Genomic DNA, 113,544 nt, shown 5'->3' on the forward strand with positions numbered 1-113,544 from the left:
GGTCGCGCCCGCGCTCGTTGGTGGCGAGGATCTCTTCCACCACTCGGCGCTGCTGGTTGACCTTGATCGGGTACACCGCGGTGTAGCCGCTCTCGAAGTTTTCCTCGCCCATGGCCTGGTCGAAGGCCGCGCACAGCTGCTCGACCCGGTCGTGCAGGATATCGGTGAAGCGGATCAGCACCGGCAGGCGCAGGCCGGCCTGGCGGATCTGGTCGACCAGGCCACGCAGCGGCAGGCTGGGGCCGGGTTCGACCTCGCCTAGCGGGCGGACCAGTGCCTGTCCGTCCTCGTCCACGTCAAAGTAGCCGCTGCCCCACTGGTCGATGTTCCAGGTGCGGCGGGCGCGTTGCACGGCGGAGTCGGCGTCGGGCTTGTGGCTCACGGGCGGGCCTCGATATCTGGCAAGGGCAGGGCTCCATGTTCCAGGCGCGCAAGCAGGATGCGCCGGAACTGTTCGGGATCGTGGGGAGTCAGGTCGTGGGCCGGCGGGTCAACGTAGACCACCAGCAGGCGAGACAGCCAGTAGCGCAGGGCGGTCAGGCGCAGCATCAGCGGCCACAGTTCGCGCTCGGTGGCGGTCAGCGGGCGTTCGGCCAGGTAGGCCTCGAGCAGAGCGTCGTGGCGCTCGGCTACCAGGCGACCGTCGGCGTCGGTGGCCCAGTCATTGATGACGATGGCCAGGTCGAACAGCAGGTCGCCGGTGCAGCCGTTGTAGAAGTCGATGATGCCACCCAGGCGCTCGCCGTCGAACAGGGTGTTGTCGCGAAACAGGTCGCCGTGCAGGGCGCCCTGGGGCAGCGGCTCCGCGCTTTCCAGCGCGGCCTGATAGGCGTCGACCTCGTCCTGCATCAGCGCCTGGTCCTCGGGCGAGAGGTAGACCAGCACCTTGTGGTGCATGGCCGACAGCCAGTGAATATCGCGAGGATTGGGACGGTGTCCGCCGAAGTGGCGGGAGACACGATGCATCTCGCCGAGCGCCTGCCCCAGCGCCCGGCACTGGGTCACGTCGGGCGCGCTGGGATGGGCGCCCGGCAGGCGCGGAAACAGCAGCGCCGGCCGACCCGCCAGCTCGTGCAGGGCGATACCGTCACGGTCGTGAATCGGCCCGGCCACCGGGATTCGGTGCTCGTCGAGGAAGTCGAGCAGCTCGACGAAGAACGGCAGCTCTTCGTGCTCTCCCTGCTCGAACAGCGTCAGCACCAGTTCGCGACGGTCGGTGGTGACAAAGAAGGTGCTGTTCTCGGTGCCCGCGGGCACGCCCTGCAGCTTCGTCAGTTCGCCGACGTCAAAACGGCTGAGAAAGCCTGCGACCTGTGCGTCGTCAAGCGGAGTGAATACGGCCATGAATCGTCTCGCCCGGGGTTGCCAAGGCGCCTATTGTAGCGACTTGGCACCGAGTTGCACGTGATCTACGGGAGTGGTCTCAGCGGGCTTTCGCGCCGCTTGCCAGACGGGCATCAACAGCTAGGGGACGCAGCGGCGGGCGCGCCGCCCAGGCAGCGGCCTTGGGTCAGCGAACCCAGCCGGGAATCTCGACGTTGCCGCCGCCCTGGCGCTCGAAGTTGCCGTCGCCGTTGCGGTCGACCAGGAAGTAGGCGCTGCCATCCTTGGGCTCGACCTTGATGGCGTACAGCTTGCCGTTGACGCGGTACTCGCGCAGCGTCTGGTTGGCTTCCTGGCGGACGCTGATGTCGGGTTGCGCCTGGGCGAGCACCGGCGCGGCGGCGGCCAGCAGGGCCAGCGACAGCAGGAGGGCGCTCGCAATGCGGGTGATCGTCATGGTGGTCTCCAGGATGGGAGAATGAACGGTTGGTAAAGCAAAGGGAACACTGTTCGATCAGACCATGATACGTCGGCACAGGTTCCCCTCGCAAAGTAAAGGAACAGGGCCGATGCCCCAGGTCGACGCCTGATGGCCGGCACAGGGGGCGGGCGCAGGGGGCGGGCGCAGGGCGGGCCAGGGGCTGACGCAAGGACAGGGCGATGGCCGTGACCGCGTCGAGGGTCGCAAAAGCGTCCGGCAAAAGACGAAAGGGATGCGTATCATGGGTGGCATCGTAGTCATTTATCCTTACAGGGACGCCGATCCATGGCCTCAAGCCCCATCGTTCTCGTCGACGGTTCCTCCTATCTGTACCGTGCCTTCCACGCTCTGCCGCCGCTGACCACCTCCGAGGGTCAGCCCACCGGCGCCATCAAGGGCGTGATCAACATGCTCAAGCGGCTGATCAAGGACTACCCGGACAGTCCCATGGCGGTGATCTTCGACGCCCCGGGCAAGACCTTCCGCGACGAGCTCTACGACCAGTACAAGGCCCAGCGGCCACCGATGCCCGACGACCTGCGCGCTCAGGTGAAGCCGCTGCACGAGTGCGTGCGTGCGCTCGGCCTGCCACTGTTGTGCATCGAGGGGGTCGAGGCCGACGACGTCATCGGCACCCTGGCGAAGATGGCCACCGACGCCGGTCGCGACGCGGTGATTTCCACCGGTGACAAGGACATGGCCCAGCTGGTCAATGGTCATATCACCCTGGTCAACACCATGAAGGGCGAGACCCTCGACGTGGACGGGGTCAAGGACAAGTTCGGCCTGCCGCCGGAGCTGATCATCGACTACCTGGCGCTGATGGGTGACAAGGTCGACAACATCCCTGGAGTCCCCGGAGTGGGCGAGAAGACCGCCATCGGCCTGTTGCAGGGTATGGAAGGCGGGCTCGACGTCATCTACGGCGATCTCGACAAGGTCAAGACGCTGTCGTTTCGTGGCGCCAAGACGCTGCCGAAGAAGCTCGAGGAGCACCGCGACAAGGCCTACCTGTCCTACGAACTGGCGACCATCAAGACCGACTGCGAGCTGGAGCTCGGCCTCGATGATCTGGCCATCGCCGCGCCGGATCGCGAGGCGCTGAAGACGCTGTATCAACGCCTGGAGTTCAAGAACTGGCTGTCGGAGCTGCTGGCCGGCCAGGATGAAGGCGTCGATGACGTCGCCGGTGGTTCCGCCACCCCCGAGGGGGGTAGCGGAGGCGAAGGCGATAACAAGAACAAGGCCCAGGCGACGCCCTCCAGCGAGCGTCAGGATACGGTGATCCTCGAGCAGGCCGAGCTGGACGCCTGGCTTGAGCGACTGGCCGCTGCCGAGGCCTTCTGCTTCGATCTGGAAACCACCAGCCTCAACTACATGGAGGCCGACATCGTCGGTGTCGGCCTGTGCCTGACGCCCGGCGAGGCAGCCTACATTCCGCTGGGCCACGACTATCTCGACGCCCCGGCCCAGCTCGATCGCAAGGCGGTGCTCGAGGCGCTGGCGCCGATCCTGGCCGACGAGGCGATCGCCAAGATCGGCCAGAATCTCAAGTACGATATCTCGGTGCTGGCGCGCTACGACATCCCGGTCAAGGGGCCCTTGGTGGATACCATGCTCGAGTCCTATGTGCTCGACTCCACCGCCACCCGCCACGACATGGACTCGCTGGCGCTCAAGTACCTGGGCGAGGGCACCGTCAAGTTCGAGGACATCGCCGGCAAGGGCGCCAAGCAGCTGACCTTCAACCAGATCGCACTGGAACAGGCCGCGCCCTACGCCTGCGAGGACGTCGACATCACCCTGCGGCTGCACCAGACGCTGCGCCCGCGAGTGGACGAGACTGGCCGCCTGGCCGAGGTCCTCGACGAGCTCGAACGCCCGCTGGTGCGGGTGCTGTCGCGCATGGAGCGCAACGGCGTGGCGCTGGACGCGGAGCTACTGCACACCCAGAGCCGGGAGCTGGGGGAGCGCATTCGCGAGCTCGAGGCCCGCGCCTATGAGCTTGCCGGGCGCGAGTTCAACCTGGGCTCGCCCAAGCAGCTCGGCCAGATCCTGTTCGAGGAGCAGGGCATCCCGGTGATCAAGAAGACCCCCAAGGGCGCGCCCTCCACCGCCGAGGCGGTGCTCGAGGAGCTGGCGCTGGACTACCCGCTGCCCAAGGTGATCATCGAGCATCGCGGCCTGTCCAAGCTGCGCTCGACCTACACCGACAAGCTGCCGAAGCTGGTCAACAAGGCCACCGGCCGGGTCCACACCAGCTACCACCAGGCGGTGACCGCCACCGGGCGGCTGTCGTCTTCCGACCCCAATCTGCAGAATATTCCGATTCGTACCGACGAGGGACGGCGCATCCGCCAGGCCTTCGTGGCACGCCCGGGCTATCGCATCGTGGCGGCGGACTACTCCCAGATCGAGCTGCGCATCATGGCCCACCTGTCCGGCGACAAGGGCCTGCTGTCGGCCTTCGCCGAGGACAAGGACATCCACGCCGCCACCGCCGCCGAGGTGTTCGGGGTGGCCCTGGACAAGGTCAACGGCGAGCAGCGGCGCAGCGCCAAGGCGATCAACTTCGGCCTGATCTACGGCATGAGTGCCTGGGGCCTGGGCCGCCAGCTGCATATCGAGCAGAGCCAGGCCAAGACCTACATCGACCGCTACTTCGATCGTTATCCCGGAGTCGCTCGCTACATGGAGCGCATCCGCGCCCAGGCCGCCGAAGACGGCTACGTCGAGACGGTGTTCGGACGCCGGCTCTACCTGCCGGAGATCCACTCCCAGAACCGTGCCCGTCGCCAGGGCGCCGAGCGTACCGCCATCAACGCACCGATGCAGGGCACCGCGGCGGACATCATCAAGCGCGCGATGATCGATATGGACGCCTGGCTCGCAGACCAGGCCGGCAGCGACGGCTTCGACGCCTGGATGGTGATGCAGGTCCACGACGAACTGGTATTCGAGGTCAGAGAGGACCAGGCCGAGGCCTTCATGGAAGAGGTCAAGACGCGCATGCAGAACGCCGCCAGCCTCGACGTACCGCTGATCGTCGAGGCCGAGTGCGGTGACAACTGGGATGAAGCGCACTGAGGCGTTGCCGCGGATGCTGGAGCGCCGAGTCGGAGCTTCTATCGCCATCGCAGAGGATGACGCAGGCCCAGCCGACCTTGCTCGTCCCAGTCATCCCACCCTGAGAAGGGGATCGTCGACTCCCCTTCCAGGCCCTTGAGCCTGGCCCGCCAGTCGGCCTTGGTGCTTTCGAGGTGCCGGCGGAATGCGGTCTCCTCCTGATAGGCGAGGCCGCCGCCCTGGATGCCGAAGGCGAGCTGTGGTGGCAGCACTTCGAGGCCCAGGTAATACAGGGAACAGTGGAAGGGGTACATCAGCCGAACAATGTCTCCCGCTCTGCCGGCGGGCTCGAAGGCCTCCGCCGGCGATCCTGTCGTCACCGCGCAGATGGCGCGTTTGCCCTTGAGTCGCCCGTGATCATAGCGGCGACTTCCAGAGTACATCCCTCCGTACACCATCACGCGATCGAACCAGCCCTTGAGCATGGCCGGTGGTCCATGCCACCACAGTGGAAACTGAAAAATCACCAGCTCTGCCTGTTCCAGCCGTTGGATTTCTCTTGCCACGTCGTCGGGAAGTTGTCCGCCTTCGAAGGCGTGGCGTTGCTCCGTCAGTGCGTTAAATACCTGCGAATCCTGGCGATTGCGATAGTGGCGAGGGTGTTCAATGGCATCGAAGCCTTCAGCGTACAGGTCGCTGATGACCACCCGATGGCCCTGGGAGATCAGAGTGTCGGCGGTGATGACGGTCAAGGCGCCGTTCAAGGATTGGGGTTCAGGGTGACAGTGAACGATCAGGACATTCATGGTCGACTCCGTTGCGGTGGGTGTGGTTCAGGCTATGCCTTACACTTGTGCAACGAAATTCCCTATTCTTGTCAGTAGGCATTGCAAAAATGAACAGTTGGGACGACTTGAGGACGGTGCTCGAGATTTCGCGCTCGGGCTCTCTCTCAGGGGCGGCACGCCAGCTTGGCGTCAGCCACGCCACCGTGTTTCGGCGCCTGCGAAACATCGAGCGGCGCCTGGGCGTGCTGTTGTTCGAGCGCTCACCCGGTGGTTACCAGCCCACCTTGGCAGGGGAAGAGATGGCGCAGGCGGCAGCGCGCGTGCACCAGGAGGTAGAAGGGGTGGCGCGCCGCATCCAGGGGCGGGATCAACGGCTGGAGGGCGTCATTCGCGTCACCCTGACAGACTCCTTGCTGCAGGGGCTGTTGATGCCGGTGTTTGAGGCGTTCCAGCAACGCCATCCCGCCATCGTGCTTGATGTCTCGGTCTCCAATGCCCTCTATGATCTGGCCGCTCGCGACGCCGAGGTGGCGATTCGGCCCTCCAACCAGCCACCCGAGACGTTGGTCGGTCGGCGAGTCGGTTCGATCCGCCAGGCGATCTACGTGGCTCGCGATGGCGACATCTCCGAGCCGGGCGACATCACCGCCTGGATTGATCAGGGACAGCGCCCCGACGATGCGGCGCTGGCGGCTTGGATGGAAGACAAGGTCGAACGAGCCATGGTCCGCTTCCGTTGCGATAGCCTGCTGGGGCGGCAGCAGGCCGCCAGGCGTGGCTTGGGGGCGGTGGTGCTTCCTCGTTATCTGGGCGATGCTGATGTCGGCTTGAAACAGGTGGGAGATGAGTTGGAGGCGTTGGCGGTCGACCTGTGGCTGTTGGCCCACCAGGACATGCGTCAGGTCGTGCGTATACGCTTGTTTATCGACTTTCTTGCTGAGTCGCTCAGGGCGAGGTTGGCGCCCGGGGCGGCAGACCCAAAGCGCTAGGCCAAGCCTTGGTACCCGCCGTAGGGTACCGCTACGACTTTGGACAAGCCCCACCGGCCGCGAAACAAGGAGAGCGACCATGACGACAACACCGGTACGCCCGCAGATACTCGCCTTCGATATCTTCGGCACCGTGGTCGACTGGCATGGCAGTATCGCCCGGGAGGTCGAGGCGCTCGGTTTGCTCACGTCGCCAGGCGCAGCGGCATCGATGACGCCCGCGGACTTTGCCCGAGCCTGGCGCGCGGGCTATCGGCCGGCCATGGACAGGGTGATGTCCGGCGAGCTTGGCTGGACGCGTATCGACGACTTGCATCGGATGATTCTCGATGAGCTGCTCGATCGCCACGGGCTGGCACTGGACGAGGCGGGCAGGGCCCATCTCAACCGCGCCTGGCATCGTCTGGCGCCCTGGCCCGACAGCGTCGAGGGGCTGTCACGGCTCAAGCGCGGCTATACCCTGTGCACCCTGTCCAATGGCAACCTGGGGCTGCTCGCCAATATGGCCAAGCACGCCGGCCTGCCCTGGGACCTGATCCTGTCCGCCGAGGTCTTTCGCGCCTACAAGCCCCATCCCGACACCTACCTGGGAGTGGCCGAGGTCTTCGAGGTGGCCCCCGAGGAGGTGATGCTGGTGGCCGCCCACCAGGACGACCTCGACGCCGCCCGCCGCTGCGGCCTCAAGACCGCCTACATCGAGCGTCCCCATGAGTTCGGCGAAGACGCCCCCAAGGCGGTGGAAGGTTCGCCCGACAACGATCTCCACTGCACCTCGTTGATCGATCTGGCCGATCGTCTGGGCGCCTAGTGTCATCGCTATCCAGTCGTGGCGTGGGCGCTGACAGCGCCCGATGGCGGCAAGTGCGGCACCAGGTCGATGGTGCCGAAGGACTCGAGCGAGACCCACACCACGAAGGCCGCGTAGACCACCAGCAGACAGATCGACTCGCGCCGCGACAGGACCATTTGGGTGCGCATCATCAGAAACAGCAGCACCGTGGCGAAGGTCAGCGCGGCCATCATCGGCGCCGCCAGCGAGAAGTCGATCACCGCGGTACCGGCGATCAGCACGCCTGCCGGGATGCACACCAGCAGGTCGAAGGTGTTGCTGCCTAGCACATTGGCGATGCTGGTGACGCCGCGTCCCTGGCGTGCGGCGCGGATGGAGACGAAGGCATCGGGAATCGAGGTGCCGGCCGCAACCACGGTGATGCCCCACAGGAAGCTCGGGGTGCCGAAGATCTCGCCGAAGTTGATCGCCGCGCGCACCAGCCCCTCGACGCCGATCACGATGACCACCAGCGACAGCGCCAGTCGCCCCCACTCTCGTCCCGGGCGGATGTCGCTGACGTCCTCGTCGGATTCATGATCCAGAGTGTCCTGGTACTGCACAAATAGGTAGAGCCCGTACAGGGCGACCGGCATCAAGGCCAGCCAGCGGGTCATCTCGCCCTGGATGCTGCCGCCCTGGGGCGAGGTCTCCACCGGGTGGTAGATGGCGGCGAAGGCGAAGGTCAGGGTCAGCACCGCCACCGCGATCATGTAGAACTGGGCTTCCTTGTAGACCAGGTCGCGATTGGCCTGAAGCGGTGACTTCGAGGCCAGCCCGCTGAGCCCGGGAATCACCAGAATATTGAACAGCGCCGAGCCGACGATGGCCGCCACACCGAGCTCGAACTCGCCGTGGACCAGGGTCGAGATGACGGTGGTGGACAGCTCCGGGAAGCTCGAGCCTACCGCCACCACGATGGCGCCCTGAACGATTTCCGGCAGCCGGTAGTAGGCCGACAGGCGCTGGCTCGAGCGTTCGAGCAGACCGCTGCCCTTCCAGATGATGGCGGTGGCGATGATGGCGACCAGCGTCCAGAGCAAGATGGCGGACATTCCCTATCCTTGAGCGAGAGGTGGCCCTGTCAGCTTAGCCGTCTTGATCGCTCGCGCAAAAGACAGACGCTGGCTATCGCGGCACCATCAGGAACAGCCCGGAGAGTAGCGCAAACAACAGGACCCCCTGACGCAGGCGCTTGGCATCCAGACGCTGGTGCATGATTCGGCTCAAGACGGTACCGATCAGCAGAGGAGGAAGAAGAGCGAGCGCCCACCACAGCTGTGTCTGTTGCACGGCACCTGCCATGGCGAGAATCAACAGTGACAGCACTTCGCCGACCACGAAGCAACAGGCAATGGTGGAGCGTAGCTCGGGACCCGGTCGATGCTGGTAGAGCAGGGCCAGGGGAGGGCCACCGACCCCGGTGGCGGTTTCGGTGACACCGGTGATGGCACCCACCGTGAGGCAGGCGCCGGTGCCCGGTCGAAACACCGGAGCAAAGAGGGCGACCAGCACCGCGAGCACGGTGGACGCTCCGATCAACTGGTTGAGCCCCTGAGTGCTCAGCACCATCAACACCGCGAGCCCGGCCAGGGTGCCTGGCAATCGTCCAGCGCTGATCCAGGCGCTGCCGCGCCAATCGATGGCCTCGCGCTCGCGCAGCGCCACCAGCAGATTCAGCGGAAGCATCAGGACCAGCAATGCCACCGGCAGCAGAGTCGGTGCCAGAATTCCCAGCACCGGGGCCACAATCAGCGCGAAACCGATACCGATGGCTCCCTGGACGAAGGACGCCAGCAGGGTGGCTACGGCGGCGATCGCATAGGTAGTGGTCGTCAGCATCGGGGCTCCCCATTGCCTCGCTGCCTTGAGGGCGTCGCTTCACCAGCTTTTCCATGGCGCTCGCGATGCACCTCGGAGGTCGGGTGGACCCGCTGGATCGGTGCCTTGTTGATGGCGGCGGGAGCCACCTCGCGGACTTCAGCAAGCAGTGCCCGTGCGTCCCAGTCCACTGGCCAGCCTTGCCAGAGTCTCAGTCGGCCAGCGGTGAACACGGCTTCGATCTGATCTCGATTGCCGTAGCGCACAAGTTCCCAGGGCCGGTCCCAGGAAGGCGTCATCTCAGGCACCTCGAGATCCACCAGCAGGAAGTCGGCGGCTTTATCCACAGTGATGTCGCCGGTGATACTGCCAAGCCCGCAGCACTCGGCGCTGCCCTGGGTAGCGTGTTCCAGCCAGCGCCAGCCACCGCCGCAGGAGCTGTCGCCGGTAGCCAGACCGAAGGCCATTCGCTGGCTGGTCTCGGCCGCATCCATCAGGCGAAAGCCATCACTGCGGGTACCGTCTGTACCGAGCCCGAAACGGATACCAAGCGCCGCCATCTGCAGGGCGGGCGCCACCGCGTTGCCTTTCCAGCTGCTGGCGACCGGATTGAAGGCCACCGCGGTATCGGTATCTCGCAGCAGATTGAGCTCGTCTGGCGTGACCAGGGTGGCGTGGGCGATCAGGGTCTGTGGGCCGAGTGCGCCCACCGCGTGCAGATGCTCCAGAGGCCGCTGTGAGCGCGTTACCAGAGAACGTTCGACCGCCTGGAGGTGCTCGTTGACGTGGCTCTGGAAGATCGCTCCCTTGTCGCGGCATAGCGTGGCGACGTCATTGAGCATATCGTCGCTGGCCGCTTCGGGAATGGAAATTGCCAGGGATGGATGGATCAACGCGTGGTCGCGGTAGTCCGCCAGGTGGGCCACGGCACGGTCGAGAATGGCGCTGCGTTGCTGGGGCGAACCGCTACCGCCCCGATCATTGCAGATCATGCCGAGCACGCAGCGAAGCCCGCTTTCTTCGGCCGCCTTGGCGAGTGCGCCGATTTCCCCCGCACTGCGGGTACCCGCGTCCACCGCAGTGGTAAAGCCTCCGCGCAAGGCCTCGAGCGCCGCCAGTTTGGACGACAAGTGAAGCAGTCGCTCGTCCAGGCTGGATTCCAGAGGCACCCAGATGCGTCGAAAGATTTCGGAGGGTTCCCCGAACACCAGCGACTTGCCCAGTGACTGGGTCAGATGATGGTGGCTGTCGACGAACCCCGGCATCATCAGGTGTCCCGGCAGGTCGATCGGGGACAACGTCGGATGACGGGCGACCAGGGCTTCCTTGGGTCCGATATCGATGAAGCGCCCGGCGCTCGTCACGACTCCCATGTCACGCTGAATGCTTCCATTCGCAAGCAGTTCGCCAGGGCACAGCAGCAGCTCGCTGGCCGAGAGTCGCTGGCGCAGTTGCTGATCGAGCGTCATGAATCTGTCTCCGGAGCTTCGGTGTGGGAGGGCTGGGTCTCGCGGGCGCTGTTGCCGCTGCCCAGGTGGTAGAAGGCCAGGTTGACGATCACCGCGGTGAGAGTGCCCATGGCCAGTCCATTACCCAGGATGATCTGCAGGTGGGTCGGGAAGGCAGAGTAGAAGCCCGGTACAACGATCGGCAGCAGACCCATGGCCAGCGCCGAGGCCAGCGTGAAGAGGTTGCCGTGCTCATTGAAGTCGACGCGGCGCAGGATATTGATGCCCATGACCCCGATAATGGCGAAGACGATGACGGCGGTGCCGGCCACCACCGGTGTCGGCAGGGTGGCGGCCAGTCGGCCCAGAGGTGCCAGCATGGCCAGCAGGATCAGCAGACAGCCGGCGGCGATGGTGACATAGCGCGAGCGCACGCCAGTGGCCCGGATGATGCCGATATTCTCGCCGCTGGTGATGATCAGCGAGGTGCCGAGGCAGCCGCCGAACAGCGAGCCCAGGGCGTCGGCGCGAATGTTTCTGGGAACCAGGGCCTTGGCATCGCCTCGCTTGCCGACGATTTCGGCGGTGGCCATGGTCTGGCCGGTGGCCTCGGTCATCGACACCACGCTGAAGATGATCAGCGGCAGGGACGCCAGCAGGTCGAACTTGGGCATGCCGAAAGGAAAGAGTTGGGGCAGGGCGATCAAGGGGCCATCGAGGATGCCCGCCACGCTGAGGTGACCGAAGGCTGCCGCGATCAGCGCACCCATGACAAGCCCGATCATCACCGAGATGCGACGCAGGGCGCCGGTAAACACTCTGGCACTGATGACGATGCAGGCGATGGTGGCCAGCGCCAGCAGAATGGTCGAAGGAGCGGCGAAGTCGGGGCTGTCAGGACGCCCGGCGATCAGGCCACCGAAGATCTTGACCAGGTTGATGGCCACCAGCAGCAGCATGGTGCCGATCACGATGGGGGGAAGAAGCGGAGAACTCGGGTGAAGAAGGGTAGTGCCAGGAAGTAGAACAAGGCGGTCAGAATCACCGCACCGGTGGCGGTCTGGATATCGGTGGCCTGGGCGATCGCCAGAAAGATGACGATGGGGGCACCGCCAGGGACCTGCACGAACGGGAGTCTCGCGCCGAAGCCCAGAACCCCGATGGATTGCAGCAGGGTGCCGAGGCCACAGGCGAGGAAGGTGGCGCTCATCAGCGGTACCGTGACGTCAGGCCCGAAGCCCAGCGCCTGGCCGACCAGGAAGACCGCCGTGATCGGTGCGGCTGCCATCACCAGTACGTGCTGCAAGCCGTAGAGGATGGCAGCCTTCAGTGGCAGCCGTTCGTCCACCGGATCGACGGAATCGGTGCGAAGAGGAGAAGACATGGGTGGCCTCATTGTTGTTGTCGTTCAAGACTGTGCGTCCAGGTGTTTGCCGAACCGCGTTTCTTCTGCGGGTTTCAGAGGAAAGCTAGCGCTGAGTCAGTGTGCGCGTCTATCATCGTTTTTCGTGAGATGTGTTGCCGAAATGGCAACGATTAGTGAGCCAGCCATGGTCTGACGAATCAGGAGACTCCGCGTGCCCTTGATGACCACCGCGCTACGCTATTTCGATGAGGTTGCCCGACAAGGGTCGATCCGCAGGGCCGCAGACCACCTCCATGTGGCGGCCTCGGCGGTCAATCGCCAGATCCTCAAGCTGGAGGACGAGCTTGGCGTACCGCTGTTTGAGCGGCTTCCCCGCGGCCTGCGCCTGTCCTCGGCGGGCGAGCTGCTGGTCTATCAGGTGCGACAGTGGCAGCGGGACGAACGTCAGCTGCTGGGGGTGCTGGACGATATCCGTGGCACCGGTACCAGTGAGGTGCGGGTCGCGTCGGTGGAGTCAGTGACCGACCGCCTGCTGCCGGTGACCATTCGGCGCTTCATGGAGCGCTATCCTCGTGTGCGTTTCGACCTGTCCACCGATCTTACCGACCCCATCATCGACGCTATCCTGTCGGGAGAAGCTGACATCGGACTTTGCATCAATCCGCCGTCCAATCCGCGCCTGCGTACCCTGCGACGGCTCGAATTGCGTTTCGGGGCGGTCATGGCGCCGTGGCACTCTCTGGCCAAGGCGAGCGAGCTTCGCCTCAAGGATTTCGAGAACGTCCCGGTCATCTTGCCGGACCAGGCAATGTTTCGTGGCTCTACTCTGGAACGCGCGCTGTCCACTCAGGACGTGCGACTCTCCGCCGTTGCCGCGTGTGGCCGCATCCTGAGCATGAAGTCGCTCGCCAGAGAGGGCGTGGGCGTGGCGTTTCTCAATCCGCTGGATGTGACTCGTGAACTGGCCGAGGGGGAGCTTGTCTTTGTGCCTTTGCGGGATCGTGGTATCGCTGCGGCACAGTTGGAAATGTGTGTGGCCAAGGATCGGCCGCTGCCTCTGGCCATCGCCGTATTCGCCGAAATGCTGGATGAGGCGCTGAAGGAACTGGATGTCGCCACCACCGTCTAGTCACTCGCGTCACGCGAAGTAGGTCTTCAGACTGCCGAGATGGCACTGCGGGTGCTATGGTGTCGGTCATGGATTGCTTATCTGGTCGTGGTTGCCACGGCCTCACTGCCGGAGACAAGGATATGACACGGGGAAAGATGGGATGGGCCGCTGTGGCCATGCTGACACTGGCTGGCTGTGCGTCGACCTCACAACCGCAGACGGCGGCCGAGATGTTCGACTGCGACGCCCTCAATCAGGCCGTGGCCAGTGCCGACAATGATTTCACCGACATCAAGGGACGCTTCGACGACACTCGGCTGACCCGCAGCTGGGAAACCGATGTCCAGGCCTTCCACGACTCCTGTCTGATCACCTCGGCGCAGCGCCCGGATCACTACTCCTGTTTCGGACGGATGGACAGTGACGACCCACGTGGTGCCCTGGTGGCCGGTGGTGAGGCCCTTGGCCAGTGCCTGGGCAGTGACTGGACCTCCACCCGCGAGACGTCCGATCGTCTGGTCTTCTCCCGGGCCGGCAGCGACACCACCGTGACGCTGGAAACCTTCCTCAACGACCGCGGCCGCCGTATGGGCAGCCTGGATGTCTGGCAGCACCCGGATGATCTGCGTCTGGAGTCCACCGACGGCTGACTGCCGCTGTTGGACCCATGACGGGTCCATTGACTGCACCAATGACAGGGCCCGTGCCGATCGGCACGGGCCCTGTCATTGTGGCCTTGGCGTTTGTACTGCTTGCGCAGGCCCTCGCCAGCGGCGAGGGCCTGCGTGGACGGGCTTAACGCCAGCCGACGCGATCGAAGATCTTGACCGCTTCCGGGTTGTTCTCGCCCAGCACGCTGACGTTGACTTCGTCCTTCTTGAACTCGCCCCAGGAGCCGAGCACCTCGTCCACGGCGACGCCCTCGACCACCGGGAATTCGTGGTTGCCCACGGCGAACAGTTCCTGAGCTTCGTCGGAGGCCAGGAACTCGAGGAAGGCGACGGCGTTGTCGTGGTTAGGTGCACCCTTGACCAGGCCGGCACCACCGACGTTGACGTGGGCACCACGGTCATCCTGATTGGGGAACAGGATCTGCACGCTCTCGGCGGCCTCGCGCTCGTCGGCGTCGTCGGAGGTCAGCAGACGCACGTAGTAGTAGTGGTTGGCCACCGCCACGTCGCACTCGCCGCTGGCTACGCCCTTGATCTGGTCGCGGTCGCCACCCTCGGGGTCGCGTGCCATGTTGTCGACCACGCCCTGGGCCCACTCTTCGGCACCTTCCTCACCGTGGTGCTCGACCATCGAGGCCAGCAGTGACTGGTTGTAGATGTTGTTGGAGGAACGGATGCAGATCTTGCCCTTGAGGCTGGGGTCGGCCAGCTTCTCGTAGCTGTCGACCTGCTCGGGCTCGATGGTCTCGGGGTTGTAGAAGATCGCCCGTACACGCTGGCTGAAGCCGAACCAGTCGCCTTCGGGATGGCGCATGCTCTCGGGCAGGCGCTCGTTGAGCACCTCGGAGTCCACCGGCGCGAAGATGCCTTCCTCCTCGGCGCGCCACAGGCGGCCGGCGTCCACGGTCATCATGATGTCGGCGGGGCTGGCCTCGCCCTCGCGCTTGATGCGCTGGATGAGCTGGTCGGAATCGCCCTGCAGCACGTTGACCTCGATGCCGGTCTGTTCGGTGAAGGCGTCGTACATGGCCTGGTCGGAGTCGTAGTGACGTGCCGAGTACACATTGACGCTGCCGTCGGCGTAGGCGAGACCGGAAGCGCCGGCCAGGGCGATGGCGATGGCAAGACGAGAGACGTTGGACATCGGAGACCTCGAGTGGCGGATGGAATGATAATACGTGTCATTCGGTGTCCGTATTGAACGACCTCCCGGGCACGGCGTCAATCACTGTGCCTCCTTGGGCTGATGCAGGGTGCTTCTCTCGGCATAGTGGAGGGGGCGCGATCGATGTACTGATGGGGCTGCGTCGGGGGCGGATACCTCCGACCATCGGGCGCTCCAGCCTGGCGCTGCGCCCCCTGGCACCCGCTGCTTCGGGAGCCGGCAGAACTGCGAGGCTGACCTGTTGGAGCGGGAGATATCGCACAGGCAAAGGAGAAGGCGTGTCGAAAGGATTCGCGTTACCATGGCCAATCCATCGGCTTTCGCCGTCGTCCATCCGACCTTCGACACGCGATCCCCTCCATGACCTCACACCTTGCCAGCTCCGCCACCGTTTCCGAGCAGACCTTCGAGGAAGGCGTTGTCGCCGATCCTCTGCTGGCTGTGCGCAATATCCAGCATCGATACGACAGCAAACTTGCCGTCAGCGACGCCTCCTTCGACATCGCGCCGGGCGAGGTGGTGTGCCTGCTCGGGCCGTCGGGCTGTGGCAAGACGACGCTGCTGCGCATCGTCGCCGGACTCGAGGCGTTGCAGCAGGGGGAGCTCAAGTTTGACGGCCAGACCCTGGCCGCACCGGGGCGCCCCCACGTGCCGCCGGAGAAGCGCAGCGTGGGGCTGGCCTTCCAGGAATCGGCACTGTTTCCCCACTTGAGCGTGCTCGACAACGTGACCTTCGGGCTCAAGGGGATGCCGGCGCGCGCGCGCCGTGAACGAGCCCTGGAGCTGCTCGCTCAGCTGGGTATGGACGGCTACTCCGAGGCCTTCCCGCACACCCTGTCCGGTGGCCAGCAGCAGCGGGTGGCCCTGGCCAGGGCCCTGGCGCCCTCGCCGCAATTGATGCTGCTGGACGAGCCTTTCTCGAGCCTCGACGCGCGTCTCAGGGACCGTATCCGTGATGACACCCTGCACGTGCTCAAGCAGGTGGGCGCAGGCACCCTACTGGTGACCCATGACCCCGAAGAGGCGATGTTCATGGCCGATCGCATCGTGCTGATGCGCGATGGTCGGGTGGTGCAGGTAGGCACGCCGGAAGAGCTCTACTGCGCGCCGGCCGACCCCTTCGTGGTGACCTTCTTCGGGGACGTCAATCGCCTGGAAGGCGTCGCCCAGCGTGGCTATGTGCATACCGCGGTGGGGCCCGTCGCCACCGACCTGCCTGACGGCGCCCGCGCCCAGGTGCTGATGCGCCCGGAGGCGCTCAGGGTGGTGGAAATCGAGAGCGACGGCCAGCACGCCCACCACAGCCACGTGCTGATGGCACGACTGCTGGGGCGTTGCAGTCTGCTGCACCTCTGCGTGCACGGTATCGATGGCCAGGAGGCCCACATGCACGCCCGGGTACCCGGGGTCTTTCTGCCGAGGGAAGGCCAGGCCGTGCAGGTCAGTCTCGACCCGGCCCAGGTATTCGTGTTCCCCGCCGAGGCGTCCGGCGCCGAGGCCGTCTAGACCCCCTGGCCCCGGCGCACCAGGGGGGGACTATTCGTATCGGGTCGTATCCAGCAGGGGCCTGCGTCAGTCGCTGGCCTGGCCCGGGCGCGAGCGGCGCATCGCCAGGCTCAGCAGCACCACCGGAATGATCCCCACGGCAACGATGGCCAGGGACGCTGTCGAGGCCTCGGCCAGGCGTTCGTCAGCGGCCAGGTTGTGGGCTCGTACCGCCAGGGTGTCGAAGTTGAACGGGCGCAGGATGATGGTGGCCGGCAGCTCCTTCATCACATCGACGAAGACCAGGATCCCGGCGGCCAGCAGGCTGCCGCGCATGATCGGCGTATGCACCTTGCGCAGGGTGCCGGTGGCGGTCTCGCCGAGGGTGCGGGCGGCCGCGTCCATCGACGGGGTGACCTTGCCCAGGCTCGCTTCCACGGCGTTGAACGACACCGCGAGAAAACGCACCACATAGGCATAGATCAGGATAAAGGCGGTACCGCTGAGGATCAGGCCGATCACCTCCCCGGTGGCGGCCTTGTACAGCTGGTTGAGCTGGACGTCGACCCAGGCGAAGGGGATCAGGATGCCTACCGCCACCACCGACCCCGGAATCGCGTAGCCCAGCGAGGCCACCCGCGTGGCCGTGCGGGTCAGCGGGCCCTGTTCGAGTCGGGCGCCATAGCTCAGCACCACCGCCAGCCCCACCGCGATCAGGGCGGCGACGGCTGCCAGCAGCAGGCTGTTGCCGGCGTACTCGAAAAAGGCGCTGCCCAGCACGCTGTCTCCGGCCTTCAGCGCCATGTACCCCAGCAGCAGGCAGGGCAACAGGAAGCCCACCGTCACCGGCAGCGCGCAGGCCAGGGTGGCCGCCCAGGCGCGTGCACCGCTTAGACGGTACTCCGGTAGTTGCTGGTAGCGGTGAGAGGTGTGGTGGAAGCGGCGCTTGCCCCGGGACCAGCGCTCCAGCAGCACGAACAGGATCACGAAGGCCAGCAGACACGCCGCCAGCTGGGCGGCGGCGACCTGTTCGCCAAGTCCGAACCAGGTGCGATAGATGCCGGTGGTGAAGGTATCCACGCCGAAGTACTGCACCGCGCCGAACTCGTTGAGGGTTTCCATCAAGGCCAGCGACACGCCCCCCACCAGCGCCGGTCGCGCCAGCGGTACCGCCACCTGGGTAAACATCTGCCAGGGGCCGCGGCCCAGGGTGCGTCCCACGTCGAGCATGCACACCGACTGCTCGAGGAAGGCCGCCCTGGCCAGCATGTACACGTAGGGGTAGAGCACCAGGGTGATCAGGGTGGCGGCACCCGGTAACGAGCGGATGTCGGGAAACCAGTAGTCCCCGCGGGACCAGCCGAAGGCTTCGCGCAGGGCCTCCTGCACCGGCCCTGCGTACTGCAGAAAGTCGGTGTAGGCGTAGGCGATGACGTAGGTGGGTACCGCCAACGGCAGCAGCATGGCCCATTCGAACAGGCGCTTGCCGGGAAAACGGCACATCACTACCAGCCAGGCGCAGCCGGTACCGATGGCCAGGGTACCAAGGCCGACGCTGAGTACCAGGAACAGGGTGTTGAGCAGATAACGCGTCAGCACAGTGTCGGCCAGGTGACGCCAGATATCGCCGGCGGGCACCAGAATATGGGCCAGGATCACCAGCACCGGCAGTGCCACCACCGCGGCGACAGCCAGCGTCAACCAGCCCCAGCGCGAAAGCCGCCGGGAACGAACCTTGGCCACGGAATGAGTACTGCTGGACACGGACGGACTCCTGCTGCGGGCACCGCTGACGGACGGGAGGCCAGATCATACCAGTCCGTGCCGGCGGCTGCAGTTGGCCATCAAGGGGAGGCATGGAGGCGCGCACCAAACGGAAGTGAGACCTTGGCTCGGCGGGCTTTGAAAGTGAATAACTATTCATTTATTTTAAGAGGCATCTCAAAAGAGGGTAAATGTCATGCGCCCACGCGACGACACCAAGCGGGTGGCACTGCTCGAGGCGACCCTGGTCGAGGTCACCGAGCACGGCTTCGGCGTGGCCTCGGTGGCCCGTATCGCGCGTCGCGCCAGGGTGTCGCCCGCCACCCTCTATATCCACTTTGCCGACAAGGACGCCCTGCTGGAGGCGACCTTTGTGCACGTTTGTGACCAGCTGATCGATACCGCCCTGGAGGCCTTCGATGCGGCACTCGAGCTGCGCCAGGCGCTGCGCGAGATGTGGCATGCGCTGTTTCATCTGGCCCTCGACCAGCCGCGCCTGTTTCGCTTCCACGACGCCTTCAGCCATTCGGTATGGATGAATGATCGGGTCCGCGAGCGCAACGATCTGCGCCTGGCGCCCTTGCTCGATGCCATCGCCCAGGGGCATCGGGATGGCGTGCTCAAGCCGGTTGGGCTTGCGCTGCTGGAAAGCTTCATGTTCCGCCCGATCTACCACCTGGTGCAGAGCCAGGGGAGCCACCCGTTCGAGCCCACCCACACCAATATCGACCAGGCCTTTGCGATGGCCTGGGACGCCATTGCCGTTCGCCACGACAACTCGCGTCCCTGACGCCTCAGGAGCCCCCATGACCTTCTCTACGTTTCCTCCGACGTCGCGCCTTGAGCGCCTGCTGGCCAGGTTCAGTCTGCTTGCCGTCGTGGCGCTTGTCGCCGGCTGTGAATCCGACCAGCCGCCCTTGTCCCAGCAGCAGGTACACCCGGTGAAGCTGGTGTCGCTGGACGCCGGGCGTCAGGGCATGTTGATGCGTTATCCCGGCCAGGTGCAGGCCTCGGAGCGTTCGGAGCTGTCGTTCCGGGTCGGTGGGGAACTGCGCGAGCTGGCCGTGCAGCCGGGGGATGACGTCGAAGAAGGCGACCTTGTCGCCCGCCTCGACGATCGTGACGCCAAGAGTCAGCTGGCCAACGCCCGTTCGAGCTACAACCTGGCCGAGGCGACCTACGAGCGCATGCGTATCTCGCTGGAGCGTGGTGCCATCAGTCGGTCCCGCTTCGACGAGGCACGTGCCGAGTTTCTGTCGGCCCAGGCCCAGCTCAAGCAGGCCCAGGACCAGCTCAGCTACACCGAGCTCAGCGCGCCCTTCAGCGGCGTGATTGCGTCGGTTCCGGTGGACAACTATCAGGTGGTCGGTGCCCAGCAGACCATCGCCGAGCTGCAGCAGCCGGGGTCCATCGACGTGACCTTCCAGCTGCCGGAGCAGCAGGTCCGTCGGATCAATGACGAGCGCGCCCAGGCGGTGCAGGACGGCGAGGATGCGGTGGTCTGGGTGACCTTCGCCGAGAACCAGCAGCAGCGCTACCCGGCCCGCTACAAGGAGCACGACAGCAGCGTCAGCCAGGGGTCGCTGAGCTATGAGGTCACCCTGACCTTGCCTGAACCCGACGACATCACGGTGCTGTCGGGCATGAGCGCCACGGTGCTGCTGGACATGAGCGCCCTGACCGGTGATAGCCAGGATCCCTGGCGGGTGCCGGTGGCGGCGGTGGCCACGCGGGAATCGCAGCCTGACCAGGCGGTGGTGTGGCGCTTCGTGCCCGACGACGAGTCCCGCGCCGACGGCCCTGGACGTGTCGAGGCGGTGCCGGTCGTGCCGGGGCGCATCACCACCCAGGGGATGCTGATCGAGGGCGAGCTCGAGGCCGGCGACCGGCTGGTCGCCGCCGGTGCCGAACGCATGCAGGAAGGACGCAGGGTACGACCCTGGATCAAGGAAGAGGGGCTCTGATCGATGGTCGACTACTTTCTGCGCCAGAAGGTCATCAGCTGGATGATCACCCTGCTGCTGGCCGTTGGCGGGGTGGTGTCTTTCTTCGGGCTCGGGCAGCTGGAGTTTCCCGAGTTCACCATCCGCAACGCCATCATTTCGACCCAGTACCCCGGCGCCACGCCAGAACAGGTAGAAGAGGAGGTCACCCTGCGCCTGGAGAAGGCGATCCAGCAGATGCCCGACCTGAAGCGGGTCAGCTCGGTCAACGCCGACGGCCTGTCGCAGATCACCGTGGAGCTCGAGAACACGGTGCGCGAGCACGAACTTGCCCAGTACTGGGACCTGCTGCGGCGCAAGATCAGCGACGTCCAGGCCGAGCTGCCCCCCGGCGCCGGGACCTCCATCGTCAACGATGACTTCGGTGACGTCTTCGGCCTGCTGTTGACCCTGACCGGCGAGGACTACAGCCAGCAGGACCTGGAAGACCACGCCGACCTGCTGCAGCGGGAGCTGCGCCTGGTCGACGGGGTCAAGAAGGTCGCCATCGCCGGCACCGTGCAGGACCAGGTGGTGGTGTCGCTGGACCGTGACCGGATGCGCGCGCTGGGGATCTCGCCACAGCAGTTGAGTGACCTGCTCAACGCCCAGAACGTGGTGGGCGACGCGGGCCATATCAAGCTCGATGGCCTGTCGCTGTCGGTGCAGCCCACCGGCGAGTTCGACAGCGTCGAGTCGCTCGAGCGGCTGGTGGTGGGCCGCCCCGGTGACGGCCTGATCCGCCTTGGCGATATCGCCGAGGTCACTCGCCAGACCACCGATACGCCCCAGTTGCTCTACCACGCAGGGGGGCAGTCCGCGCTGTCCATCGGCATCTCGTTTGGTTCCGGCGTCAACGTGGTGGAGGTCGGCGAACGGGTCGAGAAGCGGCTTTCCGAGCTCGAACAGCGCATGCCGCTGGGCATGGAACTGGCCACCGTCTACCACCAGCCCGAGGTGGTGGAGGACGCGGTCAACGGCTTTCTGATCAACCTGGCCGAGGCGGTCGGCATCGTCATACTGGTGCTGTTGCTGTTCATGGGGGTGCGTAGCGGGCTGCTGATGGGCCTGATCCTGCTGCTGACCATCCTCGGCACCTTCATCATGATGTCGATTCACGGCATCCAGCTGCAGAAGATCTCGCTGGGCGCCTTGATCATTGCCCTCGGCATGCTGGTGGACAACGCCATCGTGGTCACCGAGGGCATGATGATCGGCCTTGCCCGGGGCAAGACCAAGCGCCAGGCGGCGCTGGAGGTGGTCGGTCAGAATCGCCTGCCGCTGCTGGGTGCCACGGTCATCGCGATCACCGCCTTTGCTCCCATCGGGCTGTCGCCGGACGCTACCGGCGAGTTCGTCGGGTCACTGTTCTGGGTATTGTGCTATTCGCTGTTCCTGAGCTGGATCACCGCCCTGACCCTGACCCCCTTCTTCTTCGATCTGTTCTTCAAGGAACGCATCGAAGCGGGCGAGGAGGGGGATAGCGATCCCTATCGTGGCCTGCTGTTCCGGGTGTTTCGCCGCCTGCTGGTGCTGGGGGTTCGATTCCGCTACCTGACATTGGTGCTGGCGGTGGCGCTGCTGGCCGGTGCCTTGTCGCTGTCGGGGCAGGTCAAGAACGCCTTCTTTCCCGACGCCACCACACCGCTGTTCTTTGCCGATGTGTGGTTGCCGGAGGGCACCGACGTGCTGGAGACCGAGCGCACCATCGCGCGCCTCGAGACGCAGGTGCTGGAGATGCAGGACGTGACCCGGGTGACCAGCGTGATCGGTGGCGGCGCACAGCGCTTCACCCTGACCTATGCCCCCGAGGACCGCTATGCGAGTTTTGGTCAGCTGATCGTCGAGACCGAGGACCGCGCGTCCCGGGAAGCCCGCATGAAAGAGGTGATCGAGACCCTGCGCGAGGACTTCCCCCGGGTCCAGTACAAGGTCCAGGCGTTGCAGGTCGGCCCCTCGGCTAAGGCCAGCATCGAGGCGCGCATCTACGGTGACGATCCCGAGACCCTGCACCGCCTGGGCGCCGAGGTGCGTGGCATCTTCCAGGACGAGCCGATGACCGACAGCATCCGGCTGTCCTGGAGCAATCGCGAGAGCGTCATCGTGCCCGAGTTCCTCGAGCAACAGGCACGTCGCGTCGGAGTCACCCGGGACGCCTTGCACCAGGCGCTCAGGCTCAACAATGACGGCGAGCAGGTCGGCGTCTACCGGGAAGGCAGCGAGCTGATTCCGATCGTGATGCGCTCCCGGGAGGACCAGCGCCACGACATCGACAACCTCAGCGCGGTCAACGTCTGGAGTGAAGAGCAGGGACGTTATCTCAGCGCCGGCAACGTGCTCGGCGAGCTGCACACCGAGCTGCGTGATCCGCTGATCAAGCGTCGTGACCGGCGTCGCATGCTGGCGGTGTACGCCGAGCCGATGCCGCTGTCCGGTGAGACCGCTGCCAGCGTGCTGGCGCGGCTGCGTCCCCTGGTCGAGGCCATCGAGCTGCCGCCGGGCTATGCCATCGAATGGGGCGGTGAGTACGAAACTGCCAGCGACGCTCAGAAGGCGCTGCTGTCATCGCTGCCCATGGGCCTGCTCGGCATGTTCATTATCACCGTGCTGCTGTTTGGCCGGCTGCGCCAGGCGCTGGCGATCTGGTCGATCGTGCCGCTGATGCTGATCGGTATCATCGGTGGCCTGGCGTTGCTCGGGGCGCCCTTCACCTTCATGGCGCTGCTCGGCACCTTGAGCCTGATCGGCATGGTGCTGAAGAACGCCATCGTGCTGATGGAAGAGATCAACGTGCAGCGTGGCCAGCAGGACAATGCCCACGACGCCGTGATCCAGGCCGCGGTCAGTCGTGTGCGGCCGGTGACCATGGCCGCCGTGACCACCATGCTGGGGATGCTGCCGCTGTTCACCGATGCCTTCTTCGCCTCCATGGCGGTGGTCATCGTGTTCGGTCTGGGCGTCGCCACCCTGTTGACCCTGGTGATCCTGCCGGTGGCGTATTGCACCTTGATGCGAATTCGCGCTGGCTGATCCTGCCGCCGCTGCCTAGCCGCCGGCCCCCTGAACGCTGGCCCCATGGGGGCCAGCCTCGTCGGCGATGGGGGACCAGGGGGCGTCTGACACGCCATCTGGCTGCGTCGACGGGGCCCGCTCCACCAGCCAGGAAGAAACCAGCGGCCACAGGGTGTCACGGTGGCGGCGGCGAAATCCTTCCAGGTGCCCCAGCACACCACTGCCCATTACCCTGGGAGACAGCTGCAGGCGCTTGATCGAAGCCCCGGTGAAGTAGCCTGCCAGCAGGTCGATGCTGTCGCTGCTGGCGTAGGGGTCGTCGTCGAGCCCCACCACCAGCAGAGGTAACGCCACGCGGGCGAATCGCACTTCGGCGTTGAGTTCCGGGTCGTCGAAGAAGTAGCGCGGCAGGCTGGTCCAGCGACTGCACTGGCGAGCCACACCATCGGGCACGTCTTCACCGATACCGAGCCGTCGGCAGGGCACATAGCCTTTGATGCGGGACAGCAAAGGAAACACCAGCTTGAACAGCATCCAGGCGCGCAGCCTCAGCCAGGGTGATGAGATGAAGCGCAGACAGCTGGCATTACAGGCGATCAGCACCGCGCCGCTCAAGTGTCGACTGGCGTCGCCCAGGCCGATGGCATGGCCACCGAAGCTGTGACCGATGGCAAGCAGCGGCAAGTCCGGCCAGTGCTGGCGAGCCCACTGGGTCACGCTGTCGGCGTCTAGCTCGGCCCAGTCCTGCATGCGCACCCCCAGTTTCTCGAGATGCTCCGGTCGCGACCGCCCGATGCCGCGATAGTCGTAGCTCAGCACGTGGAAGCCTTGCTCGGCCAGGAATAGTGCGAAGGCCTGATAAAGGCGTTGTGACACCGCCGAAGCGGAGTGAATGATCACCACCCCACGCAGCGGCTGTGTGGCCTCGAAGTGGCTGGCGCCGAGCGGATAGGCATCGGAGGCGGAGAGGGTGAAGCGGGTCACGTTGGCCATGATGCTGCCCTTGCACAGAGTGTCTAAGAACTCTTAATACGATGCAGGAACGGCGTCGAGGCTTTACCCAATCAGGAGCGCGAGGGGGTGAAAAGTCGAAGAATATGCCGGAAACGCACTGGCAAAATCGTCGTTCTAAACGAGTAGCCCCCGCGAAGCGGGGGCTGTGTGGTTGTGCTGGAGGCTACCCTGAGGGTCAGTAGCCCAGCAGCATCGAGGGCAGGCCTGTGACCAGGGCGGGGAAGTAGGACATCAGCACGCAGGCAATCAATATCAGCGCGCAGAACGGGATCACCGCCTTGTACAGGTCGAGGGTCTCGACCTCCGGTGGCGCCACGCCCTTCAGGTAGAACAGCGCATAGCCGAAGGGCGGGGTCAGGAAGGAGGTCTGCAATACCACCGCCACCATCACCACGAACCACAGCATGTCGACGCCCATGGTCTCGATGATCGGCAGCATGATCGGGAAGCTCAGCAGCACGATGCCGGTCCAGTCGAGGAACATGCCCAGCACGAATACCAGCAGGAACATCAGGATCAGTGCGCCGGTGGTGCCACCGGGCATCGCCAGCACCAGTTCGCTGATCACGTCCATGCCGCCGCCGATGGAGAACACCCCGGTGAAGGCGGTCGCCCCCACCAGCACGAACATCACCATGGTGGTGGTCTTGCCGGCCTCGATGAAGGTGTTGTAGCAGGTCGACAGCTTGCGATCACCGAAGATCAGGAACAGCAGGAAGGCCAGGGTCACGCCGATGGCCGAGGCCTCGGTGGCGGTGGCGATACCGGTGAACAGGGCGCCCAGCACCCCGAGGATCAGGCTCATCGGCGGCAGTACGTACTTGCACAAGCGGATCACCAGCTCCCCGGTGCTGGTCTCGGCACGCTCCTCGGCGCCTACAGGAGGGCCGAAGTCGGGCTTGATCAGGCAGATCACCAGCACGTAGAGCGCGTACATCGAGCCCAGCAGCAGACCCGGCACCAGGGCACCGGCGAACAGCGCACCCACCGACACCGGCGAGTAGCTGGCCATCAGGATCAGCATGATGCTTGGCGGAATCAGGATGCCGAGACAGCCGCTGGCCATGATGACGCCGGCGGACAGGCCCTTGTTGTAGCCGTACTTGAGCATCGGTGCCAGGGCGATCAGGCCCATCACCGCGATGGAGGCGCCGACGATGCCGGTGGTGGCCGCCAGCAGCACCGAGACGATGACCACGGTCAGCGCCAGGCCGCCGCGCACGCGTCCGAGCAACAGGCGCATGCTCTCGAACATTTTCTCGGTGACGCCCGAGTCATTGAGAAAGCGCGCCATCAGAATAAACAGCGGGATCGCCACCAGGACATAATTGTCCATGGCGCGCCCATAGATGTTGTTGATGATGATGCCGAGCACCTGGGGACCGGGGCCGAACCAGGCGCCGAGTACCGCGACACCGCCCAGCACGAAGGCCAACGGGTGGCCCATGAACAGCCCCAGCATCAGGCCTGCAAACATGAAGATGGTCAGAAGTTCAGCGCTCATTTGGCTTCCTCCACGCCCTGGCCTGTCAGCTCATTGATGGCGCGAATGACGATGGCGATGGCCTGCAGAAGGATCAGCACGCTGGCGATGACCAGCACGGCTTTTACTGGGTAGACCGGGATCGAGACGATGCCGTAGGTGGACTCGGCGCGGCTCCAGGAGCGCTCGAAGAAGCGCCAGCTATAGGTGATGAACATGATGATGAAGGGGGTGAAGAACAGCAGGTAGCCGAGCAGGTCGATCAGTGCGCGACCGCGCCGGGAAAGCAGCTGCTTGACGATGTCCACCTCCACATGGGCGTGATGGCGCAGCCCGTAGGCGGCCATCAGCATGAAATGGGTACCGAACAGCATGGTGGTGACGTCGAAGGCCCAGTCGCTGGGGCGTCCGATAAAGAAGCGCATCGCGATGTCGTAGACCACCACGAGGGTGATGATCGCGATCAGCGGAGCGATCAAACGGCCGAACCACTCGTTCAAGCAGTCGATGGCCTTGGCAATGGCGTTCATGGTGGGGTTCTCGTCGAAGTCCAACGATGACCGGCGGCCTCGCGCAGAGAGCCGCCGGCCGGTAGTGACAGAAACGTGCCTGGTTGTTACTCGAGGCAGGCTTCGATCTCGTCAAGCGACGGCAGGTTGTCGGTGACGCGGCTCATGTTGTAGGGCACCGAGACGTCACGCCACTGGGCGTAGTCCTGCATGTAGCTGATCATCGACTGGTAGACCTTGCCGAGCATCGGGTCCTCGCAGGAACCCTGCACGATCACCTGGTTGGTGACCTCCTGGATCTGGGCCAGGTCTTCCTCGGACAGCTGGTTGATGGTGGTGCCGTCCTCGAGGAACTTGGCGGTACCCTCGGTGGACTGCTTCTCGGACCAGGCCAGCGACCAGGCCATGGTGGCCTCGGAGGCGATCTTCAGCTTCTCCTGGGTCTCCTCGGACAGAGCGTCCCAGGCGTCCTTGTTGATCATTACACCGAACACGCTGGCAGACTGGTGCCAGCCCGGCGTCATCCAGTAGTCGGCAACCTCGGAGAAGCCAGCCTTGTAGTCGACACCGGGGGTCGAGAACTCGGCGCCGTCGACCACACCACGCTCGATGGCCTGGTAGATCTCGCCGCCGGCCAGGGTGACCTGGGAACCACCAAGCTGCTCGAGCACCCGCCCCTGGTCACGCCCGGACAGACGCAGACGCTTGCCTTCGATGTCGGCGAGAGACGCGATCGGGGTGCCGCCGCGGAAGCCGGACTCGTTGTTGGTGATACCGTAGGGCAGGTAGACCAGGTTGTACTGGCCGTAGATCTCCTGGTAGAGCTCGAAGCCGCCCCACTGGGTGATCCAGTTCAGGTAGTCCATGCCGTTGAAAAGGCTGGGGGTGGCTGCCAGCGGCGAGAACGCCGGGCTGCGGCCGGCCCAGTAACCCGGCCAGTCGCCGGCGGCCTGGATGCTGCCGGTCTCTGTGGCGTCGAAGACCTCGGTGCCGGGCATCAGGGTGCCGCCGGCGTAGAACTCGATCTGGATCTCGTCCCCGGCCAGCTGGTTGACCAGCTCGGCCCAGTGCTTGTCGATCTGGATCAGGTCGAGGTTTTCCGGCCAGGTGGTGGTCATGGTCCACTTTTCCTGGGCCATGGCGCCACTCGACAGGGCGGCCAGGGCGATGCCGGCAGCCATGCTGGTCAGGGTAAACTTGGTCATGTGCTTCATGCAGGTGCTCCCCGTGGGTTGTTGTGTTCTGTGCAAATGAGGCGATCGCTGCCTCACCGAAATTGCGTCCGGCACCCTGGGCCATTGTCTTGGGTTCGGTGCCTGGGGGTAGTGGCGTTCCAGCGTGGGGTTGGCCCACGATGGCGCCTCGGCTTCATCAAGCTAGCACGGTCTTCAAGAGATGATCGATGCGACCCATGTCGATGAAACGGCACACTTTTTTGGCGGCTGCACAGTCGATAGCGTGAGAAAAAGTTTCGACAATTCAGCAAAATGAATAAGTTAGAGCGACATCTATGCTGCGCTGCCGTAGTCGGCTCGATCGTTTAATCGGCGCAGCCTTTAGACCAAAGTTGATTTATCAGGGAGCCTTAATGTCCCACTTTTTGACCCGACAGGACCTCGCGCGGCTCGCTGCCTTTCGACAGCAACTGCGAGGGCGGCGCTTTCGCGGCTTGCTGTGGGTGAGCGAGGCTCCTGACCGGGCGCGGGGCGTTGCCCGCGAGTGCCTGGCCCAAGGCGGATGGTCGGCGCCGCTGTGGGTCGGGGGAACGGCGATTGACGAGGCTGCTGACAGGGCCGGCACCGGGGCCCATGCCAGGGCCGGCACCGGGGCCCATGACAGGGCCGCCAACCCCCCGCCGTCGCTTGAGCGCCTTCCCGCCGCCAAGGCGCGTACCCGGCTCGGCGGCGAGCACGACCTGGTGGTGTTCGACGCCGCCTCGCCAGGCACTGGCCTCGATCCTGACGCCCTGGGGGCGGTGGCCGGCACCCTGGTGGCGGGAGGCCTGCTGGTGCTGTTGACCCCCGACGACGGTGGCCGCCGACCCGACGACGACTACTGCCGCCTGGCGGCCCACCCTTGGCGGCCGGAACAGCTCACGAGCCGTTATCTAGAGCGCTGCCATCGGCTGCTGGCGGGTTTTCCCGGGATGCTGCGCTGGCGGCAGGGGGAGGGCCTGACGGCAACGCCCGATGATGGCCAGGAAAGCCCTTTTGCCGATGGCTCATGTTCAGACAACCCTTGTCCAGACAGCCCCGACCCGGATTGCCTGAGCCCCGACCAGGCCGAGGTGGTACGTCGGCTGACGCGGCTCAGGCGTCGCCGCCCGTTGGTGATCACCGCTGATCGTGGTCGCGGCAAGTCGGCGGCGCTGGGCATCGCCTGCGCCCGCCTGCTGGTCAAGGCCGAGCAGCAGTGCCAGGCGCCGCTGGATATCCTGGTGACGGCACCGAGGGCGTCCTCGGTGGCGCCGGTATTCGAGCGCCTGGCGACGCTGCTGCCCGAGGGACAGGGCGATGAAAGGGACTTCGAGGCGCCCGGGGGGCGGGTGCGTTTTATCGCCCCTGACGCACTGACTGACGCCGTCGCCCGGGGGGAAGCCGGCGGCCCCGGCTCGCTGCTGCTGGTGGACGAGGCGGCGGCGATTCCGGCGGCGCTGCTGGGCGAGTGGCTGGCGGCATTTCCGCGGCTTGCCTTCGCCACCACGGTGCATGGCTACGAGGGCTCGGGGCGAGGTTTTGCGTTGCGCTTTCGTCGTCATCTGGAGGCGCAGACGCCCCAGTGGCAGGCCATCGAGCTCAGGACGCCGATACGCTGGGCCGATGGAGACCCCCTTGAGCGGGCCATCGACGCGCTGCTGTGCCTGGATGCAGAACTCCCCACAGTGCCGAAGGGGGCGAGGGTGAGTGCGCCTTGTCCTGGTCAAAAGTTGGCCGAGCTGCCCTGTACCACGCTCGATCGTGATGTCCTGGCCCGGGACGAAGCCTCCCTGAGAGCCATCTTCGGCCTGCTGGTCCAGGCTCACTACCGCACCACCCCGGCGGACCTGCGGGCGCTGCTTGACGCGCCGGCGACCCGCATCTCGATCCTCGGGACACCACGTGCGCCGCTGGCGGTGTGCGTGTGCGTCGATGAGGGCGGCTTCGATGCCGATCTGGCCGAGCGAGTGCTGCTGGGACAGCGACGCCCGCGTGGTCACCTGATGGCCCAGTCGCTGGCGGCCCACGCCGGTGAAGCAGCTGCACTGAAGGCACCCAGCGCCCGGATCACCCGGATTGCCGTACACCCCGACTGGCGCCGCCTGGGGTGCGGGGCGAGGCTGATCCAGGAGGCGGCACGCCAGGCCGAACAGGCCGGCAAGGCACTGCTGGGGGCGAGCTTCGGCGCCGATCCGGAGCTGCTAGCGTTCTGGCAGGCGCAGGGCTTTCGTCCGGTGCGCCTGGGACTGACCCGGGAGGCCGCCACCGGCGAGCATGCGGCGATGGTGGCGCTGGCCCTGGGGGAGCACAACCGGGACCTGATCGAGCGGTTGTCGCGGCGCTTTGAGCGGCAGTTGCCGGGGCTGCTGGCGTTCGAACTGACACGCCTGTCGCCACCTGTGGTGCTGGCACTGCTGGGAAGCGCGGGGGACCGTCGTACATTCAGCGCTGAAGACCGCTTTTCGCTCGAGGCCGAGGACTGCTTTTCGCTCGACGCCGAAGATCGCTTTTCTCTCGACGCCGATGACCGTCGTGAGCTCCAGGACCTGGCCAGGGGCCAGCGCGAGCCGGCGCTGGCGCGTCCGGCCATCCAGGCCCTGGTTCGCCGGCTGGCGTCGCTGTCACTGTCGTCGTCGATGTCGTCGCCCAGGTCCAAGGCGAGGTCCAAGGCTGACGATGGCCACGATGACAGTCTGGCCTGGCTCGCAGCGTGGGCGTTTCAGGGACGTTCGGAAAGTTCCCTAGCGCAGGGGCTATCGCTGCGCGGCAAGGCACAGGTCAAGCAATGGTTGCGGGACGCCGTGGGCCGAGCCCTGGCACTGCTGGAGACCCTTTCCAAGGCCCCGGGGCGAGGGTAGAGTGCCAACATTCGCAAAGGCAGACATAGACATCATGAACGAACATCTCGATAGCCTCGCTCCGACCGCCATCTGGCGTCACTTCCGTACCCTGTGCAACACGCCGCGCCCCTCGGGCCACGAGGCGGCTCTGGTCGAGATCCTTGAAGCCTGGGCAGACGAGCGCGGCATCGCCCACGACCGTGACGCCTACGGCAACCTGCGTCTGTCCAAGCCGGCGAGCCCCGGGCGCGAAGGGGCACCGGGGGTGATCCTCCAGGGCCATCTGGACATGGTGGCCCAGGCCAACGCCGACAAGCCACACGACTTCACCCAGGATCCCATCGTCACGCGGGTCGAGGACGGCTGGCTCAAGGCCGACCAGACCACCCTGGGCGCCGACAATGGCCTGGGGGTGGCGGCGGCGCTGGCGATCCTCGGCGATGATGAACTCGTCCATGGCCCGCTGGAGGCGATCTTCACTCTCGAGGAAGAGACCTCCATGGGCGGTGCGCTGAATCTGGCCGAAGGCTGGCTGGAGGGCAGTCTGTTGCTCAACCTGGACTCCGAGGACCGTGGCCAGGTCTACATCGGTTGTGCCGGTGGCGCCGACGTGGTGGTCGAGGCCCAGTTGCCGGTGGAGTCGGTGGGCGAGGACGAAGAAGCCCTGACGCTGAGCCTCAAGGGACTGCGTGGTGGCCACTCCGGGATCGATATCGACAAGGGGCTGGGCAACGCCAATCGCCTGCTGGTGCGGGTGCTGCGCGCCCTCGACAGCTGCGAGGTGCGCCTGGTCGACTACCGTGGCGGCACCCTGAGAAACGCCATCCCCCGCGAGGCCGAGGCGGTGGTGATGGTGCCTCGGGACGAGATCGACGCGCTGCGCTCGCGCATCGAGCGCCTCGAGGCCGATATGCGCCGCGAGCTGTCCGGCGTCGACGAGGGCCTGCGGCTGACCCTGGAGCCCTGCGCCACGCCGCGCGAGGAAGCGCTGACCCGCCACGCCAGCCGCCTGCTGGTGGCGGCGCTGCACGCCGCGCCCTGCGGTGTCGAGCGCATGAGCGTCGAGGTGCCAGGCGTAGTCGAGACCTCCAACAACCTGGGCGTGGTCAGCCTCGAGAACGGCCGCTTTCACCTGTGCGCCCTGGTGCGTTCACTGCGCGACAGCGCCACCATGGATCTGGCCGAGCGCTTCACCGCGCTGTTCGAGCTGATCGGTGCCCGTACCCGGGTCGAGAACGGCTACCCCGGCTGGACGCCTCAGCCCGACAGCGACCTGCTCAAGCACTTCTGTGAGCTGCATCGTCAGCGCCTGGCGGTGGACCCGGAGATCAAGGTCATCCACGCCGGGCTCGAGTGCGGGATTCTCGGCGGCAAGTACCCCGAGCTTCAGATGATTTCCTTCGGCCCCCTGATTCGCGGCGCCCACTCGCCGGACGAGCGCGTCGAGATCGCCTCGGTGGAGGAATTCTACGGCCTGCTCAAGGCGCTGATCGGCGACCTGGCCGAGGGCACCCGCTGATATGAGGCTGAGATGAGTCCGGCCCTCGAGTCACTGTTCGCCCAGCCCCTGGCGCCGGCTCTTGCCGGCGTCTCGCTGCTGGCGATGACGTTGCTGGCGCTGGCCTGGCGAGGGCATCGACAGGGGCAGCGGCGTGAACAGGCCCTGGCAGCAGAGCTCGAGACGACCAAGGCTCAGCTCGAGCAGCGGCGCGAGGCCGCACGCCAGCTCGAGCAGGAGCTGGCCATCAGCGATGCCCAGCTCGACGCCAGCCGAGAGCAGCTCGAGACCCAGCGGGGCGAGCTCGGCGCCGCCCGTCAGCAGCTCGCCGATGTGCGTGAGCACAATGCCCGTCTGGAGACCGAGCGCGAGCAGATGGCGGCGCGTCATCGCGAGCAGATGGCGCTGGTGGAATCCTCCCGGGAGCAGCTCAAGCAGGAATTTCATCGGCTCGCAGGCCAGGTCTTCGACGAGCGCCAGCAGGCCTACCAGACCCAGAGCCGCGAGGGACTCGAGTCGCTGCTCAAGCCGTTTCGCGAGCAGGTGGACCAGTTCCGCCAGCGGGTCGAGGACCTGACCGGACAGCACAGCCGCGAGGCGGTATCGCTCAAGGCCCAGATCGAGCAGCTGGCGGGTCTCAACGCCCGCCTCGGCGAGGAGGCGGCGGGGCTTGCCCGGGCGCTCAAGGGCGACCAGAAGGCCCAGGGCGGCTGGGGCGAGTTGATGCTGGAGACCGTGCTGGAACGCAGCGGCCTGCGGCGCGACATCGAGTACCGCCGCGAGGTGTCGATGAACGGCGAGCAGGGACGCCAGCGTCCCGACGCCATCATCTACCTGCCCGAGGATCGCCACCTGATCGTCGACGCCAAGGTCTCCCTGACCGCCTGGACCCGGGTGGTCAACGCCGACGACGAAACCGAGCGCGAAAGCGCCATGAGCGCCCACCTGACCTCGCTGCGCAGCCATATCCGCGGACTCGCCGCCAAGGACTACCCGGCCCTGCCGGGGCTGCATTCGCCGGACTTCGTGTTCCTGTTCGTACCGGTGGAACCGGCCTTCGCCGCGGCCTTCGAGCGTGATCCTTCGCTGTTCCAGGAAGCCTTCGACCGCCAGGTGGTGGTGGTCACCCCGACCACCCTGCTGGCCAGTCTGCGGACCGTGGCGGGGCTCTGGAGCATGGAGCGCCAGAACGAGAACGCCCGGGTCATCGTGTCACGGGCAGAGCGCCTGCTGGCCAAGTTCTCGGGGTTCGTCGACAGCCTCGACGACGTCGGCAAGCACCTGGAGCGCGCCAGCGCCAGTCATCACCAGGCGATGAACCGGCTGTCCCAGGGCCAGGGCAGCCTGGTCGCTCAGGCGCTCGAGCTCGAACGCCTCGGCGCGCGGATGAAAAAGCCGCTGCCGGAGGAGCTCAAAAGGGCGGCTCAGTCGCCGGCGACGCTGGGCAACGATGGTCAGGCCGTCGACGACGCCTGAAGTGACCGCCGTAAACGACGACGCCCCGCTCAAGCCGAGCGGGGCGTCTTCCTTTGCACTGCGTGGGTCGCCAGGGGGTCAGCCCAGGTAGGCGCCCAGCATCCACACGGTCTTTTCCTGCTCTCGGATGTAGTCTCCGACCTGGGAGGCGGTGCCTTCATCGTCGGCGTCGGAGGCAACGGACAGGATCTCGCGTTGCAGTTCGATCAGCCGCTGGTAGCCTTCCAGCACGCCGCGCACGCAGGCTTCGCCGTCATGCACGTCCTTGGCCTCGGTGATGCGCGACAGCGAGATATAGTCGCTGTAGGCGTGAACCGGCTTGTGACCGAGGGTCAGGATGCGCTCGGCGACCTCGTCCACCTTGGCCAGCAGGTCGGTGTAGAATTCCTCGAATTTTTCGTGGAGTTCGAAGAAGTTCGAGCCCTTCACGTTCCAGTGATAGCCACGAACGTTCATGTAGAAGATCTGGTAGTTGGCCAGGAGCTCGTTGAGCTTTTCGGCCAGATCGCTGGCGCTGCCTGAATGCAGGCCGATGGCGTTAGTGTCGCTCATGCAATACCTCCTTGATCGCTGTGTTCCAGTCTATCCCTAAGGGAGGGCGTTGGAGAGTGAATCTCTTCCATCGCCACGATAGCGTCCATTGATGACGCCTGCCTATGACGTAGGGATGACATAGGGATGACGAAGGCCGCTTTCAAGGGCAGCCCTGTCACCTCGGTAGGCCGGGCCTCCCTTCAACGGCCGATGGCCTGGAGCGTGCGAATCAGGTTCTCGCTTCGATCGGCGAGCAGCTCGGCGCAGCGTTCCAGCGCCTCGTCCAGTGCCATCGGGCCGTCGGCCAGGGCGAAGGCGGCGCTGACGCCCTCGTCCAGCGCCGCCTGCCAGCCTGGTGCCATACGACCGGCCAGCACGATCACCGGCACCCCCTTGGCGCGGGCCGCCCGCGAAATGCCGATCGGGGTCTTGCCCGACAGGCTCTGGCCATCGAGCTGGCCCTCGCCGGTGATCACCAGATCCGCTCGTGCCAGGCGTTCGTCCATGCCGGCCTGCTCCATGATCATCTCGATACCTGGGCGAAGCTCGCCGCCAAGGAAGGCAGCGACGGCAAAGCCCATGCCCCCGGCCGCGCCCGTGCCGGGGGCGTCGCGCAGGTCCTCGCCGAGGCACTCGGCAGCCTTGTCGGCCCAGTGCGCCAGGGCGGCGTCCAGGCGCGCTACATCGGCTTCGCTGGCACCCTTCTGGGGACCGAAGACCGCGCTGGCGCCGCGCTCGCCCAGCAGCGGATTGTCCACGTCCACCGCCGCCTCCACCCTGACATCGGCCAGGCGCGAATCGAGCCCCGACAGATCCACCCGTGCCAGTTCCTCGAGCCCAGCCCCGGTGGGGGGAATCGGCTGGTCGTCGGCGTCGAGCAGGCGGGCACCCAGGGCCACCAGCATGCCGGCGCCCCCGTCGTTGGTGGCGCTGCCGCCCAGGGTAATCAACAGGCGTTCGGCGCCAGCGTCCAGGGCGGCCAGGATCAGCTCGCCGACGCCGTGGGTGGTGCTGTCCAGCGCGGTGCGCTCTGACGAGCTCAGCGCCTGCAGGCCGCTGGCCTCGGCCAGCTCGATATAGCCGGTGCGGGACTCTGGGTGCCAACCCCAGGCGGCCTCGGCGGGGCGCCCCAGGGCGTCCTGTACCCTGACGCTGCGTTTTTCGGCCCCGGTGGCGCCGAGCAGGGCGTCGAGGCTGCCCTCGCCACCATCGGCCATGGGGCACTCGTCGATGGTGATGTCCGGGTCGGCGCGGCGGGCCCCCTCGGCAATGGCGCGGGCGGCGTCGCTGGCGGCCAGGGCATCCTTGTAGCTGTCGGGGCAGATCAACAGGTTCATGGTCGGTCCTCTGGTGAAAAGGTGGGCGCACGCCTGAGGGGCGACAGGCCGATCGCCGCTGGGCCCGAGGTTCGGCTGGGCGAGCGTTTGCCCGTGGCTCGGGACAGCGTAGACTCTTGACAGTATTTCACGCCCCTGGCTGGGAGGTCCTGATGCAAATGTACAAAAATTTGCCCGATAGAGGCCGCAACATTTGGGCGAAATGCTCATCAGTGGCGGTGCTGGGCCTGTTGCCCTGGCTAAGCGCCTGTCAGAGCACGCCTCAGCAGATGCCGGTGGCGGAACCCGCTCCCTCGTCCGGGTGTCAATGGCCGGTGGTAGCCGGCTCGGTATCCCTGGCCGATGTGGTCACGGTGCTGGAAGGCCGCGACTTCCTGGTGCGTGATACCGATACCGCACTCGGGGTGGTCAGCGCCGAGAAGACCGAGCGCACCACCTACCATAACGCCGACGCCGTGCGCCCACGCCTGGGCGGCTTCGTGCTGGGTGGCAGCGGTGGCCACGTCGGCGCCGGCGTAGGGGTCGGCTTTGGCTCCTGGGGCTGGGGTACCAACGACGATGCGACCCGGGTCGAGCGGGTCTCGGTGGCGCTGGATGGCCAGGACGTCCGTCTGACGCGGGATATTCGCCTGTTTGACTGGACCGGCCAGCTACGTGAGTCGCGCACCGCCAGTGACGCCGACTTCTGCGCATCGGTGCGTCAGCAACTGGCGTCGGTGGCATCCAGCAGCGGGGGTGTGCAATGACGCGAAGGTGGACATCAGTGGAGGGAAAGGCCCCCGGAAAGAGACTGCTGAGCCTGTCGGTGATGCTGATGGCCGTCGGGCTGTCGGGCTGCGCCGGCTCATCATCGATGGCCGAGCCGCCGCGCCAGATGCTGGTCGCGGTGGCGCCCGGGCCGGCCCTGAACGAAACCCTGGCGATGCTGCTTGAGCAGGGCTATGTCATCACCCAGGCCGACGGCGAACTGGGGCGTATCGACGCCTCCCTGGCACGTCCGCCGGGCTATCGCCTCGAGGCGCGGGTCGAGCCTGCCGGCGCCTCCGGTGCCAGCGTCTCGCTGCAAGGCTACCGTGGCGGGCGGCGCCTGCCGCCTGCGGTGGTGGAACCCCTGTTTGTCGAACTACAAGGAAGACTAGCCCGTTGATCTATCTCTCGCGTGCTGTGGCCGGATTTCAGGCCGCTTTGGACTTGCATCGCCGCGCCGTGGCGGCATTTCTTCTGTCTCTCGCGCTGGGCGCCGGCCTGTGGCTGGCGCCCGCCACACTGGCGATGGCGCATCCCCATAGCTGGGTGGATCTGTCGGTGACGCTCGAGACCGACGACCAGGGCAGGGTCACCGCCCTGCGCCAGGTGTGGCGCCTGGATCCCTTCTACAGCCTGGTGCTGCTCGAGGAGGCTCGCGCCGCCGAGGACGGCCAGGACGCCGCGCTGGATCGGCTGGGGGGCGACATGCTGGTCAATCTTGCGCCCCGGGACTTCTTTACCGAGGCCGAGGTCGACGGCCAGGCGCTGGCCTTCGCAGCGGTCAGCGAAGCCACAGTGATGGCCCGTGACGAGCGCGTGGTGCTGCACTTTCGGCTGCCGCTGGCCGAGCCTCAGGACCTTGCCGGCAGTACCCTGGAATATCGCGTTTTCGATCCCTCCTACTACGTCGAGGTGGTGCACGAAGCCGACGACGAGGGGCCTCTGGCCCAGGCGTTGAGCGTGCCGGATGCCTGTCAGGCGTCGATCATCGTCGCCGACCCCGATCCCGAGAAGGTCATGGCGGCGGCCCAGCTCGATGTCGACGATAGCGCCCCCCAGGGGCTCGGTCGCTTCTTTGCCGAGACGGGGCGGGTGTCATGCTGAGCTGGCAACGACCCTGGCTGCAGCTGGCTCTGGCGCTGGGCGTGGTGGCGGTGCTCATCCTGGCGCTCGAGGCCAGCGGAGCGCTGGACGCCCTCGGACACTGGGTCATCGCCATGCAGGCCGACCTGCACCGCCGCTTGACCCAGGCGGTAACGCTGCTCGACCGGACGCCTTCCTCCGACGCCTGGCTGACCTTGATCGGCCTGAGCCTGTTCTACGGTGTCTTCCATGCCGCCGGGCCAGGCCACGGCAAGGCCGTGATCAGTGCCTACCTGGTCTCCCAGGGCGGAGCCTGGCGGCGGGCCCTGGCGCTGTCGGTGGCGGCCGCCCTGCTGCAGGGTGCGGTGGCCATCGTGCTGATCCTGGCGCTGGTGCAGGGGCTTGGCTGGCTGACCCGGGAGGCCCTGGGCAGCGTGGTCTGGGTTGAGCGACTGAGCTTTGCGCTGGTCGCGCTGCTGGGCCTGTGGCTGAGTGCACGGGCGCTTGGACGACTGCTCAAGATCGCGCGATCCTCCTCGGCGGACCCGGCGCCTTCTCATGATGGCCACCATGGCCCTCATGAACCGCACCGCCACCACCAATACCACGGTCACCACGAACACCACGATTGCTGCTCCGGCCATCATCATGTCTCGCCCCACGGGCCGCGTCGGGAGGCCTGGCTTGCGGTGCTGGCGATCGGCGCAAGACCCTGCTCAGGGGCGGTGCTGCTGATGGGGGTGACCAGCCTGCTCGGCCAGCCCTGGATGGGGGTGGCCGCTGTACTGGCGATGTCGCTGGGTACCGCCTTGACGGTATCGACGCTGGGGCTTGCCAGCGTGTTGGCGCGGGACTGGGTCGCCGCCCGTGCCGCACGGACCTCCGCCGCTCGTGGTCGAGTGATGGCGCGGCTGGGTGCGCTGGTAGCGCTGACCGGGGGGCTGTTGATCGCCGGGCTCGGGATCCTGCTGATGTCTCAGGTCGGCGCCAGCGACCCCAGCCTGCCACTGATGTCCCCCGGAGGGCGACCAGGGGGACTGGGAGCCTGAGCCAGGCCGCTTCGACCTGGCTTTCGCGATAGGACCTGGGCTGTAGTCCGCTATCTGGCGGCCCGGGGCCATGCCCGGGGCACTGCCCCGAGCATCACACCGTCTCGTTCAACCCTTGAAGGACAGCCCGCCTGCCAGCGCCAGGATACGGTCCTTGGTGGCGGCAAGGCTGTCCTTGTCGTAGGGCGTCGCCTGGCCCTGACCCCACACCGGGCCAGGCCAGGCGGGGTCGCCCTGGTGGCGAACGATGACGTGGATGTGCAGTTGCGCGACCATATTGCCGAGGCTGGCGATATTGAGCTTGTCGCCGCTGGCATAGGCCTTCAACGCCTTGCCGATGCGGGTGGCCTCTCGCCATAGCTGCTGCTGGTCCTGTTCGGACAGATCGTACACCTCGCTCACCTCGGCGCGGCGCGGGATCAGCACCAGCCAGGGATAGCGGGCGTCGTCCATCAGCCGCAGCTGACACAGTGGCAGTTCGGTGATGGGGTAGCTGTCCGCGACGAGGCGCGGATCGACGACGAAGTCGCTCATGCAAGGCCTCCAGGATGGTGTCCAGCGCCTAGGGTACATCAGAGCGGGTGGGCAGGGTGACAACGCAGATGATTCGAACAGAGGACGACAGATGACGCCAGTCGAGGGAGTGGCCCTGCTGCTTGCGGGTATCGTGGCAGGTTTTATCAATGTGCTGGCGGCCGGGGGCTCGATGCTGACCCTGCCGCTGTTGATGTTTCTGGGCCTGCCGCCGCAGGTGGCCAACGGTACCAACCGGGTGTCGATCACCCTGCAGAGCGTGTCGGCGGTGGCCAACTTCTTCCGCGCCGGTGCCCGTCATATCCGTCTCAGCCTGCGCCTGTCGGTGCCCGCGGTACTGGGCTCGATGCTGGGGGTGTGGCTGGCGCTCAGGGTCAGCGACGCCCTGTTCGAAACCATCTTGATGGTGGTGATGGTGGCCGCGGCGATCATCATGCTGTTGCCCCAGCCGAAGCTCGACACCCGCCCGCTGACCGTCGAGCGACTGACCCCTGGGGTCTATCTGGCGATGTTTGTCATCGGGCTCTATGGCGGCTTTCTGCAGGTGGGTGTCGGCATCCTGTTCATGATCGTGCTCTATCGCATGCTCAAGATCGATCTTGGCCAGGTCAACGCCTTCAAGGTACTGATCATCCTGGTCTACACCCTGCCGGCGCTGGCCATCTTCCTGTGGCACGACCAGGTGCGCTGGAGCTACGGCCTGGTGCTGGCTGCCGGCAGCATGACCGGGGCCTGGCTGGCGGTGAAGGTCAACATGAGCTCCCGTGGCGCCATGGTGGTCAAGTGGCTGACGGTGGCGGTGATTGGCGTGATCATCCTCAAGCTGGCGCTATCATAAGCGGCCACGCGATGGTCATGTCCCAGGTGGCGCTGTCGTGAGTGGCTTGGCACTGACGTGAAGGGGCTTCGCAGTTGCCGGACGGCGTCTGGCGTTGTGCCGTGTGGCGGATTACCTCGTCCGAGCGTTGGCTGGGAGGCTAGCGATGGGCGGTGATCGTGCTAGATTGTCAGAGGATGATGTATTTCGCTTACCTGCCTGGCTGCAAGGAGATAGGAACCATGAAAAGGATGCTGTCGTTGATTCTGGTATCAGTATTCACCCTGGCGCTGTTGAACGGCTGCAACACCGTTCGTGGGGTGGGCGAGGATATCGAGAAGGGTGGAGAGGCGATCCAGAAAAGCTCCAGCTAGCCAGAAAGGCTCGGTCTAGCCGGAAACGTTCCCGCTAGACCGAGCCAGGAAACGTAGGGGCAGCGAGAAGAACCACGGCGGTGAGCCGCCTCGTCGTCGCTTTTCTCCCCATGGGTGCTCTTTGTCGCCGTGCCTCTGCTGACTCGCGCTATCCGTTTCTCCGTCGGAACTTTCCCGCCATTGCTGTCTCCAACAGGTTCCATGTTCGTCGTCCCGACCGCCAGGTCTGTCAGTTGGCAACGAGTTGACCACGGCCTGTCCGTCAGGCGCAGCGCCGTGATAGGTTTTGAGGCGCGCTGCAGCGATACGAGGCTGGCGGGCGCTTGCACAAGGATTTCTGGCACTGGAGGCCATCGATGAAACCACTTCTTCCCCTGCTGCTGGTCGCGGCTCTGGCCGGCTGCTCGTCGTCGTCCGGCGGATCCGGCGAACCGGCACCGCTGCCGCCGGAGCGCGCTCCCATGGCCGAGGCCTGCGACGCCGAGGCGGTGCAGGGCCTGGTCGGCCAGAGCTACGACGCCAGCTTCGATGAACGGCTCAAGGCCGAGAGCGGGGCCAAGACGGTGCGGGTGCTGCGTCCCGGCGGGGTTGCCACCATGGACCTGCGGCTGGATCGCCTCAACGTGCGCCTGGATGATGCCGATGTCATCCGTGAGCTGGCCTGCGGCTGAGCGTCACGCTGCCCGCCCGGCAATCGACAAGGCCGCCCTTCGGGGCGGCCTTGTTGTGTGGACTGGTTGTGTGGACTTGTTGTGTGAAGACGTATCGAGCTGTCGGGGGATGGCACGCCTTCAGCGCTCGCCCAGTTCCTGGTTCGTTCGCATCTCTTCCTCTTCGGCCTGCTTGCGCAACTTCTTGCGCAGCGCGGCTTTTTCGTAGCGCAGCTTGCGGATTGGCGTGTCCAGGGTCAGCGGAGGCACCGAGGCCGGGCGGCCGTCGGGGTCCACCGCCACCATGGTCAGGTAGCAGCTGTTGGTGTGGCGAATGACCTTCTGGCGGATGTCCTCCGCCACCACCTTGATGCCGATCTCCATGGAAGAGCGGCCCACATGGTTGACGCTGGCCAGAAAAGTCACCAGCTCGCCCACGTGGATCGGTTGCTTGAAGCGCACCTGGTCCACCGACAGGGTCACCACATAATGGCCCGAGTAGCGACTGGCGCAGGCGTAGGCGACCTCGTCGAGCTTCTTGAGGATGGCACCACCGTGTACCTTGCCACTGAAATTGGCCATGTCGGGGGTCATCAGTACGGTCATGCTCAATTCGTGCTGACCCGGTAGGCTCTGCTCTGCCATCGAAGTTTCCTCGGAATACGGTGCGCGGGGGGGGGCTGTTGGCGTCTGTCTGGCGCTCCACCACAGCATAACGCCTTGCCCCCCGGCAAGGGGACAAGGCGCTCGTTGAAAGTCAGTTGTCGCCTCGGCTGTACAGGCCACCAGGCGCCCGACTGACGCTCCGGGAGGCCTCTACAGCCAGGTCAGGCAGACCGAGATGATGATGCCGGTGACGAACAACTGGATCAGGCAGAAGCCCATGATGTCCTTGGCCTTTAGCCCGGCGATGCCAAGTACCGGCAGCGCCCAGAAGGGCTGCAGCAGGTTGGTCCAGGCGTCACCCCAGGCCACGGCCATGGCCGCACGGGGAATATCTACGCCAAGCGCCTGGGCGGCAGGAATGACCACCGGGGCCTGAACCGCCCACTGGCCGCCGCCGGAGGGCACGAACATGTTGACGATGCCGGCGCTGAGGAAGGTCCAGAACGGCAGGCTGGTCTCGGTGGCAAAGGAGATCATCGCCTCGGACATGGTCTCGGCCAGTCCCGACTGGATCATGATGGCCATGATGCCGGCGTAGAAGGGGAACTGGATGACGATGCCGGCGCCACCCTTGATGCCCTCGTGCAGGCTGTTGAGCAGGCTCTGGGGGGTGCGGTGGAGGATGATGGCCAGGAACAGGAACATGAAGTTGACCACGTTCAGGTTCAGACCGCCGCCGCCGACGAAGTAGCTGATCAGATAGATCAGACCCGGTACGCCCACCAGCAGCGCCAGGGTCATGCTGTTCTCGAGGCGCTCGGCCGGGCGAGTGATGCGTACCCGACGGTCCTCGTCATCTCCCAGCAGCGCCGGATCGACGTAGACGCTTTCCTTTTCGCCGGGCAGCATCAGCCGGTTGACCAGCGGCACCGCGATGAACAGGGCCAGCACGATCAACAGGTTGAAGTAGGAGAAGATCGTCTCGCTGGTGCCGATCACGCCGATCTGCTCCACCGAGAAGTGGCCATCGGTGGCGATAGTCAGCGGCACCGAGCCGGCAAGACCACCGTGCCAGACCACGAAGCCGGAGTAGGCGCTAGCCACCAGCAGGCGGTAGTCCACCCGAATGACCCGGGCCAGCTCCTTGGCGAACAGGGCGCCGACCACCAGACCGAAGCCCCAGTTGATCCAGCTGGCCGCCAGCGACACCAGGGTCACCAGCAGGATGGCGGCGCCGGCATTGTTGGCAAGGCCTGCCAGGCTCTGCAGCAGTCGCTTGACCGGCGGTGAGCTTGCCAGCATGAAGCCAGTGACCAGCACCAGCAGCATCTGCATGGAGAAGCTCAGCAGGTTCCAGAAGCCATCACCCCAATAGGTGAGCACGGCCATGGGCGACTGGCGTTCGATGGCGATGGCTGCTGCGGCGGCGATGATCGTCAGCAACAGGACGAAGATGTAGGGATCTGGCAGATAGCGTTCCACCAGTTTCACGGCGGGTCGTGACAATGCTCTCAGCATGGCGTGTATCGCTTCTTCTGGTTGTGAAAGAGGGCCTTCCCGGGCCACTGGGAGTCAACGGTGCCGCAGCAGGCGCCCGTGAGTCAAAACCACCTGTAAGGCAGATAACGTCTCGGCACATTCACCATCGGTGATCTTCGGCCGTCGCTCCTCAGGCAGTGTCACGCCAGCGCGTGCTGCGATAGCGAAGATAGTAGGTCACAAGTACCGCCGAGCGCACTGCGGTAAAGGTCGTAAAGGCCAGCCACAGGCCGTGGTTGCCGAGCCCCTGGGTCAGCCACCACAGCGGCAGATAGACCGCCAGACCGATGAAGATGGAGTTGCGCATTTCGGCAATCGCGGTGGCGCCGATGAAGACCCCATCGAGCAGGTAGCTCCACACCGCGATCAGCGGCATGGCGACCATCCAGGGCAGAAACTGGGCCGCCGTGGCGCGCACCTCCGGCAGGCCGGTAAGCAGCGCGATCAGGGCGTTGCCACCCAGCGCGAAGGCGAGGCTTGCCAGGGCCGCGGTGGCCAGCGAGCACAACGCCGCCGCGCGCACCGACAGCGCGAAGTCATCGAAACGACGGCGACCGATGGCGTGACCGGTGAGGGCCTCGGCGGCGTTGGCGAAGCCGTCCAGGCCGTAGGAGGTCAGCATGATGAACTGCAGCAGCACCGCGTTGGCGGCCAGCACGGTGTCCCCCTGGGACGCCCCCTGGGCGGTAAAGAAGGCCTGGGCGAACAGCAGGCCAAGGGTGCGCACGAACAGGTTGGCGTTGACCGAGAACAGCTCCCGGTAGGCGCCAATGGTCAACAGCCGCGCCCGCTCGAAATGTCCGCCCAGTCGGCCCAAGCGTCGACGGCACAGCCACAGCCCCAGGGCGGCGGTGGTGTAGTCGGCGATTACCGTGGCCCAGGCCACGCCGTCGCTGGTCATGTCGAGTCCCACTACGAACAGCACATCGAGCACGATATTGACGCCGTTGTTGGTCAGCAGCAGCAACAGCGTCACCCGACTGTTCTGCTGGCCGAGGAACCAGCCGAGGATGGCGTAATTGGCCAGCACCGCTGGCGCCGACAGCAGACGAATGGCGGCGTAGCTCTCGGCGAGCCCGGTAGCCTCGGGGCTTCCATCCAGTAGCCACAGCCCCAGCGCGATCAGCGGGTCACCCAGCAGGATCAGCGCAAGTCCGATCCCTCCTGCCAACAGCAGCGACTGCCCCAGCAGATGGCGCACCTGATCGTCGCGCTCGCGTCCCAGCGCCTGGGAGGTCAGGCCGGTAGTCCCCATGCGCAGAAAGCCAAACCCCCAGTAGAGGAAGCCGAACAGGGTCGCGCCCAGCGTCACTCCGGCCAGGTAGCGTGAGTCGGGCAGGTGGCCGACCACGGCGGTGTCGACGAGGCCCAGCAGCGGCACCGTGATATTGGACAGGATGATCGGCCAGGCCAGGCCGGCGATGCGCGGCAGGCGTTCGAGGGTGGACGAGAAGGTGCTGGTGGAGGTCGACACGATGAAAGGCCTGTTCGGCTGAAGGCAAGGGCGTAACGGGACGGCGGCGAGGTGGGCAAGTGTCCGGTGATGGGGGAAGGGGGTCAAGGCCATGACCCCAAGGCGACGGCCTCAAGGTAATGCCGTCGCCAGGCATGGCGGTCGCGTCGCGGGAAGTGGTTGCTCAGGGCGGGCCATGTCTGGAGTTGAAATGTCCGATATATCATTCAAGTGTCATCTCGTGTGATGAAACAATCTGTATCTCCTGTTAATCAATAGATACGCTTGGTTTCATTCTAGAGGATGACAAAAATAGTCAGGATGACTACTAATAAAGAGAGGTCGATATTAATAAAAAAGGATTAATAAAAGGCAGGAGGTATAAGAAGAAAACAGGAATCACTCGCGAAAAGCTGGCGATATACAAAGAAAAAAACGATTTTACGCAGGAGTGTCAAAATGAAAGTATTCCAGCGCTTTTCCCGGGGCGAGGCGGCCCCTGTGCGCAATATTTCCACCCTGAATCACCCCCGCTACCGTGGACAGCGCGGTGCCAGCGCGATCGAGTATGCGATCATTCTTGCTGTAATTGGTGTCGCGATCGTGCTCGCCGTTCAGAGCGGTGTCATGGATAGCATCACAGACCTGCTTGATACCCAGATATCAGGAATTACCGACAGTGGTGACGGTGACGGCACCTAGCCGTTGATTTTATATAGATTATAAAGGCCTTTCTTAATGTCACCTCTCCTATTAAGGGTGCTGGCTGGTGGTCTGGTGCTCTGCGCTCTGGTCATGGCCTTTATCGGCTGGTCGCTAAGTCGTACCGCGATGACGACGAGCGTCGATTCGGTGTCAGGCCCCGAGCCCACCCCTGAACCTCTGGGCCACCCGGTTCTGGTGGCGGCCAGGGACCTTGCAGCGGGGGAGCGTCCTGCCGATCTCGAAGACGCGTTGCGCCTGGCCTACTTCCCCAAGCCGCCTGCAAGCACCTTCTCTACTCTCGATCAGTTGCCCGACACGCGCCTGGCACGTCCTCTGGCGGAAGGCGACGTGCTGCGTGAAAGCGGCTTTGTCGGTGGCAGTGCCCTGGCCGAGGTGGTGCCTCCGGGCTTTCGCGCGGTGGGGGTCGGCATCGATGCAGTGATCGGGGGCGGTGGTTTCGTCGCCCCGGGGGATCGCGTCGACGTGCTCTATTTTGCCGAGGCTCAGGGGGAAGGTGGCGAGCGACACCGCCTGGCGCGACGACTGTTTGCCGACGTGTCGGTGCTGGGGGTCGGCGAGCGACTGGTGGGCGTGGACGGTGACGACGAAAAGGGTGGAGAGCGCACCGCGGTGCTGGCGATGCCCGAGACCGAGACCGCCCGGCTGCTGCTGGCCGAGACCACCGGGCGGCTGCGCCTGGCGGTGGTGGGCAGCGAGGAGGCCGCCGGCTTTGGCGAGGGGATCGATGATCTGCGCATGATGGCAGGCGGCGCCAGCTTCCTGCCGGTATCCCTGGGCCAGAGCCTCAGTGAGCCGGGCCAGACCGTCAGCTTCGAGGAGTTGACCGGTGTCGAGCGACCGGCAGCGAAAAGTGCTCCCGCGCCGCCACAGACCGGCTATCGGGTGGTGCAGCACGTCGGCGCCAGTCGCAGCGTGGTCACCCTGCCGTGACGGCGGTGGAGCAAGCAGGCAGACAACCATAACGAGAGGCCGGTAGTCGCCGAGGGAAAGGCGAGATACCGCGCCCGCGCAGGGAACAGGAAGGACCATGACGCGAGACAATGAGATCGTCCCACGCAGATCGGGGCGCGGGGGTACGTGCGCCGGAACACCGGTTAGCCGTCTGGCGAACGCGGCCCCTTCGGCACCGTGCCTGATGTTCGGCCTTGGGCGTAGCCTGGTGCTTGGCCTTGTATTCGGTCTGGCACTTATGCTGGCCGGCGTCACGACAAGCAACGGCTTGGCGCTGGCGCAACAGCCGCCGCTGACCCTGGCGGTCGGCGATCAGGAGTGGCTGGGCCAGCCCGGCCGTATCACCCGCACGGCGGTGGGGCGGGGCGACGTGGTCGAGGCCCAGGTTCTGGACCCGCGTTCGCTGCTGGTCACCGCGGTGGGGCCGGGCAGCACCACCCTCAAGGTGTGGACGGCGGGGGCGAGCCAGCCCCGTGAGACGCTCATTCAGGTACGTCCCGCCGGCGGCGAGGGGCTCGAAGGCGAGTATTCGCTGGCCCCCCATTCTTCCAGCGCCGAGATCCGTGGCGTTACGAGGTCGCTGGAACGCCACGATCAGGCGGTGTCACGCTTCGCTACCCCTCCTATCGATGCCAGCCAGCAGCTAGGCCCTGTTCAGGTGCAGACGGATATCCGCGTCGTCGAGGTCAACCGCAGTCGCATGGCCTCGGCCGGCTTCTTCATCGGTCGCAACCAGGCCGGCTCGACCCGCTTCGCGCTGGGGCGCAGCGACGAGACCCTCGACTTCCTTTCTGGCGGTGCGGTGGCACCCAACGCCGGAGACGGTGGCTTCTCGATCATCCAGGTCAACACCAGCGGGGTGCTGTCGGCGATCAGTGCGCTGAGCGCCAACGGCTTCGCCTACACCCTGGCCGAACCCAGCCTGGTCAGCCTGTCGGGCCAGACCGCCAGCTTCCTGGCCGGTGGCGAGTTTCCCTTCCCGGTGCAAAGCGGCGATGACGAGATCAGCGTCGACTTCAAGGAGTTCGGTATTCGCCTGCAGCTGACGCCGACGGTGCTCGATGAGCGTCGGATCATGCTCAAGGTGGCGCCCGAGGTGTCCGAACTCGACTTCTCCCGGGGCGTGCAGACCGCAGGAGTGGCGGTGCCGGCACTCAACGTGCGCAGGACCGACACCACCGTGCAGCTCGGCAACGGCGAGAGCTTCATCATCAGTGGCCTGGTCAGTCGCAACATCATCCAGAGCGTGGACAAGATTCCGGGGCTTGGCGATATCCCGGTGATCGGCAGCTTCTTTCGCTCCACCCGACTGGATCGCGACGAGAAGGAGCTGGTGATGATCGTGACCCCCCACCTGGTGCGGCCACTGGCTGCCGGGGTCGATTTGGGGCCGATGCCTGGGGAGGCTTTCGAGGACTATGACCCCAATTTTCTCGAGCTGATGTTCGATCCCCGTGATGCCCAGGAGATCCAGCGTGTCTCCGAGGTCGGCTTCAGTCCCTGAAGGTTGGCGTTCGACGGCTGGTGTTCGGCGATCAGGAGGATGCATGCACTTTCGTCAAAAGCGAGTCCAGGAAACTGAGCCCCAGTCCGCCCCGGTGGTGGGGCCTGGGCTGGTCAGCGAGTTGCACCAGCTGGTCATCGAGCGCCTCGAGGATGATTCACGGGGACTGCTGGATGATCCGCTGCAGCTACGCCAGCGGGTGCGGGAGCTGATCGAGGAGACCCTCAGACTCAGGGGCTACGCCCGTTCCGACGAGTGTCTCGAGCGGCTGGTCGAAGGTGTCTGCCGCGAGCTCAACGGCTTTGGGCCGCTGGAGCCGCTGCTCGCCGATGACGGTATCTCGGACATCCTGATCAACGGCCATTCCCAGGTGTTTATCGAGCGCGGTGGTCGGCTCGAACCCTGCGCGGTCAACTTCCTCGACGACGACCATGTGCTGAGGGTGGTGCGACGCATGCTGGCCCCCCTGGGTAAACGGCTGGACGAGTCGAGCCCCATGGTCGACGCGCGACTGGCCGACGGCTCCCGGGTCAACGCCATCATCGCGCCGCTGTCGCTCAATGGCCCCAGCGTGTCGATTCGCAAGTTTCGCCGCGAGGCGCTGGGTGCCGATGACCTGGTGGCCATGGGCAGTGTGCCGCCCAACCTCATGACCTTTCTGCGCAGGGCGGTGGAAGAGCGCTGCAATGTGCTGATCAGCGGCGGCACCGGTGCCGGCAAGACCACCCTGCTCAACGTCTTGAGTGGGGCGATACCGGCCAGCCAGCGGGTGGTGACCATCGAGGACAGCGCCGAGCTGCAACTCGCGAGCCAACACGTGGTACGCCTCGAGACCCGGGCGCCAAACATCGAAGGCGAGGGCGAAGTCGGCGCCAGCGCCCTGGTCAAGAACGCCCTGCGCATGCGTCCTGACCGGGTGCTGCTGGGGGAGAGCCGGGGCGACGAGGTGCTCGACATGCTGCAGGCCATGAATACCGGCCACCAGGGCTCCATGAGCACGGTGCACGCCAACTCCGCCGGCGACGCCGTGGTGCGCCTGGAAATGATGGTACGGATGTCACGCTTTCAGGGCACCGACGCCCTGGTACGTCAGATCATCACCACCGCCCTCGATCTGATCGTCCATGTGGAGCGGGGCAGCGACGGCAAGCGTCGGGTGGCCGAGGTACTGCGAGTCGGTGGTCTCCAGCGCGGCGAAGTCCAGCTGGAGCCCTTGTACCGAGCCGGCGGTGGCGCGGTGCCCTCGCTGCAGCCACCGGGCGACGATGACTCACCGATCGGCTGGCGCCGGCTGCTGAGCTCCCTGCAGGAGCCTTCGCCATGACGGTCTGGGGGATGTTTTCGCTGGTAGCCCTATGCCTGGGGGGCGCCGCCTGGCTGCTGCTGAAGAGCGCCAGTGCGCTTACAGAACGCGCCGCAGGTGGCACACGTACCGCCCGGCGGCGGCTGATGTCCCAGGATTCGTTGATGGAGTGGCTGGTGGAGCGACTCACCGCGGCGGGGCTGCCGGCCTCGCCGGCCGTCGTGGCGCTGTCGGGAGGCAGCCTGCTGGTGCTGGCGATGCTGCTGCTGTCGCGGCTGGGGGCGGTGTGGGGCCCCGCCATGGTGCTGGTCATGGTGCTGGCAGCCAACGCCCTGATTCGCTTCAGGGCGGCGAGGCTGCGACGCCGGGCGAGGCGCCAGCTTGGGCCCTTTCTTGGGCAGATCACGCGAGGGCTCAGCGCCGGTCAGGGCCTGGAAACCGCCTTCGAACAGGCCATCAAGCGCTCTCGACCGCCGTTGTCGGATGCCCTTTCCCGGGTAAAGCTGCGTCGCCAGCTGGGCCAGGAGCTGGACGAGGGCCTGGCCCGGGAGGGCCAGATACTCAGGCTCGACGAACTGCGGCTGCTGGCCACCGCGATACGCATCAATCAGCGTCACGGCGGCAGCCTTTCCGAGATGCTCGACGCCTTCGCCTCGGCCCTGCATCAACGCGAGCAAAGCAGCCGAGAACTCGCCGCCATGACCGGCGAGACCCGCGTCAGCGCCTGGGTGCTGGGACTGTCGCCGCTGGCGTTGACGCTGTTTATCCACTTCACCCAGCCGGAATTTCTGGCACCGATGCTCGAAAGTGCCGGCGGACGCCAGGCGTTGATGCTGGCGGTGGCGCTGCAGCTCGGCGGCGGCTGGCTGCTGTGGCGAATGCTCAAGTCGGTGTAAACCCGGGCGCGTCGCGACATGACGATAACGAACAGGAGGCGCGGATGTGGAACCTATGGTGGAGCGGGGCGGTGATGGCGTTGGCGCTGGCGGCGTCACTGCTGTTGATCAGCGCCCGCCGGCCGCTGGGCGCCGAGGGCGAGCGACGCCACGACGAATCCCGGCTGCTGCGCGAGGGGCGCGGCCTGTGGCGTAGTCGGTCCCGTCAGCAGGGTATGGCGGCGCGACTGTCGTTGCGCCTGCGCCAGTGCGGGCATGTCGGTGCCAAGGCGCAGCTTGCGGTGTTGCTGGCCTGGGGCGTGCTCGCTGTCGGTGCGGTGATGCTGGGGGGGCTTCTGGCGCTGGCCGGTGGCAGGCCACCGATGGCGGTGGTTGTCATGGGAGCCGCCTGGGGAGGCTTCGCGCTCGGGCTCGGCTGGCTCGCCATGGAGCGCAAGCGGCGACGACGTATTCGGCGACTCGATGAGGATATCGAGCTGGTGCTACAGGTGACGCGGATGCTGTGGGACACCGGCATGACCCTGGAGAGCCTGCTCAACCGGCTGATCCAGCAGCTTGGTGCGACCACCCCGGACATGGTGCTGGAGCTTCGTGTCGTGGCCAATCGTATCGACAGCGGCCAGGACCGGGAACGGGTGCTGGAAGAGGCGGCCGCGGTGCAGGCCAGCGAAGGGGTCGAGCAGTTCTTTCTGCTGTTCGCCCAGATCGCCCGTACCGGCGGGCGAGCCAGGGACAGTCTGGCGACCCTGGTCGATCGCCTCGGGGCGCAGCGACGTACCCGGCTGCAACAGAAGGTCAGCCAGCTCTCCGGCACCATGTCGCTGGTCATGATGCTGTGCCTGTTTCCCGCCCTGCTGATCGTCATGGCAGGGCCTGCGCTGGTCAACCTGGGCGGCCTGATGGGGTCGCTCGGTGGACCATGACAACGGATCGCTGGAGGCGCCCATGCGCACGACAACAACGCTGAAGAAGCGCTCGCCATTACCGAAGATGCGTCCCCTGTGGCTGGTCACCGGTGTGGTGCTGATGACCGGATGCTCGAGTACACCGGATGGCCCGACGTCGATGGCGGCGCTGGGCGCGCTGTCGCCGGACATCTCGCGGGCCGCCCCGGAGCAGAGCGTCGGCCCCTGCGGCCGACGCTACGACGCCGAGATCGGCGTCGAGCTGTCGCTGATCCAGCGCATGCTGGACGACGACAAGCCGCGCTCGGCCGCGGCCCATCTAGAGGCCGGCGACTATGGTCTACCGCTGGCCTGGCGGCTTGAGGGCGAGGCGCTACGCGCCGTCGGCGACACTGTCACCAGCGACCGGGCCTACGAGGCCCTGCTGGGCACCTGCCTGGCTGCGGACGGCTATCGCGGGTTGGCCCGCAATGCCTTCAGCGAGGGACGGCGTGAGCAGGCGCTGGCGCTGATGCGCGAAGCCCGCCAGACACGGCCGATTGATCCACGCATTCGCAACGACCTGGGCTATCTGCTGATGCTGGCGGGGGACAATCGGGCCGCCGCCGAGGAGTTCCGCACCGCGCTCGAGCTGGACCCGGGGCACGAGCAGGCCGCCGCCAATCTGGTGCTGGCGCTGAGCCGCAGCGGACAGCGGCAGCGTGCCGCCGACGCCGCCCTGCACTTCGGCGTGGATGCACGGCTGGTGGGCGTGCGCGATAGCGCTGCAGCCACAGAGCTCTCTGCATCGGGCTCGGCATCGCCGTCGGTATCACGTCCGGGGGCGCAGGCCGAGAGTGAAGAGTCATGAAGCCTCGTCGATCCATCCATCCGTGCAAGGAGCGCCTGTCCATGCTGTCGAACCTGTTGTCGAAAAAGACCTTGCTCGAGCCGCGAACGCTGGTCACCGTCGCCCTTATCTGCCTGCTGGTCAGCCTGGCGCTGGTGTTCTGGCCCGACAGCGCCAGCGCGCAGCAGACAGCAACCGCGCAGACCAGCTCCCAGGCCGTTGCCTCGTCGCAGGTCGTGCGCCTGCCGGCCACCCGGGATCCCTTCGGCGAGCGTACCCGCACGCTGCTGGCCGTCCAGCGCGACGGGCGCCTGGCGTCACCCTCGCCCCAGGCGCTTTCGGGCAAGGTGCAAGGTCAGATCTACCAGCGCTATGTGGACAGCTTCGGCCACCCGATTCCTGAGCGCTATATCGAGACGGGCTTTGGCGAGGACTAGACGTGTCATGGCGCCGTCGCCGCGGGTTGAGCCCTGGCCGAATCACGTAACCGGAAAGGCCAGAACCGGCTGGCCGGTGGGCGATAGTTCTCAGGCGATTGGGCGAGCGAAGGAGCGCAGGTGTGGCCCGGCCTCCCAGCGTGGCGCCATCGGCGTGATGACCGCCTTCTTGCTGGTGGGGCTGGTGGTGGTGGTGACGCTGGCACTGGACGCCGGTCGCCTGTATCTCGAGCAGCGCCGACTTCAGCAGGCTGCCGACCTGGCGGCGGTCTCGACGGCGGCAAGCTGCGACGCGCTGTTTCAGGGCGAGGCGTGCCGCTCGGGAGAGCTGCGCCAGGCCGCCATCGCCGCCGTCGCGGCCAACGGAGTCGTCGTGGGCGCCGATAGCGAACAGGGCGAGGCCACTCTGGCGGTGACCCAGGGGGCGCTGGACGATGAAGGTGCTTTTGATGAGGAGGCGGGACTGGCCAACGCCGTCAGGGTGGTCCTGAACCGCCAGGTGCCCAGCAGCCTGCTGGCCAACCTGGGAGAGCTGCTCGGGAACGAGGTGGAAGATCTGGTCATGTTCCAGGCCAGCGGTGTGGCGCGGCGAACCGCAGTGGTGACCCTGAGCGCCGGCACCCGCCTGCTTGCGCTCGATACCAGCGAGTCGACGCTGCTCGATGCGCTGCTCGGCAAGCTGATCGGGGGGAGTCTCGATCTCACCGTGCTGGGTGCAGATGACGGCGTGGGCCTGGACGTCAGCCTGGGCGAGGTGCTGGACGTGGAAGCGCTGGACGTCGACCTCGATGAGGGCCTGGCTCAGAACTTGGCCCAGACCTTGAACGAACCTCTGGATCTGCACACGCTGGGCAGTCGACTGGCATCGGTGTTGGATCTGGCGGGTGGCAACCCGGTGCTTGGCGACGCGCCGGGCGAGAGCTTCACCCTGGGCGAGCTGCTGGCGATCGATACCAGCGGCGAAGTGTCGATGACATCCTTGCTCGAGGCACGCGTTCCGGTACGGGATCTGCTCGAAGGGGCGTTGCTGCTGACGACCAGCAAGCAGCAGGATGGCGTCAGTCTCGGCTTGGCCGACCTCTCGCCGCTTGTTGTCGGCCTGGGGCTAGGCCTTGCCGATATCTCGCTTGAACTCGACGTCATCTCGCCGCCGAGCATCGCCGTGGGCCCTCCGGGGCCCTCAGCGGCAAGCCTCGCGAGCGATTGTGCACCTTCCAGTTGCTATCGCAGCGTGGCACGCAATGCCCAGCTCGGGGTGGCGCTGGATGTCGAGCTGAATGTTCTTGGGCTGATCGGTGTGAAGGCGAGCACGCGAGTGACCGGGGCCAGTGGCAAGGCGGCGATCGGTTCACTGGCCCCAGCGGACGATAGCCTCGCGCTGACGCTCGCCGCCAGGCGCGAATTGCTCGAGGTCACCCAGTCGGTGGAGGGTACTGGATTGCTCGGCATCGGCTCGGTTTCGCAGACCGTGCGCTCCGGCGGGACTGGTGATGCCACGCAGCTCATCCGCTGGCCAGCGCAGAAGGGAGCGGAGTTCGATGACCAGGGGGGGGCTCAACTGACCGGCGTGCTCAGCGGCCTGCTATCAGACCTGGGGCTCTCGGCGCTGTTGTCCGGGACCCTCACGGACGTCAATACGATACTGCTCGAGCCGCTGCTCGAGGGGTTGGGCATCGGTATCAACACCCTGGAGGTGCGGGTGCTGGCGGTGGACGCCGGAGGCGTCGAGTCGTTGACTGCCTGCGAGGCAACCCAGGCCGGCTGTCGAGGAGGAACCTAGACCATGCATAGAGGCAAGGGCACGCGGGCGTGCCGCCAGGGCGGAGCAGTGGCCATCGAGTTTGCCATCGTGCTGCCGATCTTCCTGCTGTTGCTGTACGCCCTGGTCAGCTATTCGGTGGCCATGGTGCAGCAGCACCAGTTGACCCAGGTGACCAGCGAGGCGGCCAGGTCTGCCGCGGTGGTGGCGAGCGCCCCCTGGCTCGCCGACGAGGATATGCTGGCCGAGGCCACCCAGCGAGTGCTGGACAGCATCGAGGCCATGGGCTGGCTCGCCGACGATACCCCTGGCTGCATCGAAGGTGCCAGGGTGGCGATCGAGGACGACACCCTCACGGTGTGTCTTGAGCGCTCGCTTTCGATAAAGACCTTGAGCGTGGCGGGCATCAGCGTCCCCGATCTGCCCGACGCCTTGAGTGGGCGGGCGGTGATCAAGCTCTAGCCGGCGTGCCGCCCCTGGCCTTGAAACGACACGAGCCGCCCTTGGGCGGCTCGTTGAGATTTTCGGGTCGTGGCTTGCGAGAGGTGGTGTGCGGGGCGTGGCTTGCGTCGTCCTGCAGGCTTGGCCCGTTGCCGGACTCAGGCAGCGGTGATGATGTGGTACTTCTCCATCAGCTGATCATGGCTCTCGACCCGCTCCGGGTCCAGCGGAATGCAGTCCACCGGACACACCTGTTGGCACTGGGGCTCGTCATAGTGGCCCACGCATTCGGTGCACAGGTTGGGGTCGATGACGTAGATCTCCTCGCCGGGAGAAATGGCGCCATTGGGGCATTCCGGTTCGCAGACGTCGCAGTTGATGCACTCGTCGGTGATCATCAGTGACATTGGGGGTCCTCGCGCAGAGTCGTGGCCACAGGGCCAAGGCAGCGAGCCGCCGGAATCTCGCCGTCGCGAGGGGGCCGGGCAGGCTGCACGGGGGCTCGGCATGGCCGATAGCCACCCTGGAGTTCGGAATCAATGGGAAGACCACGGCCTGATCGCAGCGCGCCGAGGTCAATTCCCAGTGTGATGGTCAAGTATTGTAATGGCTACGCAGGGTTTGTGCGACCTTGGGGTGCACATGCTTCGATATGTCGCCGCCCAGCCGAGAGATCTCCCGCACCAGGGTGGAGGAAATGTAGGAGTTCTCCACCTCCGGGGTCAGGAACACGGTCTCCAGGTCCGGCATCTGGGCGCGGTTCATGTTGGCCAATTGCAGCTCGTACTCGAAGTCGGAGACGGCGCGCAGGCCTCTCAGCAGCACCCGGGCGTTCTGCTCTTTCATGAACTCCGTCATCAGGCCGGAAAAGCCCACCACCTCGACGTTGCCAAGGGAGGCAACCACCTCGCGGGTCAGCGCCAGGCGGGTGTCCAGGTCCAGCGTCGGGCCCTTGCCAGGGCTCGAGGCGATGGCCACCACCACCTTGCCGAACAGCCGCGAGGCGCGCTCGATCAGGTCATAGTGGCCATTGGTGATGGGATCGAAGGTGCCAGGATAGATGGCGGTGGTCATCACCTCTTCTCCTGTCTCTCGTCAGCGAGCGGCGTGTCCAGCTCGTCGCCGGCTTCGTCGAGCCGGCCGAAGGGATTGTCCACGCTCAGCGACACGGGCTGCTGGTAGCCGGGGATGTGGATGCTGTCGGCACCGACCTCAAGCTCAGGGCCTTCCAGCACGCCTTCACCGAAACGATAGCGCACGGCGAAGTGTCCCGCATCGGCCTGTTGGTGGTAGACGGCGGCCTGGGCCCGGGTCGCCTCGCGACGCTCGCGCCAGGCGGCCATGGCATCGGCGCCGTGGCGCTTGGCCAGCAGCCGTTCGGTGGCCTCGGGGGAGATCAGCACCCCGGTGGCGTTGTTGCCGCCAAAGCCCTTGGCGTTGATCAGGCTGGCGTCGGCCTTGAACGCCTGGGTGTCCTTGAACAGTCGCAGGCGCTCGGCGTGGACGTCGTCGGCGACCCGGTCGAGGGTACAGATGCCCGGCAGCAGGCCGTAGGCGAAGCTGCCCAGGGCGTTGGTGAGCTGGTCGCCGGCGGCGCTGCCCTGGGAGTGGCCAAGGTAGGCCTTGATCGCCACCACCGGCCAGTCGGTGATGCCGTGGGCCTTGGCCACGGCGTCGAACACATGGGACTCGGTGGTGCGGTTCTTCGGCGTCGAGGTGCCGTGGGCGTGGATATAGCTGCGTTCTCGCAGGCTGGTCTCGCCGAGCATGTCGCGAATCAGCGAGCAGGCCTTGCCCAGGGTCACGTAGTTGCCGATGCCGGGGGCCGAGATCGAACGCTTCCAGCCGTCGGCGTTGACGAACACCTCCGGTGCGGCGGCCAGGATATCGGCACCCACTTCCAGCGCCAGGCTGTCGTCCATCAGCATCACGAACTGGCTGGACTCCCCCATGGTAAAGCCGCAGTTACGGGCGAAGGGACGGCTGGCGCGCTGGTAGTCGGCGTCGGTCAGAAGCTCCAGGGCGTCCAGCGCCTTGAGGCTGTCGTCGTCGGCCAGCGCCCCCATGGTGCGAAAGCCCTCGATGATCTCGGGGGTGATCGGGGCGTCCGAGGTGCCGACCATGACGATGCGGCGGCGGCCGCTTCTGATGTCGTCGATGCCCAGGCGCAGGTTGTAGAGGAAGCTGGCGCAGGCGCCCAGAGCGGCGCCGGTGGCACCGACGCTACCCAGCACATAGGCATTGAGGAAGTCAGCGGGCATCTGGCCGTAGCCCAGCGGCATCTGCTTGGAGGTGGCGCGCTTGCCCGAGACGAAGCTCTTGAGCAGGCCTCCCCAGCCCTCGTCGTCGAGCTGACCGATGGAGTTGCCGGCATAGACGGCGATGGCGTCCGGGTCCAGGCGGTCGCGCAGCGAGTCCCAGTCGAGTCCACTGTCACCGAGGCAGTCGCTGGCGGCGAATACCGCCATGGAAAGCCCGCGCGGGTGGTGCACGCTACGGTAGAGCTGACTCGGGTCGAAGCCGCTGGGCAACTGGCCGGCGGCGCGGACCTGGGCCTGGCGGGTCTCTGGCAGCATCACGTCCATCTGGCCGGCGGGTACCGTGACTTCCAGATGGTGGCGATCGACCTCACGCACCTGCCAGGTGGGCGGCAGGTTGTCCGGTAGCTGCCTGCGGCGCAGGCGAAAGGTCAACGGCGATTCCAGCGCCAGGTTGGCGCGGCGATTGGCGGGCAGCCCCTCGTCATTGAAACGGGGGTCCTCGATGCGACGAATCAGGGTGTGACTGAGCACCTGGTCGCGGGTCTCCAGCGCCAGCTGGGCGGCATCGAGCACCTGCCCCTGGGCGTTGTGCCAGCGCTGGTCGGCGTCGCAGTGCGCCAGGCGCATCATCGCCGCCAGGCCGAGCAGGGTGGAGGTCTGCTCGGCCTCGGGAAGGGCGTCGAGCACGGTGCGACGGAAGGCCTGGTGGCCCGAGGTACGGCCGGCCGGGTTGACGCCGCCCATGCCCACGATCACCGGTAAGTGTGACAAGCCGGAGTCCTCGTATTGAAGCGGGTGAAAGGCTCGCTCTCGGAGCGGAGAAACGACATTGAAGGGCGCTGCGACAGACCCGGACAGCCTGGCTGTCCGTGAACGAGGTAAAGACGGCTCGACTCTCGTGTTGCCTTGCAGCGATAGCGTGACGATCGCCTGCAAGCGTCGGTCGAGAGGAGCCTGAACCTCACCATTCTGGCGGCGAGGAGTCGTGCCTCGCGCGATGCCGCGTGCGCCCCAAGCAAAACGCCGTTCGATATTGCCATGGGAGAGGGATTCAGGCCAGCGATGTTAGCACTTGGTCTTGCCTCAGTCATGCGCGTTTCGGTGAAGCCAAGGGGGAGAAAGGCTTGGCGCCGGGGCTCGCGCCTGGTCTCGCTCGACAACGTGGATGGTGAAGGCGGGACGAGTCCTGCGGTGTAAGCCCCTGCTTACGCGTGAGGCACTTGATACACTGCACGCCAGGGCAAGACCAGGTCTTCGCCTCGCTGTTTCCACTGCCCGAGATCGCCCATGTCCGACGCCCCCCGCATCGTCACCTCGAACCAGACCGGTCCCCACGAGGACCTGCCGCGTCGGGTCAGTCGCGGTCTGTCCCATGTCTGGCGCAAGCCGCTGGCCGAGCACACCCGTGAAGCCTTCGCCGAGGCCGAGACCTGGCGCAGGGCTCAGGGTGAGCGAGGGCTTATTCTCGACGCCTGCTGTGGGGTCGGGCTGTCGACCCGCAAGCTGGCCGAGCGGTTTCCCGAGCACTGCGTGATCGGCGTCGATCGCAGCGCCGATCGACTGTCGCGGGACCACGGCCGGCTGCCGGACAACGCCCTGCTGGTGCGCGCCGACCTGGTCGACTTCTGGCGGCTTGCGCTGGCCGAAGGCTGGCGACCCGAGCGCCACTACCTGCTGTACCCCAACCCCTATCCCAAGTCGGTGCAGCTCAAGCTGCGCTGGCATGGGCACCCGGTATTTCCCGCCATCGTCGGCCTGGGCGGACGTCTCGAGGTGCGCTCCAACTGGCGTCTGTACATCGAGGAGTTCGCCATCGCCGTGTCACGGGCCACCGGCGTCACCACACCGCTGGGGCCCTTCGACCCCGGCGATGATCCGCTCACCCACTTCGAGCGCAAGTACCATGAGCACCACCAGCCGCTGTGGCACCTGGTCGTCAACCTTGACCATCGCCCGGGGCTGATGCCCGGCATGTAAGCGGCCACTCGCCGACTCCCAGGCCGCCACTCTACCAGGGGGTGATCACGGCAAACGGCTCATCGGGACGAATTGTGCTCCAGCGCGCGGAAGCTTTCGCCAAGGGTACGGGCGAGCCAGCTGGCGATGGGGCCACGGGCGGCGTCGCGGCGGGCCACCGTCTCCACCTCGATGGTGGGGGGCTCGCCGAGGCCCGGTCCGGTCAGCTCGACCAGTTGGCGCCGGAAGGGTGGATAGTGCGCGATGTGCTCCGGTACCAGCGACCAGCCAAGCCCGCGGGCGGTCAACTCGGCCATGGAGTAGAAGCTGTTGAGTCGCCAGTGCTGGGGGCTCAACGGTTGTTCGGCCTGACGATCTGGCTGGCGCGAGGCGATCATCAGCTGACGATGATGGGCCAGTTCGCTACGGGTCACCGAGTGGACGCTGGCCAGGGGGTGGTCGCTACCCGCCACCCAGCGCTGGCGCAGGTGGGCGATACGCCGACCCTCCAGCGGGCCGGCGGCGTGGGCCTGGCTCAACAGGATGCCGAGATGGGCGGTGCCCTGTTCGACCCAGTCGGCGACGTCGCCCTGGGCGCCGTAGAGCAGGGTCAGCGACAGCGCCGGGTAGTGTTGCGCCAGTGCCTCCAGGGTGGCATCCACCGGCGGCATCTCGACCAGCGCCTCGTGGATCGCCACCACCAGCTGGGCCTCTTCGCCCTGGGACAGGGTCGCGGCTCGCGCATTCAGGCGCTCGCACTGGGCCAGTACCGCCCTGGCTTCCGGCAGCAGCGCCTGACCCGCCGGGGTCAGGGTTGGCGAGCGCGAACTGCGGTCGAACAACTCGCAGGCCAGATCGAGCTCGAGATGGGCGATGGCGGTGCTCACTGCCGACTGGGCGCGGCCAAGGTGGCGTGCCGCGGCGGAGAAGGAGCCGCGCTCGGCGCAGGCAATGAACAGGCGCAGCTGATCCAGGGTCCAGTGCATGGGGGTGGGTCTCACCTATCGTAAAACCTGATAGTAGCTACCTGGCAACCATCGTCCAAGTCACTAGAATAGCGATCCATCGATAGTCATCACGCCGTCGGCGGGGGTAGTCAAATGCGGTCGCTCAAGGAACGCCTGATCCATATGGTGTCGTTTGAACTCGGCGGGCTGGTGATCGTGACCCCGTTGGCCAGCGTGCTGACAGGCCACGGTCTGGGCGAGATGGGCGTGCTGGCGGCGGGGCTGGCCACCGCCGCCATGCTCTGGAACCTGGTCTGGAACTGGCTGTTCGATCGCTGGCTGCCGACCCGTCGGCGCACCCTGTCCCAGCGTTTTGCCCAGGCCATGGGCTTCGAGACCGGGCTTCTGATCATGACCCTGCCGGCGGTGGCCTGGTGGATGGAGATCGGCCTGGTCGAGGCATTCTGGCTCGACGCCGGCTTCATGCTGTTCTTTCTGGTCTATGCCATGGTCTTCAATTCCCTGTTCGACCGCATCGTCGAACGTCGACTCCACGGAGCAAACGGATGAGCTACTTGTACCTGGCGCTCGCCATCGTGGCCGAGGTCATCGCCACCTCAGCGCTCAAGGCCTCCAACGAGTTCACCCGGCTGTGGCCAAGCGTGGTGGTGGTGGTCGGCTACCTGGCGGCCTTCTATCTGTTGTCACTGGTGCTGCGCAGCGTGCCGGTAGGCATCGCCTACGCCTTCTGGGCGGGGCTTGGCATCGTGCTGGTGACCCTGGTGGGTATCGTGGTCTACGGCGAGAAGCCAGACCTTCCCGCGGTGATCGGATTGGCCATGATCGTGGGAGGTGTCGCTGTCATTCAGCTGTTTTCCTCGGTGTCCTCTCACTGATGGGGTGGTTCGTCGTGTGACCGGGTTGAGTCGTTGCCGCCCAGCAGGTCGGTGCGGCCTTCCGGCGGCGTCGTAGTGCCGATGGACTGCTCGATGGCCCGGCGTTCGGTCTCGAGGCCGCCTTCGGCACTGGTGACGTCGGCACTGTCACTGGCCGGGACGACGTTGCTCGGTGCTGTCGTGGACGGTGTCGCGACTCCCTGAGGCGGCTCGACGGCGGAGACTTCTGATGGGGAAACGACGGGTACCCCCTGGGGAAAGATGATTTCCCGGGCCTCGTCCGGCATCGAGATACCGGCTTCGGTCAAGGTGTTCTTGATCTGGCGCAGTACTGCCGAGCGCAGCTTGACGCCGGCGATGGTCTGGCCGTCAAACCAGAAGTAGGCCTTGAGATTGACCGTGGATGCGCCAAGGGCATCGACCAGTACCATGGGTTCGGGGTGCGCGATGATCGCTTCGTGCGCGGTCAGAACCTGATGGATCAGCGTCTGGGCATGGGTGACAGAGTCATCGTAGCCGATGCCGATATCGACGCTGGTCCTGAGGCCTGGTGAGGTGGAGTAGTTGATGACGATCGTCTTGAAGATCGTGGCATTGGGAATCTGAATATGATTGCCCTCGGCAGACAGCAGCACCGTCGAGCGGGCGTTCATGCTTTGCACGATCCCGCTGTGCTCTGCGACGGTGATCCAGTCGCCGCGACGAAAGGGCTGGCGTATCGACATGATCAGCGTGGCCAGGAAGTTCTCGGCGATGTCGCGAAAGGCAAAGGATACGACAATGCCGATCATGCCGGCGCCGCCGACCACGGAAAACGCCAGGCCGGTCAACCCGGCGACCTGCAGGATGAGATAGATGCCGAGCAGCAACACAGGAAGGGCGATGGCACGGGCCAGCACCTGGCGTAGAAAGGGCGAGGCGACACGCTTGCGCAACAGACGCCTGGCCAGCGCCGAGACCAGGCGTGCAAGCAGCCAGGCCAGCGGCAGCACCAGCAACGCCAGCAAGGCCAGCGGTACATAGGTCAACGCCTCGCGGCCAAAGCGCCCAAGTTCGTCGATGACCGGCGTCAGTGACAGCGTGAATTCGGGCTGCACCTCGATGCGATTGACGACGGCAACAACGCCCTCGGTCTTGGCGGCCAGGGAACCGGCCCAGTCGCGGTGGTTCCCCGAGGCCGTCGCACCGTCCAGGTAGACGATGCCTTCCTTGACCTCGACGTCGAGACCACGATACCAGCCGGCCGAGGCCAGAATGCCGGTCAATCGACGTTCGATATCGGCATCCTCGGTGCGCTCGGAGACCGCGATCGTCTGGGTGCCCTCGACGCTCGGCGCCTCCTGGGCACGTGCGCTGCTGTCGAGTACGACGTTGCCAAGCATGGTGCCAAGGATCAGTACGTACAGGATCCCGCGCATGGCCTTTCTCCACGAATGCAAGTCGCTTCTCAGCATGCTGGTATTTTCCTGGCTTAGCCACTGCAGGCTGTGCTTGGCTGGCGCTGTTTCTGCTCGTCGATACGCGCGGTCGTGCGTCGGGTGACGTCGGTCGAATTAGGCGGGTGGTTCTCCGAGGATTGTGAGAATCGTCACCAATCCGCCGCCGCCCCGGTGGCGTAGAGCGCGGCGTGGTCATGTCATCAAGCTATAGTCGAATCCTTGGACGCCAGGCGGTAGACTCGGCCCTCGTTGCGCCGCATGGGCGCAACGCCCGTTCATCGCAGGGAAGTCTTCATGTCGCCTCGCTCGCCATTCGCCTGGCCCGTTCTCCTCGTTTCCGCCCTGGTGGCGTTGTGCCTCACGCTGTTGTCCGCCGCCTCGGCCCAGGCCGCCGGCTTCGGCAATCTGGCCGAATTATCCAAGCAGGGCTTTCTGATCAGTGCCGAGGCACGTCTGCTCGGCACCGGTGATGCGCCCGGCGAGACCCTCGGCAGCCTGACCCCGGAGCGCCAGCTCACCCCGGCCTCGGTGACCAAGGTCTACACCGCGGCAGCGGCGCTGGATGCCTGGGGCCCGCAGCATCGCTTCACCACCGAGTTCGTCAGCACCGCGCGCCCGGGAAGCGACGGTACCCTGGCCGGCGATCTGGTGATGGTGGGGGGAGGCGATCCCAGCCTGACCAGCGAGGACCTGTGGCGCCTTGCCCAGCGTCTGCACCAGGCCGGGGTGCGCCGGGTGACCGGACGGCTGGTGGTCAGTCAATGGCGCTTCGGTCCGGTGACCTGCCGGACCATCGATCGCTGCACCGCCCGCGAGCGCTCCGACAACGCCTACAGCGCGCTGCTGACGTCGGCCGGGGTCAACTACGGTAGCTGGTGCGTGCAGGTGGCGCCTGGCGCCGTCGGCGGCCCGGCGCGTATCACCGGCTGCAACAGCCAGGCGCCGCTGTTCGCGGTCAACAACAGGGTCACCACCCAGGGCGCCAACGCCGGCACCAGCCTGCAGGCGACCCGGGTCAATGGCGCCGAAGGCGAGACCCTGACGGTCAGCGGCCAGATTTCGTCCAACGCCCTGCCGCGCGAGGTCTACCGCGCCAGCGCCGATCCGGCGGCCCAGACGGCGGCGACCCTCAACGCCATGCTGGCGCGCTCCGGCATCCTCGTCGAAGGCGGCGTGGCCACCAGCAGCGAGGCGCCCCCCAGCGGCGCCCGTCGCCTGGCAGCGGTGGACGGCAAGCCGCTGCAGGAGATCCTGCTGCGCATGCTCAACTACTCCAACAACTACATGGCCGATGTGCTGGCGCTGGATCTGGTGGAGGGGCCGCGGGTCGAACTCGATCAGGCCGGTGCGGCGCTGGAGGCCTTCGTCGCCCGGGTGCCCGGCCACGGCGAGGTGATCCTGGAAAGCGGCAGCGGCCTGACCACCGGTAACAAGCTTTCGGCCCGGGGCGGCAACGCCCTGCTCGAGTACATGTTCGGGCAGGCGGACCTGTTCCCGGTGTTCAACGCCGGCCTGCAGGCCCCGACCAACGGCCCCATGCGCTTTATCCGGCGCGGCTCGCCGACCTTCCAGAGCCACGTGACGCTCAAGACCGGCACCCTCAATCAGCCGGTGGCGGTACGCGCGGTGACCGGCTACTTCCGCACCGCCAGCCACCGCTTCGGCGTTTTCACCGTGCTGGTCAACGGCACCGCCAACACCCCTTACATCAGCTGGGCCAGGGTCCTTGACTTGGTATCCCTGGATCTCGACCGCATGATTGCCAACCACTGAGGGGCCGGGAGCGCCCCTTTCGCCACGAGGAACCCTCATGAAGCCCGGACACACCGGCTGGCGCCACCTGATTCACTCGACGCGTTACTCGCTCAAGGGCCTGCGGGCCGCCTTTCGTCACGAATCTGCCTTCCGTCAGGAGCTCGCGCTGTGCCTGGTGTTGGTACCGCTGGCCTGGTGGATCGGTGACACCCCGGTGGAGTGGATCCTGCTGGTCGGTAGCTGCTTCATGGTGCTGATCGTGGAACTGCTCAACAGTGCCATCGAGAGCGTGGTCGATCGCATCGGCCCCGAGCGCCATGTGCTGTCCGGTCGGGCCAAGGACATCGGCTCGGCGGCGGTGATGCTGTCGCTGGCGATGGCGGGGCTGACATGGGGACTGCTGGCCGTGGAGAAGTTCCTGATGGCATAAGCGGCCGCCCGGGCTTGCCTGATGGCCTAAGGGACCGTGCTCACAGGCCCGGGCTTGAGTATGCTCAGGGGAGGAGCACAGGCCCAGGCCCGCCGTGATCTGCGCACGGGGGCGACGAGTGAACAAGGAGAGCCGCCATGCAGCTGAGCCAGGATTTCTTGCCCCGAGACGACATCCCCACCGCCCTTGTCGGTGCCCTGGATGCCGCCTGGGAGCGCCTTGCCTCGCGGCTCGAACAGGCAGACAACGTCGCCGAAATGAGCGGCAATGAGCCCCCCGGCGAACTTTATCAGGCATTGGAGCCCCATCGCCGGGTCGAGCTCGCCCGGGTGCTGGCGATCTCCGAGTTCGCCTGCGAGACCCTGTGTCGCCATCCCCAGTGGCTGGGTTGCCTGGACTCCAGCGGTGAGCTGGATCGTGCCTTGACGCCCGAGGCGCTCAAGCAGCTACTCGAGGAAGGCCTCGAGGCCGCCGAGGACGAAGCCGCCATGCAGGCGGCGATTCGGCGCTTTCGTGCCGCGCGCATGCTGGCCATCGTGTGGCGCGACATCAACCGTCCCGAGGGCGTCGACGCCTGGGCCACCGGTGCGGCGGTGTCGCGCCTGGCCGAGGTCTGCCTGGAAGGGGCGCTTGGCTGGCTCGAGCGCTTTGTCGAGGCCCGCTGGGGGCGTCCTGCCCCGCGCGAGGACGGCAGCGAACAGCGCCTGGTGGTGCTCGGCATGGGCAAGCTGGGCGCCGGCGAGCTGAACCTGTCGTCCGACATCGATCTGATCTTCGCCTACCCCGAGAAGGGCGAGACCCAGGGTGGGCGCAAGTCGCTGGACCACGTCGAGTACTTCACCAAACTCGGGCAGAAGCTGATCTCGGCGCTGGACCCGGTGACCGCCGACGGCTTCGTCTTTCGCGTCGACATGCGCCTGCGCCCGCTGGGTGACGGTGGGCCCCTGGTCGGCAGCTTCTCGTCGCTGGCCGGCTACTACCAGGATCAGGGCCGCGAGTGGGAGCGCTACGCCATGCTCAAGGCGCGCCCGGTGGCCGGCGATATCGACGCCGGCTATGAGTTGTTGTCGAGCATCCGTCCCTTCGTCTACCGCAAGTACCTGGACTTCGGCGCCATCGAGTCGCTGCGCGAGCTCAAGGCGATGATCAATCGCGAGGTCCGTCGCAAGGGCATGCAGGGCAATATCAAGCTGGGGCCTGGCGGCATCCGCGAGGTGGAGTTCATCGTTCAGGCGTTTCAGCTGATCCGCGGTGGGCGCGATACGGAGCTGCAGGTAACCTCGCTGAAGACCGCCATGCAGCGCCTGCCGGAGTTGGGCCTGCTGCCCCAGGAAGTGATCGACGAACTGCTGCCGGACTACGCCTTTCTGCGTGATCTGGAGCACGCCATCCAGGCCCTCGAGGATCGCCAGACCCAGGCGCTGCCCGACGACGACCTCGACCGAGAGCGGGTGGCGCTGGCGATGGGCGCCCAGGGCTGGCCGGCGCTGATGGCGCGTCTGGATGAGGTGCGTGGGCGGGTGCGCAAGCACTTCGACGCGGTCATCAGCGACCCCGAGGACGAGGTCGAGGAAGACGGCGTCGACGAGGGCGCTAGTCTCGATACCTGGCGCCAGCTATGGCGCGGCGAGCCGGACGATGACGAGGCCCAGGCGACACTGCAGGACGCCGGCTTCGACGATGCCGCCACCGCACTCAAGCGAATCACGGGATTGGCCGGGTCACGCCAGGTGCAGGCCATGCAGCGGGTAGGCTACGAGCGCCTCGATGCGCTGATGCCGCTGCTGCTGGACGCGGTGGCCGAGAGCGAGGCACCGGATGCGGCGCTTGAGCGGGTGCTGCCGCTGATCGAGGCGGTGCTCAGGCGCACCGCTTACCTGGCGCTGCTGCGCGAGAACCCCGATGCCCTGGGCCACCTGATGAAGCTGTGCGGTGCAAGTCCCTGGATCGCCGAACAGATCGCCCGCTACCCGATCCTGCTCGACGAGCTGCTGACCCCGGATACCCTCTACACCCCGGCGGACAAGGAACGCCTGGCCGACGAGCTGCGCCAGACCCTGGCACGGATTCCCGAGGACGACGAGGAAGCCCAGCTCGAGGCACTGCGGGTGTTCAAGCACGCCCAGGTGCTGCACGTGGCGGCCTCGGACATCGCCGGCACCCGCCATCTGATGAAGGTCAGCGACTACCTCACCTACATCGCCGAAGTGATCCTCGATGCTGTGCTGGCCATGGCCTGGAAGACCCTGACCCGCAAGCACGGCTATCCGCTGGGCAAGGACGGCGAGCGTGCCGGTAAAGCGCCGGAGTTTCTGATCGTCGGTTACGGCAAGCTTGGCGGCATCGAGCTTGGCTACGGCTCGGATCTCGACCTGGTGTTCCTGCACGACTGTGCCTCCCAGGGCGAGACCGACGGCAAGCGGGTCATCGACAACACCGTGTTCTTCACCCGGCTGGGCCAGCGCATTATCCACCTGTTGTCGGCGGTGACGCCGGCCGGTTCGCTCTACGAGGTCGACATGCGGCTGCGCCCCTCGGGCAACTCCGGTCTGCTGGTCAGCCCGCTCAAGGCCTTCGCCGAGTACCAGCGCGAGCAGGCCTGGACCTGGGAGCACCAGGCGCTGGTGCGCTCCCGGGTGGTGGCCGGTGACGCGACCCTGGCCGAAGGCTTCGAAGAGGTGCGCCGGGAGATCCTCGGCCGCGAGCGCGATCGCGAGGCGCTGCGCGAGGAGGTGGTCAAGATGCGCCACAAGATGCGCGACCACCTGGGCTCGAAGGGCTCCGCCGATACCTTCGACCTCAAGCACGATCCCGGCGGCATGGTCGACATCGAGTTCCTGTGCCAGTACGCGGTGCTGGCGCTGTCTCACCAGACACCGGAGCTGATGCGCTTCAGCGACAACATGCGCATCCTCGAGACCCTGGAGGAGACCGACCATCTCGAGGCCGACGAGGCCCAGGCGCTGCGCGACGCCTACCTGGCCGCGCGCAGCGCCAACCACCGCGCCGCCCTGACGCGGGAAAGCGCCCGCGGCGACGTCGAGGCGTTCAAGGACCACCGCCGGGCCATCATCGACGCCTGGAAAGCCTGGCTCGAGCCTGAACAGGGGTGAATGACGGCGGGGTCCAGCCCCGCTCGAGTGGCACACTGCAAGAGGGCGAGGCACGCCAGGGCAACAGGGCAAACACCTGGTGAAGCGACATGACCGTGGATTCAAGCGTCGCACCTCGCTGCCTGTTCGCGCCAGCCGGTTCGTGGTCCTGGGCGTGGACGCCTTCAGGCACTTCTGTGAGGATGAGCGAAAGCGTGCCGCCAACGAGCAGGCCGTCTCTCTTTTTGCCCCCCCACGGCGTGAACTGTTGAAGGAGAATCCTTGATGAGTGGCAAGGTGCTGGTCCTGCATGGCCCCAACCTCAATCTGCTGGGTACCCGAGAGCCCGAGATCTACGGCCACGAGACCCTGGCCGATATCGACAACGCGCTGCGCGAGCACGCCGTGCTTGAAGGCTGGGAGCTCGCCAGTCGCCAGAGCAATCACGAAGGTGAGCTGATCGACGCCATTCATGCCGCACGTCTCGATGGCACCGTCGCCATCATCATCAACCCTGCGGCCTATACCCACACCTCGGTGGCGATCCTCGATGCCCTGAACGCCTTCGACGGCACGGTGATCGAGGTGCACCTTTCAAACGTGCACAAGCGCGAGAGCTTCCGCCACCACTCCTACGTCTCGCTGCGTGCCGATGGCGTCATCGCCGGGCTCGGCAGTCAGGGCTACCACGCCGCCCTGGACGCAGTGATCAGGAAGGGGTGATCGGATAGGGCTGACGCCGGATCAGCGATCGCGCCCCCGAGTCAGCGCCAGGGTGATTCCGGCGGCGCTGATCAGCGCCGCGCCGATCCAGGTCTCCGGGCGTGGCACGTCGCCGAAGAAGATGAAGCCGAACAGCGCCGCCCAGACGATCTGCAGGTACAGAAAGGGCGAGACCAGCGAGGCCGGCGCGTAGCGCATGGCCAGGATGAGCGTGAGCTGACTGGCGGCGCCCATCAGGCCGACGAAGACAAACAGCGGTAGATCCCCCAATGCCACCGGGGTCCAGAAGGCCGGGACCACCGCCGAGCTGACCAGGGCGCCGGCAAGGCCCGCGTAGAACAGCGAAGTGAGCGGATGGTCCTCGCGCCCGAAACGTCGGGTAGACAGCTGGTAGAGCGCGAAACAGCCGGTCAGGCCGAACGGCAGAAGAATGGCCGGGTTGGCGCGCCAGTCCACCGGGCCTACGCAGATCACCACCCCACCGAAGCCCACCAGGATCGCCAGCCACTGGCGCCAGCCGACCCGCTCCTTGAGTAGCGGAATCGCCAGCAGGGTCACCAGCAGCGGCGAGCTGAAGTTGATGACGTAGACCTGCAGGATCGGCAGGGTGCGAAAGGCCAGGTAGGCGAAGGTGCTGGCCCCCAGCAGCAGCAGGCCACGAACGAACTGGCCGCCCAGGGATGACGTCTTCAGCATGGCCATGCCCGGCCCACGTCCCAGATAGACCAGGTAGCCGGTCAGCACCAGCATATGGCCAACGTAGCGCGCCCATACCACCTGCACCGGCGAGTAGTCCTGGGCCAGAGTCTTGACCCCGGTGTCGAGCATGCAGAACAAGAGCCCCGCCGCCAGCATGAAGGCAATGCCCTTCATCGGCCGGTCGCGGTTGAGGGCCTGTGGCGGCGTCAGGGACGTAGTGTCTGGTGTCGATGAAGGTGTGGACATGGCGGGCCGTTGGCGGTCGAAGCGGGACGGCGACATTCGGCGCCGACAAAAAAAGTAGCAAGCTAAATGATGCCTTTCATGGTACGTGAGCCAGCAGTCGGTCGCCAGCGAGTCAGCCAGGGTTGGGCATCAGGCCTCAGTCAGTTGTCGGCAGCGCAATGGTGTCAGCCAAGCAGCGGCATCAGACCGGTGTGTGACAGCGCCCACAGGACGACGCTAAGGGTCACGAAACTCGAGAGTCAGGTAGTGAGCTGACATCAAACCAGTGTCACTCGTCGGCAGCGCAACAGGTTCAGCCAAGCAGCGGCATCAGGCCGGTGTGTGACAGCGCCCACAGGACGATGCTAAGGGTCACGAAACTCGACAGCGTGCTTGCCATCAGGGCGGCGGCACCCACGCCCTCCATGCCGAAGCGCTGGGCGATCAGCGGGTAGATGCTGATCATCGGGCAGGCAGCGAAGATCATGGCGCCGGCGAAGATCAGGGGGGGCAAGGGCGCCAGGACGGCCTGGAACGCCAGCAGCATGCCCAGCACCAGCAGCGGGTGGAGTACCAGCTTGCCGAGCATGATCTGGCCCATGTCCTTGACCATGCCGCGGATCTTGAGGCCGTACAGGGTGCCGCCGATGACGAACAGCGCAGCGGGCCCGGCGGCGCCGGCCAGCAGCTCGATGGTGCGATCCAGCGTCGCCGGCAGGCGTATTCCCAGTGCCGCCAGTGCCAGCCCCAGGCTCAGCGAGATCAGGATCGGGTTGCGGGTTAGCCTGGTCAGGGTCTGGCGCAGGGCATCACCGGCGCGGGTGTCGCGCTGCTGACCGACCTCGGCCAGTACCAGTGCGCCGGGAATCACCAGCAGGATTTCGACCATCATGGTGTGGACCATGACGATACCCGCCGCCGCCTGACCCAGCGCCAGGGCAGCGATCGGGTAGGCGACAAAGCCGCTGTTGGAGGCGGACATGCCAAGGGCCTGGATGGCCCGCTCGGTGGGGGACTTCTTTTGGCGATTGCGCGGCAGCCACAGGCAGGCGACGAAGGTGGCCACGGAACCCAGGGCGTAGGCTGCCAGCAGCGGCAGGCTGATCACTTCGCCAAGCGAGTTGCGGGTCAGGGCGCCGAGGATCAGTGCCGGCAGCGCGGCGTACAGCACGAAGTTGGCGACACCGGAGAGCTGCACCGGCGATACTAGGTTCCAGCGCCGGGCCAGAAAGCCGACGCCGATCAGCAGAAAGATCGGTGTGGTGATGGAGAGTATCGCTAGCATTCAGGCCTCCCTGCCATTGTCATACTTCCCCATATGCGCCTGTCCCCGGTGCGCTCAGACAAGGACGATCAGCTCACGTTGGCACGAATCTGGCGAGCCTTGCCCTGGAGCAGCGGCAGGTAGCGCTCAAGCAAGGTGTCGTGGTCGATTCTGGCGGCATTGGTGCTGATATTGATCGCACCGATCAGCTCGCCGTTGGCGTCGAAGGCGGGTACTGCCAACGAACGCAGCCCAGAATCCAGCTCCTGATCGACGATGGCATAGCCCTGCTGACGAGCCTGGAGGATGGCGCGTTTGAGCTCAGCCTTGTCGGTGATCGTCTTGTCGGTGAAGCGCTCGAGGGTGGTGCGCTCGATAAAGGCATCCAGTTCGGCGTCGGTCTTCTGTGCCAGCAGCATGCGCCCCATCGAGGTGTAGGCGGCGGGCAGCCGCGTGCCCACCGACAGGGTGATGGCCATCAGCCGCTGGCGCGACGCCGAGCGCGCCACATAGGTGACCTCATCGCCGTCGAGCACTCCAAGAGAAGAGGATTCGCCGCTTTCGGTGGTGATGTCCTCGAGTACCTGCTGGATCAGGTGCTGATAATTGTTGGCGGACAGGAAGGCGTAGCCGAGCTTGAGCACCCGCGGCGCCAGCTCGAAGTGGCGATGGTCCTTGCGCACATAGCCCAGGGCATGCAGCGTCAGCAGAAAGCGTCTGGCGCGGGCACGGTTCATGCCGGTGCGCGTCGCCACCTCACTCAAGGTCATCCGAGGGTGGGCCTCGTCGAAGGCCAGAATGACGTCGAGGCCGCTGGCCAGGGCAGTGACGAAGTCGCGGTCATCCGGGCTCAGGGCGGCGTCGGCCGGTGCCGTATCCATCGAGGTGTCCTTTTTTCAGATTCGAGTGTCACTAAGATCTAGTGTTGCAGTGATCGAGCGCCACGACGTGAGAGCGTTGTACAGCCCGAGCGACGATGATAGCAGGGCAGCGTCCGGATACGGCCCCCGATGTCATGGCGGCAAGAAGACTTTCGTCTTCTGTGGGCGACGGTTTGCTCCCGTGTTGTCGATAATCTAGCATGCTTGTTCGAGGTGCGAACACCTGTGCGACTATTGGTGGAGCGGCCATGCTGTCGCCATCGCGTGTCCTTGTCGTTGCCTCCTAGCTGCTATCCCCTGGAACTCGCCCCGGTCGATACGCCCCATTCGCTCCCCAGAAGAAGAGGAACCTTGCCATGTCCGACGCCCTGCTGAGCCATCCATTCATGAGCCAGAGTGCCCTGGAAGCCTGTCGCGACGATGACCTGGTGGCCTCGATGCTGGCCTTCGAACTCGCCCTGGCGCGCGTCCAGGAAGGTGTCGGCGCACTGCCAGCGGGCAGCGCCGGGCGCATGGCGGCGGCGCTTGAGCATCATAACTTTGACACCGCGGCCATCGCCCGGGGTATCGCCAGCGGCGGCAACGCGGCGATCCCCTTCGTCAAGGCCGGACGAGCGGCGTTGCCGGACGAGCTCAAGGCGTGCTGGCACCAGGGGGCGACCAGCCAGGATGTGGTGGATTCGGCGCTGATGCACCTGCTGACGCCGCGCCTGGCGAGCCTGGAAGGCCTGCTCGAGCGCTGTCGCAACGCGGTTCTCGCGCTGATGCGTGAACACGAGCAGACGCCCATGGTCGGCCGTACCCTGATGCAGCAAGCGCTGCCGATGACCTTTGGGGTCAAGGCGGCCCAGTGGGGCATCGGGCTCGAGCGCGCGCGACGCCGGCTTGGGGATATCGCCGCCGAAGGACTGCCGGTGCAGTTCGGCGGTGCAGTGGGGGTGCACTCGGGCTGGGGGGAACAGGGGCTCGAGCTGATGCAGGCCTTGGCCGAGGAGCTTGGCCTGTCCTGCCCGGTACTGCCCTGGCATACCGACCGCCAGCCGATTCATGCCTTGCAGACCGCCCTGGACGCCGTCGCCGGGGCGCTGGAGAGCCTGGCGCTGGACGTCGCCCTGCTGACCCAGACCGAGGTTGGCGAAGTCAGCGAGCCGAGCGCCCCTGGCATGGGCGAATCTTCATCGATGCCGCACAAGCGCAATCCGGTACGCTGCGCCCTGATTCGCGGCGCGTCGCGCAGAGTGCACGGCCACACCACGGTGATCGTCGGTGCCGTGGCCCAGCCGCTGGAACGAGGCCTCGGCGAGTGGCACGCCGAGTGGGCACCGCTCAGCGAATCGGTGCTGCTGGTGGAAGGGGCGCTGGAGCAGACGGCAACCCTGCTGGAGGGACTCGAAGTACATCCTGAGCGCATGGCCGCCAACCTGGCGTTGACCGGCGGCGCGATCATGGCCGAGCCGGTGGCGCGCCTGCTGACACCCCACCTCGGCAGCGACAGGGCCAAGGCGCTGGCGGCCGAGGCTGCCGAGACCGCGCGCCGCCAGGGGCGTCCTTATCACGAGGTCTTGCACGAGGTGCTGAAGGCGGAGGCGGGCGAGCCATCCACCGCAGAGCAGAGCAGTGAGGCTCCCCGGCAGCCCCTCGATATCAGTGTCGAGCAGCTCAAGGCCGCCACCGATCCGGCGTTATACATTGGTAGCAGTCGACAACAGGTCAGCAAGGCCAGGGAGTGGCTGGAGCAACGCTAACACGTTGATTGATAGGTAGAAGAACGAGAAGGGGCGGGAGCGGCGTATGCCGTTCCCGCCCTTTTTGCGTTTGACGGCCCTGACGATCGGCAGTAACTTGTTCGTATAACAAACCTACGTTCACATAGCGAACAAGACTGTTCTGTCCACCGCATTGGTTCATCGTTAACAGAGGCAACCCACATGGCCGAGATCCTGAGTCTTGACGAAGCGGTAAGGCGCTACGTCCATGACGGCGCCACCGTCGCCATGGAAGGCTTTACCCACCTGATTCCTTTCGCCGCCGGGCATGAGGTCATTCGCCAGCGTAGGCGCGACCTCACCCTGATCCGGATGACCCCGGACCTGATCTACGACCAGTTGATCGGTGCCGGCTGCGTGAAGAAGGTGATCTTTTCCTGGGGGGGCAACCCTGGCGTCGGCTCGCTCCATCGCCTGCGTGATGCGGTGGAAAAGGGCTGGCCCCACAAGGTCGAGATTCTCGAGCACAGCCACGCCGCCATGGCCTGCGCCTTCGAGGCTGGCGCCGCCGGATTGCCGCTGGCGGTGCTGCGCGGCTACGTCGGCAGCGAGCTGCCCAACGTCAATGACCAGATCAAGTTCATCGAGTGCCCCTTCACCGGCGAGCGCCTGGCGGCGGTGCCCTCGGTGCGCCCGGACGTCTCCATCGTTCACGCCCAGAAGGCCGACCGTGCCGGCAATGTGCTGGTCGAGGGCATCATCGGGGTGCAGAAGGAAGCGGTGCTGGCAGCCAGCCGCGCCATCGTCACCGTCGAGGAGATCGTCGATGACCTGGACACCCACCCCAACGCCTGTGTGATCCCAGGCTGGGCCATCGACGCCATCGCCGTGGCCGAAAAGGGCTCGCTGCCGTCCTACGCCCACGGCTACTACCCGCGTGACAACCGCTTCTACAAGGAGTGGGACGCCATCGCCCGCGACCGTGACGCCTTCACCCGCTGGATCGACGACAACATCATGAACACCGCGGAGGACGCCCGATGAGCACCGCAATCGACTACAGCGCCAGCGAGATGATGACGGTCACCGCCGCCCGGGCGCTGGAAAACGGCATGACCTGTTTCGTCGGTATCGGCCTGCCGTCCGAGGCCGCCAACCTGGCGCGGCTGACCCATGCCCCCGAGGTGGTGCTGATCTACGAATCCGGCACCCTGCAGACCAGGCCGGACGTGCTGCCGCTGTCGATCGGCGATGGCGAGCTGTGCGAGTCGGCGCTGACCACGGTGTCGGTGCCGGAGATGTTTCGCTACTGGCTGCAGGGCGGAAAGGTCAGTGTGGGCTTTCTGGGAACCGCCCAGATCGATCGCTACGCCAACCTCAACACCACCCTGATCGGCGACTACACCGCACCCAAGGTACGCTTGCCCGGTGGCGGCGGGGCGCCGGAGATCGCTACCAACGCAGGTGAAGTGTTCATCACCCTGAAGCACTCGCCGCGGGCCTTCGTGCGTGACGTCGATTTCATCACCACCCTGGGCTTCGGCCGCGACGGCAAGGGACGCGACGGTGTACCCAATATCGGCAAGGGGCCGACTCGCGTGATCAGTGACCTGTGCGTGATGAAGCCGGACCCCGAGGATCGTGAACTGACGGTGGTCTCGCTGCATCCCGGCGTGACGCGCGAGCAGGTCCAGGAGGCCACCGGCTGGGACATTCGTTTCGCCGCCGAACTCGAGACCACGCCGGTCCCCAGTGCCCATGAGCTCGAAGTGCTGCGTGAGCTTAAGGCGCGCACCGATCGTGCCCACAGCGGCCAGTAAACCGCCCTCCCGCATATTCCCCCTTCCCCGACACACCCTGCGCTGGTGCGCAGGGTGCTCAAGGAGTCCGACATGACCGACGTCTTTCTCTGTCATCCCCGTCGCAGCGCCATCGGGCGCTTCGGTGGCACCCTGGCAAGCGTGCGTCCCGACGACCTGGCCGCCGACATCTTCAAGGCGGTGCTGGCCCAGGCGCCAGAGCTTGATCCCGGCGCCATCGAAGAGGTCTTCATGGGCTGTGCCAACCAGGCCGGCGAGGACAACCGCAACGTGGCGCGCATGTCGGCGCTGCTGGCGGGTCTGCCGACCTCGGTGCCCGGTACCACCATGAATCGTCTGTGCGGCTCCGGCATGGATGCGGTAGGCACCGCCATGCGCGCGATCAAGGCCGGCGAGATGGATCTGGCCCTGGCCGGCGGGGTGGAGTCGATGTCCCGGGCGCCTTACGTCATGGGCAAGGCGGAAGGCGCCTTCTCCCGGGGGCAGCAGATCGAGGACACGACCATCGGCTGGCGCTTCGTCAACCCGCTGATGAAGAAGCTTCACGATACCCACTCGATGCCCGAGACCGCCGAGAATGTAGCCGAACAGTTCGACATCTCCCGCGCCGATCAGGACGCCTTTGCCGTACGCTCCCAGCAAAAGGTCGCGCGGGCCCAGCAGGAGGGTCGCTTCGCCGAGGAAATCACCCCCATCGAGATCCCCCGGCGCAAGCAGCAGCCGCTGGTGTTCGACATCGACGAGCATCCTCGCGCCGGTACCACCCTGGAGAAGCTGGCCGCCCTGCCGACCCCCTTCAAGGACAATGGCAGTGTCACTGCCGGCAACGCCTCCGGGGTCAACGACGGCGCCTGTGCCATGCTGGTCGCGAGCCAGGCGGCGGTGGAGCGCCATGGCCTGGTGCCGATGGCGCGTATCGTCGGCATGGCCACCGGCGGGGTGGAACCGCGCATCATGGGCTATGGCCCGGTCCCGGCGGTGCGCAGGCTGCTCGAGCGCAGCGGCGTTACGATCGATGAGATCGACGTGATCGAGCTCAACGAAGCCTTCGCCGCCCAGGCCCTGGCCTGTCTGCGCGACCTCGGCGTCGCCGACGATGATCCCCGGGTCAACCCCAACGGCGGGGCCATCGCCCTGGGCCATCCGCTCGGCATGTCCGGGGCGCGCCTGTTGATGACCGCCGCCCACGAGCTCAACAGGAGCGGCAAGCGCTACGCCTTGTGCACCATGTGTGTGGGCGTGGGCCAGGGCATCGCCACCCTGATCGAACGGGTATAGAGGAACAGGAGAGAGGTCATGGCATTTCTGAATATCGAAGGACGCAGTGTCGCGTATCGCCTGCTCGGCGCCGAGGCCAATCCTCTGGTAGTGCTGGCGCATCCGCTGGGCATGAGCCAGGCGGTGTGGGACGACGTCCTGCCGGTGCTGCTGCCACGCTACCGGGTGTTGACCTGGGACCTGCCCGGTCACGGCGCCAGCCAGGCCTGGGGCGACGGGCCGATCACTCCGGCCGAACTGGCGAAGGAAGCCATCGCCCTGGCCGACCACGCCGGCGCAGGCCGCTTCCACTTCGTCGGTACCTCCATCGGTGGCGTGGTGGGGCAGCAGCTGATCAGCGAGCACGGCGAGCGCCTGCTCTCCGCCGCCCTGACCAACACCGGGGCGGTGATCGGCACCAGCGAGCTATGGACCACCAGGGCCGAGCGTGTGCGGCGCGAGGGCCTGGCGGCGATGTCCGGCGAGATCGTGCCGCGCTGGTTCGCTGCCGCCTGCTTCGACGCCGAGCCGGCCCTAAAGGCGGGCTGGTGCACCCAGATGGGGCGCGGTGACGACGAGTCCTACGCGCTGCTCTGCGAAATGCTGGGGCGAGATACCTTCACCGGCAAGCTCTCCGGCAAGGGCGTCAAGGTGCAGCTGTTCGGTGGCAGCGAGGACCTGGCGACGCCACCGGCCACCCTGGAGGCCCTGGCGGCCGAGTGCGACGGCGCCCCGCTCGAGGTGCTCGAGGGCGTCGGTCACGTGCCTTCGGTAGAGGCGCCAAGCCGATTCGCCGAGAAGCTGCTGGCGGTGATGGCGGTGGACCTGGGCGATGTGGGCGCGGAGGGCGTCGATTATTCCACTGGCCTTGCGACCCGCAAGCAGGTGCTGGGCGAGGAACACGTGGCCCGCTCCACCCACAATGCCAACAGCCTGGACACTCCGTTTCAGCAGATGATCACACGGCTGGCCTGGGGCGAGCTGTGGTCCAACGACGACCTGACGAGACGCGAGCGCAGCATGATCACCACCGGCATTCTCGCCGCCCTGGGGCGCGAGGAGCTGACCCTGCACCTGAAGACCGCCCAGCGTATCGGCCTCAGCGAGGCGGAGCTGCGTCAGGTGCTGATGCACGTGGCCATCTATGCCGGCGTGCCGGCGGCCAATCATGCCTTTGCCCTGGCCAAGGAACTGGGCTGGGGGACGGTCGAGCCCTGAAGGTTCGTCGTCATGCGTTTGATGGAAGCCACTGAATGAAGGTGACGGGGAGCCCCATGTCTGGTGATGTCGGCCTGTGTCTGGCGGCTCCTTGTTCCTGCGTCAGCATCCCCGGCGCGAGCGTGCCTGACGCCGTCGTGAAACGGTGCGGACGTCAGTTCGCCGGCCCGCATCGGCAGACCTATCGTCAGTAGGACCCCGGTACCTGGCATCGCCTTCGAGCCTGCCTCTGTTTGCCTGCGGCATCTCGCTCCACTTGCAGGCCCACCGTTACTTCAAGGATGAGCTCGGGACCAATGTCGCCTGCCCGTCGTGGGGCTGCTCGTCTTGGTTTTCCCTATCTTAGCGTTTCGATAACAAGAGAGGACTCATGTCTACTCCCTGCATCATCTGTGTCGCCATCACTGGCAGCGTGGGCCGCAAGGAACATAATCCGGCCATTCCCGTGACCATCGAAGAGCAAGTCGAAAGCACCCAGGCGGCCTTCGAGGCGGGAGCCGCCATCGCCCATTGTCATGTGCGTAACGACGATCAGTCGCCCACGTCGGATCCGGAGAAGTTTGCCAGGCTGATGGAAGGCCTGAGGACCCATTGCCCGGGCATGATCATCCAGCTTTCCACCGGCGGTCGCTCCGGGGCCGGAGAGGCACGCGGCGGCATGCTACGCCTCAAGCCCGACATGGCAAGCCTCTCGGTGGGCTCCAATAACTTCCCCAACCGCGTCTACGAGAATCCGCCCCAGCTGGTGGAGTGGCTCGCCGACGAAATGCTCAAGTACGACGTCAAGCCCGAGATCGAAGCGTTCGATCTGTCGCATATCCATCAGGCGGTGGCTCTGTCGAAACAAGGCAAGCTCAAGGGGCCGCTTTACGTCCAGTTCGTCATGGGCGTCAAGAACGCCATGCCGGTGGACAAGCCCACCCTCGACTTCTACGTCGAAACGCTGAATCGGCTCGCACCGGACGCCCAGTGGTGCGGCGCCGGGATCGGGCCCAACCAGGCCCTGCTCAACGAGTGGTCGATCGCTGCGGGCGGGCATACCCGCACCGGGCTCGAGGATAACGTGCGCCTCGATCGTCATACCCTGGCTCCCTCCAATGCGGCCCTGGTCGAGCGCGTCGTGACCCTGTGCGAGAAGTACGAGCGGCCGGTGGCCACCTGGCAGCAGGCCCGACGGATGCTCGACCTGGCTGAATGATCGGGAGGCATCTTCAGCCTATGGAAGGCTGGCTCTCGGGCTGGAACATCCGCCATAGCTGGCGATGGCCGTCTGGGCTGCGTCCCCATCGGTTCGTCTGCTGCTGATCGAGAAGCGCCTGTATCGGGGGCTCAGGCTCCCTGAAGGGCATGCGCCGGCCCTTGCCAAGGAGCTGGGCTGGGGAAGCGGCGAATCATCGGCATGAGGGACATGGTTTGCCGCTTGGGGTAAAAGAGTGGTAAATAGCTGACTCACGGAGCACAGAATCCTCCAGGCAGGCAGCAAGGCTTCCTGGCCGTTGGTGACTTGCCATGCCATAGGTGGCAGGGCAACCCTGCTGCTCCATTCGTGGATCCTCGGTCAGTTGCTAGACTTGGCAAAAGGAGAAGGAGAGGATTCCGTCAGGCAGGGAGTGCCCGATGCATGCCCGTTTCGGCAGCAAGAGGTCAACTATTGATGTGGTTCAAGACGTTTGTGGCGATACTGCTCGGCACCCTGATGGCGAATACGGCGTCGGCAGAGTGGCGCTACACCCAGGCCCACCAGATGTTCGGCGACGCCCCGGCGGCGCGAGTCGATGATGGCAGCGGTCATTCTCTGGCACTGGTGTGCTGGAACGGTGTGCCCATGGTATCTGTGGCCGGTTATGCCTCCCAGATGGGCGCCGATCGGCGCAAGCCGCTGGAGGTGCTGGTGGACGGCATCGGGTATCGCCTGGAGTCACGCCACTCCCCCCACGACGGCGTGTGGTTCGCCCCGTCTCCCCTCGGTTTGACCAAGACCCTGCAAGGCGGCAACGTGGCGGTGGTCACACCCCAGGATACCCGTCCCTCACGCTTCCCGCTGAGTGGCGCCGACGAGCCCATCGAGCGCGTGCTGGCAGCCTGTCGCTAGCGCTGTCGGCGTGGTGGAGGCTGACGAGGTGCCACGCCACGGCGCCACGCTGGACACCCGTCACGTCGCCAGATCGCAGGCCACCATGCTCAATCATCGTATCAAGCTGCGCCATCTCAACGCCTTCATCGAGGTGTCGCGCAGCCGCAGCTTCGCCCGTGCCGCCGACGCCCTGGCGATCACCCAGCCGGGCATCTCCAAGGCCATCCGTGAACTCGAGGAGATCGTTGGCGCCAGCCTGTTCGAGCGTAGCGCCCAGGGCGTCAGTCTGACCCAGGCGGGACTCACCCTGTTGCGCCACGCGGGGCCTGCGCTGCGCGCCCTGGAAGAGGGCGTGGTGGCGCTGGCGGACGGCCATGGTGGGCAGCGTTGGCTCAGGGTCGGGGCGCTGTCGACGGTGGAATCGCGGCTGCTGCCGGCGGCGATTCAGCACTTCCAGGCCTCGCCGCTGGGCCAGGAGACCAGCGTGACCGTGACCACCGGCGCCAGCGCCTTTCTGCTGTCGCGGCTGGCGCTGGGTGAGCTCGACGTGGTGGTGGGGCGTATGACCGAAGCCCGCGAGATTCGTGACCTGGCCTTCGAACATCTCTACTACGAGTCGCTGCGGCTGGTGGTGCGCCGGGGGCATCCGCTGGCCACCGTCTCGCCCTGTCCTCCCGAGGTCCTGAGCGACTACCCCTGGGCCGTGCCTCCCCCTCAGACCACCTTGCGTCAGCGGGTCGACAGCTTCTGTGTGCGTCACGCCATCAGTTTGCCCGCGCCCTGTCTGGAGACCCTGTCGCTGCCGGTCAGCCGGCGCTTCACACTGGACACCGATGCCATCTGGGTGGCGCCCTTCGAGGCGGTGGCCGAGGATCTGGAAAGCGGCCAGCTGGTCGAGCTGGCACTGTCCTTCGAGCACCAGGGTGGCTCGGTAGGGCTGTGTACCAACACCTCTTTGAGCCCCAGCCTGGCGCTGGAAGGCTTCGCCGAGTCGCTGCGCCAGGCCGCCGCGGCAAGACCCCAGTAGCGGCGCCGAAATATCCGGAGGCGAAGCAGCAGGCCAGGACGTACTCGTTCCTGCGGTCCGACGCCCCGCCATCCGGTCATCATAACCCCTGGGTTATGACGACCGGCCAAGGTCTCAATTGGCAGCCCGGGTGTGGCTGGTCACACTGCAATCATCGCCTCGTGTCTCGAGGCGCGTGTGAACAACCAACAATCACGCCAGGACCTCTTCCCCCATGACCCTCAATCGGAACCTCAATCGTCGCTTCGTCGAGCGGGATCGCCAGTGGCACCCCGCCGCCTGTACCCCCGGCTACAAGACCTCGGTGCCGCGCTCTCCCTCCCAGGCGCTGGTCAGCCTGCAGACCCCCAGCGTGTCGGAACTCACCGGCCCCGAGTTTCGCCGCCTGCGCATGGGACCCCATGACAACGACCTGCTGTTGAACTTCCGCGATGCCGATAGCCCCGGTCTGCCGGTGGGGGAGCGGGTGATCATGTTCGGCCGGGTCGTCGACCAGTTCGGCAAGCCGGTGCCGCAGACTCTGGTGGAGATGTGGCAGGCCAATGCCGGTGGCCGCTATCGCCACAAGAAGGACAGCTATCTGGCCCCGCTGGACCCCAACTTCGGCGGCGTCGGGCGCTGTCTCACCGACGACGATGGCTGGTACCACTTCCGCACCATCAAACCCGGTCCCTATCCCTGGCCCAATGGCATCAACACCTGGCGCCCGGCGCACATTCATGTGAGCGTCATGGGCCCGGCCATCTCCACCCGGCTGATCACCCAGATGTACTTCGAGGGGGACCCGCTGATTCCGATCTGCCCCATCGTCCAGACCCTGAAGGACGAGGAGGCCGTGGGCACCATGATCGGTCGACTCGACATGGCCCGCTCGCGTCCCATGGACGCCCTGGCCTACCGCTTCGACCTGGTGGTGCGTGGCGAACTGCAGACCTATTTCGAGAATCAGTGAACAAGAACAGGAACAACAGGTGCCGTGGTGCCCGAGTCGGCCCACGGCAGCGAGGAGACCTCATGCAACAGCCAAACCTTACCCCCACCGCGAACCTGATGCTGCGCGAGACCGCGTCCCAGACCGCCGGCCCCTACGTGCACATCGGCCTGGCGCTGGCCGTCGCCGGCCTGCCCGAGCGCGACGAGGAGATCTGGAACGAACTGGCCAAGGATAACGCCGAAGGCGAGCGTATCGAGGTGGCGGGACGGGTCATCGACGGTAACGGCGACCTGGTCCGCGACGCCCTGCTGGAGGCCTGGCAGGCCGACACCAACGGTGACTATCAGACGGCGTTCGACCTCAAGGCGCCGTTCAACAGCTTCGGGCGTACCGCGACCACCGCCGAGGGCAACAGCGAGTGGCGCTTTGTCACCGTCAAGCCCGGCGCCATCGCTCGGCCCGACGGTCGCACCATGGCCCCGCACATCAACCTGACGATCTTCGCCCGGGGCGTGAACCTGCATCTGCAGACCCGGCTCTACTTCGATGACGAGCACAAAGCCAATGCCGGCTGCCCGGTGTTGGGTGCGATCGAGTCGCCGGCCCGGCGCCAGACGCTGATCGCCCGGCGTGAAGAGGGCGGGGAAGGCGGCCTGCCACGCTATCGTCTGGATATCGTGCTGCAGGGGGAGGGAGAGACGGTGTTCTTCGACTTCTGATCGCGTTCGCCTGACCACACGGACGTCGTGGCGTGAACCGCGGCGTCCGTGTCGTTATTTGCCCGCGTTTGCACCGACGCTTCCATGGCCTATGCTAGCGGTCTTTTCCGCCCTGGCTTCGAGGCACCTCCATGGATATCCACCGCATCAATCCCACCCCCCGCTGGTCCGACATCACCGTGTTCAATGGCATGGCCCACTTCGTCGAAGTCGCCGAGGCGGACACCCGCGCCGATATCACCGGCCAGGTGGAGCAGATCTTCGAACAGGCCGAGGAGTCGCTGGCCAAGGTGGCCAGCGACAAGACACGCATCATCTCGGTGACCATCTACCTGACCGACTTTGCCCACTTCGATGCCCTGAACGTCGCCTGGGAGGCCTGGTTCGAGCCCGGCACCGCCCCCAGCCGCGCCTGCGTCAAGGCCGAGCTTGCCAACCCCGAACTGCTGGTCGAGATGGCCTTCGTGGCAGCGGCGGGGGAAGAGTTTCGGTAACACCGCAGCGTTATCAACGCGCCGCAGGCAGGGCCCTGGCCCTGCCACCACTCGATATGTTTCACGGGTACTTGCCCGTCCGACGATTCTCCACCAGAACCTCGAGGATGGCGTTGGCCGCCTGCATGGTCGCGCTGGGCGTCTCTCCCCGGCGCCGGCTGCAGACGATCGGTGAAGTGATGTGCTTCTCCGCCAGGTACAGGTAGCGAATGCCATCGCGGTTCTGTCGCTTGACCTGCTCCGGCACCAGGGTGATGCCGAAGTCCGACACCACCAGGCCCAGCGCCGTCTGCATCTCGTTGGCCTCCTGCACCACCGTGACCTTGAGCCCTCGGCGGCGAAACAGCCCCAGCACCAGGTCGGCAAGGCTCGGGCGCGGGCTCGCCGGGTACAGCACCAGCGGGTAGCGGGCGAGCTCCTCCATGGTCGGGGTGGTGCCCACCAGCGGGTGGCCCTCCGGCACCGCCGCCATCATCGGTTCCTCGAACAGCACCTCCTGTTCCACGTCGGGATCGTCGATCCTCAGGCGTCCGAAGCCGATATCGATACGTCCTGCCTTTAGCGCCTGCACCTGCTCCACCGTGGTCAATTCGGCCAGGGTCAGCTCCACCTCGTCCTTTTGTCGCAACTCGCGCACCAGCAGCGGCAGCTGCCCGTAAAACAGCGAAGGCACAAAGCCGATACCGAACATTTCCTTGTGGCTTCGAGACATACGGCGTACCGCCGCCACCGTGGTATCCAGCTTCTCGAGCATCTGCAGGGCATGCTCATGGAAGAACTTGCCGGTGGGCGTCAGGGTCAGCCCTCGGGGACCGCGAATGAATAACTGGGCCCCCAGTTCTTCCTCCAACTGATTGATCTGCCGGGTCAAAGGGGGCTGCGCCATATGCAGCCTGGCGGCCGCCCGGGTGATGTTCAGCTCTTCCGCTGCGGCACAGAAATAGCGCAGGTGTCGAAGCTCCATGATACCTCCAGGGTATTGCGATCTACCCAGACCATATTGGTTGTGCCCCTCAAAGACAATCACACTGCACTCAATCGCCGGATCAAGCGCCTTTCCGCGGTAGTTCTCTTCCGATGTCGATGGCAGTGGTGCTTCGCAGCGTAAGAGAAATCTTACCAAGGTATGGCTTGATCGCTTACGAGTCGCCGAGGCTTTGCAGCGCTTGCGGCTTTCCTCATCACCCAGATCGTCACCCAGATCGCCAGCCCGTGGATGACAACGAGCTGATGGTAATCGCCGGAGCCACCATGACCGCCCTGATCGAAAGCGTCGAGACCCTGCTGGTCGACCTGCCCACCATCCGACCGCACAAGCTGTCGATGGCCACCATGGCCACCCAGACGCTGGTGATCGTACGCCTCAAGTGCGCAGACGGTATCGAAGGCATCGGCGAGGCCACCACCATCGGCGGCCTGGCCTATGGCCCGGAAAGCCCGGAGAGCATGAAGGTCAACATCGACACCTACCTGGCGCCGGCGCTGGTCGGCCTGGCGGCGGACAACGTCAACCTCGCCATGGCCCGGCTCGACAAGCTGGCCAAGGGTAACGTCATCGCCAAGTCGGCGCTCGAGACCGCGCTGCTGGATGCCCAGGGCAAGCGTCTCGGCGTGCCCCTGGCGACACTGCTGGGCGGCGCCCGCCACGATCACCTGCCGGTGCTGTGGACGCTGGCCAGTGGCGATACCGACAAGGATATCGAGGAGGCCAGAAAGCGGCTGGAGCAGCGTCGCCATCGTGACTTCAAGCTCAAGATCGGCGCCAACGAGGTGGATCACGACGTGCGCCACGTTGCCGCCATCAAGGCCGCCCTGGGGGATCGCGCCAGCGTCAGGGTCGACGTCAACCAGGCCTGGGACGAAGCCACCGCGGTGCGCGCCATCGCCGCCCTCGAGGAGGCCGGGGTCGACCTGATCGAGCAACCCATTCCGGCTCACGAGCGGGCAGGACTGGCGCGGCTGGCCAATCGCTTCGAGGTCACCATGCTGGCCGACGAAGGCGTCCAGGACCTGCGCTGCGGGCTGGCGCTGATCGAGTCCGGCTTCAGCGGCGCCTTCGCCCTGAAGATCGCCAAGAGCGCCGGGCCGCGCGGCGCGCTGCGCCTGGCACATCTGGCCGACGCCGGGGGCATTGGCCTCTACGGCGGCACCATGCTCGAGGGCACCATCGGTACCGCCGCTTCCCTGCACGCCTGGGCGACCCTGCCCGAGATGGCCTGGGGCACCGAGATGTTCGGCCCCTTGCTGTTGACCGATGACATCGTCACCACCCCCCTGCGCTATGACGACTTTGGCGTGGCGCTGCCGCAAGGCCCGGGACTCGGGCTCGAACTGGATCACGACAAGCTGCGCGAGTACGCGCGCAGCTAAGCGACATCGCCATCAGACCGGCCGCGCGAGCCTCCAGGGCTGCATCGACGGCCCCCGATCGAGAGGAGAACGAAGATGCTGTTTCAGGTGGAAATGACCGTCAAGCTGCCGCCGGATATGGCGCCGGAGCGCGCCGCCGAGATCAAGGCCCGCGAGAAGGACTACGCCCAGGAGCTGCAGCGCTCCGGCAAGTGGCGCCATCTGTGGCGGGTGGCCGGCAGCTATTCCAACGTCAGCGTGTTCGACGTGGCCGACAACGCCGAGCTGCAGGAGCTGGTATCGAACCTGCCGCTGTTTCCCTACATGGAGATCCGCGTCAAGCCGCTGTGCCGCCACCCGTCCTCGATCCGCGATGACGACAGCTAGGGCCTGCCCCTGGCCAGCCAGACGTCGGGGCAGAGCGAATCGCCAGGCCCCGGCCAGTACCGCCAACAACGATAACGACAAGTACGCCACACCTGAGGACCGCCAGATGAACAGTCTCAATCCCACCACCAAGTCAGTGCGCATCTTCGACACCCCGGAGGTACAGGACTTCCTCAATACCGTCGCCGGCTTCGACAAGACCGAAGGCAACGAGCGGGCCAAGGAAATCCTGCATCGTCTGCTGTCGGACCTGTACAAGCTGATCGATGACTTCGACGTCACCCCGGAAGAATTCTGGCAGGGCGTCAGCGTGCTCAACGCGCTCGGCGCCGAGACCCAGTACGGCCTGCTGGCCCCGGGTCTGGGCTTCGATCATTACCTCGACATGCGCATGGACGCCGAGGACGCCGCCCGCGGCCTTGCCGGCGGTACCCCGCGCACCATCGAGGGGCCCCTGTACGTCGCCGGTGCCCCGGAGTCCGAGGGCGAGGCGCGCCTGGACGACGGCTCGGACACCGACGCCGAGGCAATGTGGCTGACCGGTCAGGTACGCGATACCCAGGGCCAGCCGATCTCACGGGCCAAGGTCGAGATCTGGCACGCCGACAGCAAGGGCAACTACAGCTTCTTCGACCCGTCCCAGGCCGACTTCCACCTGCGTCGTACCATCTACACCGACGCCGATGGCCGCTATCGCGCGCGCAGCATCATCCCCTCCGGCTACGGTTGCCCCCCGGACAGCCCGACCCAGCAGGTGCTGGACCTGCTCGGTCGTCATGGCCAGCGACCAGCGCATATCCACTTCTTTATCTCGGCGCCCGGGTACAAGCACCTGACCACCCAGATCAACCTCGCCGGCGACCCCTACACCTACGACGACTTCGCCTTCGCCACCCGCGAGGAGCTGGTGGTGGACGCCAGGCGCATCGAGGACGCCAGCGAGGCCAGCGATCGCGGCCTCGAGGGGCCCTTCACCGAGGTGGTGTTCGACATCGAGCTTGCCGCCACCAGCGAGACCGAGCTGCAGCAGCGCCACAAGCGCCCCCGCGCCCTCGAGGACGGCTGAGCCGCCTGGACTCGCGACAACCCTGAACTAACCGCCGAGTTCCACGGGAGCCCCCGTGGTGGACAGCGCCGCGCCAAGCCAGACCAGGCCTGCCCTGGGGGCAGGCCGCCCCAAGGGGCCGGCTGGACGAGCGACTCGAATGAGCTGTCTGTGTGAGCCGCCCGTGTGAGCGGACCGTGATAGAGAGGAGAACAACGATGAGCAACAAACTCGATCAGATCGAAGCCCGCGTGCGTGGTGTCGTCGAGGATGACCCCGAACAGGGCGTCTTTCGCTGCCACCGCAGCATGTTCACCGACCCCGAGTTCTTCGAGCTCGAGATGAAGCACATCTTCGAGGGCAACTGGCTGTTCATGGCCCACGAGAGCCAGATCGCCGAGCCCGGTGACTACTTCACCCTGAACATGGGGCGCCAGCCGGTGGTCATCACCCGCGACAAGGAGGGTGAACTTCACGCCCTGATCAACGCCTGCGCCCACCGCGGTGCCACCCTCTGCCGTCGCAAGCAGGGCAACAAGGGCACCTTCACCTGTCCCTTCCACGGCTGGACCTTCAAGAACGACGGCCGTCTGCTCAAGGCCAAGAACGAGAAGGCCGGCGCCTACCCGGACGCCTTCAAGCAGGACGGCTCCCACGACCTCAAACGCCTGCCGAAATTCGCCAATTACAAGGGCTTCCTGTTCGGCAGCCTGAGCGACGACGTCATGCCCATCGAGGAGTACCTGGGCGAGACCATGAAGGTCATCGACAACATCGTCGACCAGGCCCCGGAAGGCCTCGAGATCCTGCGTGGCACCTCGTCCTACACCTACACCGGCAACTGGAAGCTGCAGGCCGAGAACGGCGCTGACGGCTACCACGTCAGCACCGTGCACTGGAACTACGCCTCCACCATGGACCGTCGCAACTACGACGAAGGCGGCACCAAGGCGGTGGACGCCGACGGCTGGTCCAAGTCCAAGGGCGGTTTCTACTCCTACGAGAACGGCCACATGATGCTGTGGACCCGGCTGCTCAATCCCGAGGTGCGTCCGGTCTACGAGCACAAGGAGCGCATCGAGAAGGAGCTGGGCGAGGCCCGCGCCGACAACATCGTCAACCAGACCCGCAACCTGTGTCTGTACCCCAACGTCTATCTGATGGACCAGTTCTCGACCCAGATTCGGGTGTTGCGTCCGCTGGCGGTGGACCGTACCGAGGTCACCATCTACTGCTTCGCGCCCAAGGGTGAGTCGGCGGAGAACCGTCGCGTGCGCATCCGCCAGTACGAGGACTTCTTCAACGTCAGCGGCATGGGCACGCCGGATGACCTGGAGGAATTCCGCGGCTGCCAGAACGGCTACAACGGTGCCCTGGCCGAATGGAATGACCTGTCGCGTGGCGCCAAGCAATGGATCGATGGTCCCGACGAAGACGCCAGCGCCATCGACATGAAGCCGCTGAAGAGCGGTGCCTCGCCGGAGGACGAAGGCCTCTACGTGCTGCACCACCAGCACTGGGTCGAGGAAATGCTGCGCGCCATCGACAAGGAACGCAGCCAGTTCATCGCCACGGCCTCAGCCTGAATCCTGCGGAAAGGAGACGAATCATGAGCATCAGCTATCACGACATCCAGGCCTTTCTTTATCGCGAAGCACGCCTTCTGGACGAACGCGAGTGGGACGAGTGGCTGACCCTGTACCACAAGAAGGCCGAGTTCTGGATGCCCTGCTGGGACGACGACGACACCCTGACCGGCGACCCGAACAGCGAGATCTCGCTGATCTACTATCCCAACCGGGAAGGGCTCGAGGATCGCGTCTATCGGATCAAGACCGAGCGCAGTGGCGCCAGCACGCCGGAGCCGCGCACCACCCACCAGATCACCAATATCGAGGTGATGAAGGAGGAGGGCGACAGCCTGGAGGTGCGCTTCAACTGGCACACCCTGAGCCACCGCTACAAGCAGACCGACAGCTACTTCGGGGTGTCTTTCTACACCCTGGACGTGTCCGGCGACAGCCCGCTTATCACGCGAAAGAAGGTGCAGCTCAATAACGATTATATCCACCAGGTCATCGACGTTTATCACATTTAAGTCGGTGAAGGAGAACGACCATGAGCTTCACCATCGCGCTCAACTTCGAAGACGGGGTGTCGCGCTTTATCGACTGCAACGAGGGCGAGACCGTCCTCGATGCGGCCTACCGCAACAAGGTCAACCTGCCGATGGACTGCTCCGACGGCGTCTGCGGCACCTGCAAGTGCCACTGCGACCAGGGCGAGTTCGAGCTGGGTGACGAGTACATCGATGAGGCGTTGTCCGACGAGGAGCTGCACGAGGGGCAGGTGCTGACCTGCCAGATGGTGCCGTCCTCGGACTGCGTGCTGTCGGTGCCGGTGGCCTCGACCGTATGCAAGACCGAGGTCGACAGCCGTGCCTCCACGGTGGTCCACGTCGAGCCCTTGTCCGAGGACTCCATCGAGCTTGCCATCGATATCGAAGGCGAGCCGCTGAACTTCCTGCCGGGGCAATACGTGCACCTGGAGGTACCGGGCTGTGGTGAGCACAGAAGCTATTCGTTCAGCTCGCTGCCGGGGGAATCCCGCGCCAGCTTCCTGATCCGCAATGTACCGGACGGGCTGATGAGCGGCTATCTGGCGGACAAGGCCAAGGCCGGTGACGCCATGGCCGTGACTGGCCCCATGGGCAGCTTCTACCTGCGCGCCATCCAGCGCCCGATCCTGATGCTGGCCGGTGGCACCGGGCTTGCTCCCTTCCTGTCGATGCTCAAGCAGCTTGCCGCGCTCGAGGCCCAGGGCGAGGGCGCAGGCCAGCCGATCCACATGATCTACGGCGTGACCAAGGACGATCACCTGGTCAAGTGCGAAGAACTCGACACGGCGGTCGAGGCGCTGCCCGACTTCGACTACCTGACGGTGGTCGCCGACGAGGACAGCAGCCACGAACGCAAGGGCTACGTCACCCATCACATGGACCCGCAGAAGCTGCATGACGGCGACGTCGACGTCTACCTGTGCGGCCCGCCGCCGATGGTGGACGCGGTGCTCAAGCACTTCGACCAGCAGGGCATCAAGCCGGCGAGCTTTCACTACGAAAAGTTCACGCCCAACTGACGCGTCCTGCCCGGGACCAGATCTGGCAAGGGAGACCTTTCGCCCTTGCCGACAAGAGACAGCCGTCAGCCGACAACAGACAGCCGCAGGCCGGGGCTCCCTGTCCAGCGAGAGCCCCGCAATCTCATAACGATAATCACAACCTGACGAGACATGATCATGGCCAAGCTCACTATCGATAAAAACCTCAACACCGATAACACGTACAGCCGCCGCCAGGCTTCCCTGTCATCCCGGCGCCCTGGCCCGCTTGCACGTTCGCTGCAGGCCGCGACCCTGGCGCTGGCCGGCGCCGCCCTGTCCACCCAGGCCCTGGCCGAGCACGACGTCAAGCTCGGGCTGATGCTGCCGTACTCCGGCACCTACGCGGCACTGGGCGAGTCCATCACCAATGGGCTGAAGCTCGCCATCGAGCAGGAGGGCGGCAGCCTCGGCGGTCATGGCGTCGAGTACGTGACCCTGGACTCCGAGGCCAACCCCTCCAAGGCACCCCAGAACATGAGCCGCCTGGTCAAGGGTGATGGCGTCGACGTGGTCATCGGTCCGGTCCACTCCGGCGTCGCCATGGGCATGCTGCGGGTGGCCAAGCAGACCGGCGCCATCACCATCATTCCCAACGCCGGACTCGAGGCGGCCACCAACCAGCTGTGCATGCCCAACGTCTTCCGCACCTCGTTCAGCATGTGGCAGAACAGCTATCCCATGGGCCAGGTGGCCTATGACCAGGGCCATCGCAAGATCGTCACCATCACCTGGGACTACGCCGGCGGCAAGGAAGACCTGGCCGGCTTCGAGCAGGCCTTCACCGATGCCGGCGGCGAGATCGTCGAGCAGATACTGGTGCCGTTTCCGAGCACCGAGTTCCAGACCTACCTGGCGCAGATCGCCAGCATCGCCCCGGACGCCGTCTACACCTTCTTTGCCGGTGGTGGCGGGGTCGGCTTCGTGCGGGACTACGCTGCCGCCGGGCTCAACGACAGCATTCCGCTGTATGGTTCGGGCTTCTTGACCGACGGCAACCTGGGGGCTTTGGGTGAGGCCGCCAACGGCGTGCAGACCACCATGCACTACGCCGAGACCCTGGACACCCCCCAGAACCAGGCCTTTGTCTCGGCCTACCAGGAAGCCTACGGCGAGGCCCCGGACACCTACGCGGTGCAGGGCTACGACGCCGGCAAGCTGCTGGCCCAGGCCTACGCCTCGATTGACGGCGAGCCCGACCGCGAGGCGCTGATCGCGGCGCTGGAAGCGGTAGAACTCGACAGCCCGCGTGGCCCGGTGAGCTTCTCGGCCTCCCACCACCCGATCCAGAACGTCTACCTGCGCGAGGTAAGGGACGGCGAGCACCACGTCACCTCGATCGCCAGCGAGCAGCTGGAAGTTCCCGACAGCGCCTGCCCGATGAAGAGCTGAGGCGACCTTCGTTCACCGCGTCAATGACCTGGCCGAGGTGCCCGCGAATACCGGGCGCTCTCGGGCGGGCCAACGCCAAAGGAGTTCTTCATGGACCTTGCCTTCTTCGGGGTGCAGCTGCTCAACGGCTTTCAGTACGGCCTGCTGCTGTTCCTCATCGCCAGCGGCCTGACGCTGATCTTCGGCATCATGGGCATCATCAACCTGGCCCACGGCGCCATGTACATGATCGGCGCCTACCTGGCCTTCGACCTGACCCAGCGCCTCGGCAACTTCTGGCTGGCGATCCTGATCGCGGTGCCCATCGCGGTACTGCTGGGGCTGGTCATCGAGCGGCTGTTTCTCGACACCCTGTACAAGCGTGACCACCTCTACCAGGTGCTGTTGACCTTCGGCCTGATCCTGGTGCTCAACGAGGCCCAGCGCATCATCTGGGGCGGCGACGTCCACTCGGTGGCGCTGCCGGAGCCCTTTACCGGCGCCATCGCCCTGACCGACAACCTGCAGTACCCGGTCTATCGGCTGTTCGTGGCGGCGGTGTGCCTGGTGCTGGCGGGGGCCATCTACTGGATCATCCGCCACACCCGGCTCGGTATCGTGATCCGCGCCGGCGCCGTCAATCGCGAGATGGTCGAAGGGCTCGGCATCAATATCCGCACCCTGTTCACCCTGATCTTCAGCGTCGGCGTGGCACTGGCGGCCTTCGCCGGGATGATGGCGGCGCCGCTGTCGTCGATCACGCCGGGCATGGGGGACTCGATCTTGATCACCTGCTTTGTGGTGGTGGTCATCGGCGGCATCGGCTCGATCAAGGGGGCCTTCTTCGGCGCGCTGTTGATCGGCATGGCCGAGACCTTCGGTCCGGTGCTGATCCCGAGTCTCGCCAGCATGCTGATCTACCTGATCATGGCGCTGGTGCTGTTGATCAAGCCGCGCGGCCTGTTTGCCTGAGACCCGACGACAATCACCCTCCGCTCGGGCATCCCTTGCCGCCTGATCGGACCCCTTTGCAGACGGGATACCCGTCTGGAGGAGAAACACCATGTTGCATCGATATCCCAAGCGCGTGACGGTCCTGCTGCTGGCGGGCCTGGCGCTGCTGATCGCCTATCCGGCCTGGGGGCCGGCGGTATTCGGGGAGTCCAGCGCCTTCTTCATGGAGAAGCTGACCCTGATGCTGATCTTCGCCCTGTTTGCCGTCAGTCTCGACCTGCTGGTCGGTATCCTTGGCCTGGTCAGCCTGGGCCATGCGCTGTTCTTCGGCCTGGGGGCCTACACCCTGGCGATGGCCAGCCCCGACTTCAGCGCCGCCTCGCTGTGGTGGATGCTGCCGCTGGTGATGCTGGTCTCCGGCCTGGTCGCCGCCATCGTCGGCCTGCTGGTGCTGCGCACCAAGGGCATCTTCTTCATCATGACCACCCTGGCCTTCGGCCAGATGCTGTTCTACACCGTCAGCACCTCCAGCATGACCGGCGGTACCGACGGCGTCTTCATCATGTTCCGGCCGAGCCTTGCCATGGGCGAGACGCCGCTGATCGACCTCGACAACCCGCTGACGTTCTTCTACTTCTGCCTGGCGCTCCTGGTAGCGGTCTACCTTATCCTGCGCGCCCTGACCCGTTCCCACTTCGGCCAGGTGCTCGACGGCATCCACGACAACGAGCACCGCATGCAGGCGCTGGGCTACGCCACCACCGGCTACAAGCTGATCGCCTTCGTGGTCTCGGCGATGATCGCCGGCGTCGCCGGCATGCTGGCGGCCATGCAGTACGGCTTCGCCAACCCGGCCCAGCTTGGCTGGCACCACTCCGGCGAGGTGTTGATGATGGTCATCCTCGGCGGCATGGGCACCATCTTCGGGCCGATCCTCGGCGCCTTCGCCTACGAACTGCTGCTGTACTTCTACGAGCACCTGACCAACCACTGGCCGATCCTGATGGGCCTGACCATCATCGTCGCGGTGCTGGTGCTGCCCAAGGGCATCGCCGGGCTGCTGCTCGACCCGCCGGGGCGCCAGGCCTCGCTGCTGGGGCGGCTTGGCGGTGGCAAGGACAACCTGGCGAAGGGCAGACAGACTTCCGCCTCCGACAGCGACGGCAAGAACGTCGGCAAAAGCGCCGGGGAGGTGTCCTCATGAGCAGCATGCTCAAGACCCGCGGGCTGACCCGCAGCTTCGGTGGCCTGCTGGCGGTCAATGACGTCGACTTCGAGGTCGAGCAGGGCGAGATCCACGCCATCCTCGGCCCCAACGGTGCCGGCAAGAGCACCCTGATCAACCTGCTGTCCGGCGAGATTCCGCCGACCCGCGGCGAGATCGAGTATCGCGGCAGCGCGATCCAGGGCAAGAAGGCCCACCAGGTCGCCCGACTCGGTATCGGTCGCAGCCACCAGAAGACCAACATCTTTCCGCGCCTGAGCTGTCTGCAGAATTGCCAGCTGGCCGCGCGTATCCACCACGGTGGCGTCATCGGCAGCTGGCGCTCGCGCCGGCGGGCCCGCGAAGTCGATGAGCGGGCGCTGGCCGCGCTGGACACCTGTGGTCTGGTGGCCCGGGCCCATACGGTGTCCTCCGGCATGAGCTACGGCGAGCAACGCCAGCTGCAGATCGCCATGGTGCTGGCGACCCAGCCACAGCTGATGCTGCTGGACGAGCCGATGGCCGGCATGGGCCGCGAGGAGACCGACCAGGTCGCCGACCTGCTCAAGCGGCTGTCTCGCGACTACACCATCGTGTTGATCGAACACGACATGGACTCGGTGTTCCGCCTGGCCGATCGCATCACCGTGATGGTCGACGGTTGCGTACTGGAAAGCGGCGACACCGAGAGCATTCGTGCAAGCGAAACGGTGCGTGACGTCTATCTGGGACGTCACGACAGCAGCGAGGAAAGTCGCCCCAGCGATAGCGTCGATATCGGCAACGGCTCCAGCAATAGCGAGGTGACGTCATGAACGTGGCGATCAAGGAGGCAGGAACGCAACGGGTGGACGCTGCCGAGGATGTCGAGTCGCCGTTGATCGAGGCCACCGGCCTGCACACCTTCTACGGCGAAAGCCATGTGCTGCACGGGGTGGACCTGACACTCAGGGCCGGCGAGACGCTGAGCCTGCTCGGTCGCAACGGGATGGGCAAGACCACCACCTTGAAGTCGATCCTCGGCTTCGTGCCGCCGCGCCATGGCGAGGTGCGGATCATGGGGGTGGACACCCGCAAGCGCCGTCCCTGGCAGATCATTCGTCAGGGCATCGGCTACGTGCCGGAAGGGCGGGGCATCTTTCCCGGTATCAGCGTGCGCGAGCATCTGGTGATGGCCGCACGCCCGGGGGCTGACGGTCGTACCGATTGGGACATCGAGCGGGTGCTGGACACCTTTCCCCGGCTCAAGGAGCGCATCGGCCACGATGGTTCGCTGCTGTCCGGCGGCGAGCAGCAGATGCTGTCGATCGGTCGCGCGCTGATGCTCAACCCGCGGCTGTTGATCCTCGACGAGGCCACCGAAGGGCTGGCGCCGCTGATCCGCGACGAGATCTGGTCGATCCTGCGCACCATCAAGGCCTCGGGCATCGCCAGCATCATCGTCGACAAGAACATCGACAACCTGCTCGAGGTGGGCGACCGCCACCTGTTGATCGTCAAGGGCAAGGTGGTGTTCGACGGTGACAGCCAGGCGTTGAGGGCCGATCCCTCGATCCTCGATACCCACCTCGGTGTGGGCTGAGGCCACGCCGTGGCCACTTCACCCACCGCATCCGACAGCAGAAGGACAGCAACATGAAGCGATTCGAAGGACAGGTGATGCTGATCACCGGCGCCGCCCAGGGGATCGGTCGGCGTCTGGCCGAGCGGGCCGGCGAGGAGGGCGCTGCCCTGGTGCTGGTCGATCGCGCCGAACATGTCCACCAGGTGGCCCGCGAGCTTGGCGAGCAGGGAGTCGAGGTCCTTGCCCTGAACGCCGATCTGGAAACCTGGGAGGGCGCCGAGGGCGCCATCAAGAGCGCCATCGAGCGCTTCGGGCGACTGGACGTACTGGTCAACAACGTCGGCGGGACCATCTGGGCCAAGCCCTACACCCAGTATTCACCGGAGCAGGTCGAGGCCGAGGTGCGTCGCTCGCTGTTTCCGACGCTGTGGTGCTGTCGCGCGGCGCTGCCCCACCTGATCGACAGCGGCGGCAATATCGTCAACGTCTCCTCGGTGGCCACCCGCGGGGTCAATCGGGTGCCCTACGCTTCGGCCAAGGGCGGGGTGAACGCCATGACCGTGGCGCTGGCCATCGAGATGGCCGAGCACGGCGTAAGGGTCAACGCCACCGCCCCCGGCGGCACCGAGGCGCCGCCCCGGCTGACGCCGCGCAACGCCGAGCCCCAGAGCGAACAGGACAAGCTGTGGTACCAGCAGTTGATCGACCAGACCCTGGCGTCGAGCCTGATGCACCGCTACGGCACCCTTGACGAGCAGGTCGGGCCGATCCTGTTTCTGGCCTCCCGCGACGCCAGCTATATCACCGGCACGGTGGTGCCGGTGGCCGGCGGCGACCTGGGCTAGCCGGTTGATGCCGCGTGACGTGGACCCACCTTGCATCCCGCTGTACCTGCGGGGGCACCGGGACGGCGTGGTGAATCTTGTATCCTCCTTGGCCTGGCCGCGTGCCGGGCCTTTTTTGTCTTCCGTCGACGTCGCTAGGGGACCCACCAGCTGATATTCCTGGCCGTACATCGACGCCATCATCAAGGAGCCAGCCCATGCGCCGAACCGACTCCGATACCGTAACCGCACCCCAAGGGGCGGCTGCAGGGTCGTCCCTTTTTCGTGACCTGTCACTGTCGGCGGTGACGGCAGGCTTTGTCGCGGTGCTGATTTCCTACTCGGGGCCGCTGGCGATCTTCTTCCAGGCCGGGGCGGCGGCGGATATCTCACCCGAGATGATGACCTCCTGGGTGTGGGCCATCTCGCTGGGGGCGGCGGTGTCGGGCATCGTCCTGAGCCTGTGGCTCAGGGTGCCGGTGGTGACGGCCTGGTCGGCGCCGGGGACGGCGCTGCTGATCACCCTGTTCCCGGAGCTGTCGCTGGGCGAGGCGGTAGGCGCCTACCTGACGGCGGCGGTGCTGATGCTGATCATCGGTGTCACCGGCAGCTTCGACCGATTGATGGCGCTGATTCCGTCGGGTGTGGCCGCCGGCATGATGGCGGGCATCCTGTTCCAGTTTGGCCTGGGCGCCTTTGCGGCCATCGAGACCTCGCCCTGGCTCGCCGTCGGCATGTTGCTGGCCTATCTGGTGTTCAAGCGGCTGGCGCCGCGCTATTGCCTGATCCTGTTGCTGATCACCGGTGTGGTGCTCGCCGTGGTGCTGGAAGGCGCGAGTCTCGGCGGCGTCGGTGTGCACCTGGCGATTCCCCGCTTTATCGCTCCCGAGTGGACCATCACCAGCACCCTGAGCCTGGCGTTGCCGCTGGTGGTGGTGAGCCTGACCGGCCAGTTCCTGCCGGGAATGGCGATCCTGCACGCAGCGGGCTATCACACCAGGGCCCGGCCGATTCTGACGGTGGCCAGCCTGACCTCCTTCGCCACTGCCTGCTTTGGCGGCATCACCACGGTGATCGCGGCCATCACCGCTGCGCTGTGCACCGGCAAGGATGCCCACCAGGACCCGGGCCGTCGCTACGTCGCCGGGGTCGCCAACGGCGTCTTCTACCTGGTCGGCGGGCTGTTCGCCGGCACTATTGTGGCGCTCTTCACCTCCTTGCCCGGTGCCTTTGTGGCGGTACTGGCGGGGCTTGCCTTGATCGGTGCGATCACCAGCAACCTGGCCGCCATGATCGCCGCCGAGGGCCACCGCGAGGCCTCGGTGATCGCCTTTATGGTGACGGCCTCGGGCATGAGCCTGTTCGGTCTGGGCGCGGCCTTCTGGGGCGTAGTGATCGGCATGCTGGCGGTCAGGTTGCTGCACGCTGGACGCGCCGCGGCCTGACGCTGGCGGTGTCGCATGGCCCCAGGCCGGATGGCGCTCGAGCGTCGCGAATTCATCGATGTCAGCACCGTCGGTGAGCCTGACCTGCGGCCGTCTGATACCGTCGGATTAGTGTGCTGAAACGATCGCGGCGTCAGGGTGGGAGCGCGGGGTGACAAAGTTGCCGGCTATCATCGGCGGAGCCCTATTTGGGCGCTGTCCGAAAAGTCGACGAGCGAAGGTTAGACAAGGCAAAAATCGGTGAGAAAGCGCAGTTTACGGAGTGTAAATGAGCATTCTGATCCGATTTTTAACGCCGTATTACCGAGTGCAGGCACTTTTCAGACAAGCCCTAGGCAAAGATGTCCGCTGTACTCGCTCGAATCACCAGGAAACCGCCGTGACCCCGTATTCAAGAAGTGCTCTCGCCTGCCATGCGCTGGCGACCCTGATTCTGATCGCCTTTGGTCTGGTCTATCTCGGCCGCAGCGAATTCATGCCCTACCACGCCGCCGCCATGGGGCTCGACTGGGAGTCGGTCGCTCCAGGCACCCGGCAGGTCCTGCTGGCGCTGATGCACGCCCTGGGGGGCGCCTGTCTCAGCGTGGCGATGCTGGTCGGGGTTCTGCTGTGGGGACCGTTTCGGCGGGGGGCCGACTGGGCGACCTGGACGGTGCCGCTGGCCGGCTTTGTGCTGTGTGCGACCTCGCTCTACGCTCAGGTCGGGGTCGCCCTCAGGACGCCGGCGTCGCCTCCCATGCTGCCGGTCATCGCCGCCGGTGTCTTGCTGGCGCTGGGGCTGTGGCGGTCACGGCGCTGGTGCAGGCGTGCCGTCCCGTCGAGCACCCGGTCGGACTCACGCTAGCGCACCGTACTGACGGTAACCGCAGGGTCAGTCTCCCTCCCACTTCTCCAGCAGCCGGTCATGATAGCGCCCCAGCTCAAGAAGCCGACTGGCACCCCGCCCGCTTTCGCCAAGCCGTGCGCGCAGAAGACGCAGGCGCTTCTCGCAAGCGCTTCGCTCGGCGGCTTCCTGTGTCTGCGCCAGCAGGTCTTCCACCTCACGAATCTCGCGCTGAAGCTGAAGCTCCGGGGGCAGATAGCCTGAGTTCTTCAGCAGTCGGTAGCCTGCCCGCAGCGCCTCGGGAATCATGCTGTCGTCGTCGAGTTCGATGGGCTTGCCGTGATCCGGCAGGTCGTCGAAGGCGCCTTCCTGCTGCGCCTTCTGGATACGTGCCTCGGCCAGTTGGTCGAGCAGGGACATGGGAGCACCTCGTGGCGTAAAGCGGTCCTGTTGACCCGACTTTAGGCCATCGGAGCGCTCCCATCACCCGCCACCGGGAACCTTCAAGAGAAGGAAGGCTCGAGGGCTACAGCTCTGGATGTCGACGATGCCAGTCGGTGACCTGCTGGAAGGCCCAGCCGGCGCGTACCAGCATCGCTTCGTCGAACATCGGTGCGATGAACTGGAAGGCGATGGGCCCGCCCTGCTGGCTGAAGCCCGCCGGCAGGGTAATGGCCGGGTGCCCGCTCAGATCGAAAGGACAGGTATAGCGCAGCATGCCGGAAAACAGCGCTTCATCCTCACCAAACTTCTCCATGAAGGCCATCGACGGGGCGGCGTAGGCGGTGACCGGGGCGATCAGCAGGTCGATACTGGCCAAGAGGCGATCGACCCGGCCCTTGAACTCGGCCCGGCGCAGCAGTCGTTGCTGGTGGTCCATGGCGCTCTGGGCGCGGCCCAGGTCGATCAGACCTGCAAGACCAGGGCCGTACGCTTCGCGCTGGCTGGGGAAGGTCTCGGCGTGGGCGACGGCGGTCTCCACGCCGCACAGTGGCGCCCAGTCGAATACCGCCTGCTGGGTGTCGGGAAAGTCGATTTCCTCGATCACTGCACCGAGCTGTCCTAGCGTGGACACGACCTGTTCGAGGACGCCGCGGGTTTCGTTATCCACCGCTTCGATGGCCCAGTGAGGGTCGAGCCCGATACGCAGGCCCTTCAGGCCCCGTGTCATGCCGGCCAGGTAATCCGGCACGGCGAGGGGGACGGCGGTGGGGTCACGTTCGTCGGCACCGGCAATAACGCCAAGCAGCGCCCCTGCGTCGGCGGCGCTGCGGGCGATCGGCCCGATGTGGTCCATCGAGGCCGCCAGCTCGAAGGCGCCGTGTCGGCTGACTCGGCCCCAGCTCGGCTTGAGGCCGGTGACGCCGTTGGCGGCCGAGGGGAAGCGAATCGAGCCACCGGTGTCGGTGCCCAGCGAGCCAAAGCACAGCCCGGCGGCGGTGGCCACGCCGGAACCGCTGGACGAGGCGCCTGACCACAAAGCCTCGCCCCAGGGGTTGGTGGGCGGCGTGATGTCGGGGTGGTGATCGGCGAAGGCGCCTTCGGTCTGCTGCAGCTTGCCTAGCAGCACGGCCCCGGCCTGGTCGAGGCGTGTGACCACGCTGGCCGTTTCCCGGGGCACGTGGTCACGGTGCAGGGGCATGCCGTGGGTCGTCCGGGTCCCCGCTGTCCACAGCAGATCCTTGACGGCCACTGGAACACCCTGAAGCGGCCCCTTGTGGATGCCAGCGGCCAGATCGCGGTCCGCCTGGGCGGCCTGTTCAAGTGCACTGTCGGCCATGACGGTGACAAAGCTGTTCAGGGTGGTATCGACGCTGTCGATTCGCTCGAGCATGGTTCGAGTGACCTCGACGGCGCTCAGTTCCCTGGACTGGATTCGACGGCCGACCTCGATAAGGCCGTCAAAGTGCAGCGGATGGTCTGTCATTGTTGTCATCCTGATGGTGAGAGAAGACGCTCACCTTCAGGGTAGGCAGGGCGTGGGACTCAGGTTTGCCTGAACGGGCCAAGCGGTGGCCCGAGAGGGCCAGAGCGAGCTGGTGGGGTCACATCGTCTCGGGTGCGTGGCGACCTGCTTGCAGCAAGGTAGAGGGCGGATGACCGTAGGCCTGACGGAAGCTACGGCTGAAATGGGAGACACTGGTGAAGCCATGCTCCAGGGCGACCTCGGTGACGCTGCGGATACCACCTGCCCGCAGGGTGGCGCGACTCTGCTCCAGGCGAATCGCCCACAGGACTGCCATGGGGGTGTGACCGTGCTGAGCGAACAGCCGGGTGAGGGTGCGCCGAGAGACATGGTTGTCCCGGGCGATGCGATCGAGGCTCAGGGACGGGTCCTGGTGCTGTTGTCGAAGGTAGTGGCAAAGGCGTCGGTAGAGCGCGTCATTGCGACTGTCGCCAGCGCCGCCCAGCCCCTCGAGCACCAGAGCCGCCAGATCGACCATCGCCTCGCCGAGCCCGATCGACGACGCTTCGGCGTCTAGCCGGGCGCCGTCTCGGATCAACGCCTTCAAAGAGGTGGCGCCGGGCAAGGTCGCCGGGATAGGTCGCGCGGTCAGCGGCTCGGTGGAGGTCAGGCGACGCATCAAGGGCGCCCGAGGAAGGCGCACCAGATGAAGCGCGCTGGCGCTCAGGCACCATTCGAACGGGCGGCAGGCATCGTACAGCACCAGGTCGCCGGGCCCGATGGCGATACGCCTCTGATCCTGGTCGAGTCTGGCCGTGGCGTTCTCGAGAAAGCCGAGCCACAGGTCATCGTCGCTGTCGCGGGACAGGTGGTGTGACTGCCGGCGCCAGCGGTGGGAAGAGGCGGCCATGGTACTGATGGCGACGTCGCCGTATTGCCTGACGTTGAGACTGCCATGGAAGGGCCGTTCGTCGAGGCATTGGCTGTCGGCTGGAATGCAGTGGCTGCAGACGACGTCGTGCCAGAAGGCGAAGCGCTCTCGGGAGTCGATCTGTCGGGTGGTAAAGGCGGCCGTCATGCAGGTGTCCTTCCAGGCGGGGCGGCCACAGGGTCTCAAAATGGACATTGATGCAGCCATCGTCCCGACACTATAGCGCAGGTATAGCACAGGCATAGCGCAGGCGGGTTTGGTGGCGGCATGCACGCCGGTTGGGCCCTTAGCGCAGGGGATAAGTACTGGTGACTGTTTGCGAGACGCAACAGCCCCCGCGAGATCGCTCTCGCGGGGGCTGTGGTCGTGGCGGGACCCCTTTCGATCAAGCCCTGCCAAGGGCTCTGGCGCTAGCTTGGACTCAGGCGTCGGCCTTCTCCTTTTTCGCCTTGCGGCCAGCCGCCTTGCCGGTGGGTGTGCTCGCTTCGTCCCTGGCGTTCTGTCGGGCCTTTTCCGGGGCCTTTTCCGGGGCCTTGGCAGGGTCATCGGCAAGCGCCCGGGCCGGCGCGCGCGCTTCGCTCTTCTTGATCACGGTGGTGCCGGCGAAGGTCTCTCCCTCTACATAGACCTCCCCGTAGTAGGACGCTCGCAGCACTTCCTTGAGCTCGCTGATCAAGGGGTAGCGCGGGTTGGCGCCGGTGCACTGGTCATCGAAGGCTTCCGCGGCCACTTCATCGAGCTTGGCCAGGAAGTCGGCCTCGGGGACGCCGGCGTCCTTGATCGAGGCGGGGATGTCCAGCTCGCGCTTGAGCTCATCGAGCCAGTTGATCAGGCGCTCGACCTTCTGGGCGGTGCGGTCGCCGGCCAGGGACAGCCCCAGGTGATCGGCGACCTCGGCGTAGCGGCTGCGCGCCTTGGGTCGGTCGTACTGGGAGAAGGCGGTCTGCTTGGTCGGGTTGTCGTTGGCGTTGAAGCGCACCACGTTGGTGATCAGCAGCGCATTGGCCAGGCCATGGGGCAGGTGGAACTCGGCGCCGAGCTTGTGGGCCATGGAGTGGCACACGCCAAGGAAGGCATTGGCGAAGGCCATGCCGGCGATGCTGGCGCCACTGTGGACCTTCTCGCGGGCCACGGCGTTGCGCTCGCCCTCACGGTAGCTGGCCGGCAGGTACTGTTTCAGCAGCTTCAGCGCCTGCAGCGCGTGACCGTCGGAGAACTCGTTGGCCAGCACCGAGACGTAGGCCTCCAGCGCGTGGGTCACGGCGTCGTAGCCGCCAAACGCGGTCAGCGATCTGGGCATCTTCATCACCAGGTTGGCATCGATGATGGCCATGTCCGGGGTCAGTTGGTAGTCCGCCAGCGGGTACTTGATGCCGGTGGCGTCATCGGTAACCACCGCGAAGGGCGTGACCTCGGAGCCGGTGCCGGAGGTGGTGGGGATGCACACCAGGCTGGCCTTCTCGCCCATGGTGGGGAACTGGTAGATCCGCTTGCGGATGTCCATGAAGCGCATCGCCAGATCCTGGAAGTGCACGTCCGGGTGCTCGTACTTGACCCACATGATCTTGGCGGCGTCCATCGGCGAGCCGCCACCGAGCGCCAGGATCACGTCGGGCTGGAAGCTGGCCATGGCCTCGGCGCCCTTGTCGACGATCGACATGGTGGGGTCGGCCTCGACGTCGTAGAAGGTGTGGACCTCCATGCCGAGGCCCTTGAGCAGGGCCATCAGCTCATCGGCGTAGCCGTTGTTGAACAGGAAGCGGTCGGTGACGATAAAGGCGCGCTTCTTGTCCTTGAGGTCGGTCAACGCCACCGACAGGCTGCCGCGACGGAAGTAGATCGATTCGGGGAGCTTGTGCCACAGCATGTTTTCCGCCCGGTTGGCCACGGTCTTGGTGTTGATCAGGTGCTTGGGACCGACATTTTCGGAGATCGAGTTGCCGCCCCAGGAACCGCAGCCGAGGGTCAGCGAAGGCGCCATGTCGAAGTTGTACATGTCGCCGATGCCACCGTGGGAGGTGGGGATATTGACCAGGATGCGCGCGGTCTTGAGGCGGTCGCCGAAGTAGCGGATACGTGACTGCTGGGTGTCCTGGTCGGTGTAGAGCCCCGAGGTGTGGCCGATACCACCGAACTCGACCATGGTGCAGGCCTGGTCCACCGCGTCCTCGAAGGAACTGGCGCGGAACATGCCGAGCGTCGGTGACAGTTTTTCGTGGGCAAAGGCGTCGTCGATGCTGACCCGTTCGCCCTCGCCGATCAGGATCTTGGTGTCGGCGGGCACCTCGATGCCGGCGAGCCCGGCGATAGTCGCCGCCGACTGGCCGACGATGGCGGCGTTGAGCGCGCCATTTTTCAGAAGCACCTGACGGACCTGGTCGGCCTCGTCGGCGGACAGCAGGTAGGCCGCGTGGGAGGCGAAGCGTTCACGCACCTCGTCGTAGACCTCATCGAGCACGATCACTGCCTGCTCTGAGGCGCACACCACGCCATTGTCGAAGGTCTTCGACATCAGGATCGAGGCCACCGCGCGCTTGATGTCAGCGCTCTCGTCGATTACCACCGGCACGTTGCCGGCGCCCACACCGATGGCCGGCTTGCCCGAGGAGTAGGCCGCCTTGACCATGCCGGGACCGCCGGTGGCCAGGATCAGGTTGATCCCCTCGTGCTTCATCAGGGCCTCGGACAGCGCCACCGAGGGCTGGTCGATCCAGCCGATGATGTCCTGCGGTGCACCGGCAGCCACCGCCGCCTCCAGCACCAGCTTCGCGGCGGCGTTGGTGCAGTGACGTGCGCGCGGGTGGGGCGAGAAGATGATGCCGTTGCGGGTCTTCAGCGAGATCAGCGCCTTGAAGATGGCGGTGGAGGTGGGGTTGGTGGTGGGGATGATGCCGCAGATCAGGCCCACCGGCTCGGCGATGGTCATGGTGCCGGCTTCATCGTGGGTAGCGATGACGCCGCAGGTCCTGTCGTCCTTGTACTTGTTGTAGATGAACTCCGAGGCAAAGTGGTTCTTGATCACCTTGTCCTCGAGCACGCCCATGGCGGTCTCTTCCACCGCCTGGCGGGCCAGCGGTATGCGGGCCTGGTTGGCGGCAAGCGAGGCAGCGCGAAAGATCGCATCGACCTTCTCTTGAGAGAAGCTGGCAAAGACCCGTTGCGCGGCCTTGACCCTGGCGACGAGGGCGTCGAGTTCAGCGAGGTTGGTAACAGCCATTATTGGCCTCCAATAGCGTGACAAAGGAAAGAAAAGCGACCTGCGAAACCTCCTCGGTGTATACGGTGCCTGCTGCTCGGGCCTTGGCAAGCTGGTGGCTCGGGCGTCGGCGGGCATAAGGCTCGTGCGGCGGCGAGCATAAGGCTCGGGCGTCGGCGAGCATAAGGCTCGGGCGTCGGCGAGCATAAGAAGCAAAGCGGCTTGAAAAGTGGCTTGATGTCTTCCCGTCGAGATTCAGTCTATGGCTGTCTCGATTCAGCTCTGCTGACAGGGGTCAGTTTTGTCGCCGGTATTCCGCTGATTCGAACATCATGATGATCGCAAGCATCAGCCCGGCCTATCCGTGGGCTGGGGTAGGGAGGGCGCTTCAGCCGAGCCCCCTGTGGAGGAGGAGAGGTAGGCTCCACCTCGGTCAGGAGAGGCCATTGGCAATAATGTCAGGACACAAATCGTCACTCCGACGGGTCTTGCGACCCGAGTGATGGTTGACTAGCCTTGTGTGACGATAGTTGGACGAAAGCTATACAGAACGAAAGGAGTCGTTATGTGGAGCCTCAAGGATTTTCATCTGCAGCCGATCGCCGGTGAATGGAGGGCTGGAAGTTCCGGCGAGTCGCTCAAGGTGATGGACCCCTACCACCAGAAACAACTGGTGGAGATCACCCAGGCAGATTGCTCCGACGTCGAGCGTGCCTTTGATGCGGCCGACCGAGCGCAACGGCAGTGGGCGGATACCAGCGCTACCCACAGAGCGGCTGTACTGCGCCGTGTCGCCGAACTGATGGAAGAGCGCAAGGATGAACTGGTCGAGTGGCTCATCCGCGAGTCGGGCAGCACTCGCATCAAGGCCGAACTCGAGTGGAACAATGCCTGGGAGATGTCGCTCGAAGCCGCCGCCATGGCCACTCGCGTGCAAGGTACCACTGCCGCTTCGAGCGTCCCGGGCAAGGACCATAGGGTCTATCGCAAGCCGCTGGGCGTGATTGGCGTGATCAGTCCCTGGAACTTTCCCTTCCACCTGACCCAGCGCACCATCGGCCCCGCCCTTGCGCTGGGTAACGCCGTGGTGCTCAAGCCTGCCAGCGATACCCCCTTGACCGGTGGATTGCTGCTGGCACGGCTTTACGAGGAAGCGGGGCTGCCGAAGGGGCTCCTCAGTGTTCTGGTTGGTGCTGGCAGCGAGCTCGGCGACCCGCTGGTCGGACATCGGCTCGCCAAGCTTATCTCCTTCACCGGTTCCACCGAGGTGGGCCGACAGATCGCCAAGGGGGCGGTCGGCGGAGAACATATCAAGCCAGTGGCACTGGAACTCGGGGGCAACAGTCCCTTTGTGGTGCTCGATGACGCTGACATCGATCGGGCCGTACGGGCGGCGGTGGTCGGCAAGTTCATGCATCAGGGCCAGATCTGCATCGCCATCAACCGTATCATCGTCGATGCGTCGATCCACGACGCCTTTGTCGAGCGCTTCGTCGAGCGGGTCAAGGGGCTCAAGGTCGGGGACCCCTCCGACGCAGATACCGTCATCGGACCGATCATCAACGATCAACAGCTAGACGGGCTGAAGGACACCATCGACAGGGCCCGGGAGTCTGGTGCCCGGGTGGCGCTCGAGGGCTCTCTTGAAGGCCCTTGCCTGTATCCCTGGGTGTTCAGCCATGTCAGCGAGGAGATGGACCTGGCCTGCAACGAGATATTTGGTCCGATCGCCGGCATCATCAAGGCCGACGGTGAGGCCGAGGCGATACGCATCGCCAATGCCACCGAGTATGGCCTCTCCGCAGCGGTCTTCAGCGGTTGTCCGGCGCGCGGCGAACGGGTGGCACGCCAGATAGAGTCGGGAATGGTGCACGTCAATGACATGCCGGTGAACGACGAACCACACATGCCGTTCGGTGGTGAGAAGAATTCCGGGATCGGCCGCTTCAACGGCGACTGGGTGCTGAACGAGATGACAACCGTGCAATGGGTCAGCGTCCAGCACGAGCCTCGCGACTATCCCTTCTGATGGATTCCTCGGATACGGTGCGAAGCGCGTGCCGCCTGCTAGAGTCAAGTAGACTTAGGGTTGTGGATTGAACCCTCTGTGAGCGTCCCTGGACCCTGGCCAGGGTCAACCGACAGCGCTAGGGTGAAAGGGAATCACGACCAACGTCTTAGACAAGGAGATGTTATGAAAAACAGCACGATGCGTCGTTTCGGAATGGCTTTCGTGATCGCGATGATGGCGGGTGGTCTGGCCGCCTGCGAAGAGGAAGGCCCTGCCGAGCAGGCCGGCGAGGAAATGGATCAGGCGGTCGAGGATGCCGGTGAGTCCATGGAAGACATGGGCGAAGAGATGGAAGAGTCGGCCGAGGAAGCCACCAACTGATGTGACAGGCGTCACCGTCAGCGGCGCTATGCCGAGAGAGGCAGCGTGAAGGACGGGTCTGCTCACACTGACCTTGTGGGTCGGTGATGTCGCCTGTCTTCGCCGCTGAGGAGTATCAGGATAAGAGGTCTGTCCCCAGGGGCAGGCCTTTTCTGTGTGCAACGGAGTTGTTTCATGATCAAGCGGATCAAGATCGCGGCGGCACTGAGCGGCCTGATGATGTCCCAGGCAGTAATGGCCGCCGCGCCCGAAACGTCACACTGGTCCTACACGGGAGACACGGGACCTGCCCACTGGGCTGACATCGCCGACGACTTCAGTATGTGTGGCCTGGGTCGCAACCAGTCGCCCGTCGATATCGATGGCGCTATCGATGCCGAACTTCCACCGCTACAACTTGACTACGCGACCACCGGGACCAGGGTCTTCAACAATGGCCACACGGTGCAGGTAGCCTCCCCCGAGGGCAACACGCTGACGCTTGATGGGGATCTCTTCACCCTGCAGCAGATGCACTTCCATGCGCCTTCCGAGCACACGGTAGACGGACAACGTTTCCCGCTGGAAGCGCATCTGGTGCACAGCGACAAGGACGGCAATCTGGCGGTGGTCACGGTGCTGTTCGAGCAAGGCGAGGAAAATGCAGCATTGCGCTCGCTTGCCGATAGCCTGCCGGATACCGCCGGTGAACATGCCGACGTAGCCGATACCGTGAACTTCACGCAGATGTTGCCGGCCCAGCATGACTACTATCGCCTGAACGGTTCCTTGACCACGCCACCCTGCTCCGAAGGCGTCCGCTGGGTGATCATGCAGAGCACGCAGGGTATTTCATCTGAACAGGTCGAGTCGTTCTCTGCTGCGATCGGGGAAGCCAATAATCGGCCGCTGCAGCCTCTGAATGCCAGAGTGCCTCTCAAGTAGTTCCGTCTCTCGACAACACCTTGTCACATGGTGGTAACCATCGCTCCCGGACGTCGTCGGCGCTGCTGCGCTGGGTCAGGGAAGTGCGCTTGCATGGCATCATTGATGCCGACGGTACTAGCCAAGTCGCGATTGTCACTCTAATGTAAACGGGGAAGTTACAAATTTTTCTCCTGGAGGTGCTTCATGAAGCAAGGAATGTTTCGTCGTCTGGCCCTGGCCAGCGCTGTGGCGTCCATGATGCTGGTACTGGCGGGTTGCGAGGACGACGCGGCCGAAGACGCTGGCGCTCAGGTGGACGATGCACGCGAAGCGGTGGAAGAGCAGGCGCAGGAGACCGCCGCCGAAGCGGAGCAGTTGGCCGAGGACGCCGGAGAGGCGATGAGCGAGACCGCCGACGATGCCGAGCAGGCGATGGATGAAGCCGCCGCCGAAGCGGAGCAGCAGGCCGAGGACGCCGGAGAGGCGATGAGCGAGACCGCCGACGACGCTGAGCAGGCGATGGATGAAGCCGCTGCCGATGCCGAACAGCAGGCCAAAGAGGCGGAGCAGGCGATGGATGAAACTGCTGCCGACGCTGAACAGGCGATGGATGAAGCCGCCGCTGATGCCGAGCAGCAGGCCGAGGACGCCGAGCAGGCGATGGACGAAACCGCTGCCGATGCCGAGCAGGCGATGGACGAAACCGCCGCGGACGCCGAGCAACAGGCCGACGAGGCTGCCGCAGGAGCCTCCAACCTGGTCGACGACGCTCAGGAAGCGCTGGGTGATGCTGCCGATGCCGTGCAAGAGCAGGCCAACGAGGCCATGGAGGGCATGAGCAATCTGGCAGAGGACGCCCAGAATGCCCTGAGCGATATGGCCGGTGACGCCGAACAGGGGGCCGATGCGGCTGCCGAGAGCGCGGGTCAGGCGGTCGAGGAAGCCGGTGACGAGGTCGAGCAGGCGACCGACGAGGCGGCCCAGTAAGTCGAACCTTCTGGTCGGGGCTTTTGCTCCGGGCGTCGGTTCTACAGGCTCGGTTTCTTCAGGCTTGGCGCCTTCATGGCGCCTTCAGACGCACCCACCGGCCCTTGAGCCCGTCAGAAACACAAAAAGGCCGAGATCCTGGATCTCGGCCTTTTTGCGTTGCCTATCTGTGGGCTGGGTGGCCATCACTGCCCGCCGCTGAGGGCGGCAGGCAGCGACGATGATCAGCCGTTCTGCTCGATGCCCTGGATGTACCAGGGGGCATCGTCACGCATTTCGCGGATCAGGTGCCAGGTCTCGTTGAACTCGGTTTCGCTGCCGTTTTCCTTGAGCACGCCGTGGAACAGCACCCGCGCCTCGGCCTGGTTGGCGAACTCCTGAACGCCGCCGAGCTCCGCAAACAGGCGCACGATTTCGGTCTGGTTGTTGGCCGGCTCCTGGGCCCGCTGTTCACGCAGCAGGTTGTAGAGTTCCGGCGTCACGTACTCCTGGATGCGCGGCAGGTCGTTGTTGTCCCAGGCCCGCTGCAGGGTCATGAAGTGCTCCTTGGCGCCGCCGAGGAAGCGTTCACGGTCGAACCAGGCGGGGTCTCCCTGAGGCCCTCCGGTCTGAGTGCCTGCGCTGTGGGCACCGAGACCTCCGGCGGAGCCTGGCATGTTGAACGGTGAGCTCTGGTGCTGTTCACGGTGCATGCCGGATGAACCGCCTCCCGCCGATGCGGTGGCCGTGCGCCGCCGTGCCAGCAGCTTGAACAGCAGGAAGGCCGCGCCTGCCATCAGCAGCAGGTCGACCATGCCGAGGCCATCGAAGGCGCCGCCGAAGAACAGCGCGCCGAGCAGGCTGCCGGCCAGCAGACCGCCGAGCATACCGCCCATCAGGCCGCTCTTCTTGCCGGCGGTCGGGGCGGCGTTGGGACGAGCGGTGTTCTGTGACTGGGTCGCACTGGGGCTGGCCTGGCGCGAGTAGGAACCAACACTCTTGCCGCCACCCAGGCGGCGGGCGTCGGCGCTGTCGACGGCAAGGCCGAAGCCCATCACGCCGACAAGGATCATCACGAGAAGGTGACGCATCGAAGACATCTCCGTAGTTCGGCCTGCATTGGCCAGTCTGGGCCTTTGACCCTGGTGGTCAGAGGCACGTCGCTCGTCCATTCTAGCGATAACGGGCGCCGCGGGAAGCCGTGTACAACGAAAAGTCGAGGAGACCCCATGCTGATCGAACGTAGTGACAGTCTGCTGCTGGTGGTCGACGTGCAGACGGCATTGATGCCGGTGGTGGAAAGAGGGGATCAGGCGATCACCGAGATCGGCTGGCTGGCGGCCGTGGCAGAGCGCCTGGAGGTGCCCGTGTGGGTGACCGAGCAGTATCCTCAGGGGCTCGGGGCGACCGAGCCGCGACTGAAATGTGCCCTGCCACAGAGCACCCGCTGGTTCACCAAGAGTCACTTCAACGCCTGCCGGGAGCGCGATATTGCACAGGCCTTCGAGGCGGCTGCGCCGCGTCAGGTCGTGATTGCCGGGGCCGAAGCCCACATCTGTGTGCTGCAGACGGCACTTGGCCTGCTGGAACGGGGTGTCGAGCTGTTCTGGCTGGTCGAAGGCTGCGTCAGTCGCCGCAGCGATGAAGCGAGACTTGCCGGCGAGCGCGCAAGACAGGCCGGCGCCTGGCAAGTCAGCGCCGACATGGTGGCCTACGAATGGCTGGAACGCTGTGACGACGCGGCTTTTCGCGAGGTGCATCGTGAACTGCTTCGCCCCAGGGCGTCCCGGCCGCTGCGGCTGGCGCCCTGAGGATCACAGCTGGCGCGCCAGCCAAGCCAGTCAATAAAGCCACTCCTTCATGATCGCTGAAAGGTGGCACCGTGCACCGTCTGCGGCGCTCAGGCGAGACGCTACCGGCGTAGCGGCGGCGCGACTCAGGCGGGGTTGTCGCGGGTGAACACCAGGGTACCACCCTCGGACTCGGCGGCGTTGAAGCGGTACCCGGCCACGTCGAAGTCCTTGAGCCCTTCCTTGTCGTCCAGGCGTTGCTGGATCATCCAGGCGGCCATCAGTCCCCGGGCCTTCTTGGCGTAGAAGCTGATGATCTTGTAGCGATCGTTCTTCCAGTCCTTGAACACCGGGGTGACCACTTCGGCCTTGAGCTTTCTGGCATCGATGGCCTTGAAGTACTCGTTGGAGGCCAGGTTGACCAGCACAGGTGTTCCGCTCTGTGCCACCGCCCGGTCGAGCTCCTCGGTCAGCAGCGGCTTCCAGAAGGCGTAGAGGTCCTTGCCCTTGGCGTTTTCCAGACGGGTGCCCATTTCCAGGCGATAGGGCTGGATCAGATCCAGCGGGCGCAGCAGGCCATAGAGGCCCGACAGGATGCGCAGATGATCCTGGGCGAAGCGGTTGTCGGCTTCATCGAAGGCGTCGGCCTGCAGGCCGACGTAGACGTCGCCCTGGAAGGCCTGGGCGGCGACCTTGGCGTTGTCCGGAGTGAACGGGGTCTGCCACTGTCCGAAGCGCGCTGCGTTGAGTCCGGCGATCTTGTCGCTGACGCCCATCAGCTCCGAGATGCGGGCCGGGCTGTAGTCGCGCAGGATGTCGATCAGCTCGCGGGAGCGGTCGAGATAGTCGGGCTCGCTGTGGATATCGGTGGTGGCCGGGGTCTCGAAGTCCAGCGTCTTGGCCGGAGAGATCACGCTGAGCATGGGCGTGCTCCTGATGTCAGGTAGGGAAAATTGGCAAGTGGCCGTCATTGTACCAAGCCCCGCCGCCGCTCGGGACGAGGGCGAGGCTATGGACGCCATAGTAAAGAGGGCATGCCTGCCGGCAAGGGCAGGCGTTGTTCTCTACTTGAGGCCGGGGCAGGGGGGCGAGGCCGCTTCAGGGGCTGGGGTTGGGCAGCCTGTGATGGATGGCCTCGATGTCTTCGATGACTTCGTCGGCCAGCACCAGGGCCTCCGAGGCGAGGTTGCTCTCGAGCTGCTCCATGGTGGTCGCGCCGATGATGTTGCTGGTCAGGAAGGAGCGCGAGTTGACGTAGGCCAGCGCCATCTGGGCCGGGTCTAGGGCGTGCTCGCGGGCCAGTTCGACGTAGGCCCGGGTGGCATCGATCGCCTGATCGGAACTGTAGCGGCTGAAGCGGTCCCACAGGGTCAGGCGGGCGCCGGGCGGACGGGCGCCATCCAGATACTTGCCCGACAGCACGCCGAAGGCCAGCGGCGAGTAGGCCAGCAGTCCTACCTGTTCGCGGTGAGCGATCTCGGCCAGCCCCACCTCAAAGGTCCGGTTGAGCAGGTTGTAGGGGTTCTGTATCGAGGCGACCCGCGGCAGGCCCAGGGACTCGGCCAGTTGCAGGCAGCGCATCACGCCCCAGGGGGTCTCGTTGGACAGACCCACGGCACGTACCTTGCCGGCATCGACCAGTTCCTTGAGGGCCGACAGTGTCTCTTCCAGATCGGTGGCCTGCTCGTCCTCGTCGTGGGTATAGCCCAGGCGACCGAAGAAGTTGGTCGAACGGTCCGGCCAGTGCAGCTGGTAGAGATCGACGTAGTCGGTGTTCAGGCGTGCAAGGCTTGCGTCGATGGCCTCATGAAGATGGGCGCGAGTCAGGCGAGGTCCGCCGCGGATGTGCTTGATACCGGGGCCGGCAGCCTTGGTGGCGATGACCACGTCGTCGCGGCTTTGGCGGCCCTTGAGCCAGGAGCCTACATAGCTCTCGGTCAGTCCCTGGGTTTCGGCCTTGGGTGGCACCGGGTACATCTCGGCGGCGTCGATGAAGTTGACGCCGAAGGCCACCGCGCGGTCGAGCTGGGCATGGGCCTCGGCCTCGGTGTTCTGCTCGCCGAAGGTCATGGTTCCAAGGCACAGGCGACTGACGTCGATGCCGGTGTTGCCAAGGGGACGGATCTGCATGGGGACTCCTTGTGGTAGGCCTTTGTCAGGGGGGGCGCAGCGCCGCCGCCGGACCGTTTTTGCTGCAAAGCATCGAGATGGTACCTTTGGCCGATAGGGGTCGCCAAATCCCGGGGGTTGAGTCCGTATCGGGCCAGGCGTATGCTTGCCACCCCGTTGCCGCGGAGGAGTCCGTGGCACCGTCGATTCAACAGGAGATCGCCCGCGACACAGGAGGTGTCCGGTCCGACTTCCATCCTTTGGACTCAAGGTTGTTGCCATGCAGCAGGCATCGTCACTGAAGACGCGGCTCGAGTACCGTCTGGCCCAGCAGTTGTTTCACACTCGCTGGTTGCCCCGCTCGCCGCGAACCCAGAGGCTGACCATGCGTCTGTTTCAACGCTGTGCGGACGCCGGGCACCCGGCGGCACTGTCGTTGTACGGGCACATGCTGTTTCACCGGTCACGGGCACCCCAGGACAAGGCACGCGGCGCTCGCTACGTGCTGCAGGCCGCCCATGGCGGGGACGTCAGGGCGCAGTACCAGGCAGGCCAGATCCACGAACATGGCTGCGCGCTGTACCCGGCGCGCCACGACCACGCCGTGACCTGGTACGCCCGTGCCGGGGAAGCAGGTCATGCGTTGGCGGCGGCGCGCCTGGAGCGCGCCTACCGGGATGGTGAGCTGTCGCTACCGGTGGATCCAGAGCGTGCCGCCTACTGGGCGGTGCTGGCTTCTTCAGGGCAGGCCTCGTCAGGACAGCCCTCGTCAGGGCAAACCTTGGCACGGCAGGCCTCGCCAGGTTCGGCCAATAGCGCCCTGGCCAATGGACAGCCTGTTCCGGGGCAGTCCGCCAGGCAAGACGGTGTCACGCTGGACAAAGCGGAAGCCCAACAGCGACACTAGAGGTATCAGGCGCGGCGGTTGGGTCGCGCACGGGTCCCGGTGAGGCCGAGACGAGCGGCGGTTCAGGATTCCCTGGCCGCCGCTGGTAGTTTGGGCCTCGGGTACGGTTTTCGTTGTCGGGTGACGTCGGGGAGGCGTTTTGGCCGACTGTCACGACGAGGTTTGCTGCCTGTGGTGTTACCGACTCTGCTGGATATCGAAGCCTCTGGATTCGGGCGCGGCAGCTACCCGATCGAGATCGGCCTGGCGCGGCCGGACGGCAGCTGCTGCGCCTTTCTGATTCAGCCCCTCGAGGAATGGACCCACTGGGATCCCAAGGCCGAGCTGCTGCACGGGATATCCCGGGCCCGGCTCGAGCGCGAGGGCTATCCGGTACGTCACGTCGCCCGTTGGCTTAACGATGAGCTGCACGATATCGGCATCGCCTACAGCGATAGCTGGGGGTACGACAACACCTGGATGTCGCTGCTGTTCCACCACGCCGGCATGATTCCCGCCTTCCGCCTGGAAGCGCTGCGGCGGTTGCTCGACGAGACCCAGATGGCGATGTGGAGCGACATCAAGGAGTCGGTGATCGAGGAGCGGGGCATCCAGCGCCATCGCGCCGGCGAGGACGCCCGGCTGCTGCAGTTGACCTTCGCCCGCACCCAGGAGCTCAGCGCGCGCCGCTGACGCTCACTGTTTATCGCTCTCGCTGACGCTCACTCTTTCTCGCGTTCTTTCTCGCACTCTTTGCCGCGTTCTTTGCCGCGCTCTTTGCTTCGCCATGGCGCCGCTCTATGTGGCGCCGCTCTCTATGGAGCTGTTGGGAGCCTGCCTATCTGAACAGTTACCCACAGCCGGTCCGGCTGACCGTCTGTGGATAACGTATGATGGTGTGCACTTCCAGGGAGCGAGATCAATCGGCGGCGACACGCAGCAGCAGCTTGCCGGTGTTGGCATTGTCGGCGAGGTGCTGGTGGGCGGCCTCGACCTCCTCGATGGGCCAGTCGGCGTCGATCAGCGGAGCGAGCTCGCCGCGCTCGAGCCTTGGCCACACGTGGCGAGCGAGTTCACCCAGAATCCTGCCCTTGTCTTCCGGTGACCTGGCCCGCAGGGTCGAGCCGATCAGGCGCTGGCGCTTCATCAGCAGGCGGCCGATATCGAGCTCGGCGTGGCGTCCGCCCATCAGCCCGATCACCACCATTCGTCCATCGGCGGCCAGCACCCGTTGATTGTCGGCCAGATAGCTGGCCCCCACCGGGTCGAGGATCAGGTTGACCTCGCCGAATGCCTTGACCGCCTCGACGAAACTGCCCTGGTGGCGGTTCCAGCCCGCCCTGGCACCCAGCGACAGGCAGCGCTTGAGCTTTTCATCGCTGCCCACGGTGACAAAGCAGGGGTGACCGAACTCGCGGCACAGCTGGATCGCGGCGGTACCGACGCCGCTGGCGGCGGCGTGCAGCAGCACCTGCTCGCCTTCGGCGAGTTGGCCTTCGATGAACAGGTTCAGCCAGGCGGTGGCGTAGACCTCCGGCAGGGCGGCGGCCTCGCGCAGGCCAAGGCCATCGGGCACCGGCAGCACCTGGCGTTCGTCCACGCAGACCTTCTCGGCGTAGCCGCCACCGGCCAGCAGCGCGCACACTTGCTGCCCAACCTGGAGCTTTTCGACCTCGGGGCCGAGCGCCACCACGCTACCGCTGACTTCCAGTCCCAGCACCTCGGAGGC

At 65.7% G+C, this 113,544-nt stretch carries 103 protein-coding genes and 2 pseudogenes (2 of these 105 cut by a window edge); 68 read left to right on the forward strand and 37 right to left on the reverse strand.

Features of this window, described 5'->3' with window-relative positions; translation table 11 throughout:
* The 3 genes from speA to NFH98_RS01805 form a co-directional block, all read right to left on the reverse strand.
* On the reverse strand, nt 1-382 hold the 5' portion of the coding sequence (gene speA, locus NFH98_RS01795; RefSeq protein ID WP_124805006.1) for a biosynthetic arginine decarboxylase. 1,538 nt of this gene lie to the left of the window's left edge; 382 of the gene's 1,920 nt are visible here — the first part of the coding sequence; the start codon lies at nt 380-382; its stop codon lies off the left edge, out of view.
* The gene (locus NFH98_RS01800; RefSeq protein WP_045992627.1) at nt 379-1,344 is read right to left on the reverse strand and encodes a homoserine kinase; all 966 of its coding nucleotides are present in this window, start codon (nt 1,342-1,344) and stop codon (nt 379-381) included. Before NFH98_RS01800 ends, speA begins: the two co-directional genes overlap by 4 nt.
* Nucleotides 1,345-1,510: 166 nt before the next feature.
* A complete protein-coding gene (locus NFH98_RS01805; protein WP_108131126.1) occupies nt 1,511-1,780 on the reverse strand; it encodes a DUF2782 domain-containing protein in 270 nt (89 codons plus the stop codon).
* 309 nt (nt 1,781-2,089) lie between these two features.
* Here NFH98_RS01805 and polA point away from each other — a divergent pair, with 309 nt between their 5' ends.
* The gene (polA, locus tag NFH98_RS01810) at nt 2,090-4,891 is read left to right on the forward strand and encodes a DNA polymerase I (RefSeq protein ID WP_348827484.1); all 2,802 of its coding nucleotides are present in this window, start codon (nt 2,090-2,092) and stop codon (nt 4,889-4,891) included.
* A 38-nt stretch (nt 4,892-4,929) separates the two neighbouring features.
* Here polA and NFH98_RS01815 read toward each other — a convergent pair whose 3' ends face one another.
* Nucleotides 4,930-5,676 carry an NAD(P)H-dependent oxidoreductase gene (locus NFH98_RS01815; protein WP_348827485.1) on the reverse strand — a complete coding sequence of 249 codons (747 nt, stop codon included), beginning with the start codon at nt 5,674-5,676 and terminating at the stop codon, nt 4,930-4,932.
* Between the two features lie 89 nt (nt 5,677-5,765).
* Between NFH98_RS01815 and NFH98_RS01820 the strand changes: the two genes are divergently transcribed.
* Both NFH98_RS01820 and NFH98_RS01825 read left to right on the forward strand, forming a co-directional pair.
* A complete protein-coding gene (locus NFH98_RS01820) occupies nt 5,766-6,647 on the forward strand; it encodes a LysR family transcriptional regulator (protein WP_348827486.1) in 882 nt (293 codons plus the stop codon).
* A 79-nt stretch (nt 6,648-6,726) separates the two neighbouring features.
* On the forward strand, nt 6,727-7,455 hold the full coding sequence (locus tag NFH98_RS01825; RefSeq protein ID WP_213229964.1) for a haloacid dehalogenase type II: 729 nt from the start codon (nt 6,727-6,729) through the stop codon (nt 7,453-7,455).
* An 8-nt stretch (nt 7,456-7,463) separates the two neighbouring features.
* Here NFH98_RS01825 and NFH98_RS01830 read toward each other — a convergent pair whose 3' ends face one another.
* From NFH98_RS01830 to NFH98_RS01845, 4 genes and pseudogenes are all read right to left on the reverse strand, one after another.
* On the reverse strand, nt 7,464-8,531 hold the full coding sequence (locus NFH98_RS01830; protein WP_348827487.1) for a sodium:calcium antiporter: 1,068 nt from the start codon (nt 8,529-8,531) through the stop codon (nt 7,464-7,466).
* Between the two features lie 73 nt (nt 8,532-8,604).
* Entirely contained in the window at nt 8,605-9,318 is a 714-nt protein-coding gene (locus NFH98_RS01835) for a sulfite exporter TauE/SafE family protein (RefSeq protein ID WP_197037042.1), read from the reverse strand.
* Nucleotides 9,312-10,766 carry an amidohydrolase family protein gene (locus NFH98_RS01840; protein ID WP_348827488.1) on the reverse strand — a complete coding sequence of 485 codons (1,455 nt, stop codon included), beginning with the start codon at nt 10,764-10,766 and terminating at the stop codon, nt 9,312-9,314. The genes NFH98_RS01835 and NFH98_RS01840 overlap by 7 nt, the downstream gene beginning before the upstream one ends.
* A pseudogene (locus NFH98_RS01845) lies at nt 10,763-12,141 on the reverse strand (uracil-xanthine permease family protein). Before NFH98_RS01845 ends, NFH98_RS01840 begins: the two are co-directional and overlap by 4 nt.
* 190 nt (nt 12,142-12,331) lie before the next feature.
* On the opposite strand from NFH98_RS01845, the gene NFH98_RS01855 reads away from it, so the two are divergent.
* Together NFH98_RS01855 and NFH98_RS01860 are read left to right on the forward strand one after the other, a co-directional pair.
* The gene (locus NFH98_RS01855; RefSeq protein WP_348828111.1) at nt 12,332-13,240 is read left to right on the forward strand and encodes a LysR family transcriptional regulator; all 909 of its coding nucleotides are present in this window, start codon (nt 12,332-12,334) and stop codon (nt 13,238-13,240) included.
* A gap of 122 nt (nt 13,241-13,362) precedes the next feature.
* Complete coding sequence (locus NFH98_RS01860) at nt 13,363-13,872, forward strand: hypothetical protein (RefSeq protein WP_146164618.1); 510 nt, start codon at nt 13,363-13,365, stop codon at nt 13,870-13,872.
* A 145-nt stretch (nt 13,873-14,017) separates the two neighbouring features.
* Here the strand turns inward: NFH98_RS01860 and NFH98_RS01865 are convergent, their stop codons facing one another.
* Nucleotides 14,018-15,037 carry a Fe(3+) ABC transporter substrate-binding protein gene (locus NFH98_RS01865; protein WP_108131134.1) on the reverse strand — a complete coding sequence of 340 codons (1,020 nt, stop codon included), beginning with the start codon at nt 15,035-15,037 and terminating at the stop codon, nt 14,018-14,020.
* Between the two features lie 381 nt (nt 15,038-15,418).
* Between NFH98_RS01865 and NFH98_RS01870 the strand changes: the two genes are divergently transcribed.
* Nucleotides 15,419-16,564 (forward strand): ABC transporter ATP-binding protein, encoded by a 1,146-nt coding sequence (locus tag NFH98_RS01870; RefSeq protein WP_045991380.1) that lies wholly within the window; start codon nt 15,419-15,421, stop codon nt 16,562-16,564.
* Between the two features lie 66 nt (nt 16,565-16,630).
* Here the strand turns inward: NFH98_RS01870 and NFH98_RS01875 are convergent, their stop codons facing one another.
* The gene (locus NFH98_RS01875; RefSeq protein WP_231498506.1) at nt 16,631-18,286 is read right to left on the reverse strand and encodes an ABC transporter permease; all 1,656 of its coding nucleotides are present in this window, start codon (nt 18,284-18,286) and stop codon (nt 16,631-16,633) included.
* A 217-nt stretch (nt 18,287-18,503) separates the two neighbouring features.
* Here NFH98_RS01875 and NFH98_RS01880 point away from each other — a divergent pair, with 217 nt between their 5' ends.
* From NFH98_RS01880 to NFH98_RS01890, 3 genes are read left to right on the forward strand one after another with little or no spacing between them, the layout of a single operon-like run.
* Nucleotides 18,504-19,097: a TetR/AcrR family transcriptional regulator gene (locus NFH98_RS01880; protein WP_108448433.1), complete on the forward strand. Its 594-nt coding sequence runs from the start codon at nt 18,504-18,506 to the stop codon at nt 19,095-19,097.
* A 16-nt stretch (nt 19,098-19,113) separates the two neighbouring features.
* The gene (locus NFH98_RS01885; protein WP_045991383.1) at nt 19,114-20,271 is read left to right on the forward strand and encodes an efflux RND transporter periplasmic adaptor subunit; all 1,158 of its coding nucleotides are present in this window, start codon (nt 19,114-19,116) and stop codon (nt 20,269-20,271) included.
* Between the two features lie 3 nt (nt 20,272-20,274).
* Nucleotides 20,275-23,319 carry an efflux RND transporter permease subunit gene (locus tag NFH98_RS01890; protein WP_349622142.1) on the forward strand — a complete coding sequence of 1,015 codons (3,045 nt, stop codon included), beginning with the start codon at nt 20,275-20,277 and terminating at the stop codon, nt 23,317-23,319.
* Between the two features lie 15 nt (nt 23,320-23,334).
* Here the strand turns inward: NFH98_RS01890 and NFH98_RS01895 are convergent, their stop codons facing one another.
* The 4 genes from NFH98_RS01895 to dctP form a co-directional block, all read right to left on the reverse strand.
* Nucleotides 23,335-24,294 carry an alpha/beta hydrolase family protein gene (locus NFH98_RS01895; RefSeq protein WP_108131139.1) on the reverse strand — a complete coding sequence of 320 codons (960 nt, stop codon included), beginning with the start codon at nt 24,292-24,294 and terminating at the stop codon, nt 23,335-23,337.
* A gap of 196 nt (nt 24,295-24,490) precedes the next feature.
* Nucleotides 24,491-25,819: a TRAP transporter large permease gene (locus NFH98_RS01900; protein ID WP_045991386.1), complete on the reverse strand. Its 1,329-nt coding sequence runs from the start codon at nt 25,817-25,819 to the stop codon at nt 24,491-24,493.
* Nucleotides 25,816-26,328, reverse strand: a complete 513-nt coding sequence (locus NFH98_RS01905; protein ID WP_045991387.1) for a TRAP transporter small permease subunit — start codon at nt 26,326-26,328, stop codon at nt 25,816-25,818. The genes NFH98_RS01900 and NFH98_RS01905 overlap by 4 nt, the downstream gene beginning before the upstream one ends.
* A gap of 86 nt (nt 26,329-26,414) precedes the next feature.
* Nucleotides 26,415-27,521 carry a TRAP transporter substrate-binding protein DctP gene (gene dctP / locus NFH98_RS01910; RefSeq protein WP_348827492.1) on the reverse strand — a complete coding sequence of 369 codons (1,107 nt, stop codon included), beginning with the start codon at nt 27,519-27,521 and terminating at the stop codon, nt 26,415-26,417.
* Between the two features lie 374 nt (nt 27,522-27,895).
* Here dctP and NFH98_RS01915 point away from each other — a divergent pair, with 374 nt between their 5' ends.
* Genes NFH98_RS01915 through NFH98_RS01925 form a run of 3 tightly spaced genes read left to right on the forward strand, consistent with a single transcriptional unit; the run spans nt 27,896 to nt 33,317 of the window.
* Nucleotides 27,896-30,361 carry a GNAT family N-acetyltransferase gene (locus tag NFH98_RS01915; protein WP_349622143.1) on the forward strand — a complete coding sequence of 822 codons (2,466 nt, stop codon included), beginning with the start codon at nt 27,896-27,898 and terminating at the stop codon, nt 30,359-30,361.
* A gap of 34 nt (nt 30,362-30,395) precedes the next feature.
* Nucleotides 30,396-31,862, forward strand: coding sequence for an aminoacyl-histidine dipeptidase (locus NFH98_RS01920; protein WP_349622144.1), 1,467 nt, complete (start codon nt 30,396-30,398; stop codon nt 31,860-31,862).
* 12 nt (nt 31,863-31,874) lie between these two features.
* Nucleotides 31,875-33,317: a DNA recombination protein RmuC gene (locus NFH98_RS01925; RefSeq protein ID WP_348827495.1), complete on the forward strand. Its 1,443-nt coding sequence runs from the start codon at nt 31,875-31,877 to the stop codon at nt 33,315-33,317.
* 78 nt (nt 33,318-33,395) lie between these two features.
* Here the strand turns inward: NFH98_RS01925 and NFH98_RS01930 are convergent, their stop codons facing one another.
* Together NFH98_RS01930 and NFH98_RS01935 are read right to left on the reverse strand one after the other, a co-directional pair.
* Nucleotides 33,396-33,869, reverse strand: a complete 474-nt coding sequence (locus NFH98_RS01930; protein ID WP_108131144.1) for a Dps family protein — start codon at nt 33,867-33,869, stop codon at nt 33,396-33,398.
* Between the two features lie 182 nt (nt 33,870-34,051).
* Nucleotides 34,052-35,188 carry a glycerate kinase gene (locus NFH98_RS01935; protein ID WP_253555142.1) on the reverse strand — a complete coding sequence of 379 codons (1,137 nt, stop codon included), beginning with the start codon at nt 35,186-35,188 and terminating at the stop codon, nt 34,052-34,054.
* 212 nt (nt 35,189-35,400) lie between these two features.
* Between NFH98_RS01935 and NFH98_RS01940 the strand changes: the two genes are divergently transcribed.
* From NFH98_RS01940 to NFH98_RS01955, 4 genes are read left to right on the forward strand one after another with little or no spacing between them, the layout of a single operon-like run.
* Nucleotides 35,401-35,934: a hypothetical protein gene (locus NFH98_RS01940; protein ID WP_108195008.1), complete on the forward strand. Its 534-nt coding sequence runs from the start codon at nt 35,401-35,403 to the stop codon at nt 35,932-35,934.
* Nucleotides 35,935-35,951: 17 nt separating this feature from the next.
* Complete coding sequence (locus tag NFH98_RS01945) at nt 35,952-36,335, forward strand: hypothetical protein (protein WP_348827496.1); 384 nt, start codon at nt 35,952-35,954, stop codon at nt 36,333-36,335.
* Nucleotides 36,336-36,394: 59 nt separating this feature from the next.
* On the forward strand, nt 36,395-37,039 hold the full coding sequence (locus NFH98_RS01950; protein WP_348827497.1) for a DUF1007 family protein: 645 nt from the start codon (nt 36,395-36,397) through the stop codon (nt 37,037-37,039).
* Nucleotides 37,033-38,067 carry a nickel/cobalt transporter gene (locus NFH98_RS01955; RefSeq protein ID WP_348827498.1) on the forward strand — a complete coding sequence of 345 codons (1,035 nt, stop codon included), beginning with the start codon at nt 37,033-37,035 and terminating at the stop codon, nt 38,065-38,067. The genes NFH98_RS01950 and NFH98_RS01955 overlap by 7 nt, the downstream gene beginning before the upstream one ends.
* A 108-nt stretch (nt 38,068-38,175) precedes the next feature.
* On the opposite strand, the gene NFH98_RS01960 is transcribed toward NFH98_RS01955, so the two are convergent.
* Nucleotides 38,176-38,601: an HIT family protein gene (locus NFH98_RS01960; protein WP_045991397.1), complete on the reverse strand. Its 426-nt coding sequence runs from the start codon at nt 38,599-38,601 to the stop codon at nt 38,176-38,178.
* A gap of 91 nt (nt 38,602-38,692) precedes the next feature.
* Here NFH98_RS01960 and NFH98_RS01965 point away from each other — a divergent pair, with 91 nt between their 5' ends.
* The 3 genes from NFH98_RS01965 to NFH98_RS01975 all read left to right on the forward strand — a co-directional run bounded on the left by NFH98_RS01965 (nt 38,693) and on the right by NFH98_RS01975 (nt 40,463).
* Nucleotides 38,693-39,439 carry a sulfite exporter TauE/SafE family protein gene (locus NFH98_RS01965; RefSeq protein ID WP_045991398.1) on the forward strand — a complete coding sequence of 249 codons (747 nt, stop codon included), beginning with the start codon at nt 38,693-38,695 and terminating at the stop codon, nt 39,437-39,439.
* Between the two features lie 221 nt (nt 39,440-39,660).
* Nucleotides 39,661-39,792, forward strand: coding sequence for an entericidin A/B family lipoprotein (locus tag NFH98_RS01970; RefSeq protein ID WP_045991399.1), 132 nt, complete (start codon nt 39,661-39,663; stop codon nt 39,790-39,792).
* A 356-nt stretch (nt 39,793-40,148) separates the two neighbouring features.
* Nucleotides 40,149-40,463, forward strand: coding sequence for an I78 family peptidase inhibitor (locus tag NFH98_RS01975; protein ID WP_045991400.1), 315 nt, complete (start codon nt 40,149-40,151; stop codon nt 40,461-40,463).
* A 120-nt stretch (nt 40,464-40,583) separates the two neighbouring features.
* On the opposite strand, the gene NFH98_RS01980 is transcribed toward NFH98_RS01975, so the two are convergent.
* The 3 genes from NFH98_RS01980 to NFH98_RS01990 form a co-directional block, all read right to left on the reverse strand.
* Complete coding sequence (locus tag NFH98_RS01980; protein ID WP_045991401.1) at nt 40,584-41,087, reverse strand: acyl-CoA thioesterase; 504 nt, start codon at nt 41,085-41,087, stop codon at nt 40,584-40,586.
* A 171-nt stretch (nt 41,088-41,258) separates the two neighbouring features.
* Nucleotides 41,259-42,566: a short-chain fatty acid transporter gene (locus NFH98_RS01985; protein WP_045991402.1), complete on the reverse strand. Its 1,308-nt coding sequence runs from the start codon at nt 42,564-42,566 to the stop codon at nt 41,259-41,261.
* A gap of 151 nt (nt 42,567-42,717) precedes the next feature.
* Nucleotides 42,718-44,061, reverse strand: a complete 1,344-nt coding sequence (locus tag NFH98_RS01990) for an MATE family efflux transporter (protein ID WP_231498423.1) — start codon at nt 44,059-44,061, stop codon at nt 42,718-42,720.
* A gap of 438 nt (nt 44,062-44,499) precedes the next feature.
* Between NFH98_RS01990 and NFH98_RS01995 the strand changes: the two genes are divergently transcribed.
* The 10 genes from NFH98_RS01995 to NFH98_RS02040 all read left to right on the forward strand — a co-directional run bounded on the left by NFH98_RS01995 (nt 44,500) and on the right by NFH98_RS02040 (nt 53,812).
* Nucleotides 44,500-44,742 (forward strand): Flp family type IVb pilin, encoded by a 243-nt coding sequence (locus NFH98_RS01995; RefSeq protein WP_349622145.1) that lies wholly within the window; start codon nt 44,500-44,502, stop codon nt 44,740-44,742.
* 36 nt (nt 44,743-44,778) lie between these two features.
* Entirely contained in the window at nt 44,779-45,696 is a 918-nt protein-coding gene (cpaB, locus tag NFH98_RS02000) for a Flp pilus assembly protein CpaB (protein ID WP_349622146.1), read from the forward strand.
* A 205-nt stretch (nt 45,697-45,901) separates the two neighbouring features.
* Nucleotides 45,902-47,221 (forward strand): type II and III secretion system protein family protein, encoded by a 1,320-nt coding sequence (locus tag NFH98_RS02005; RefSeq protein ID WP_213229997.1) that lies wholly within the window; start codon nt 45,902-45,904, stop codon nt 47,219-47,221.
* 43 nt (nt 47,222-47,264) lie between these two features.
* The gene (locus tag NFH98_RS02010; protein ID WP_222515740.1) at nt 47,265-48,545 is read left to right on the forward strand and encodes a TadA family conjugal transfer-associated ATPase; all 1,281 of its coding nucleotides are present in this window, start codon (nt 47,265-47,267) and stop codon (nt 48,543-48,545) included.
* Nucleotides 48,542-49,420 carry a type II secretion system F family protein gene (locus NFH98_RS02015; protein ID WP_108448446.1) on the forward strand — a complete coding sequence of 293 codons (879 nt, stop codon included), beginning with the start codon at nt 48,542-48,544 and terminating at the stop codon, nt 49,418-49,420. The genes NFH98_RS02010 and NFH98_RS02015 overlap by 4 nt, the downstream gene beginning before the upstream one ends.
* Nucleotides 49,421-49,464: 44 nt before the next feature.
* Nucleotides 49,465-50,343 carry a type II secretion system F family protein gene (locus NFH98_RS02020; protein WP_108448447.1) on the forward strand — a complete coding sequence of 293 codons (879 nt, stop codon included), beginning with the start codon at nt 49,465-49,467 and terminating at the stop codon, nt 50,341-50,343.
* A gap of 22 nt (nt 50,344-50,365) precedes the next feature.
* Nucleotides 50,366-51,175, forward strand: a complete 810-nt coding sequence (locus NFH98_RS02025) for a tetratricopeptide repeat protein (RefSeq protein ID WP_162816407.1) — start codon at nt 50,366-50,368, stop codon at nt 51,173-51,175.
* Nucleotides 51,172-51,591, forward strand: coding sequence for a DUF3613 domain-containing protein (locus NFH98_RS02030; protein ID WP_108448539.1), 420 nt, complete (start codon nt 51,172-51,174; stop codon nt 51,589-51,591). The genes NFH98_RS02025 and NFH98_RS02030 overlap by 4 nt, the downstream gene beginning before the upstream one ends.
* A 154-nt stretch (nt 51,592-51,745) precedes the next feature.
* Nucleotides 51,746-53,371 (forward strand): pilus assembly protein TadG-related protein, encoded by a 1,626-nt coding sequence (locus NFH98_RS02035; RefSeq protein ID WP_349622147.1) that lies wholly within the window; start codon nt 51,746-51,748, stop codon nt 53,369-53,371.
* A gap of 3 nt (nt 53,372-53,374) precedes the next feature.
* The gene (locus NFH98_RS02040) at nt 53,375-53,812 is read left to right on the forward strand and encodes a TadE/TadG family type IV pilus assembly protein (RefSeq protein WP_124804980.1); all 438 of its coding nucleotides are present in this window, start codon (nt 53,375-53,377) and stop codon (nt 53,810-53,812) included.
* Between the two features lie 137 nt (nt 53,813-53,949).
* Here the strand turns inward: NFH98_RS02040 and NFH98_RS02045 are convergent, their stop codons facing one another.
* The 3 genes from NFH98_RS02045 to NFH98_RS02055 form a co-directional block, all read right to left on the reverse strand.
* On the reverse strand, nt 53,950-54,198 hold the full coding sequence (locus tag NFH98_RS02045; protein WP_045991409.1) for a YfhL family 4Fe-4S dicluster ferredoxin: 249 nt from the start codon (nt 54,196-54,198) through the stop codon (nt 53,950-53,952).
* A 187-nt stretch (nt 54,199-54,385) separates the two neighbouring features.
* Nucleotides 54,386-54,865: a pantetheine-phosphate adenylyltransferase gene (coaD, locus tag NFH98_RS02050; protein ID WP_045991410.1), complete on the reverse strand. Its 480-nt coding sequence runs from the start codon at nt 54,863-54,865 to the stop codon at nt 54,386-54,388.
* A complete protein-coding gene (locus NFH98_RS02055; RefSeq protein ID WP_348828113.1) occupies nt 54,865-56,796 on the reverse strand; it encodes a beta-ketoacyl synthase in 1,932 nt (643 codons plus the stop codon). The genes coaD and NFH98_RS02055 overlap by 1 nt, the downstream gene beginning before the upstream one ends.
* Before the next feature lie 543 nt (nt 56,797-57,339).
* Here NFH98_RS02055 and trmB point away from each other — a divergent pair.
* Nucleotides 57,340-58,029, forward strand: coding sequence for a tRNA (guanine(46)-N(7))-methyltransferase TrmB (gene trmB / locus NFH98_RS02060; protein ID WP_045991412.1), 690 nt, complete (start codon nt 57,340-57,342; stop codon nt 58,027-58,029).
* Nucleotides 58,030-58,088: 59 nt separating this feature from the next.
* On the opposite strand, the gene NFH98_RS02065 is transcribed toward trmB, so the two are convergent.
* Nucleotides 58,089-59,009, reverse strand: a complete 921-nt coding sequence (locus tag NFH98_RS02065) for a LysR family transcriptional regulator (RefSeq protein ID WP_239452502.1) — start codon at nt 59,007-59,009, stop codon at nt 58,089-58,091.
* 99 nt (nt 59,010-59,108) lie between these two features.
* Between NFH98_RS02065 and NFH98_RS02070 the strand changes: the two genes are divergently transcribed.
* Together NFH98_RS02070 and NFH98_RS02075 are read left to right on the forward strand one after the other, a co-directional pair.
* Nucleotides 59,109-59,525, forward strand: a complete 417-nt coding sequence (locus NFH98_RS02070; RefSeq protein WP_052704233.1) for a PACE efflux transporter — start codon at nt 59,109-59,111, stop codon at nt 59,523-59,525.
* Nucleotides 59,522-59,851, forward strand: a complete 330-nt coding sequence (locus NFH98_RS02075) for a DMT family transporter (protein ID WP_045991415.1) — start codon at nt 59,522-59,524, stop codon at nt 59,849-59,851. Before NFH98_RS02070 ends, NFH98_RS02075 begins: the two co-directional genes overlap by 4 nt.
* Here NFH98_RS02075 and NFH98_RS02080 read toward each other — a convergent pair.
* Entirely contained in the window at nt 59,845-61,269 is a 1,425-nt protein-coding gene (locus NFH98_RS02080) for a mechanosensitive ion channel domain-containing protein (RefSeq protein WP_349622148.1), read from the reverse strand. The genes NFH98_RS02075 and NFH98_RS02080 overlap by 7 nt on opposite strands.
* A gap of 315 nt (nt 61,270-61,584) precedes the next feature.
* Between NFH98_RS02080 and dacB the strand changes: the two genes are divergently transcribed.
* From dacB to aroQ, 4 genes are all read left to right on the forward strand, one after another.
* Nucleotides 61,585-63,063: a D-alanyl-D-alanine carboxypeptidase/D-alanyl-D-alanine endopeptidase gene (gene dacB, locus NFH98_RS02085; protein WP_349622149.1), complete on the forward strand. Its 1,479-nt coding sequence runs from the start codon at nt 61,585-61,587 to the stop codon at nt 63,061-63,063.
* Nucleotides 63,064-63,100: 37 nt separating this feature from the next.
* On the forward strand, nt 63,101-63,475 hold the full coding sequence (locus NFH98_RS02090) for a diacylglycerol kinase (protein ID WP_045991417.1): 375 nt from the start codon (nt 63,101-63,103) through the stop codon (nt 63,473-63,475).
* A gap of 137 nt (nt 63,476-63,612) precedes the next feature.
* The gene (gene glnE / locus NFH98_RS02095; RefSeq protein WP_349622150.1) at nt 63,613-66,588 is read left to right on the forward strand and encodes a bifunctional [glutamate--ammonia ligase]-adenylyl-L-tyrosine phosphorylase/[glutamate--ammonia-ligase] adenylyltransferase; all 2,976 of its coding nucleotides are present in this window, start codon (nt 63,613-63,615) and stop codon (nt 66,586-66,588) included.
* A 261-nt stretch (nt 66,589-66,849) separates the two neighbouring features.
* Nucleotides 66,850-67,290, forward strand: coding sequence for a type II 3-dehydroquinate dehydratase (gene aroQ / locus NFH98_RS02100; RefSeq protein WP_108131164.1), 441 nt, complete (start codon nt 66,850-66,852; stop codon nt 67,288-67,290).
* A 21-nt stretch (nt 67,291-67,311) separates the two neighbouring features.
* On the opposite strand, the gene NFH98_RS02105 is transcribed toward aroQ, so the two are convergent.
* The 3 genes from NFH98_RS02105 to NFH98_RS02115 form a co-directional block, all read right to left on the reverse strand.
* A complete protein-coding gene (locus NFH98_RS02105) occupies nt 67,312-68,163 on the reverse strand; it encodes a DMT family transporter (protein WP_349622151.1) in 852 nt (283 codons plus the stop codon).
* A gap of 364 nt (nt 68,164-68,527) precedes the next feature.
* Entirely contained in the window at nt 68,528-69,499 is a 972-nt protein-coding gene (locus NFH98_RS02110) for an AEC family transporter (RefSeq protein ID WP_124804974.1), read from the reverse strand.
* Between the two features lie 68 nt (nt 69,500-69,567).
* Nucleotides 69,568-70,359 carry an IclR family transcriptional regulator domain-containing protein gene (locus NFH98_RS02115; RefSeq protein ID WP_349622152.1) on the reverse strand — a complete coding sequence of 264 codons (792 nt, stop codon included), beginning with the start codon at nt 70,357-70,359 and terminating at the stop codon, nt 69,568-69,570.
* 356 nt (nt 70,360-70,715) lie between these two features.
* Here NFH98_RS02115 and NFH98_RS02120 point away from each other — a divergent pair, with 356 nt between their 5' ends.
* The 11 genes from NFH98_RS02120 to NFH98_RS02170 all read left to right on the forward strand — a co-directional run bounded on the left by NFH98_RS02120 (nt 70,716) and on the right by NFH98_RS02170 (nt 81,608).
* Complete coding sequence (locus NFH98_RS02120; RefSeq protein WP_349622153.1) at nt 70,716-72,104, forward strand: class-II fumarase/aspartase family protein; 1,389 nt, start codon at nt 70,716-70,718, stop codon at nt 72,102-72,104.
* 183 nt (nt 72,105-72,287) lie between these two features.
* Nucleotides 72,288-73,109, forward strand: a complete 822-nt coding sequence (locus NFH98_RS02125) for a CoA transferase subunit A (RefSeq protein ID WP_108131168.1) — start codon at nt 72,288-72,290, stop codon at nt 73,107-73,109.
* Nucleotides 73,106-73,885, forward strand: coding sequence for a CoA-transferase subunit beta (locus NFH98_RS02130; protein ID WP_108131169.1), 780 nt, complete (start codon nt 73,106-73,108; stop codon nt 73,883-73,885). The genes NFH98_RS02125 and NFH98_RS02130 overlap by 4 nt, the downstream gene beginning before the upstream one ends.
* 72 nt (nt 73,886-73,957) lie before the next feature.
* Nucleotides 73,958-75,163, forward strand: coding sequence for a 3-oxoadipyl-CoA thiolase (gene pcaF / locus NFH98_RS02135; protein ID WP_108131170.1), 1,206 nt, complete (start codon nt 73,958-73,960; stop codon nt 75,161-75,163).
* 18 nt (nt 75,164-75,181) lie between these two features.
* The gene (locus NFH98_RS02140; RefSeq protein ID WP_287163352.1) at nt 75,182-76,360 is read left to right on the forward strand and encodes an alpha/beta fold hydrolase; all 1,179 of its coding nucleotides are present in this window, start codon (nt 75,182-75,184) and stop codon (nt 76,358-76,360) included.
* 370 nt (nt 76,361-76,730) lie between these two features.
* On the forward strand, nt 76,731-77,558 hold the full coding sequence (locus NFH98_RS02145) for a 3-oxoadipate:acetyl-CoA acetyltransferase (protein WP_349622154.1): 828 nt from the start codon (nt 76,731-76,733) through the stop codon (nt 77,556-77,558).
* 456 nt (nt 77,559-78,014) lie between these two features.
* Nucleotides 78,015-78,452, forward strand: coding sequence for a hypothetical protein (locus NFH98_RS02150; protein WP_045991427.1), 438 nt, complete (start codon nt 78,015-78,017; stop codon nt 78,450-78,452).
* Between the two features lie 28 nt (nt 78,453-78,480).
* On the forward strand, nt 78,481-79,461 hold the full coding sequence (gene pcaQ / locus NFH98_RS02155; protein ID WP_349622155.1) for a pca operon transcription factor PcaQ: 981 nt from the start codon (nt 78,481-78,483) through the stop codon (nt 79,459-79,461).
* 214 nt (nt 79,462-79,675) lie between these two features.
* Complete coding sequence (gene pcaH / locus NFH98_RS02160) at nt 79,676-80,413, forward strand: protocatechuate 3,4-dioxygenase subunit beta (RefSeq protein WP_349622156.1); 738 nt, start codon at nt 79,676-79,678, stop codon at nt 80,411-80,413.
* Nucleotides 80,414-80,475: 62 nt separating this feature from the next.
* The gene (gene pcaG / locus NFH98_RS02165) at nt 80,476-81,114 is read left to right on the forward strand and encodes a protocatechuate 3,4-dioxygenase subunit alpha (protein WP_349622157.1); all 639 of its coding nucleotides are present in this window, start codon (nt 80,476-80,478) and stop codon (nt 81,112-81,114) included.
* A 131-nt stretch (nt 81,115-81,245) separates the two neighbouring features.
* The gene (locus tag NFH98_RS02170) at nt 81,246-81,608 is read left to right on the forward strand and encodes a RidA family protein (protein WP_108131173.1); all 363 of its coding nucleotides are present in this window, start codon (nt 81,246-81,248) and stop codon (nt 81,606-81,608) included.
* A gap of 61 nt (nt 81,609-81,669) precedes the next feature.
* Here NFH98_RS02170 and NFH98_RS02175 read toward each other — a convergent pair whose 3' ends face one another.
* Nucleotides 81,670-82,572, reverse strand: a complete 903-nt coding sequence (locus tag NFH98_RS02175) for a LysR family transcriptional regulator (RefSeq protein WP_045991431.1) — start codon at nt 82,570-82,572, stop codon at nt 81,670-81,672.
* A gap of 287 nt (nt 82,573-82,859) precedes the next feature.
* On the opposite strand from NFH98_RS02175, the gene NFH98_RS02180 reads away from it, so the two are divergent.
* The 14 genes from NFH98_RS02180 (at nt 82,860) to NFH98_RS02245 (ending at nt 96,754) form a co-directional block, all read left to right on the forward strand.
* Nucleotides 82,860-83,978 (forward strand): muconate/chloromuconate family cycloisomerase, encoded by a 1,119-nt coding sequence (locus tag NFH98_RS02180; protein WP_124804967.1) that lies wholly within the window; start codon nt 82,860-82,862, stop codon nt 83,976-83,978.
* A 75-nt stretch (nt 83,979-84,053) separates the two neighbouring features.
* Nucleotides 84,054-84,344, forward strand: coding sequence for a muconolactone Delta-isomerase (gene catC / locus NFH98_RS02185; RefSeq protein ID WP_045991433.1), 291 nt, complete (start codon nt 84,054-84,056; stop codon nt 84,342-84,344).
* 106 nt (nt 84,345-84,450) lie between these two features.
* Nucleotides 84,451-85,410, forward strand: coding sequence for a catechol 1,2-dioxygenase (catA, locus tag NFH98_RS02190; protein WP_108131175.1), 960 nt, complete (start codon nt 84,451-84,453; stop codon nt 85,408-85,410).
* 197 nt (nt 85,411-85,607) lie between these two features.
* Nucleotides 85,608-86,975: a Rieske 2Fe-2S domain-containing protein gene (locus tag NFH98_RS02195; protein ID WP_349622158.1), complete on the forward strand. Its 1,368-nt coding sequence runs from the start codon at nt 85,608-85,610 to the stop codon at nt 86,973-86,975.
* 23 nt (nt 86,976-86,998) lie between these two features.
* Nucleotides 86,999-87,487 (forward strand): benzoate 1,2-dioxygenase small subunit, encoded by a 489-nt coding sequence (gene benB / locus NFH98_RS02200; RefSeq protein WP_108131177.1) that lies wholly within the window; start codon nt 86,999-87,001, stop codon nt 87,485-87,487.
* Between the two features lie 20 nt (nt 87,488-87,507).
* Complete coding sequence (gene benC / locus NFH98_RS02205; RefSeq protein WP_349622159.1) at nt 87,508-88,527, forward strand: benzoate 1,2-dioxygenase electron transfer component BenC; 1,020 nt, start codon at nt 87,508-87,510, stop codon at nt 88,525-88,527.
* 159 nt (nt 88,528-88,686) lie between these two features.
* Entirely contained in the window at nt 88,687-89,940 is a 1,254-nt protein-coding gene (locus NFH98_RS02210) for an ABC transporter substrate-binding protein (protein WP_124804965.1), read from the forward strand.
* A gap of 90 nt (nt 89,941-90,030) precedes the next feature.
* Nucleotides 90,031-90,891 (forward strand): branched-chain amino acid ABC transporter permease, encoded by an 861-nt coding sequence (locus NFH98_RS02215; protein WP_045991438.1) that lies wholly within the window; start codon nt 90,031-90,033, stop codon nt 90,889-90,891.
* 91 nt (nt 90,892-90,982) lie between these two features.
* A complete protein-coding gene (locus NFH98_RS02220; RefSeq protein ID WP_349622160.1) occupies nt 90,983-92,077 on the forward strand; it encodes a branched-chain amino acid ABC transporter permease in 1,095 nt (364 codons plus the stop codon).
* Nucleotides 92,074-92,892: an ABC transporter ATP-binding protein gene (locus NFH98_RS02225; protein ID WP_349622161.1), complete on the forward strand. Its 819-nt coding sequence runs from the start codon at nt 92,074-92,076 to the stop codon at nt 92,890-92,892. Before NFH98_RS02220 ends, NFH98_RS02225 begins: the two co-directional genes overlap by 4 nt.
* Nucleotides 92,889-93,659, forward strand: coding sequence for an ABC transporter ATP-binding protein (locus NFH98_RS02230; protein WP_083970207.1), 771 nt, complete (start codon nt 92,889-92,891; stop codon nt 93,657-93,659). The genes NFH98_RS02225 and NFH98_RS02230 overlap by 4 nt, the downstream gene beginning before the upstream one ends.
* A gap of 53 nt (nt 93,660-93,712) precedes the next feature.
* Nucleotides 93,713-94,486: a benzoate diol dehydrogenase BenD gene (gene benD, locus NFH98_RS02235; protein WP_349588619.1), complete on the forward strand. Its 774-nt coding sequence runs from the start codon at nt 93,713-93,715 to the stop codon at nt 94,484-94,486.
* 197 nt (nt 94,487-94,683) lie between these two features.
* On the forward strand, nt 94,684-95,910 hold the full coding sequence (locus NFH98_RS02240; protein ID WP_108448478.1) for a benzoate/H(+) symporter BenE family transporter: 1,227 nt from the start codon (nt 94,684-94,686) through the stop codon (nt 95,908-95,910).
* A gap of 379 nt (nt 95,911-96,289) precedes the next feature.
* Entirely contained in the window at nt 96,290-96,754 is a 465-nt protein-coding gene (locus NFH98_RS02245; RefSeq protein WP_287163341.1) for a hypothetical protein, read from the forward strand.
* A gap of 27 nt (nt 96,755-96,781) precedes the next feature.
* Here NFH98_RS02245 and NFH98_RS02250 read toward each other — a convergent pair whose 3' ends face one another.
* The 4 genes from NFH98_RS02250 to adhE form a co-directional block, all read right to left on the reverse strand.
* On the reverse strand, nt 96,782-97,153 hold the full coding sequence (locus NFH98_RS02250) for a DnaJ family domain-containing protein (RefSeq protein ID WP_108448480.1): 372 nt from the start codon (nt 97,151-97,153) through the stop codon (nt 96,782-96,784).
* Between the two features lie 106 nt (nt 97,154-97,259).
* Nucleotides 97,260-98,660 carry an amidase gene (locus NFH98_RS02255; protein WP_287163340.1) on the reverse strand — a complete coding sequence of 467 codons (1,401 nt, stop codon included), beginning with the start codon at nt 98,658-98,660 and terminating at the stop codon, nt 97,260-97,262.
* Between the two features lie 118 nt (nt 98,661-98,778).
* Nucleotides 98,779-99,717: a helix-turn-helix domain-containing protein gene (locus NFH98_RS02260; protein WP_222515717.1), complete on the reverse strand. Its 939-nt coding sequence runs from the start codon at nt 99,715-99,717 to the stop codon at nt 98,779-98,781.
* 274 nt (nt 99,718-99,991) lie between these two features.
* Nucleotides 99,992-102,787 (reverse strand): bifunctional acetaldehyde-CoA/alcohol dehydrogenase, encoded by a 2,796-nt coding sequence (adhE, locus tag NFH98_RS02265; protein ID WP_349622162.1) that lies wholly within the window; start codon nt 102,785-102,787, stop codon nt 99,992-99,994.
* A 544-nt stretch (nt 102,788-103,331) separates the two neighbouring features.
* Here adhE and NFH98_RS02270 point away from each other — a divergent pair.
* From NFH98_RS02270 to NFH98_RS02285, 4 genes are all read left to right on the forward strand, one after another.
* Nucleotides 103,332-104,795, forward strand: a complete 1,464-nt coding sequence (locus tag NFH98_RS02270) for an aldehyde dehydrogenase family protein (protein ID WP_349622163.1) — start codon at nt 103,332-103,334, stop codon at nt 104,793-104,795.
* 165 nt (nt 104,796-104,960) lie between these two features.
* Entirely contained in the window at nt 104,961-105,158 is a 198-nt protein-coding gene (locus NFH98_RS02275; protein ID WP_349622164.1) for a hypothetical protein, read from the forward strand.
* 174 nt (nt 105,159-105,332) lie between these two features.
* Complete coding sequence (locus tag NFH98_RS02280; protein WP_349622165.1) at nt 105,333-106,082, forward strand: carbonic anhydrase; 750 nt, start codon at nt 105,333-105,335, stop codon at nt 106,080-106,082.
* 186 nt (nt 106,083-106,268) lie between these two features.
* The gene (locus tag NFH98_RS02285; protein ID WP_349622166.1) at nt 106,269-107,051 is read left to right on the forward strand and encodes a putative sodium/potassium/calcium exchanger; all 783 of its coding nucleotides are present in this window, start codon (nt 106,269-106,271) and stop codon (nt 107,049-107,051) included.
* A gap of 224 nt (nt 107,052-107,275) precedes the next feature.
* Here NFH98_RS02285 and NFH98_RS02290 read toward each other — a convergent pair whose 3' ends face one another.
* Nucleotides 107,276-108,121 carry a Tim44 domain-containing protein gene (locus NFH98_RS02290; protein WP_045991358.1) on the reverse strand — a complete coding sequence of 282 codons (846 nt, stop codon included), beginning with the start codon at nt 108,119-108,121 and terminating at the stop codon, nt 107,276-107,278.
* Nucleotides 108,122-108,259: 138 nt separating this feature from the next.
* Here NFH98_RS02290 and NFH98_RS02295 point away from each other — a divergent pair, with 138 nt between their 5' ends.
* Entirely contained in the window at nt 108,260-108,841 is a 582-nt protein-coding gene (locus tag NFH98_RS02295) for an isochorismatase family protein (RefSeq protein ID WP_349622167.1), read from the forward strand.
* A gap of 125 nt (nt 108,842-108,966) precedes the next feature.
* Here NFH98_RS02295 and yaaA read toward each other — a convergent pair whose 3' ends face one another.
* Both yaaA and NFH98_RS02305 read right to left on the reverse strand, forming a co-directional pair.
* A complete protein-coding gene (gene yaaA, locus NFH98_RS02300) occupies nt 108,967-109,743 on the reverse strand; it encodes a peroxide stress protein YaaA (RefSeq protein ID WP_045991356.1) in 777 nt (258 codons plus the stop codon).
* A 175-nt stretch (nt 109,744-109,918) separates the two neighbouring features.
* Complete coding sequence (locus NFH98_RS02305) at nt 109,919-110,950, reverse strand: NADP(H)-dependent aldo-keto reductase (protein ID WP_349622168.1); 1,032 nt, start codon at nt 110,948-110,950, stop codon at nt 109,919-109,921.
* 259 nt (nt 110,951-111,209) lie between these two features.
* Here NFH98_RS02305 and NFH98_RS02310 point away from each other — a divergent pair.
* Nucleotides 111,210-111,665 (forward strand): annotated as a pseudogene (locus tag NFH98_RS02310) (tetratricopeptide repeat protein); the annotation flags it as partial.
* A gap of 336 nt (nt 111,666-112,001) precedes the next feature.
* The gene (locus tag NFH98_RS02315) at nt 112,002-112,508 is read left to right on the forward strand and encodes a hypothetical protein (protein ID WP_108131597.1); all 507 of its coding nucleotides are present in this window, start codon (nt 112,002-112,004) and stop codon (nt 112,506-112,508) included.
* A gap of 226 nt (nt 112,509-112,734) precedes the next feature.
* On the opposite strand, the gene NFH98_RS02320 is transcribed toward NFH98_RS02315, so the two are convergent.
* A protein-coding gene (locus NFH98_RS02320) for an NAD(P)H-quinone oxidoreductase (protein WP_213230538.1) crosses the window boundary here: on the reverse strand, nt 112,735-113,544 show its 3' portion. The gene runs 159 nt beyond the window's last position; the window shows 810 of its 969 coding nt (coding positions 160-969); its start codon lies off the right edge, out of view — the gene reads right to left on this strand; it ends in the stop codon at nt 112,735-112,737.

Source organism: Halomonas sp. H33-56, from assembly GCF_040147035.1.
GTDB classification, from domain to species: domain Bacteria; phylum Pseudomonadota; class Gammaproteobacteria; order Pseudomonadales; family Halomonadaceae; genus Halomonas; species Halomonas litopenaei.

Coding starts and splice junctions, on each gene's coding strand:
- NFH98_RS01920 (WP_349622144.1), top strand. CDS start 30,396: ATGAACGAACATCTCGATAGCCTCGCTCCGACCGCCATCTGGCGTCAC.
- NFH98_RS01890 (WP_349622142.1), top strand. CDS start 20,275: ATGGTCGACTACTTTCTGCGCCAGAAGGTCATCAGCTGGATGATCACC.
- NFH98_RS01805 (WP_108131126.1), bottom strand. CDS start 1,780: ATGACGATCACCCGCATTGCGAGCGCCCTCCTGCTGTCGCTGGCCCTG.
- NFH98_RS02090 (WP_045991417.1), top strand. CDS start 63,101: ATGAAGCCCGGACACACCGGCTGGCGCCACCTGATTCACTCGACGCGT.
- dacB (WP_349622149.1), top strand. CDS start 61,585: ATGTCGCCTCGCTCGCCATTCGCCTGGCCCGTTCTCCTCGTTTCCGCC.
- NFH98_RS02275 (WP_349622164.1), top strand. CDS start 104,961: ATGAAAAACAGCACGATGCGTCGTTTCGGAATGGCTTTCGTGATCGCG.
- NFH98_RS02240 (WP_108448478.1), top strand. CDS start 94,684: ATGCGCCGAACCGACTCCGATACCGTAACCGCACCCCAAGGGGCGGCT.
- NFH98_RS02175 (WP_045991431.1), bottom strand. CDS start 82,572: ATGGAGCTTCGACACCTGCGCTATTTCTGTGCCGCAGCGGAAGAGCTG.
- yaaA (WP_045991356.1), bottom strand. CDS start 109,743: ATGCTCAGCGTGATCTCTCCGGCCAAGACGCTGGACTTCGAGACCCCG.
- NFH98_RS01915 (WP_349622143.1), top strand. CDS start 27,896: ATGTCCCACTTTTTGACCCGACAGGACCTCGCGCGGCTCGCTGCCTTT.
- NFH98_RS01985 (WP_045991402.1), bottom strand. CDS start 42,566: ATGCTGAGAGCATTGTCACGACCCGCCGTGAAACTGGTGGAACGCTAT.
- NFH98_RS01905 (WP_045991387.1), bottom strand. CDS start 26,328: ATGAACGCCATTGCCAAGGCCATCGACTGCTTGAACGAGTGGTTCGGC.
- NFH98_RS02150 (WP_045991427.1), top strand. CDS start 78,015: ATGTGGTTCAAGACGTTTGTGGCGATACTGCTCGGCACCCTGATGGCG.
- NFH98_RS01855 (WP_348828111.1), top strand. CDS start 12,332: ATGACCACCGCGCTACGCTATTTCGATGAGGTTGCCCGACAAGGGTCG.
- glnE (WP_349622150.1), top strand. CDS start 63,613: ATGCAGCTGAGCCAGGATTTCTTGCCCCGAGACGACATCCCCACCGCC.
- NFH98_RS01975 (WP_045991400.1), top strand. CDS start 40,149: ATGAAACCACTTCTTCCCCTGCTGCTGGTCGCGGCTCTGGCCGGCTGC.
- pcaG (WP_349622157.1), top strand. CDS start 80,476: ATGCAACAGCCAAACCTTACCCCCACCGCGAACCTGATGCTGCGCGAG.
- NFH98_RS01880 (WP_108448433.1), top strand. CDS start 18,504: ATGCGCCCACGCGACGACACCAAGCGGGTGGCACTGCTCGAGGCGACC.
- NFH98_RS02075 (WP_045991415.1), top strand. CDS start 59,522: ATGAGCTACTTGTACCTGGCGCTCGCCATCGTGGCCGAGGTCATCGCC.
- NFH98_RS02070 (WP_052704233.1), top strand. CDS start 59,109: ATGCGGTCGCTCAAGGAACGCCTGATCCATATGGTGTCGTTTGAACTC.
- NFH98_RS02225 (WP_349622161.1), top strand. CDS start 92,074: ATGAGCAGCATGCTCAAGACCCGCGGGCTGACCCGCAGCTTCGGTGGC.
- NFH98_RS01835 (WP_197037042.1), bottom strand. CDS start 9,318: ATGCTGACGACCACTACCTATGCGATCGCCGCCGTAGCCACCCTGCTG.
- NFH98_RS02270 (WP_349622163.1), top strand. CDS start 103,332: ATGTGGAGCCTCAAGGATTTTCATCTGCAGCCGATCGCCGGTGAATGG.
- benB (WP_108131177.1), top strand. CDS start 86,999: ATGAGCATCAGCTATCACGACATCCAGGCCTTTCTTTATCGCGAAGCA.
- catA (WP_108131175.1), top strand. CDS start 84,451: ATGAACAGTCTCAATCCCACCACCAAGTCAGTGCGCATCTTCGACACC.
- NFH98_RS01895 (WP_108131139.1), bottom strand. CDS start 24,294: ATGGCCAACGTGACCCGCTTCACCCTCTCCGCCTCCGATGCCTATCCG.
- NFH98_RS02145 (WP_349622154.1), top strand. CDS start 76,731: ATGTCTACTCCCTGCATCATCTGTGTCGCCATCACTGGCAGCGTGGGC.
- polA (WP_348827484.1), top strand. CDS start 2,090: ATGGCCTCAAGCCCCATCGTTCTCGTCGACGGTTCCTCCTATCTGTAC.
- trmB (WP_045991412.1), top strand. CDS start 57,340: ATGTCCGACGCCCCCCGCATCGTCACCTCGAACCAGACCGGTCCCCAC.
- benC (WP_349622159.1), top strand. CDS start 87,508: ATGAGCTTCACCATCGCGCTCAACTTCGAAGACGGGGTGTCGCGCTTT.
- NFH98_RS02280 (WP_349622165.1), top strand. CDS start 105,333: ATGATCAAGCGGATCAAGATCGCGGCGGCACTGAGCGGCCTGATGATG.
- NFH98_RS02105 (WP_349622151.1), bottom strand. CDS start 68,163: ATGAAGGGCATTGCCTTCATGCTGGCGGCGGGGCTCTTGTTCTGCATG.
- NFH98_RS02215 (WP_045991438.1), top strand. CDS start 90,031: ATGGACCTTGCCTTCTTCGGGGTGCAGCTGCTCAACGGCTTTCAGTAC.
- NFH98_RS01865 (WP_108131134.1), bottom strand. CDS start 15,037: ATGTCCAACGTCTCTCGTCTTGCCATCGCCATCGCCCTGGCCGGCGCT.
- NFH98_RS02210 (WP_124804965.1), top strand. CDS start 88,687: ATGGCCAAGCTCACTATCGATAAAAACCTCAACACCGATAACACGTAC.
- NFH98_RS02115 (WP_349622152.1), bottom strand. CDS start 70,359: ATGGATACGGCACCGGCCGACGCCGCCCTGAGCCCGGATGACCGCGAC.
- NFH98_RS02125 (WP_108131168.1), top strand. CDS start 72,288: ATGGCCGAGATCCTGAGTCTTGACGAAGCGGTAAGGCGCTACGTCCAT.
- NFH98_RS02015 (WP_108448446.1), top strand. CDS start 48,542: ATGACGGTCTGGGGGATGTTTTCGCTGGTAGCCCTATGCCTGGGGGGC.
- NFH98_RS02260 (WP_222515717.1), bottom strand. CDS start 99,717: ATGACGGCCGCCTTTACCACCCGACAGATCGACTCCCGAGAGCGCTTC.
- benD (WP_349588619.1), top strand. CDS start 93,713: ATGAAGCGATTCGAAGGACAGGTGATGCTGATCACCGGCGCCGCCCAG.
- coaD (WP_045991410.1), bottom strand. CDS start 54,865: ATGACCACCGCCATCTATCCTGGCACCTTCGATCCCATCACCAATGGC.
- NFH98_RS01885 (WP_045991383.1), top strand. CDS start 19,114: ATGACCTTCTCTACGTTTCCTCCGACGTCGCGCCTTGAGCGCCTGCTG.
- NFH98_RS02195 (WP_349622158.1), top strand. CDS start 85,608: ATGAGCAACAAACTCGATCAGATCGAAGCCCGCGTGCGTGGTGTCGTC.
- NFH98_RS02120 (WP_349622153.1), top strand. CDS start 70,716: ATGTCCGACGCCCTGCTGAGCCATCCATTCATGAGCCAGAGTGCCCTG.
- NFH98_RS02295 (WP_349622167.1), top strand. CDS start 108,260: ATGCTGATCGAACGTAGTGACAGTCTGCTGCTGGTGGTCGACGTGCAG.
- NFH98_RS02045 (WP_045991409.1), bottom strand. CDS start 54,198: ATGTCACTGATGATCACCGACGAGTGCATCAACTGCGACGTCTGCGAA.
- cpaB (WP_349622146.1), top strand. CDS start 44,779: ATGTCACCTCTCCTATTAAGGGTGCTGGCTGGTGGTCTGGTGCTCTGC.
- NFH98_RS02080 (WP_349622148.1), bottom strand. CDS start 61,269: ATGCGCGGGATCCTGTACGTACTGATCCTTGGCACCATGCTTGGCAAC.
- NFH98_RS02285 (WP_349622166.1), top strand. CDS start 106,269: ATGAAGCAAGGAATGTTTCGTCGTCTGGCCCTGGCCAGCGCTGTGGCG.
- NFH98_RS01900 (WP_045991386.1), bottom strand. CDS start 25,819: ATGAGCGCTGAACTTCTGACCATCTTCATGTTTGCAGGCCTGATGCTG.
- adhE (WP_349622162.1), bottom strand. CDS start 102,787: ATGGCTGTTACCAACCTCGCTGAACTCGACGCCCTCGTCGCCAGGGTC.
- NFH98_RS02180 (WP_124804967.1), top strand. CDS start 82,860: ATGACCGCCCTGATCGAAAGCGTCGAGACCCTGCTGGTCGACCTGCCC.
- NFH98_RS02170 (WP_108131173.1), top strand. CDS start 81,246: ATGGATATCCACCGCATCAATCCCACCCCCCGCTGGTCCGACATCACC.
- dctP (WP_348827492.1), bottom strand. CDS start 27,521: ATGAAGCACATGACCAAGTTTACCCTGACCAGCATGGCTGCCGGCATC.
- NFH98_RS02220 (WP_349622160.1), top strand. CDS start 90,983: ATGTTGCATCGATATCCCAAGCGCGTGACGGTCCTGCTGCTGGCGGGC.
- NFH98_RS02290 (WP_045991358.1), bottom strand. CDS start 108,121: ATGCGTCACCTTCTCGTGATGATCCTTGTCGGCGTGATGGGCTTCGGC.
- NFH98_RS02255 (WP_287163340.1), bottom strand. CDS start 98,660: ATGACAGACCATCCGCTGCACTTTGACGGCCTTATCGAGGTCGGCCGT.
- NFH98_RS02230 (WP_083970207.1), top strand. CDS start 92,889: ATGAACGTGGCGATCAAGGAGGCAGGAACGCAACGGGTGGACGCTGCC.
- NFH98_RS01930 (WP_108131144.1), bottom strand. CDS start 33,869: ATGAGCGACACTAACGCCATCGGCCTGCATTCAGGCAGCGCCAGCGAT.
- NFH98_RS01980 (WP_045991401.1), bottom strand. CDS start 41,087: ATGGCAGAGCAGAGCCTACCGGGTCAGCACGAATTGAGCATGACCGTA.
- NFH98_RS02305 (WP_349622168.1), bottom strand. CDS start 110,950: ATGCAGATCCGTCCCCTTGGCAACACCGGCATCGACGTCAGTCGCCTG.
- NFH98_RS02110 (WP_124804974.1), bottom strand. CDS start 69,499: ATGCTAGCGATACTCTCCATCACCACACCGATCTTTCTGCTGATCGGC.
- NFH98_RS01800 (WP_045992627.1), bottom strand. CDS start 1,344: ATGGCCGTATTCACTCCGCTTGACGACGCACAGGTCGCAGGCTTTCTC.
- NFH98_RS02055 (WP_348828113.1), bottom strand. CDS start 56,796: ATGGGCGGCGTCAACCCGGCCGGCCGTACCTCGGGCCACCAGGCCTTC.
- NFH98_RS01860 (WP_146164618.1), top strand. CDS start 13,363: ATGACACGGGGAAAGATGGGATGGGCCGCTGTGGCCATGCTGACACTG.
- NFH98_RS01970 (WP_045991399.1), top strand. CDS start 39,661: ATGAAAAGGATGCTGTCGTTGATTCTGGTATCAGTATTCACCCTGGCG.
- NFH98_RS02010 (WP_222515740.1), top strand. CDS start 47,265: ATGCACTTTCGTCAAAAGCGAGTCCAGGAAACTGAGCCCCAGTCCGCC.
- NFH98_RS01825 (WP_213229964.1), top strand. CDS start 6,727: ATGACGACAACACCGGTACGCCCGCAGATACTCGCCTTCGATATCTTC.
- NFH98_RS01820 (WP_348827486.1), top strand. CDS start 5,766: ATGAACAGTTGGGACGACTTGAGGACGGTGCTCGAGATTTCGCGCTCG.
- NFH98_RS01840 (WP_348827488.1), bottom strand. CDS start 10,766: ATGACGCTCGATCAGCAACTGCGCCAGCGACTCTCGGCCAGCGAGCTG.
- NFH98_RS02140 (WP_287163352.1), top strand. CDS start 75,182: ATGGCATTTCTGAATATCGAAGGACGCAGTGTCGCGTATCGCCTGCTC.
- NFH98_RS02020 (WP_108448447.1), top strand. CDS start 49,465: ATGTGGAACCTATGGTGGAGCGGGGCGGTGATGGCGTTGGCGCTGGCG.
- NFH98_RS02025 (WP_162816407.1), top strand. CDS start 50,366: ATGCGCACGACAACAACGCTGAAGAAGCGCTCGCCATTACCGAAGATG.
- NFH98_RS02005 (WP_213229997.1), top strand. CDS start 45,902: ATGTTCGGCCTTGGGCGTAGCCTGGTGCTTGGCCTTGTATTCGGTCTG.
- NFH98_RS01955 (WP_348827498.1), top strand. CDS start 37,033: ATGCTGAGCTGGCAACGACCCTGGCTGCAGCTGGCTCTGGCGCTGGGC.
- NFH98_RS01870 (WP_045991380.1), top strand. CDS start 15,419: ATGACCTCACACCTTGCCAGCTCCGCCACCGTTTCCGAGCAGACCTTC.
- NFH98_RS01830 (WP_348827487.1), bottom strand. CDS start 8,531: ATGTCCGCCATCTTGCTCTGGACGCTGGTCGCCATCATCGCCACCGCC.
- pcaH (WP_349622156.1), top strand. CDS start 79,676: ATGACCCTCAATCGGAACCTCAATCGTCGCTTCGTCGAGCGGGATCGC.
- NFH98_RS02030 (WP_108448539.1), top strand. CDS start 51,172: ATGAAGCCTCGTCGATCCATCCATCCGTGCAAGGAGCGCCTGTCCATG.
- NFH98_RS01995 (WP_349622145.1), top strand. CDS start 44,500: ATGAAAGTATTCCAGCGCTTTTCCCGGGGCGAGGCGGCCCCTGTGCGC.
- NFH98_RS01925 (WP_348827495.1), top strand. CDS start 31,875: ATGAGTCCGGCCCTCGAGTCACTGTTCGCCCAGCCCCTGGCGCCGGCT.
- catC (WP_045991433.1), top strand. CDS start 84,054: ATGCTGTTTCAGGTGGAAATGACCGTCAAGCTGCCGCCGGATATGGCG.
- NFH98_RS02040 (WP_124804980.1), top strand. CDS start 53,375: ATGCATAGAGGCAAGGGCACGCGGGCGTGCCGCCAGGGCGGAGCAGTG.
- NFH98_RS01960 (WP_045991397.1), bottom strand. CDS start 38,601: ATGAGCGACTTCGTCGTCGATCCGCGCCTCGTCGCGGACAGCTACCCC.
- NFH98_RS02250 (WP_108448480.1), bottom strand. CDS start 97,153: ATGTCCCTGCTCGACCAACTGGCCGAGGCACGTATCCAGAAGGCGCAG.
- NFH98_RS01935 (WP_253555142.1), bottom strand. CDS start 35,188: ATGAACCTGTTGATCTGCCCCGACAGCTACAAGGATGCCCTGGCCGCC.
- pcaF (WP_108131170.1), top strand. CDS start 73,958: ATGACCGACGTCTTTCTCTGTCATCCCCGTCGCAGCGCCATCGGGCGC.
- NFH98_RS01965 (WP_045991398.1), top strand. CDS start 38,693: ATGACGCCAGTCGAGGGAGTGGCCCTGCTGCTTGCGGGTATCGTGGCA.
- NFH98_RS02130 (WP_108131169.1), top strand. CDS start 73,106: ATGAGCACCGCAATCGACTACAGCGCCAGCGAGATGATGACGGTCACC.
- NFH98_RS01815 (WP_348827485.1), bottom strand. CDS start 5,676: ATGAATGTCCTGATCGTTCACTGTCACCCTGAACCCCAATCCTTGAAC.